The organism is Prevotella phocaeensis, from assembly GCF_900065875.1.
Classification (GTDB): Bacteria; Bacteroidota; Bacteroidia; order Bacteroidales; family Bacteroidaceae; genus Prevotella; species Prevotella phocaeensis.
In genome coordinates this window covers 576,167-691,509 of sequence record NZ_LT160626.1, presented here as the reverse complement: position 1 = coordinate 691,509, position 115,343 = coordinate 576,167, and the positions used below count along the sequence as shown (strand labels likewise).

The 115,343-nt window shown below is 45.6% G+C and carries 84 protein-coding genes, 4 tRNA genes and 12 pseudogenes (2 of these 100 running past the window's edge); 53 read left to right on the top strand and 47 right to left on the bottom strand.

What is annotated here, in order from left to right; genetic code table 11:
* The 4 genes from BN3912_RS10940 to BN3912_RS10925 form a co-directional block, all read right to left on the bottom strand.
* On the bottom strand, positions 1–276 hold the 5' end (the start) of the coding sequence (locus BN3912_RS10940; protein ID WP_004368959.1) for a deoxynucleoside kinase. 357 nt of this gene lie to the left of the window's left edge; 276 of the gene's 633 nt are visible here — the first part of the coding sequence; its start codon is at positions 274–276; its stop codon lies beyond the left edge, outside the window.
* A 374-nt stretch (positions 277–650) separates the two neighbouring features.
* The gene (locus BN3912_RS10935; protein WP_023983973.1) at positions 651–2,504 is read right to left on the bottom strand and encodes a family 43 glycosylhydrolase; all 1,854 of its coding nucleotides are present in this window, start codon (positions 2,502–2,504) and stop codon (positions 651–653) included.
* A 45-nt stretch (positions 2,505–2,549) separates the two neighbouring features.
* The gene (locus BN3912_RS10930; protein WP_023983974.1) at positions 2,550–6,557 is read right to left on the bottom strand and encodes a two-component regulator propeller domain-containing protein; all 4,008 of its coding nucleotides are present in this window, start codon (positions 6,555–6,557) and stop codon (positions 2,550–2,552) included.
* 231 nt (positions 6,558–6,788) lie between these two features.
* Positions 6,789–8,789: a hypothetical protein gene (locus tag BN3912_RS10925; protein ID WP_023983975.1), complete on the bottom strand. Its 2,001-nt coding sequence runs from the start codon at positions 8,787–8,789 to the stop codon at positions 6,789–6,791.
* A gap of 886 nt (positions 8,790–9,675) precedes the next feature.
* On the opposite strand from BN3912_RS10925, the gene BN3912_RS10920 reads away from it, so the two are divergent.
* Positions 9,676–9,747, top strand: a tRNA-Arg gene (locus BN3912_RS10920).
* 25 nt (positions 9,748–9,772) lie between these two features.
* The gene (locus BN3912_RS10915) at positions 9,773–10,567 is read left to right on the top strand and encodes an ADP-ribosylglycohydrolase family protein (RefSeq protein WP_023983976.1); all 795 of its coding nucleotides are present in this window, start codon (positions 9,773–9,775) and stop codon (positions 10,565–10,567) included.
* Positions 10,568–10,666: 99 nt separating this feature from the next.
* On the opposite strand, the gene BN3912_RS10910 is transcribed toward BN3912_RS10915, so the two are convergent.
* The 4 genes from BN3912_RS10910 to BN3912_RS10895 all read right to left on the bottom strand — a co-directional run bounded on the left by BN3912_RS10910 (position 10,667) and on the right by BN3912_RS10895 (position 16,755).
* A complete protein-coding gene (locus BN3912_RS10910) occupies positions 10,667–11,176 on the bottom strand; it encodes a hypothetical protein (protein ID WP_023983977.1) in 510 nt (169 codons plus the stop codon).
* A gap of 416 nt (positions 11,177–11,592) precedes the next feature.
* Positions 11,593–14,613 carry a protein translocase subunit SecDF gene (secDF, locus tag BN3912_RS10905; RefSeq protein ID WP_023983978.1) on the bottom strand — a complete coding sequence of 1,007 codons (3,021 nt, stop codon included), beginning with the start codon at positions 14,611–14,613 and terminating at the stop codon, positions 11,593–11,595.
* Positions 14,614–14,718: 105 nt separating this feature from the next.
* The gene (locus BN3912_RS10900; RefSeq protein WP_023983979.1) at positions 14,719–15,804 is read right to left on the bottom strand and encodes an endonuclease/exonuclease/phosphatase family protein; all 1,086 of its coding nucleotides are present in this window, start codon (positions 15,802–15,804) and stop codon (positions 14,719–14,721) included.
* 15 nt (positions 15,805–15,819) lie between these two features.
* Positions 15,820–16,755 (bottom strand): rhomboid family intramembrane serine protease, encoded by a 936-nt coding sequence (locus BN3912_RS10895; RefSeq protein ID WP_023983980.1) that lies wholly within the window; start codon positions 16,753–16,755, stop codon positions 15,820–15,822.
* Positions 16,756–16,963: 208 nt separating this feature from the next.
* Between BN3912_RS10895 and BN3912_RS10890 the strand changes: the two genes are divergently transcribed.
* Entirely contained in the window at positions 16,964–17,239 is a 276-nt protein-coding gene (locus BN3912_RS10890) for an HU family DNA-binding protein (RefSeq protein ID WP_016665398.1), read from the top strand.
* Positions 17,240–17,294: 55 nt separating this feature from the next.
* On the opposite strand, the gene BN3912_RS10885 is transcribed toward BN3912_RS10890, so the two are convergent.
* The 8 genes from BN3912_RS10885 to xerA all read right to left on the bottom strand — a co-directional run bounded on the left by BN3912_RS10885 (position 17,295) and on the right by xerA (position 23,854).
* Positions 17,295–17,365: transfer RNA gene (locus BN3912_RS10885), tRNA-Gln, on the bottom strand.
* Between the two features lie 62 nt (positions 17,366–17,427).
* A complete protein-coding gene (gene tyrS, locus BN3912_RS10880) occupies positions 17,428–18,729 on the bottom strand; it encodes a tyrosine--tRNA ligase (protein WP_023983982.1) in 1,302 nt (433 codons plus the stop codon).
* A 62-nt stretch (positions 18,730–18,791) separates the two neighbouring features.
* Positions 18,792–19,043: a membrane protein insertion efficiency factor YidD gene (gene yidD, locus BN3912_RS10875; RefSeq protein WP_023983983.1), complete on the bottom strand. Its 252-nt coding sequence runs from the start codon at positions 19,041–19,043 to the stop codon at positions 18,792–18,794.
* Positions 19,040–19,438, bottom strand: coding sequence for a ribonuclease P protein component (rnpA, locus tag BN3912_RS10870; RefSeq protein WP_004368974.1), 399 nt, complete (start codon positions 19,436–19,438; stop codon positions 19,040–19,042). The genes yidD and rnpA overlap by 4 nt, the downstream gene beginning before the upstream one ends.
* A gap of 16 nt (positions 19,439–19,454) precedes the next feature.
* Positions 19,455–20,204: a uroporphyrinogen-III synthase gene (locus tag BN3912_RS10865; RefSeq protein WP_004368975.1), complete on the bottom strand. Its 750-nt coding sequence runs from the start codon at positions 20,202–20,204 to the stop codon at positions 19,455–19,457.
* Positions 20,205–20,214: 10 nt separating this feature from the next.
* Positions 20,215–21,231, bottom strand: a complete 1,017-nt coding sequence (locus tag BN3912_RS10860) for a DUF4271 domain-containing protein (RefSeq protein ID WP_004368976.1) — start codon at positions 21,229–21,231, stop codon at positions 20,215–20,217.
* A gap of 10 nt (positions 21,232–21,241) precedes the next feature.
* Entirely contained in the window at positions 21,242–22,498 is a 1,257-nt protein-coding gene (gene metK / locus BN3912_RS10855) for a methionine adenosyltransferase (RefSeq protein WP_023983984.1), read from the bottom strand.
* Between the two features lie 402 nt (positions 22,499–22,900).
* Complete coding sequence (gene xerA, locus BN3912_RS10850) at positions 22,901–23,854, bottom strand: site-specific tyrosine recombinase/integron integrase (RefSeq protein ID WP_023983985.1); 954 nt, start codon at positions 23,852–23,854, stop codon at positions 22,901–22,903.
* 413 nt (positions 23,855–24,267) lie between these two features.
* Between xerA and aroQ the strand changes: the two genes are divergently transcribed.
* The 5 genes from aroQ to BN3912_RS10820 all read left to right on the top strand — a co-directional run bounded on the left by aroQ (position 24,268) and on the right by BN3912_RS10820 (position 30,052).
* Complete coding sequence (gene aroQ / locus BN3912_RS10840) at positions 24,268–24,711, top strand: type II 3-dehydroquinate dehydratase (protein WP_023983986.1); 444 nt, start codon at positions 24,268–24,270, stop codon at positions 24,709–24,711.
* Complete coding sequence (locus BN3912_RS10835) at positions 24,704–25,336, top strand: O-methyltransferase (protein ID WP_023983987.1); 633 nt, start codon at positions 24,704–24,706, stop codon at positions 25,334–25,336. Before aroQ ends, BN3912_RS10835 begins: the two co-directional genes overlap by 8 nt.
* Before the next feature lie 102 nt (positions 25,337–25,438).
* Positions 25,439–28,261 (top strand): M16 family metallopeptidase, encoded by a 2,823-nt coding sequence (locus BN3912_RS10830; RefSeq protein WP_023983988.1) that lies wholly within the window; start codon positions 25,439–25,441, stop codon positions 28,259–28,261.
* A 177-nt stretch (positions 28,262–28,438) separates the two neighbouring features.
* The gene (gene rbfA / locus BN3912_RS10825) at positions 28,439–28,774 is read left to right on the top strand and encodes a 30S ribosome-binding factor RbfA (protein ID WP_004368991.1); all 336 of its coding nucleotides are present in this window, start codon (positions 28,439–28,441) and stop codon (positions 28,772–28,774) included.
* Between the two features lie 45 nt (positions 28,775–28,819).
* Complete coding sequence (locus tag BN3912_RS10820) at positions 28,820–30,052, top strand: FtsX-like permease family protein (protein WP_023983989.1); 1,233 nt, start codon at positions 28,820–28,822, stop codon at positions 30,050–30,052.
* Positions 30,053–30,225: 173 nt separating this feature from the next.
* Here BN3912_RS10820 and BN3912_RS10815 read toward each other — a convergent pair whose 3' ends face one another.
* The 6 genes from BN3912_RS10815 to BN3912_RS10790 form a co-directional block, all read right to left on the bottom strand.
* Positions 30,226–31,242, bottom strand: coding sequence for a M28 family peptidase (locus BN3912_RS10815; RefSeq protein ID WP_036859342.1), 1,017 nt, complete (start codon positions 31,240–31,242; stop codon positions 30,226–30,228).
* A 61-nt stretch (positions 31,243–31,303) separates the two neighbouring features.
* Positions 31,304–33,061 carry a membrane dipeptidase gene (locus BN3912_RS10810; RefSeq protein WP_023983991.1) on the bottom strand — a complete coding sequence of 586 codons (1,758 nt, stop codon included), beginning with the start codon at positions 33,059–33,061 and terminating at the stop codon, positions 31,304–31,306.
* The gene (locus BN3912_RS10805; protein ID WP_004368997.1) at positions 33,061–33,525 is read right to left on the bottom strand and encodes an Lrp/AsnC family transcriptional regulator; all 465 of its coding nucleotides are present in this window, start codon (positions 33,523–33,525) and stop codon (positions 33,061–33,063) included. Before BN3912_RS10805 ends, BN3912_RS10810 begins: the two co-directional genes overlap by 1 nt.
* A gap of 210 nt (positions 33,526–33,735) precedes the next feature.
* On the bottom strand, positions 33,736–34,689 hold the full coding sequence (locus BN3912_RS10800) for a BamJ family beta-barrel-assembly machinery protein (RefSeq protein WP_195906781.1): 954 nt from the start codon (positions 34,687–34,689) through the stop codon (positions 33,736–33,738).
* A gap of 92 nt (positions 34,690–34,781) precedes the next feature.
* Complete coding sequence (locus BN3912_RS10795; RefSeq protein ID WP_004369000.1) at positions 34,782–35,654, bottom strand: BamJ family beta-barrel-assembly machinery protein; 873 nt, start codon at positions 35,652–35,654, stop codon at positions 34,782–34,784.
* Between the two features lie 72 nt (positions 35,655–35,726).
* Positions 35,727–36,332 (bottom strand): BamJ family beta-barrel-assembly machinery protein, encoded by a 606-nt coding sequence (locus tag BN3912_RS10790; protein ID WP_023983994.1) that lies wholly within the window; start codon positions 36,330–36,332, stop codon positions 35,727–35,729.
* Positions 36,333–36,723: 391 nt separating this feature from the next.
* On the opposite strand from BN3912_RS10790, the gene BN3912_RS10785 reads away from it, so the two are divergent.
* The 3 genes from BN3912_RS10785 (at position 36,724) to BN3912_RS10775 (ending at position 38,461) form a co-directional block, all read left to right on the top strand.
* Positions 36,724–37,437 carry an SIR2 family NAD-dependent protein deacylase gene (locus BN3912_RS10785; RefSeq protein WP_023983996.1) on the top strand — a complete coding sequence of 238 codons (714 nt, stop codon included), beginning with the start codon at positions 36,724–36,726 and terminating at the stop codon, positions 37,435–37,437.
* A gap of 11 nt (positions 37,438–37,448) precedes the next feature.
* A complete protein-coding gene (locus BN3912_RS10780) occupies positions 37,449–37,943 on the top strand; it encodes a GNAT family N-acetyltransferase (protein ID WP_023983997.1) in 495 nt (164 codons plus the stop codon).
* A gap of 164 nt (positions 37,944–38,107) precedes the next feature.
* Positions 38,108–38,461: a DUF1893 domain-containing protein gene (locus BN3912_RS10775; RefSeq protein WP_023983998.1), complete on the top strand. Its 354-nt coding sequence runs from the start codon at positions 38,108–38,110 to the stop codon at positions 38,459–38,461.
* Positions 38,462–38,670: 209 nt separating this feature from the next.
* Here the strand turns inward: BN3912_RS10775 and BN3912_RS10770 are convergent, their stop codons facing one another.
* The gene (locus tag BN3912_RS10770) at positions 38,671–40,386 is read right to left on the bottom strand and encodes a Na/Pi cotransporter family protein (RefSeq protein ID WP_023983999.1); all 1,716 of its coding nucleotides are present in this window, start codon (positions 40,384–40,386) and stop codon (positions 38,671–38,673) included.
* An 82-nt stretch (positions 40,387–40,468) separates the two neighbouring features.
* Here BN3912_RS10770 and BN3912_RS10765 point away from each other — a divergent pair, with 82 nt between their 5' ends.
* Positions 40,469–42,130: a nucleoside kinase gene (locus BN3912_RS10765; protein WP_064972321.1), complete on the top strand. Its 1,662-nt coding sequence runs from the start codon at positions 40,469–40,471 to the stop codon at positions 42,128–42,130.
* Between the two features lie 33 nt (positions 42,131–42,163).
* Here BN3912_RS10765 and miaB read toward each other — a convergent pair whose 3' ends face one another.
* The 4 genes from miaB to BN3912_RS10745 all read right to left on the bottom strand — a co-directional run bounded on the left by miaB (position 42,164) and on the right by BN3912_RS10745 (position 46,875).
* Entirely contained in the window at positions 42,164–43,468 is a 1,305-nt protein-coding gene (miaB, locus tag BN3912_RS10760; RefSeq protein WP_023984001.1) for a tRNA (N6-isopentenyl adenosine(37)-C2)-methylthiotransferase MiaB, read from the bottom strand.
* Positions 43,469–43,912: 444 nt separating this feature from the next.
* Positions 43,913–44,878: a phosphatase PAP2 family protein gene (locus BN3912_RS10755; RefSeq protein WP_023984002.1), complete on the bottom strand. Its 966-nt coding sequence runs from the start codon at positions 44,876–44,878 to the stop codon at positions 43,913–43,915.
* 39 nt (positions 44,879–44,917) lie between these two features.
* Positions 44,918–45,919 carry an NAD-dependent epimerase/dehydratase family protein gene (locus tag BN3912_RS10750; RefSeq protein WP_004369010.1) on the bottom strand — a complete coding sequence of 334 codons (1,002 nt, stop codon included), beginning with the start codon at positions 45,917–45,919 and terminating at the stop codon, positions 44,918–44,920.
* Entirely contained in the window at positions 45,916–46,875 is a 960-nt protein-coding gene (locus tag BN3912_RS10745) for a cation diffusion facilitator family transporter (RefSeq protein WP_036859503.1), read from the bottom strand. The genes BN3912_RS10750 and BN3912_RS10745 overlap by 4 nt, the downstream gene beginning before the upstream one ends.
* Positions 46,876–47,277: 402 nt before the next feature.
* On the opposite strand from BN3912_RS10745, the gene rnr reads away from it, so the two are divergent.
* The 11 genes from rnr to BN3912_RS10690 all read left to right on the top strand — a co-directional run bounded on the left by rnr (position 47,278) and on the right by BN3912_RS10690 (position 61,569).
* Positions 47,278–49,473 (top strand): ribonuclease R, encoded by a 2,196-nt coding sequence (gene rnr, locus BN3912_RS10740; RefSeq protein ID WP_023984004.1) that lies wholly within the window; start codon positions 47,278–47,280, stop codon positions 49,471–49,473.
* Positions 49,470–50,222: an MBL fold metallo-hydrolase gene (locus BN3912_RS10735; protein WP_023984005.1), complete on the top strand. Its 753-nt coding sequence runs from the start codon at positions 49,470–49,472 to the stop codon at positions 50,220–50,222. The genes rnr and BN3912_RS10735 overlap by 4 nt, the downstream gene beginning before the upstream one ends.
* A 53-nt stretch (positions 50,223–50,275) precedes the next feature.
* Positions 50,276–51,661 carry a Gfo/Idh/MocA family protein gene (locus BN3912_RS10730; protein WP_023984006.1) on the top strand — a complete coding sequence of 462 codons (1,386 nt, stop codon included), beginning with the start codon at positions 50,276–50,278 and terminating at the stop codon, positions 51,659–51,661.
* A 193-nt stretch (positions 51,662–51,854) separates the two neighbouring features.
* Complete coding sequence (gene trhA / locus BN3912_RS10725; protein WP_023984007.1) at positions 51,855–52,505, top strand: PAQR family membrane homeostasis protein TrhA; 651 nt, start codon at positions 51,855–51,857, stop codon at positions 52,503–52,505.
* Positions 52,506–53,252: 747 nt separating this feature from the next.
* The gene (locus tag BN3912_RS10720; RefSeq protein ID WP_004369020.1) at positions 53,253–55,094 is read left to right on the top strand and encodes an ABC transporter ATP-binding protein; all 1,842 of its coding nucleotides are present in this window, start codon (positions 53,253–53,255) and stop codon (positions 55,092–55,094) included.
* Positions 55,095–55,123: 29 nt separating this feature from the next.
* Positions 55,124–57,097, top strand: a complete 1,974-nt coding sequence (locus tag BN3912_RS10715; RefSeq protein WP_023984009.1) for an LTA synthase family protein — start codon at positions 55,124–55,126, stop codon at positions 57,095–57,097.
* A gap of 35 nt (positions 57,098–57,132) precedes the next feature.
* Positions 57,133–58,104 carry a lysophospholipid acyltransferase family protein gene (locus tag BN3912_RS10710; protein WP_023984010.1) on the top strand — a complete coding sequence of 324 codons (972 nt, stop codon included), beginning with the start codon at positions 57,133–57,135 and terminating at the stop codon, positions 58,102–58,104.
* Positions 58,101–58,895 (top strand): alpha-1,2-fucosyltransferase, encoded by a 795-nt coding sequence (locus tag BN3912_RS10705; RefSeq protein WP_023984011.1) that lies wholly within the window; start codon positions 58,101–58,103, stop codon positions 58,893–58,895. Before BN3912_RS10710 ends, BN3912_RS10705 begins: the two co-directional genes overlap by 4 nt.
* An 11-nt stretch (positions 58,896–58,906) precedes the next feature.
* Positions 58,907–59,851, top strand: a complete 945-nt coding sequence (locus tag BN3912_RS10700; protein ID WP_004369024.1) for a glycosyltransferase family 2 protein — start codon at positions 58,907–58,909, stop codon at positions 59,849–59,851.
* Positions 59,852–59,858: 7 nt separating this feature from the next.
* The gene (locus tag BN3912_RS10695; protein WP_023984012.1) at positions 59,859–60,674 is read left to right on the top strand and encodes a glycosyltransferase family 2 protein; all 816 of its coding nucleotides are present in this window, start codon (positions 59,859–59,861) and stop codon (positions 60,672–60,674) included.
* Between the two features lies 1 nt (position 60,675).
* Positions 60,676–61,569 carry a capsular polysaccharide synthesis protein gene (locus tag BN3912_RS10690; protein ID WP_023984013.1) on the top strand — a complete coding sequence of 298 codons (894 nt, stop codon included), beginning with the start codon at positions 60,676–60,678 and terminating at the stop codon, positions 61,567–61,569.
* Here BN3912_RS10690 and BN3912_RS10685 read toward each other — a convergent pair.
* Positions 61,566–62,366: a glycosyltransferase family 2 protein gene (locus BN3912_RS10685; RefSeq protein ID WP_023984014.1), complete on the bottom strand. Its 801-nt coding sequence runs from the start codon at positions 62,364–62,366 to the stop codon at positions 61,566–61,568. The two genes, BN3912_RS10690 and BN3912_RS10685, sit on opposite strands and share 4 nt — an antisense overlap.
* A gap of 66 nt (positions 62,367–62,432) precedes the next feature.
* On the opposite strand from BN3912_RS10685, the gene BN3912_RS10680 reads away from it, so the two are divergent.
* Both BN3912_RS10680 and BN3912_RS10675 read left to right on the top strand, forming a co-directional pair.
* On the top strand, positions 62,433–63,617 hold the full coding sequence (locus tag BN3912_RS10680; protein WP_004369028.1) for a glycosyltransferase family 87 protein: 1,185 nt from the start codon (positions 62,433–62,435) through the stop codon (positions 63,615–63,617).
* Positions 63,595–64,758, top strand: coding sequence for a glycosyltransferase family 4 protein (locus tag BN3912_RS10675; protein WP_051403434.1), 1,164 nt, complete (start codon positions 63,595–63,597; stop codon positions 64,756–64,758). The genes BN3912_RS10680 and BN3912_RS10675 overlap by 23 nt, the downstream gene beginning before the upstream one ends.
* Here the strand turns inward: BN3912_RS10675 and BN3912_RS10670 are convergent.
* From BN3912_RS10670 to BN3912_RS10650, 5 genes are all read right to left on the bottom strand, one after another.
* Entirely contained in the window at positions 64,748–65,179 is a 432-nt protein-coding gene (locus BN3912_RS10670; RefSeq protein WP_023984016.1) for a GtrA family protein, read from the bottom strand. The two genes, BN3912_RS10675 and BN3912_RS10670, sit on opposite strands and share 11 nt — an antisense overlap.
* The gene (locus BN3912_RS10665; protein WP_023984017.1) at positions 65,160–66,119 is read right to left on the bottom strand and encodes a glycosyltransferase family 2 protein; all 960 of its coding nucleotides are present in this window, start codon (positions 66,117–66,119) and stop codon (positions 65,160–65,162) included. Before BN3912_RS10665 ends, BN3912_RS10670 begins: the two co-directional genes overlap by 20 nt.
* 3 nt (positions 66,120–66,122) lie before the next feature.
* Positions 66,123–66,902: a polysaccharide deacetylase family protein gene (locus BN3912_RS10660; RefSeq protein ID WP_004369032.1), complete on the bottom strand. Its 780-nt coding sequence runs from the start codon at positions 66,900–66,902 to the stop codon at positions 66,123–66,125.
* A gap of 131 nt (positions 66,903–67,033) precedes the next feature.
* Positions 67,034–69,028 (bottom strand): helix-hairpin-helix domain-containing protein, encoded by a 1,995-nt coding sequence (locus BN3912_RS10655; RefSeq protein ID WP_023984018.1) that lies wholly within the window; start codon positions 69,026–69,028, stop codon positions 67,034–67,036.
* Between the two features lie 41 nt (positions 69,029–69,069).
* Positions 69,070–69,579: a hypothetical protein gene (locus tag BN3912_RS10650; RefSeq protein WP_230204693.1), complete on the bottom strand. Its 510-nt coding sequence runs from the start codon at positions 69,577–69,579 to the stop codon at positions 69,070–69,072.
* A gap of 608 nt (positions 69,580–70,187) precedes the next feature.
* Here BN3912_RS10650 and BN3912_RS10645 point away from each other — a divergent pair.
* From BN3912_RS10645 to BN3912_RS10565, 17 genes are all read left to right on the top strand, one after another.
* A complete protein-coding gene (locus BN3912_RS10645; RefSeq protein WP_023984021.1) occupies positions 70,188–71,201 on the top strand; it encodes a C40 family peptidase in 1,014 nt (337 codons plus the stop codon).
* 49 nt (positions 71,202–71,250) lie between these two features.
* On the top strand, positions 71,251–72,420 hold the full coding sequence (locus BN3912_RS10640) for a dipeptide epimerase (protein ID WP_023984022.1): 1,170 nt from the start codon (positions 71,251–71,253) through the stop codon (positions 72,418–72,420).
* A gap of 69 nt (positions 72,421–72,489) precedes the next feature.
* Positions 72,490–73,761 carry a transglutaminase-like domain-containing protein gene (locus tag BN3912_RS10635; RefSeq protein ID WP_230204700.1) on the top strand — a complete coding sequence of 424 codons (1,272 nt, stop codon included), beginning with the start codon at positions 72,490–72,492 and terminating at the stop codon, positions 73,759–73,761.
* A gap of 200 nt (positions 73,762–73,961) precedes the next feature.
* Complete coding sequence (locus BN3912_RS10630) at positions 73,962–77,354, top strand: SusC/RagA family TonB-linked outer membrane protein (RefSeq protein WP_023984024.1); 3,393 nt, start codon at positions 73,962–73,964, stop codon at positions 77,352–77,354.
* Positions 77,355–77,380: 26 nt separating this feature from the next.
* Positions 77,381–79,087: a RagB/SusD family nutrient uptake outer membrane protein gene (locus tag BN3912_RS10625; RefSeq protein WP_004369040.1), complete on the top strand. Its 1,707-nt coding sequence runs from the start codon at positions 77,381–77,383 to the stop codon at positions 79,085–79,087.
* Between the two features lie 125 nt (positions 79,088–79,212).
* Positions 79,213–82,266: a golvesin C-terminal-like domain-containing protein gene (locus BN3912_RS10620; protein WP_023984025.1), complete on the top strand. Its 3,054-nt coding sequence runs from the start codon at positions 79,213–79,215 to the stop codon at positions 82,264–82,266.
* A gap of 50 nt (positions 82,267–82,316) precedes the next feature.
* Positions 82,317–84,176, top strand: coding sequence for an outer membrane protein assembly factor BamB family protein (locus tag BN3912_RS10615; RefSeq protein ID WP_317038900.1), 1,860 nt, complete (start codon positions 82,317–82,319; stop codon positions 84,174–84,176).
* A 12-nt stretch (positions 84,177–84,188) separates the two neighbouring features.
* A complete protein-coding gene (locus BN3912_RS10610) occupies positions 84,189–85,658 on the top strand; it encodes a glycosyltransferase family 2 protein (protein ID WP_023984027.1) in 1,470 nt (489 codons plus the stop codon).
* 156 nt (positions 85,659–85,814) lie between these two features.
* Positions 85,815–87,116, top strand: coding sequence for an MFS transporter (locus BN3912_RS10605; RefSeq protein WP_064972319.1), 1,302 nt, complete (start codon positions 85,815–85,817; stop codon positions 87,114–87,116).
* Positions 87,117–87,132: 16 nt separating this feature from the next.
* Positions 87,133–88,362 carry an exo-beta-N-acetylmuramidase NamZ family protein gene (locus tag BN3912_RS10600; protein ID WP_023984028.1) on the top strand — a complete coding sequence of 410 codons (1,230 nt, stop codon included), beginning with the start codon at positions 87,133–87,135 and terminating at the stop codon, positions 88,360–88,362.
* 50 nt (positions 88,363–88,412) lie between these two features.
* Positions 88,413–89,576 (top strand): acyltransferase family protein, encoded by a 1,164-nt coding sequence (locus BN3912_RS10595; protein ID WP_023984029.1) that lies wholly within the window; start codon positions 88,413–88,415, stop codon positions 89,574–89,576.
* Positions 89,573–90,418, top strand: coding sequence for a hypothetical protein (locus BN3912_RS10590; RefSeq protein WP_023984030.1), 846 nt, complete (start codon positions 89,573–89,575; stop codon positions 90,416–90,418). The genes BN3912_RS10595 and BN3912_RS10590 overlap by 4 nt, the downstream gene beginning before the upstream one ends.
* 11 nt (positions 90,419–90,429) lie before the next feature.
* On the top strand, positions 90,430–91,254 hold the full coding sequence (murQ, locus tag BN3912_RS10585; protein ID WP_023984031.1) for an N-acetylmuramic acid 6-phosphate etherase: 825 nt from the start codon (positions 90,430–90,432) through the stop codon (positions 91,252–91,254).
* Between the two features lie 68 nt (positions 91,255–91,322).
* Positions 91,323–91,961, top strand: a complete 639-nt coding sequence (locus BN3912_RS10580; RefSeq protein WP_023984032.1) for a DUF4294 domain-containing protein — start codon at positions 91,323–91,325, stop codon at positions 91,959–91,961.
* 833 nt (positions 91,962–92,794) lie between these two features.
* The gene (locus BN3912_RS10575; protein WP_023984033.1) at positions 92,795–93,328 is read left to right on the top strand and encodes an RNA polymerase sigma factor; all 534 of its coding nucleotides are present in this window, start codon (positions 92,795–92,797) and stop codon (positions 93,326–93,328) included.
* Positions 93,312–93,629, top strand: a complete 318-nt coding sequence (locus BN3912_RS10570) for a hypothetical protein (RefSeq protein ID WP_023984034.1) — start codon at positions 93,312–93,314, stop codon at positions 93,627–93,629. The genes BN3912_RS10575 and BN3912_RS10570 overlap by 17 nt, the downstream gene beginning before the upstream one ends.
* 67 nt (positions 93,630–93,696) lie before the next feature.
* Positions 93,697–94,110 (top strand): DUF6249 domain-containing protein, encoded by a 414-nt coding sequence (locus BN3912_RS10565; RefSeq protein WP_023984035.1) that lies wholly within the window; start codon positions 93,697–93,699, stop codon positions 94,108–94,110.
* 233 nt (positions 94,111–94,343) lie between these two features.
* Here BN3912_RS10565 and BN3912_RS10560 read toward each other — a convergent pair.
* Positions 94,344–94,419 (bottom strand) — tRNA-Pro (locus BN3912_RS10560).
* Positions 94,420–94,540: 121 nt separating this feature from the next.
* Here BN3912_RS10560 and BN3912_RS10555 point away from each other — a divergent pair.
* The 3 genes and pseudogenes from BN3912_RS10555 to BN3912_RS12250 all read left to right on the top strand — a co-directional run bounded on the left by BN3912_RS10555 (position 94,541) and on the right by BN3912_RS12250 (position 96,265).
* Positions 94,541–94,613 (top strand) — tRNA-Phe (locus BN3912_RS10555).
* A gap of 243 nt (positions 94,614–94,856) precedes the next feature.
* Positions 94,857–96,092: pseudogene (locus BN3912_RS10550) on the top strand (site-specific integrase).
* Between the two features lie 2 nt (positions 96,093–96,094).
* Positions 96,095–96,265: a hypothetical protein gene (locus tag BN3912_RS12250; RefSeq protein ID WP_023984039.1), complete on the top strand. Its 171-nt coding sequence runs from the start codon at positions 96,095–96,097 to the stop codon at positions 96,263–96,265.
* A 32-nt stretch (positions 96,266–96,297) separates the two neighbouring features.
* Here BN3912_RS12250 and BN3912_RS10545 read toward each other — a convergent pair.
* Together BN3912_RS10545 and BN3912_RS10540 are read right to left on the bottom strand one after the other, a co-directional pair.
* A pseudogene (locus tag BN3912_RS10545) lies at positions 96,298–96,603 on the bottom strand (helix-turn-helix domain-containing protein).
* Between the two features lie 55 nt (positions 96,604–96,658).
* A pseudogene (locus BN3912_RS10540) lies at positions 96,659–96,969 on the bottom strand (helix-turn-helix domain-containing protein).
* 426 nt (positions 96,970–97,395) lie between these two features.
* On the opposite strand from BN3912_RS10540, the gene BN3912_RS10535 reads away from it, so the two are divergent.
* From BN3912_RS10535 to BN3912_RS12645, 6 genes and pseudogenes are all read left to right on the top strand, one after another.
* Entirely contained in the window at positions 97,396–97,938 is a 543-nt protein-coding gene (locus BN3912_RS10535; protein ID WP_023984043.1) for a DUF3408 domain-containing protein, read from the top strand.
* A gap of 262 nt (positions 97,939–98,200) precedes the next feature.
* On the top strand, positions 98,201–98,629 hold the full coding sequence (gene mobA, locus BN3912_RS10530; RefSeq protein WP_023984044.1) for a conjugal transfer protein MobA: 429 nt from the start codon (positions 98,201–98,203) through the stop codon (positions 98,627–98,629).
* 19 nt (positions 98,630–98,648) lie between these two features.
* Positions 98,649–99,617 carry a site-specific integrase gene (locus BN3912_RS10525; RefSeq protein ID WP_023984045.1) on the top strand — a complete coding sequence of 323 codons (969 nt, stop codon included), beginning with the start codon at positions 98,649–98,651 and terminating at the stop codon, positions 99,615–99,617.
* Between the two features lie 150 nt (positions 99,618–99,767).
* A complete protein-coding gene (locus BN3912_RS10520) occupies positions 99,768–100,646 on the top strand; it encodes an IS4 family transposase (RefSeq protein ID WP_023984046.1) in 879 nt (292 codons plus the stop codon).
* A gap of 309 nt (positions 100,647–100,955) precedes the next feature.
* Positions 100,956–102,168, top strand: a pseudogene (locus tag BN3912_RS10515) (peptidase domain-containing ABC transporter); the annotation flags it as partial.
* A 42-nt stretch (positions 102,169–102,210) separates the two neighbouring features.
* Positions 102,211–102,357 (top strand): NAD(P)-binding protein, encoded by a 147-nt coding sequence (locus tag BN3912_RS12645; protein WP_081710373.1) that lies wholly within the window; start codon positions 102,211–102,213, stop codon positions 102,355–102,357.
* 381 nt (positions 102,358–102,738) lie between these two features.
* Here the strand turns inward: BN3912_RS12645 and BN3912_RS12640 are convergent.
* Both BN3912_RS12640 and BN3912_RS12550 read right to left on the bottom strand, forming a co-directional pair.
* Positions 102,739–103,595, bottom strand: a pseudogene (locus BN3912_RS12640) (IS982 family transposase).
* A gap of 649 nt (positions 103,596–104,244) precedes the next feature.
* Positions 104,245–104,403: pseudogene (locus BN3912_RS12550) on the bottom strand (UDP-galactopyranose mutase); the annotation flags it as partial.
* A gap of 21 nt (positions 104,404–104,424) precedes the next feature.
* Here BN3912_RS12550 and BN3912_RS10505 point away from each other — a divergent pair.
* The gene (locus BN3912_RS10505) at positions 104,425–104,775 is read left to right on the top strand and encodes a UDP-galactopyranose mutase (RefSeq protein WP_023984055.1); all 351 of its coding nucleotides are present in this window, start codon (positions 104,425–104,427) and stop codon (positions 104,773–104,775) included.
* Between the two features lie 498 nt (positions 104,776–105,273).
* Here BN3912_RS10505 and BN3912_RS10500 read toward each other — a convergent pair.
* The 8 genes and pseudogenes from BN3912_RS10500 to BN3912_RS12545 form a co-directional block, all read right to left on the bottom strand.
* Positions 105,274–108,256: pseudogene (locus BN3912_RS10500) on the bottom strand (DEAD/DEAH box helicase); the annotation flags it as partial.
* A gap of 6 nt (positions 108,257–108,262) precedes the next feature.
* Positions 108,263–109,282, bottom strand: a pseudogene (locus tag BN3912_RS10495) (restriction endonuclease subunit M).
* A 220-nt stretch (positions 109,283–109,502) separates the two neighbouring features.
* Positions 109,503–109,682: pseudogene (locus BN3912_RS12020) on the bottom strand (site-specific integrase); the annotation flags it as partial.
* A 347-nt stretch (positions 109,683–110,029) separates the two neighbouring features.
* Positions 110,030–110,908, bottom strand: a complete 879-nt coding sequence (locus BN3912_RS10490) for an IS4 family transposase (protein ID WP_023984046.1) — start codon at positions 110,906–110,908, stop codon at positions 110,030–110,032.
* Between the two features lie 369 nt (positions 110,909–111,277).
* Positions 111,278–111,452, bottom strand: a pseudogene (locus BN3912_RS12670) (PorT family protein); the annotation flags it as partial.
* A 429-nt stretch (positions 111,453–111,881) separates the two neighbouring features.
* Positions 111,882–113,147 carry a conjugal transfer protein MobB gene (gene mobB, locus BN3912_RS10485; RefSeq protein ID WP_023984060.1) on the bottom strand — a complete coding sequence of 422 codons (1,266 nt, stop codon included), beginning with the start codon at positions 113,145–113,147 and terminating at the stop codon, positions 111,882–111,884.
* On the bottom strand, positions 113,132–113,551 hold the full coding sequence (gene mobA / locus BN3912_RS10480) for a conjugal transfer protein MobA (protein ID WP_023984061.1): 420 nt from the start codon (positions 113,549–113,551) through the stop codon (positions 113,132–113,134). The genes mobB and mobA (BN3912_RS10480) overlap by 16 nt, the downstream gene beginning before the upstream one ends.
* Positions 113,552–114,371: 820 nt before the next feature.
* Positions 114,372–114,694 (bottom strand): annotated as a pseudogene (locus BN3912_RS12545) (toprim domain-containing protein); the annotation flags it as partial.
* Between the two features lie 8 nt (positions 114,695–114,702).
* On the opposite strand from BN3912_RS12545, the pseudogene BN3912_RS12665 reads away from it, so the two are divergent.
* Positions 114,703–114,977: pseudogene (locus tag BN3912_RS12665) on the top strand (IS982 family transposase); the annotation flags it as partial.
* Between the two features lie 64 nt (positions 114,978–115,041).
* Here BN3912_RS12665 and BN3912_RS10470 read toward each other — a convergent pair.
* On the bottom strand, positions 115,042–115,343 hold the final stretch of the coding sequence (locus BN3912_RS10470) for a hybrid sensor histidine kinase/response regulator transcription factor (protein WP_230204691.1). 3,745 nt of this gene lie beyond the right edge of the window; 302 of the gene's 4,047 nt are visible here — the last part of the coding sequence; its start codon lies off the right edge, out of view — the gene reads right to left on this strand; it ends in the stop codon at positions 115,042–115,044.

Genomic DNA, 115,343 nt, shown 5'->3' with positions numbered 1-115,343 from the left:
ATTCGTGGCTGTAAAAACATATACCCCCTCGAAGATGGAACGGTCTTGAATAACGGTATCCGTAGAATGTGAAATCTCTATCAGGTCGTTGAAGCGCTGTTTAAGGAAGTAAATTTCCATGTTGAACGACCATCTGGAAATGTCTTTATAATAATCTGACAGGTACGGATTGACATCTACCGGCTCAAATCTGGGTATCCACCCGTAATATTTGGCTAACATCGTGGTCAATGTGGTCTTTCCGCTGCCGATATTTCCTGCTATTGCTATATGCACTTTTATGGTTTGTTTGGGGTAAATGGTAAAATCGTATGCAAATTTACTAAAAAATATTATAATCCCGTCTGCTAATTATGAAAAAAAGACAATGAAAATTCTCGGCCTATTCTAAAATACAAAGAGGTATAATAGGAACGGAAAACTATTTTTATTTTTGATTATAATAAAACTGATGTATTAGTCCAACACCGACAGGCGGGCACTCTATCGCCAACAGGCATACCATGTAGGGGCATCAAATGTATCGCGTATTCCAAAAAGACATAAAAAGAATTGAAAGACATGATAATATATACCTCTCGTATAAGAATGGCAAAACAGGCATTCCCCCGTTCTGCGGAACAAACAGAACGGGGGAACAACGCTCTTAATTACTTGCCAAGATAACGGAAAGAGCCTTCCACAAGCTCGAAACCATGCTTGCCAAGGCGCAATTTAACGATAGCCACCTTACGCGGAACCACCCTATCATCGCTCCGATGCGTATGGAATACATATGCCCAATCGCCGTCCTTATCTTTGAAAAGCTCTCCGTGACCGGTACCGTTTGCACCAATCAACTGCCGTGAGATGATGGGGCTTTTATGCTTTACCCACGGTCCGAGAGGCGATTTTGCCGTGGCATAGCCCACTGCATAGTCTTTACTACGGAAATCATTGCACGAGTAAAATAGATAATATGTACCGTCTATCTTCACTACCGTGGGCCCTTCGCACACCTTCCATGCAGCATCGGCGGTGTCTTCCCATCCCTTTTCAGCCGATATACATTCGCGAGCGGTATTTTCTTTCATGCTTTTAAGGTCTTTATTAAGCTCTGCTACGTAGATACGATTGCCGTCTATGAGTCTTACATGGTAGAGATACGCTTTTCCATCGGTATCGAAAAACACGAAAGGATCTATCTCTTTCACTTTTGCAGGCACCATCGAGAGCTTTTTCTGGCGGAACGGACCGAGAGGACTCTGTGCCTCTGCCACAGCCAGATGCTCGTTGGCAGTATAATACATATAATAGGTACCTCCGCGTTTGAATACCTGTGGCGCCCAAAAACCCTGCGTGCCGAAGGCATCGCCGCGCTTCAGAGCCAGTCCGCCGGATACTCCTGCAGGGCCTTCCCACGTCTTCAGATCTTTCGAGGTGTACACTTTGAAGCCGTCGGCCAACGAGGTTCCGTAAAGATAATACGTACCGTTGTCGAAGAAGATGGTAGGATCGGCAAGGCTGATGGTATTGAATACCGGCTTTTCCGATGCCTCCGAAGGGTGATTGCCAGCCACATGAGGCCATCCGTCTATCCACTCTACGCGGTCGAGCCATACCAATCTACCGGCACCGGCATCACTGCGTTTGAAGCCATGATACAGTATCCAATCGTTGTCGTTATCGTCTGTAACGAACTCGGCATTATGCCCTGTGCCTGCCACACGTTCGTCGCCGTGGATCAACACATCGTAATTATTTTCGAGAAGCGGGCGCCCTTCCTTGTCTACATACGACCCGAAGAGGTTTTTGGAACGCCCGTAAGTAATACGATAGGTACTGCGGTTGCCCTCGCAACAGGTGCCCTGTGAACCGAAGAGATAATAATAACCGTCATGCTTATGTATGTATGTGCCTTCCATAAACGTGCCCGCAACCTGACGGGGCTTGGCTCCGGGCATTACAGACAGTCCGTCGGCACTCAGTTCAATGCCGTATATACCGCAGAAACTGCCCCAGAAAAGGTACTTATGTCCTTTGTCTTCGATGTAAAACTGGTCGATACTGTTCACTACGCCGATCTCTTTACTGATGAAAAGACTACCGTGATCGGTAAACGGACCTTCCGGACGTTCGGCCGTGGCTACGCCTATACCGCAGGTTAATATACCTCCCCACTCCGATTTAGAGTAATATAGCACGTATTTTCCGTTAATGTAATTGATGTCGGGCGCCCATATACCGCCCTTAGAATTCCATTTAGGACGGCTATCATCGGTAAATGCCGTACCTAAAAACACCCATTCTACCAAATCTTTCGATCTGTAAATAGGCACGTTGCGAACATCTTCCGTGGCATAAAGATAAAAATATCCGTCTTTCGCGCGGATAACAGTAGGATCAGGAGCGCTATTCGGAATAACCGGATTGCGATAAATGTCGTCGCAATCGGCAACTGCAACTGCAGCAGGAGCCGCAACTGTCAACATCGCAGCTATGGCAATAGCTTTAAATTCTTTCATGCTAAGTTAGTTTTAATATTGATTATAAAATCGCACATAATATTTTCAGGCCTCTTTCTGTTCATCTTTCTGTTGCACAAGAAACTCTTTCGGAAGCATTCCGAATTGCTTATAAAAGCACTTGGTGAAGTAAGAAGGCGTACTGAAGCCCACTCTGTAGCACACTTCATTGATCTTTGTCTTGCCTTCTTTAAGCAGTTGTGCGGCACGTTTGAGGCGTTCGATCTTAATATAGTCGTTGGGCGACACGTCGAGAGTACCCCTGATCTTACGGTTCAAGCTGGTTCTACTCATGTTCATATCGGCAGCCATGCGGTCTACATTGAACTCACTGTTCGAAATGTTGCTATTCATAACCCGCTCCAACCGTGCAAGGAACTCCGCATCAGCTTTGCTTATCGACACACTGTTGGACGATACGAAAGGCGAATCCGAATAAGCTTTCTTGATATTCTCGCGCGTAATGAGCAGGTTTTTGATAGTACTGAGCAGGTAATCCATACGGAACGGCTTCACTATATAGGCATCGGCACCGCTCTCCATGCCTTCTATTTTGGCGGCTTCCATGGTAACTGCCGTAAGCAGGATTACGGGAATGTGGCTGTATTCCACATTATGTTTTACACTACGGCACAGCTCAAAGCCATTCATAGGCTCCATCATCACATCAGTAACGATAGCATTAACAGTGTGACGGGCAAGAACTTGCAGCGCTTCTTCGCCATCAGAAGCTGTCAACACGTTATATTCAGTCTGCAATTTTGCCTTCTGATACTCCAGCATCTGTACGTTGTCTTCCACCACAAGCAACGTATAATCGTGGGTAAAGCTGCTTTCCGGAGTATCTGCAGAGGCAGTCTGCGAATGGTCGATGCCGTCGTTATCGGCAAGGCGGATGGTGTCTTCCTGATTCACGGGCAGCGTCAATCGGAAGATATTCATGTCTTTGCTGTCGTCCATCTCTATATGTCCGCCGTGCAATTCGGTCAGAGACCGCGCGATAGCAAGCCCTATACCGGTGCCGGTAGTAGAAGATTTCACCGCTGTATCCATGCGGAAAAAGGGCATGAATATCTTTTCACGCATAGTAGATGGAATTATACTGCCGTCGTTCATAACAGTCAACACGAATTCCTCTTCATGTTTCGACAACATTACCGATACTCTCGAGGCACAATACTTCACGGCATTGTTCATCAGATTGCTCACTATCTTGGTAAAGGCCTCGTGGTCGACATACGCATGCACGGCCTCTGCGGGCAGACTAAGCGTAGCATTGATACCTTTTTCGCGCATCAGAGGGCGGAAACGGTCGTAAACTTCCGTCACTATCTTGCCGATATTGCAGTATTCGAAGTTCATTCTAAGCCCGCTGCTTTCGGTCTTTCTGAAATCAAGAAGTTGGTTGATGAGGTCGTTGAGACGGTTCGTATTCTTGTACATGATATTCAAATCATCTTGTACTTCTTTATTTTCCACCTTCTTTCCCTGCAATATATTCTCGAGAGGTCCCTTGATTAAGGTTAACGGAGTGCGAATTTCGTGCGCTACATTGGTAAAGAAATGTATCTTGCTCTGATACATTTCCTGCTCTTTCTCGTGTTCCAACAGTTCGAGAGCACGCGTATGCCGGCGCTTGGAACGCAATTCAATGTTTCTGTACACCCACCATACGATCAGAAGAATAAAGATCGTATAGAAAAGTTTTGCCCATGCAGACAGCCAAAACGGCTGCTTTACGGTGATCGACAATTGGTAAATCTTGCGCGACCATACGCCGTTATCGCCTTTCACACGCACAAGTAACCTGTAATCGCCCGCAGGCAAATTGGTATAGGCTATATAGTTATCGGTTCTCATCCGCTGCCATTCGCGGTCGTAACCATCGAGTTTGTACTCCATTTGGTTCAACTGAGGAGTGGCAAACGACAGGGCTACCACGCGTACCGAAAACGAATTCTGGTCGTGGGCCAAGATAAGTTCTTTGGTAAACGTAATGCTTGCGGCCAACGGAGTGTTGGGTGAGAAGTTGTCTATCACCGAATTGCCGATACGCAGCTCGGTGGCAACAATCTTAGGTACCTTGGCTTGCCCTTTCAACATGCGCGGAGAAAAACGGATAAGACCGTTCAGACTGCCGAAATAGATACGTCCTTCGGCATCTACCAACGATGATTTGTAATTGAATTGATTATCCAAAAGACCGTTGGCCGTAGCATATATTTTAGATTCTTTATTATCGGGATTGTAACTGATGATACCATTATAGGTAGAAAGCCAAAAGAGTCCTTCATTATCTTCTACGATCTGAAAGACCGTTTGTGCAGGTGTATATTGCGGAATTGGTACTACTTCGAATGCATCTCGGCGGCTATCGTACCGACAAACACCTGCTCCTTGAGTGGTAACCCATAGCTGTCCGCCGCTATCTTCGAATATACTGATGATTTTATCCGACGAAAGACCGCTCTTGCTTGTCGCATGCGTGTAGTGTTTCCACTTGCCATTCGCTGCCTGCAAGCAATATACGCCGTCGGTTTGCGTGCCCACCCACAGATTTCCGCGGACATCTTCGTACACATCGTTGATGAGTATAAAGGGCACACCTTTGTCATATTCGAACGTTCCGCGCTCCCGATTGTAACGACACAGACCGCGGATTGTGCCGAGCCACAGGTCGTTTCGGCGCGACAGACAGATGGCAAACACGGTGTTATCGCGCAACGAACCGGCCTTACCGTCGGCAGCAAACGATTTTATAACACGACGGTTATCGATATCGATGAGCTTCAAACCATAAGAAAACGTGCCTACCCACAGGTTTTTGCCATCCACACAAAGGCCGTGAATATTCGGGAAAGCGGCACTCTCTGTTACGAACGAGAATGTTCCTGTACGAGGATTGAAGCAGTTGAGCCCCCCGTCTTCGGAACCAATCCATATATTTCCGTTGCCGTCTTGCCGCATCTCGCGCACATGCCTGCCATGAATAGCATGGGCATTACCTATCTGCGGAATAAATTTATCGAACACCGGATACTGTTTGGGCATATGGTTTACGCCGCCGAAATAAGAACCTGCCCACATTCCTCCCTCTCTGTCGCGGCACAATCCGTACAGAGGATTATCGGAAAGCGAGTAGGGATTCGATGGTTCATACCCGAAATGCTGTATGTTTCCGTGCACGATATCGTACACATAGAGTCCCATCTCCGTGGCAGCCCATATCTCATTGCCGTTTCGTATCAGGTTGCGAACGAAGACATTCTTCCCGTTTTCCCTCGATACGATGGACTTCACGCCGCGATTGCGCATATCGATAGCACACAAACCATGACGATCCGAGCCCACCATCAGCGTATGGGAACCGACGGGAACAGTACTCGATACGATGTCGCCCCGAAAATATTCCTCGCCCGAAGCATCCTTAAAAGCATGAAGCATGCGCCCTCTGTCGTTGGAAGAATAATAAAGTCCGCCTCCGAAAAAGCCTATCCACATATTGCCTTTTGCATCGAAACCCATGCCGGATATATTGGGATGACCGGCTAAACGATAATTGTGCAGCTGCTCGGTATCGAGATCATAACAGAAAAGGCCCTGTTCATTGGCAGCTATATATACCTTATTACCTCTGCCACAGATCTGGGTAACATTATTCTTTACCGTGACTCTATTGGCTGTACGCACAGAAAAGCGGGCAAAGGCATCGGTCTCGGGCGTGTAAATATAAACGCCTTCGTCGGTTCCCACCCATATATGTCCGCGCTTGTCTTCAAACAAAACATTGATTACCTCGCTGCCTAAACTGTGCGCATCGTTCTGGCGATGATACACCTTGATGGTTGTACCGTCGAAACGGTTGAGCCCTGCTTTCGTTCCGAACCATATAAAACCCGTACGGTCTTGCAGAATAGCGTAGACGGTACTCTGCGACAAGCCTTGTTGAACCCCTATATGCTTGAACATATAGTTGGCTCCGGCGGCGACAGGCATAAGCAACAGCAACAAAATATAGACGACCGGTCTGAAAAGTTTCATGAAGGTTTGCATGCTATTATTAAGAGCCAAAGTTAATCATTTATCGGGAGAAAACCGCAAGAGTAATCAAAATCTTCTCGTAAACACGGCTGTTTGCAAAGCTGTTTATAACGTATATTGAACTTACATGGTATGTATATCGCAATTATACGGCATGTTTTAACGAGTAAAAGCCGCAAAAAAGCAAAAACAAAAAGCAGAAACACCACATATACAGTGTTTCTGCAACAGTTTTATTTTCTATTACTTTAAGAAATTGCTTGTACGTTCGGGCGAATAAAGCTCCCATAACGAGGCGATTGTCCAGCCCGGTGCGAAGATGTCGTTGTAAAACCCTTTGCCGTTATGTCCATAATCCCACGTGGTATGTTGCACCACCTCGGGATAAAATCCGGGCACCCCGATGCCGCAGAGGTGCCCCTCTACAGGTAACAACTGGTTGAGCGACGAGTAGATAACATCGTACATACGGGCGAAACGCGGTTCGTTTACCGCCGTCGAGAGCCACTTCAAAATGTGCGGAAGTTCGAAGACGAACACGTCGATATGGTTGTTTTCTACCGATACATTGCCCCATCCGCGGCTATGGAAACCGAGGTCGCCAAGCATTTGTCCTTGGGCAAACGGCACATCCCACAGGTAATACCACGACAAGGCAAAATATGCAGCCTGCTTACACAGTTCGATATAGTGCTGCCGTTCGGCCCCTTTAGTAACCATGGCCAGATAGTATGTAGACGTTACGGCTGCGATAGCGGCCTCTTTATCCTCGCAGTTAGCATCGAGAGTCGATGAGAAATAGTCGCTTTTAGATATGATATTCTTCTCCAAATAGTCTACCGTAGCTTTGGCAGACTTCAGGTATTTTTTGTCTCCGAAGTATTTATAGCCCATCACGAGCGTAGATGTAGCCGAGGGAGTGCTGCCTCCGGAGGCATCTACATCGCTGCCGTCGTCGTTGAATTTACGGGCGAAATGACCGTCGGCCTTCTGCAATGTTATCAGATTATCGAGCAAGTAGCGCATTTTCTTTTCCCATTCTCTGTGCATACGTCCCCTATCTCGTTCGTACTTCAGGTAGTGGAGCACGGCGTAGATGGCTTCCGACTGCTGGCGGATGGAATGTATATCGTTCTTGGGCATACCGATTTTAAAGTTTACGAAGTCGTGGAAATAGCCGCGCGGAGTAAATCCGTTCGCCAAAAAGCTATCGAATATCTCGGTTCCCATGCGCACAAGGTCTTGCTGTTTATGTGCTTCGCCGTACTCGATCTCATTGAATGCGTTGAGCAACACGCGCCCGCAAAAACCTATCTGTACCTCTGAAGAAGGCTTACAGTCATCGATCGGGATAGTCATACCCGAATTGTATTTCAGCTGGTACTTGTCTACGAACGACTTACGAAAGTAGTTCGTGAGCTGTGCTTTCATCTGATCGGCTGTATAGATCGCCTTTACGGGGGTAGGATTTAGCCGATCGAAGCAATATTCCCACGTGTTGGAAACGAAACGACCGAAATCTTTGGCCGCGGTATGATGTATGCGCCACGTCAACACCTTGGTTTCTCCGGGCTCTAACTTGACAAAAGAAGTAACGGAAGGAGCAAGGGTAAGTTTACGTATATAGCGTTTTGGCGACTCTACATAGGGATAACCGAAGGTGAGCTTTGCCGTTCCGCTTTCGTTATCGAACCCTAAATAGCCTAACGAAGTGCTGCCCGACAGGATGACTTCGCCCTCCATAGCGGCGACAAGTGCCTCGGCCGGCTCGTCTACATGGCGCAACACGGTAACTCCGTTACCCGTTTTGGCATCGTAAACGCCTACAAGTGGCGACGACAGGCGGTCTTCACGGAAATTCCAGCTCTTGGATGTATGAAAAGAAGGGGCTTCTTTCGGCGACCGCAAGTTCTTATGATACCAGAAACCCGGCATATAAAACTCGCAGTCGTCCGTAGCGAAATCGGTACTCAATTCGGCACCGAAATTAATATATACTTTGTGTTTTGTGTTGATCTTTATTGTAAGCACCTCGTCTGTTCCCTGCATATTCACTTCTTTTTTGATAGATATAGGCAAGGCGGAAGGAGTTGTAAGCATACCGTTTTGCTCTGTTAGCTGATACGTCTTCGCTGCATTTCCGGGTTGTTTCAAACTGATGTGCGACTTAAAATCTGCTGCCGTTCCGGTTTCCGATACCATGATCACGGAAGCAAGCAATAACATTCTGGTTATGACTCTCATAAATAATTAGAGTATTTCGTTTTTCAATAATGAACAATTCTTTGTCGGAACCTTCACAACACTACTTATCATATAGCATAAACGAGAATGCAAAGCCTGCCTGATGCTTTGAAAAGAGGCCGTACCGGTCACGGGCACGACCTCTTATAAAACCACTTATATTACTTTAAAATTATTTAGTCTAAGTTTAAATCATCCAATCAACTTCTTTCTTTTATAGAATAGGCAAGATTACTCTTACTATTTACTACCTTGCAGTTGCATCGATGTCAACTATATTCTTCGTGTGTTGGTCGGGTTTCTCTTATGCGTTTGCAAAGTTAAGCCCTCATTTACCAAAGGAATAACAAATTCAAACTTATTGAATACAAATATTGAACCAATTTTGCCTATACGTTATTCCCGCGGTTCAATTTTGCTATTTTGGTTTCATATTACCATTTTACACTTATTATTCCGACCATGTTTTCAGCCAAAGAACAAAAAAAACACCAAATTTCCTATATTTCTTCCATGACAAAACAAGGCAGACGACGACATCAAACCATATCTTTAAGTACGACAGACCTATATTTCATCTCTGTTATACCATGCTCGCATGTACATTGCACATTATGTATAAGCCAAACAAAATAAACCCATGTTTTATTTTGAGATATGTATAAATTCTTGTATCTTTGCATAAGATAGGCGGCATCTCAGCAATCTCAAACAAGTTTGATTGCATTCGACTTGCACTATCTTTGCATAAGATAGGCGGCATCTCAGCAATCTCAAACAAGTTTGATTGCGTTCGATTTGCACTATCTTTGCATAAGATAGGCGGCACAGGAGCAACGCGAAACAGATTTCAGCATGCTCTTCGGCAGACATCACTATTAAACGGGCTCCCATAGTTAAATGGATAGAACGGAGGTTTCCTAAACCTTTGATCCGAGTTCGATTCTCGGTGGGAGTACACAATACCAAAGTACCGGAAAAATATGCTTGGAGCAATCATCGGAGATATTATCGGTTCACGTTTCGAATTCGACGAAACACCGCAAGAGGGGTTCCAGTTATTTACGACGTCGGATGATTATACCGACGATACAATCTGTACTATCGCCATTGCAGATGCCATTCTCAATAAACGAAACTACCAAGAGGCGCTCTTAGACTGGTGCCATCGTTATCCTCGGCCTAAGGGAGGTTACGGCGGAATGTTCGAGAAATGGCTGTTATCCGATAATCCTTTGCCGCAAAGTTCCTATGGAAACGGCTCCGCCATGCGCGTAAGTGCGGTGGGATGGATATTCAATGACTATCACGAAGTGATGGAGGAAGCCAAAAAGAGTGCCGAAGTAAGTCACTGTCATCGTGAAGGTATCAAAGGTGCACAGTGCGTAGCGACGCTTATTTACTGGCTAAGAACGTGCCGAATTACTAAAGATGAGGTGGAAAATACAGTTAAACGTAGCTTCGGGTACGACATTCCGTCGTTACAAGATATTTATAAAATTGGTGACGAAGGGCATTTCGACAGTACGTGCATGGAGACGGTACCGTGGGCGATACGGTGCTTTCTCGAGAGCGAGAGCTTCGAAGATGCCATACGTATAGCCGTCATGGCCAAAGGAGACACGGACACTAAGGCCGCCATCTGTGGCAGTATTGCCGAAGCCTATTACGAAATACCCGAGACATTCATAGAAAAGACTTACGGTTATCTGCCCGATGATATGCTCAATATCATCGAACAGTTTTATGAACATATACGCAACGATATCACCGGGTGAGGCATTCGAAATCAATAAAATACATATTGGATAGTTCCCGCAAGCCGATCGTGAACGTTAATGCCTAAATGAAAAGCCGGAAATACCAAAAACTTACGGCTATTTTTCTTTTGAAATAACAAATCTCCCCGAAAGGTTTTTATCGAAATCTATAACGAATGTGGTGTATTCTTGGGTATCTCTGTTGATAACGACCGTATATTTCCCATCAGTTAAAGGGCCTACTTCGAACGACAAATCGTAAGGACAGATGCAGTCGCATGCACTGCTTTTCTCGCTTTCTGTAATGATAATACGATTGTCTGTCACTGATGCATTTGCCCTAAGCTCCTCTGCACAGCAGTTAAAAACGGCATTCACGTGCCTGATGTAAAGCCGTCCGCTGCTTTTACAACTGTACTCTACACTTTCTTCATAGCCATCCAACTGCGGGAAACCGGCGGATATAGCCTTAGCAGAAGTCGCTTTATCCTTACAGCCCGTATGAACAAAGTTCCTTAAAGTGAGTGGTGCATCGTCTTTTGTTTTCTCATTATCGTTGCTGCATCCTACAAATCCCATTGTTAACATCAGTAAGTTAACCAACAAAAATACCCCTTTTCGTTTCATAATAATATTCTGTGTTTTAAAGGTTCCAATATTTCCGGTTGCTTATCAAGATAGAATGGAACCTATTAATTGTTTTTCTATTTTCATGCGTTTTATTATTAATAGAGTATATTCCTATGCTTTCCCTGCATAAAGCGTATATTATTTAAGAATTATTAGCACTATGTTGCTAATAAAATTACATATATCTCTATGGATACACATTCTATACATCCTCATTATATAATATACATATGCGCAACAAATATAAGGTATGTCTGCGTTAGGTAATATGCCTATAAACTGAAAAATAAAGAGAAGTAAACGATAGAACGGACTTCCGGAAATAACGAAAAAGCGGAATATAAAAAATATGGATTGCACCCACGACACGGATGCAACCCATATTATAATAATGTATAATAACTATTTTGCCGTTATGCTTTCACTGTTTCAACTTCAGCATGAACATCTTCCTTAATTTTCCTACCCATCACGAGGTAAGCGATCGGCGATGCAATAAAGATAGATGACAACGTTCCGAAGATAACACCCATCGTCATGGCAAATGCGAACGGCTGTATACTCTTACCGCCAAGGAATAATATGCAAAGCAATACTATCAAAGTTGAGAACGATGTATTAATGGTACGCGATAATGTTTGGTTGATACTATCGTTGAAGAGTGTCTGTATATCCTGCTTAGGATGCAGACGCAGGTTCTCTCGAATACGGTCGAACACCACCACTTTGTCGTTGATAGAGTAACCGATCACGGTAAGTATGGCACCTATAAAGGTCTGATCGATCTCGAGACTGAACGGCACAAAGCCTTGCAACAGCGAGAACAAACCAATAACAGTAAGGGCATCCAAGGCTAAGGCAATAGTAGAACCTACGGAGAATGCCACATTGCGGAAACGAATAAGGATATACAAGAAGATGGCAACAAGTGCTATAATCACACTGACAATCGCTCCGTTGGTGATATCCTTAGCAACCGAGGGGCCTACTTTTGTACTGCTGATAATGGAACCGCCCTGTCGAATGTCGGGATTCTTAAAGTCTTGCACGTTCTTTTGTGATACTAATCCATCGGCTTTCAATGCATTATAGAGCTTGGTTTCTACTTCATCGTCTATCGTAGGACTGTTGCTCTCTATCTTGTAGTTGGTAGAAATACGAATGGTTTTATTGTCTGTACCCAACGCAAGGGCTCCCGTGGTACTTTCTGGGAAAGCCTTAGCCAAAACAGTCCTAACTTCCTCGGGTTCTACCGGTTTCTCAAACTGTACTACATAATTGCGTCCACCGGTGAAATCGATACTTTGTGCAAGTCCGCGAACAATGAAACTTCCGATGAAGACAATAACGGCAACAGCGGCAAATGCAAAGGTTTTCTTATACATAGCCATGAACCGATATGCTTTGTCTTGCATTAAATTTCTCGAAAAGCGCGTTGTAAAGTTGAGATTCATCCACCTGTCTTTCTTTAACTGGTGCTCATAAACAAGACGTGTCAGATATACGGCACTGAAGAACGAACATACAATACCGATCATCCAAGTGGTGGCAAAGCCGCGGATGGGCCCGGTACCGAATACATAAAGAATGATACCTGTAAGAAGTGAAGTAACATTAGAGTCGAGAATGGCACTGAAAGCATTGCCATAACCAGCGGCCATTGCCTGTCGGAGTCCCTTTCCGGCTCGGAGTTCCTCTTTGGTTCGCTCATAAATAAGCACATTCGCATCGACGGCAGTACCTAAAGAGAGCACCATACCTGCAATACCCGACATGGTAAGTGCCGCTTGGAACGATGTAAGAATGCCTAATGTAAAGAATAAGTTGATAAGCAAGGCACCATTGGCTATCATGCCCGGTATGAAATCATACATCATCACCATGTAGATCATCAACAGAATAAAAGCGATAATAAACGAGATAACGCCCTGCCGGATAGACTGTGCACCGAGGGTAGGCCCTACGATTTCTTCTTGTACAATGCGGGCTGGCGCCGGCATACGGCCTGACTTCAGCGTATTGGCCAAGTCTTTAGTATCTTCAATTGTAAAATGACCGGTAATTGCAGACTCTCCCCCGCTGATTTCTCCGTTCACACGAGGAGCCGAGTAAACCACTCCATCAAGAACAATGGCTATGGCCCTGCCTATACTTGCTTTGGTTAAGGCGGCCCAACGACGTGCACCATCGGAATTCATCGTCATGCTTACTTCGGGCGAACCCGTAAGATGGTTAAATTGATCCTTAGCATCGGTTACCACATCCCCCTCTAACGGTGCGCGTCCCGTATTTGTTGTTACTTTCAAGGCATGTAGTTCGAAGAAATTCTTAGCCTTAATTCCGTCTGCTTGCTTAGCACTCCACAACAGTTTCAAATCTGGGGGAAGTATCTGCTTCGCCACAGCCGAGTGAATTAATTTGTTCACTTCTGCTGTATCTCTTACGTTTGCATATCCCACAACACTCAAACTGCCGGCACCGGTCGGCTGAAGTATCGAAAGTAATGGATGCTGCTTTTTAAGCGCGGCAGTCTGTGCTGCAGAATTTTCCTTTACATCTGCGGTTTTGTCATCATCGCTCTGGAGCTTGAATTTCGGCTGTGCCTTAGTAGTAGTTGCCGCTTTTGCCTGTGTTGTTTGCATTTTATCGGCAGCAGATTTGGCAGCAGTAGTATCGGTTTCTGTCTCACCTGCGGCCAAACGGGTATCGAGTTGTTGCAAATAAGGAATTATTTCTTCTGCATTATATGTTTCCCAAAACTCAAGATTGGCACTACCCTGCAAAAGTTTACGCATACGTTCAGGTTCGCGAATACCGGGCATTTCCACCATGATACGCCCCTGCTGTCCTTCGAGTTTCTGAATGTTAGGCTGAACAACTCCGAACTGGTCTATACGCGTACGCACCACATTGAACGAGTTATCGATAGCTCCTTGCACCTCTGAACGCAATACCTTTTCCACTTCCGAGTCGGTACTTTGCGGACTGACCTTGCCCTGCAATTGTTGTGTAGCGAATATTTCTGCCAAACGATGGCCGGGGGCATTCTTGTGATAAGCATTGACAAACAAGGTAATAAAATCTTTCTGACTTGTCTCTTCCTCTGTCCGTGCCTCTTTCATCGACTTCACAAAAGCGGCATCGGTTTTATGATCTGCCAACATTTCTATAACATCGGGAACAGAAATCTCGAGAATAACGTTCATACCACCTTTTAAGTCAAGACCGAGTCCTATCTGAGTCTCCAAACACTTTTGATAAGAATAGATGCCTAAATACTTCACAGAATCCTTATAATCCTGCTGCGCAACGGGATCCTTAAGCTTTTCAGCCTGACTGTCATAATAGTATGTAGCTGCCGAGAAAGACAAATAGAAGATGCTTGCAAGCGTCAATAAGACAGCTATTACAATTACAATTCCTTTGTTTTGCATTTTGTTTATTGTTATTTAATTATTGTTTTTCTACAATTAATAGACGTGCAAAGATACTATTTTTTTATCTTTTGCGAAAATTTAAAGTACTTAATTGTGTATTTTTTAAGGTTTTACCCGCTTTTTGAGCCAACAATATATAGGATAATGATCACTGCTTTTCACTCGATTATCCACCTTACATCCGTACGGAACCCAATCGTTTGAACACATAATGTTATCTATGCGTACATAAAAACCGCCATGATGATAGCTTATCCCGACACCATTACCACTCTCTACATAGCAGTCTGTCAGGTTTTTAGCTATAATACGACGGGTATAAGAGAGCGGACCGTCGTTAAAGTCTCCACAAAGAATCATGCTCATTCCTTTATGCCCATAGATGTACTGTGCCACAGCATCAGCCTGAGGAGCCCTACGCTTCGATGCTTCAGCAAGCTTATCAATAAGTTTCTTCGACTCCTTTTCTATACATTTAGCATTCATATCCCCTTTAACCATCTCCTTAAAATTGGTTTTATCTTCCGGAGAAAGCCCGATGGACTCGAAATGATTATTGATAACGATTACAGTATCCCCGTTTATCTTTAGATAAAATGCCGCCGAATGATTGGTTTTGGAGGGATAGGCTATGCGTTCTTTCTTGATAATCGGATATTTACTGTAAATGGCAAGTACATCTCCTCCGTCTTTACGCCGAGAAGTATCAGCATATTGATAAAGACCATTCATCACTGAATCTACTTTTGTTTTATATATTCCCCAGTCTTCAGCTTCTTGAAGGCATACGATATCGGCATTCTGCTCTGCAATAAACTGCAATGTGGGATTATTTTTACCGGCTTCATCCCATCCACTGAACATCCATACATTGTATGAAAGAACCTTAATCGCATTGGGTGGAACCGACCTATTTATATTCAACGGCATATAAATGCGCGTAGGATAATAACAGACAACAAAACCGAGAATGGGAATAAAAGCTTTGCGTCTCTTGAATACAAGCCAGAAAATCAAGAAACAGAAATTAAATATAAGGAATATAGGATACGACAATCCGGCATTAGACAGCATGGGAAAGGCTGTTGGATTTAGATAATCAGCATATCCGACAAACAGCATCATGACAATAGTTGCTATATTTGCCCCGATTGTCATCTGCAAAGTAAACGCCTTCAGCCCTTTCATCAATCCGTCAGTTTACTACTCTTTACTGCTATCGAAAAGTGTCTGTTTTTCCTGAGAACTAAGACTATCGTAACCACTTTTACGTATCTTATCAAGAATACGGTCTATTTCCTCCTGTCGTCTTTGTTTTTTAACGTTATAATCCCAATCGCTTTCATGCTTGTTATTCGTAGAATAGCGCTGATTATTATTCGATTTTCGCTGTGTATGATTCTCCCATCGTGTACGCAGATTATCAAAGAATTGCTGTCCAGCAGACCTTTTATAAGCACTATCGGGATGATGTCGCCAATATTTAATCATGAAAAATCCGAAGATCATTCCCCCAAGATGAGCCACATGAGCTACATGATCGCCGGCCGAAGTAAAACTCAAAAAAAGTTCTATGCCTGCACATATCACGACAAACCACTTAGCTTTAATCGGTATTGGGAACGGAAAGAAGAACATTTTTTCTTCTGAAAAAGTCATGCCAAAAGCAAGTAATATCGCATAAATAGCTCCTGAAGCCCCTACTGTAGTCCATCCGTTCAAGGCCGAACCCGCAGCTTTCACAATTGTAGTAAACTCTACGCCGGGATAATTATTGCTTGTAAAGAAATAAAACTGCATAAATTGTGCCAATTCCTGAAACAGTCCGGCCCCCACACCACAACATATATAATAAAAAAGAAACTTCTTCGCTCCCCATACGCGCTCTACCACACACCCAAACATCCATAACATAAGCATATTAAAAAATATGTGCTCGAAGCCCGCATGCATGAACATATAAGTAAACAATTGGTAGATATGAAAATCGGGTGCAAAGAAAAAATGAAGGCCCAGTATACTATTCAACCTATAAACTGTCACACCATCATAAACATTTGCCCCGTATAACACACATAGAATAAATGCCACCACATTTATAATAAGCAGATTTCTCGTTACTGTCGGTATATTGAACATAAATATATATTTCAAATAAAGTTATTTTACAACAGCAAAAATAAGAAAAATATCCGTCTTTTAGCATAAAAACGCCTTATTATAAGATATTTTTTCATAAATAACTTCACTTTTCTTTGTTTTTTGTTTGATTTCTAAAATGTTTAACTTATATTTGCGAAGTAATAACGAAAATACCATTCTATTAATTAACAAAATAAACAAAATTATGAACAAAACAGAATTAATCGAAAAGATCGCAGCAGGTTCAGGCTTGAGCAAAGCAGCTGCAAAGAAAGCATTAGACGCAACAACAGAGGCTATAAAAGCTGCTCTCGTTGCAGGTGATAAAGTTCAGCTCATCGGTTTCGGTACATTTAGCGTTACAGAACGTCCGGCTCGCGTAGGCGTTAATCCTGCTAAGAAGGGACAAAAAATTAATATTCCGGCAAAGAAAGTTGCCAAATTTAAAGTTGGTGCTGAACTTGCCGATGCAGTAAAATAAATTGTAAGACTGATTACAAATAAAAAAGACGGTCCAAACGGATCGTCTTTTTCTGTTGTCCCAGGCGGATTCGAACCACCACTGACAGAACCAAAAACTGTAGTGCTACCATTACACCATAGGACATTTTGCGGATGCAAAGGTAGTAGATTTTTCATCTACTACCAAATTTTTACAAACATTTCTTATTACTTCACTGTAATCAAGAAGTAATTTTTCTTGCCTTTCTGTACAAGTATATATTTTCCATCAATAAGATCGGCACCCGAGATAATACTGTCGAAAGCGGTAAGTTTCTCTTTGTTCACCGAAACGCCGCCGCCTTTTACCAATTTACGCATATCACTCTTACTTTGGAAGATATCCATACCTTCCAAAGTAAAAATGTCTACCGCCTGTTGTCCAAGTTGTTCTCTCTCTATTATATAATGTGGGACGCCATCAAAGATATCAAGTAACGTAGCCTCATCGAGCTTCAACAGGCTCTCCTTAGTAGACTTACCAAACAGAATATTAGAGGCTTCCACAGCCATATCGAGGTCTTCTTTCGAATGCACCATAGCAGTAACCTCTTCGGCAAGCCGTTTTTGTAATACACGACGCCCGGGATCTTGCCGATGTTCTGCTATCAAAGCATCGATAACGTCCTTTTCAAGGCTGGTAAATATCTTGATATATTTCTCTGCATCGTCGTCGCTTACATTCAGCCAGAACTGATAGAACTTGTAAGGTGTCGTACGATTACGGTCGAGCCATATATTCCCGCTCTCCGTTTTGCCGAATTTCTTGCCATCGCCCTTGGTAATAAGCGGGCAAGTAAGGCAATACGCCTCGGTATCATTACCGAGCGTACGGTGAATAAGCTCCGTTCCGGTGGTCATATTTCCCCACTGATCGTTGCCTCCAAGTTGCAATTTTACGCCGTATTTGCGATACAGATACAAGAAATCATATCCTTGCAACAATTGATAAGTAAACTCCGTAAACGACAATCCGTCACGTGCTTCTCCGTTAAGTCGTTTCTGCACGCTGTCTTTCGCCATCATATAATTCACCGTGATGTGCTTTCCAACCTCACGAGCAAAGTCGAGGAATGTAAATTCTTTCATCCAATCGTAGTTGTTTACCATCTCAGCAGCATTGTCACCCTCGGCTTCGAAATCAAGAAATTTGGCAACCTGCGCCTTGATTGCCTCTTGGTTGTGATAAAGAGTATCTGCATCTAAGAGATTTCTCTCCTGACTCTTGCCCGACGGATCACCGATCATACCGGTAGCACCTCCTACAAGAATGAATGGTTTATGGCCGCAACGTTGCAAATGGCGCAGCATCATAATACCGCAAAGGTGACCGATATGCAGCGAATCTGCCGTAGGATCGGTTCCCAAATAGGCCGATGCCATGCCTTTCTGCAGAAATTCTTCTGTCCCGGGCATCATCTGTGCCAACATTCCGCGCCACCTCAATTCTTCTACAAAGTTCTTTGTCATCGAATAATATTTATTATCGTATATTAAAAAATATAGTTATCGGGGCCCTCTGTCGAGGAAACTTACGGCACCGGATCATATCCGCTGCCACCCCAAGGGTTACATCTCAATATTCTCCATATGGCAAGTATCAGCCCCTTTACCGGTCCATGTTTCAGAAGAGCTTGCCGTGCGTATTCCGAACATGTAGGAGTAAACCGGCACGAAGATGGAGTATAAGGCGATATGAAGTTCTGATAGAATATAACAGGGACCAACAACAACCATGTAAAAAGCACCGCAATCCAATGCCATATATGCTTCAGAACCTTCATAAGCGCTCCTTTATTCGCATCAGGAGTGCTGAGATACGCTGCTCCACCTCCTGTGTATCGTAGAGATTGTCGGCAAGCCATATAAATGCCATAAGCAGCAAACTGCCCGAAGGAACCTTCTCTACGATGATAGATTTATTTTTCCGATAGGCTTCGCGCACCTGCCGTTTCACACGATTGCGTTTCACAGCATGCTTAAAATGCTTTTTAGACACGCTAACCATTATCTGCACCTTTGCCCTTTGTTCCGCGTGCTGTTCTTCAAGTTTATAAACAACCCGCAAAGGATATGCCGAAAGTGCATGACTTCCGCCTCCATTAAAAAGCGACTCTATCAGCGTACGGCTGCAAATCCGCTCTTCTTTACTCAATGTAAAAGCTCCGGATGCAGGCATTTATCATATTGTGTGTTTATTTCTTATGACTGTCAAGATACGCTTTCAGTGCACTCGTCATCGACGGGAACTCATTACTCGGGGCTTGCAAGTCGAGTCTAAGTCCTTCATCTTCCACTGTTTTAGCCGTAGCAGGACCGAAAGCACCTATTCGGATATCGCCCTGTTCGAAATCGGGGAAGTTCTTTTGCAAAGCTTTCACTCCTGTCGGACTGAAAAACAGCACCATATCGTAATCGAAATTCTTTATTTCGTCTTCCGTAAAATCATTGCTTACCGTGCGATACATTACACACTCCGTATGTTGTAGCTTCTTTGCTTCGAGCAAAAGTCTTACGTCATCGTTGTGTACACTGCTCATCGGCACGAGATACTTCTCATTCTTATGTTTAGCCATTATCGGTATCAGATCGGCTATTTTGCCTGTCGAACCGAAAAACACCTTGCGTTTACGATATTGCACATACTTCTGAATGTAAAGTGCAATAGTCTCTATTACGCAAAAATACTTCATGTCTTCGGGGATAGTGATGCGCAATTCTTTCGCCAAAGTAAAGAAATGGTCTATCGCATGACGCGAGGTAAACACCACAGCCGTATAATCAAGAATATTTATCCGTTGCTGCCGAAATTCTTTTGCCGTTAATCCTTCTACTCTAAAGAAAGGGCGGAACACACATTCCACGCCATATTCCCTCTCGATATCATAGTACGGAGACTTGTCACTTGCCGGTTGTGGTTGTGAAACCAGTATCTTCTTCATCATCAGATATGTACTAAAAATTTACTTTCAAATAATTGCTTATCATCATCAAAACGCCACACAACGCTAAGAATGGCATCACTTCGAGTCCGCAAAAGTACAAAATAATTTGCAAAAAAGCGCCCTTTCGCCGGAAAAAGATAATGTATTCCTTGTATAAAGACAGTAATTTAACCAAGGCAATGACGATGATCGAATAAACAAACGCTGTCTCTAACGGCAGGTTGAAATACACCTGAAGCATGACAAGCGGAAACAACAATATTCCTTCCGTAGATATCAAGAACAGGTAGGACTTCATCCAAAGTTCATTATCTCTACGGCTGAAGAACACCCAATGGACAATTGCATAAAGCATTGCCTTGATAAAGAAATACAAGGCAAATACCCCAGCATAGATACCCACAATCTGATATTGCTCCAGAATAAAGGTCCTGCCCACCGAAGTAAGCGTATAAAAGAAATAAGTAAGCGAAAACAGCAGACACGTTTGCAACACAAGAAACAATTGGAAGCGCAATTCAGTCGATGTTTCACTAATAACTGTCATCTTACTTCGAGGCACATAAAAGAACTTCTTGGCCTGACGGGCTATAAACCTACGCGACTGAGCAAAGGCAACCATGGCCAATATGAAGCATCCGAGCAGCAAACCGGTAATCAAGTTATCGCCTGCAATGGTGTAAGGCACGGGATCTCCCGCCACTCCTTGCCTGCCTCCGCTCAATTCGGGATGAAACAAAGGGCTCTCAGAGAAAAAAGATTCGCGGTAATATTGCGGCAGACTCGTGTCACGGAAACTCTTCCCCACAGAGTGCCCCGGCAGGTGTAGCGTATCAGGGCGCCCGCTCCAATGTATCTCGCTCGGTTTGATGTTTGCCTGAACAGCTGAGTCTTGCTGTGCCGGCGTGGCATTCTTGGGCAACCATTTCAGCACTTGAGCGGGAGTAGGTTGCTCGCGTCGGGGTTTTACAGGTATATCAACACTTGCCTCCGATGCCGTTATCGCTATGGAATCTGTCTGTAGCAACGAAACTGTTTTACAGTGAGAAGGCCTTTTTAATATCGTCTACGCGGTCGAGTTTCTCCCATGTAAAGAGTTCCACCTGCATGGTTTTCGTAGGATGATAGCGACTACAGAAGGTTTTCTCTACCACTTCGTTGTGCCTACCCATATGCCCGTAGGCCGCTGTTTCGAGATACATCGGCTGTCGGAGCTTCAGGTTTCGCTCGATCATCTTAGGTCTAAGATCGAACATCGTAGCTATTTTCTCTGCTATTTCGCCATCCGACAGCGCTACATGGCTGCGCCCGTAGGTATTTACATAAATGTTTACCGGTTTAGCCACACCGATTGCGTAACTTATTTGTACCAACATCTCGTCGCTCACGCCTGCCGCAACCATATTCTTTGCTATATATCGTGCCGCATAAGCTGCCGAACGATCCACTTTACTCGAATCTTTGCCCGAGAAAGAGCCACCGCCATGCGCACCTTTACCGCCGTAAGTATCTACGATAATCTTGCGTCCGGTGAGTCCAGTATCCCCATGTGGCCCGCCTATAACGAACTTCCCCGTGGGATTAACGAAGTATTTAATGCTGCTATTAAACAATCCAAGCACTCTATCCGAATGGATTTGTGCCTTTACACGTGGCATGAGTATGTGCAAAACATCATCTTTAATCTTGGCAAGCATCGGTTCGTCGGCATCGAAGTCATCGTGTTGCGTAGATACAACTATGGTGTCGATGCGCTGGGGGATACCTTCGTCGCTGTATTCTATCGTTACTTGGCTCTTAGAGTCGGGGCGTAAGTAAGTCATTTCTTTGCCCTCTTTGCGAATATCGGCAAGAGTTCGCACGATCAGATGGGCCAAATCGAGCGATACAGGCATGAAGTTCTCCGTTTCGTTCGTAGCATAACCGAACATCATACCTTGGTCTCCCGCGCCTTGATTCTCTTCCGTACCGTTGTCTACACCGCGGTTGATGTCGTCGCTCTGCTCGTGTATGGCCGAAAGAATGCCGCAGCTGTCGCCGTCGAACTGATATTCGGCCTTGGTATAACCTATGTTTTTAATCGTATTTCGGGCGATAGTCTGCAAGTCTATATAGGTATCAGACCTCACTTCTCCCATAATTACCACTTGCCCCGTGGTTACAAACGTCTCGATGGCGCACCGTGCATGGTCGTCGTAAGCCAGAAATTGGTCGAGCAGGGCATCCGATATCTGGTCGGAAACTTTATCGGGATGTCCTTCAGAAACCGATTCCGATGAAAATAAATATGCCATATCTTTATATTTTAAGAAACTTTTTAGATTTGCAAAGGTACCGTAAAATCTACAAACAGCAAAATAAAAAGCATTAAACATATATAAAGAGGTGGGAGTAGCCCATGGGGCTGTTTGCCTTTCTCCTCGTAAGAAAGAGAGGTAGAGAGGGGATCGACCGTAAGAAAAACGAAAGTTTTGAAAAAACAGGGAACAATTTCAAAGCAGACAGACCTATCGCCTAATAGCGATAGATATGCTCTCTATCCGTTACAGACGGTCTATGCAAGCCGAGCAGACCTGCCATCTAACACCGGCAAGCAAAACTCTCATGCAATAAAAAGGATCGGGATTGTGCTCAAAGGCACCCAAAACGTTTCTGATACAAACAGAAAACAAGAGTGCGGAACCCATTATTTTAACCTACAAATCCGGCTTTCTGTCGGCATTCTTTTCATTGTACATAATGTTTCGGGGGTGATGGTTCAATATCTCTTCGCGCAGTGTACTTATGTCTATATGGGTGTATATCTCTGTCGTCCCGATGCTCTCGTGCCCCAACATCTCCTGAATGGCACGCAGATCGGCACCGCCTTTCAGCAGTTCGGTAGCAAAAGAATGGCGCAAAGTGTGCGGACTGATGGTTTTACGAATGCCGGCTGCCTCGGCCTGACGCTTGATCATGATGAGTATCATGGTGCGGGTAAGATGACTGCCACGGCGGTTTAAGAACACGAAATCGATTTCCCCGGGCTTTATCTGCATCAAATTGCGGTCTATGAACCACAGTTTAAGTTCCTTGATGGCCTTGGGCGAGATGGGTACCAACCGCTCCTTGTTGCCCTTGCCCAGCACCCTTACGTACTCCTCTTCTATATATAAGTCCGATAATTTGAGGTTTACCAGCTCTGAAACACGCAGGCCGCACGAAAAAAGCATCTCTATAATGGCTTTATTTCGTTGCCCTTCCCACTTCGAAAGGTCGATAGAGTCTTCGAGCATGTCTACTTCAGCAGCAGAAAGAACCTCGGGCAAGTGTTCTCCTATGTGGGGCGACTCCAAGAGTTCGGTAGGATCGGCAGCGATATACCCGTCGAGCACGAGAAATTTGTAGAACGAACGAACACCGCTCAATATGCGTGCTTGCGTGGCAGGACCTACACCATGCTCGTGTATCTGTACGGCGAAACGCTCTAAGTCGGCGAGTTTAAGCTCGAAAACGTTCAGGTCTTGTTGCGCACAATAGCCGATCAACCACGACAAATCGTGCTGGTAAGCCTCTAAAGTATGGGGAGAATAGTTGCGTTCAAGTTTCAGATAACGCACGTAAGCTTTCACCACATCAGTGCTGTTCGCAATCGTTTTCTTTTTTTGCATGACCGTTTATCCGCAATATGAATTATGTGCAAAGATAGTGCAAGCCGAACACAATGGAACTTGTTCCAAATTGTTGAGGCGCCGCCTATCTTATGCAAAGATAGTGCAAACCGAACACAAAGAAACTTGTTTCAATTTGTTGAGGTGCCGCCTATCTTATGCAAAGATAGTGCAAGCCGAACACAAAGAAACTTGTTTCAATTTGTTGAGGCGCCGCCTATCTTATGCAAAGATAGTGCAAGTACTCCTAAACACCAAGAAACGGCCGTTTAAATCGCCCGTTTTGTACGTGTAAGAATGCCGAAAGTAACTTATCTACGTGCAACATTCACCGAAAAGGCTTTGAATTTTAATCCATTTTCCGTAACTTTGCCTGCATACATACGTAATATACCATTCAACCGTCATTGCTTATGAAGATACAAATTATCAACGGCCCTAACTTAAATCTGCTCGGAACACGCGAACCGGACATTTATGGCAATAGCTCTTTCGATGCTTTCCTGCCGGAATTGCGTGCGCAATATCCCGATGTAGAAATAGAATACTATCAGAGCAACATCGAAGGAGAACTTATCGACCGCATGCAGGAGGTAGGCTTCACCGCCGACGGCATCGTGCTTAACGCCGGTGCATATACACATACGAGCATTGCCCTGCACGACTGTATCCTGTCGCTGGCATGTCCGGTGGTAGAAGTGCATATCTCCAACGTGCACAAACGCGAGGAATTTCGCCGCAAAAGCATGATTGCAAGTGCCTGCATCGGCGTAGTTGCCGGCTTCGGACTGCATTCCTACAGCCTTGCCATCGCAGGCCTGCTGGCCCGTAACGAACCGTCTGCCGATAATGAATGAAGCCTTAGACCGATACATCGATAGCCATATCGATGCCGAGGGCGACTATCTGTACCGCCTCTACCGCGCCACCAACATCCATACGCTGCACGGACGGATGGCAAGCGGGCACCTTCAAGGGCGGTTGCTCCGCATGCTTGTGCGTATGATACGGCCGAATAATATCCTTGAAGTGGGCACCTTCAGCGGCTATAGCGCCATCTGTATGGCCGAGGGATTAGAAGAAGGAGGCAAAGTATGGACGTATGAGATCGACGATGTGATGGAAGAGTTCACACGCCCGTGGATAGAAGGATCGACAGTTGCCGATAAAATCAACTTTATCATAGGCGATGCCAACGTATTGGCACCTCGGGCAGGCGTAACGTTCGATATGGCTTTCATCGACGGCGATAAGCGCACGTATCTGCAAACCTACGAAATGACGCTCACAGTGCTGCGTCAAGGCGGTTTCATCTTGGCCGACAACACGCTGTGGGACGGCCATGTAGTAGACCATTCCTATGATAACGACAGTCAGACACGCGGCATCGAAGCGTTCAACGACTTCGTGGCAACCGACACACGTGTGGAGCGTGTCATCCTTCCGTTGCGCGACGGACTGACCATTATCCGTAAAAAATAAATCTCGTTTTCAGCCCCTAAAAAGAACAAAAATCGTACGCGCTCTGTTTATTTTTTGTATTTTTGCAACACATATATTATTTCAATCCAAAATTAATACGGTATGAAAATCAGAAAATTATTACTCCTATGCCTGCTGTTTGTTGCAGGAATGGTACACGCACAAATGGAATTGCCCTCGATTCCTACGGATACAGCCGTGCGAATTGGCAAACTACCGAACGGACTTACGTACTATATCCGCTATAACAATTGGCCCGAACACCGCGCGAACTTCTATATAGCGCAGAAAGTCGGTTCTATTCAGGAAGACGAAAGCCAGAGAGGATTGGCTCACTTCCTCGAACACATGTGCTTCAACGGTACCGATAACTTCAAAGGAAACGACCTCATCGAGTATTGTCGCTCCATCGGAGTAGAGTTCGGTGGCGATCTTAACGCATATACAAGCATCGACCAAACGGTCTACAACATAGATAATGTGCCCACAAACCGCCAAAGCTCGCTCGATTCTTGCCTGCTTATCTTGCGTGATTGGGCCGACGGACTGACTTTGGACCCCAAAGAAATAGACAAAGAGCGTGGGGTTATCCACGAAGAATGGCGCTTGCGTACAAGCGCAAACAGCCGTATGTTCGAACGAAACCTACCGAAACTCTACCCCGGAAGTAAGTACGGCGTGCGCTATCCCATCGGACTGATGAGCGTGGTAGATAACTTCAAGCCGAAAGAACTGCGCGACTATTATGAGAAATGGTATCACCCGCAAAACCAAGGCATCATCGTTATCGGCGACGTAGACGTGAACCACACCGAACAGATGATCAAAAAACTCTTCGGACCTATTACGAATCCCAAGAACGCACAGCCCATTGTAGACGAACCGGTGCCCGATACACCGCAACCGATCGTTATCATTGATAAGGATAAGGAGCAACGGACGAGCGACGTAGAGCTGATGTTCAAGCACGACGTATTCCCCGATTCGCTGAAACATACCATCGCTTACATCGTGGCCGACTATGTGAAAAACGCCGCTATGTCTATGCTCAACAACCGTTTTACCGAAGCTGCACAGAAAGCAGACTGCCCTTATACAAACGCTTACGTAAGGGATGGAAGCTATATTTTTGCTAAAACGAAAGACGCATTCGATCTGGATGTAGAACCCAAAGACATAGCTCAAACCGCTCAGGCACTCAAGGCAGCATTCATAGAAGTGCGCCGCGCGGCCGATTATGGCTTCACTCCGACCGAATACGAGCGCTATAAAGCCGATCAATTAAGTGCACTCGACAAGGCTTACAGTAACAAAGACAAGCGTCCGAACCGCCAGTTCTTCCGCGAATGTCTTGGGCATTTCCTCAATAACGAGCCCATGCCGCCCATCGAGTACACCTATGAAACGATGAAAATGATTATCCCTGCCATCCCTTTAGAGACCGTTAATCAGGCAATGAAGGAACTAATTCCCGCCAATGACAGTAATATGGTGATCGTTAGTTTCAATAATGAAAAGGAGGGAAATGTATATCCTACCGAGGCTGGATTGTTGGGTGCAGTGAAGGAAGCGCGTGCGACTAAGATCGACGCATACGTAGACAATGTGAAGAACGAACCGCTCATAAAGACGCTGCCCAAGGCAGGTACTATCAAAAGCGAGAAGAAAAACACGAAACTGGGCTATACTGAATTGAAGCTGTCCAATGGGGCTACCGTAATTCTGAAGAAGACCGATTACAAGAAGGATCAGGTTATACTCTCGGGAGCCGGTTATGGCGGTAACTCTCTCTATGGTGCAAAAGATTACAAGAACCTGCAGATGTTCGACCAAGCGATAGGTATCAGCGGACTCGGAAGTTTCTCCAACACCGAACTTACCAAGGCTCTTGCAGGAAAGATTGCCAATGCCGACCTGTCTATGTCTGACGAATATGCCGCCATCAGCGGTTCTTCTACACCGAAAGACGTAGAGACCATGCTCCAAATGACTTATCTCTATTTCACCAATATCAACAAGGATCAGAAAGCATACGACCAGTTGATCAGCCAATACGAGGTAAGTTTGAAGAATCGTGCACTATCTCCGGAGATCGCACTCCGTGACAGTCTCACCGCTACCATGTACGGACATAATCCGCGCCTTACGCCACTACAGGCACAAGACCTGAAAGGCATCTCTTACGACCGCATTCTGCAAATCGCCAAGGAGTGTACTGCAAACGCAGCAGCATGGCGCTTTACCATCGTTGGAAACTACGACGAAGCCGCCATTCGCCCGCTTATCTGCCGCTATCTTGCCTCTCTGCCGGCGAAAGGCAAGGTGCAGAAAGGTCACAGAGTGGCATTCCTGCAGAAAGGGAATATAGAAAATAAGTTCTTACGCAAGATGGAAACGCCCAAATCCATAGCCTATATGATGTGGTACAACGATGTTATGCCTTATTCTGTCGAAACCTCTATCAAGGCCGATATCGCCGGACAAGTGCTCTCCATGGTATATCTGAAGAAGATACGCGAGGATGCCAGTGCCGCATATGCGTGCGGTGCACAGGGTGCAGCCACCATTTCCGACAATTATCACAACGTGCAATTCTTTGCTTATTGTCCGATGAAACCGGAGAAAAAGGATATCGCTATCGAGATTATGAATAACGAATTACCCAATTTGGCCAAAGATGTAGACGCGACAATGGTCGATAAAGTGAAGAAACTCATGCTGAAACAGACCGACGATTCAGAGAAAAACAACGGCTATTGGATGAGGGTAATCAACCAATTCTACAAATACGGCATCGACAGCCATACCGACTACAAGAAACTCATCGAAGCACAAACGCCGCAATCTATCGCTGCTTTCGTAGCTGAGTTCCTTAAAAACAAGAATCATATCTCGGTTATTATGCTGCCGGAAGAGGCAAAATAAGCGCTCGAATATAGGATCCATAACCACAGAAAGATGCGTCGGCCATTGTTCCGGCGCATCTTTTATGGTATTACACCTTATGTCTGTCGGGCACAGACCTAAGAAATAAGCTACTTAAAAGGTACTTTTATGAATAAAATCACTACCTTTGCATAAAATAAAAACAACCGTCCGATTATGCAAGAAACAAGACAGAACCGCATAGCAAGACTCCTGCAAAAGGAATTGAGCCTTATTTTTCAGAGTCAAACCCGCATGATGCACGGCGTTATGATATCGGTAACGCGCGCACGGGTGTCGCCCGATTTGAGTATATGCACGGCATATTTAAGCATTTTCCCGTCGGAAAAGAGCGACGAGATAATTCATAATATCACCAAAAACGAAAAGACTATACGCTACGAGCTGGGCACACGTGTGCATAACCAGTTGCGTATTATCCCGGAACTCCGCTTTTTCATCGACGACAGCCTCGACTATATCGAACGTATAGACGAGCTGTTAAAGAAGTAAGAACCGCCTGTCGAGACATCTATCCTGCCGCATATCCCCAAAGAAATGAACTTCCCGTTATTCGTAGCACGCCGCTATCTCTTTTCTAAAAAGAGCACAAACGCCATCAACATCATTTCGATTATCTCTGTAATCGGTGTTGCCGTGGCCACTATGGCACTTGTTATCGTGCTGAGTGTGTTTAATGGATTTTCGGATCTCGTGGCCTCTTTCCTCACTAACTTCGATCCCCAACTAAAGATTGTGTCCGTACAAGGTAAGACTGTTCCGACCGACGATCCCGTTCTTGAGCGTATCAAGCACTTCGAGGCCGTAGCCGTAGCTACAGAATGCATGGAAGATCAGGCACTCGCCACATATCAGGATAAGCAGCAGATGGTTACGGTGATGGGCGTAGACGATAATTTTTCAGAACTTACCCACATTAAGGAAATACTCTATGGCGATGGAGAATTCGAATTGCATGCCGCCAACTTGCAGTACGGAGTGATAGGTGTACGCTTGGCACAGCTGTTGGGCACCGGCGCCAGATGGCAGGGTTATATAAAGGTATATGCACCGAAACGCAACGGTCAGTTAGACTTGTCGAACCCTTACGACGGCTTCACGGTAGACTCGCTCTTATCGCCCGGCGTGGTTTTTGCCGTAAACCAAGCCAAATACGACAAAGATCATATCATCACATCGCTGGCGTTTGCCCGTAATCTCTTCGGTCAACAGGGCCGGATATCATCGCTTGAACTGCGGCTGAAAGCCGGGGCCGACTTCGACAGAGCCAAGAAGCAACTGCAACAGATAGCCGGAACAAAGTATAGAGTTCTTGACAGATTCGAGCAACAGGCAGATACTTTTCGCATCATGCAGATAGAGAAAATCATTGCCTATATATTCCTCACGTTTATCCTTGTCGTGGCATGTTTCAACATTGTAGGCTCGCTCTCCATGCTCATTATCGACAAGAAAGACGACGTAGTTACGCTGCGTAATCTCGGTGCCAACGATAAACAAATCACCAAGATCTTCCTTTTCGAGGGCCGGATGATATCTGTAATCGGAGCAGTCATCGGCATCGGCATCGGTCTGTTGCTCTGTTGGCTGCAGCAAACCTACGGCATCGTGGCCTTGGGCAGTAGCAGCGGCAACTTCGTAGTGAATGCCTATCCCGTGAGTGTGCACTATTCAGACGTGCTGGTTATCCTTTTTACGGTCGTTGCCGTGGGGTGGATGGCCGTTTGGTACCCCGTCCGTTATTTCAGTCGGCGCCTTCTGACCGACTGAAACAGACAAAACACCCGTTTTACACCATAGTTCTATGCCGGTTAGGAGTATCGCCTGCCGGGCATAGACCGGCTTCCCACCCATCATAGAACCCATATCTGACGATGCTGCCCCTGCAGGGAACAACATTATCCCTACAGGGGCAGCACTGGTACGCCACGCTGTTACGTGCGCTACTTCGCTTCGCTGTAAATCACTTGCACCATCACTTGGCCTACTGCTTTCAGCGTATTCTTGTCGATATAATCCATGTTATCGTTAATAGTGTGCCATGTGGGGCCGAACGAACTCTGCGAACAGTCGGGATAGAACGGAATAATGTCGATGGTGGGTATCTTTGCAACCTCGTTGACAGGCACATGATCATCGGTTATCATGCCCCCCTCTTGCTTCGGAAAGTAACTCCCGTAACCGATAGCCTCGGCAGCTAACCACACTTTATCGACAATTGCGGGGGCAAACTGGCGCGAACCACTCTCTTGAAAGAACCGTGCACCTTGGCCGCCTACCATGTCTAACAATATTCCGTAGCGTGCTTCGTAGCCTTGGGGCAGGTTGGCAGCCCAATATTGTGCACCGAGTGCCCAGCTTTTCTCGTCATCCTGCAGGCCGCTCCAGCGCGGTGTACCCCAGTCTTCTGCATCGAAACACACGAAATCAACGCCTATGTTGAGCCGCTTGTAGGCATGTATAACGCGTGCAAGTTCCAACATAACGGCCACACCACTGGCACCATCGTTCGCTGCAAGTATGGGATGTCGCCAGTTGGTACTGTCTGGATCATTGTCGGCCCATGGACGCGAGTCCCAATGAGCACACAAAAGAATGCGTGTGGTAGACTGGGGATTGTAGGAAGCCATTATGTTTGTGCTCTTCAGAAGGGTGCCGTCGTAGCCTTTCAAGTCCACTTTCTGCGTGTTTACCGTACATCCGTATTGCTTAAACTTGGCAATTATCCACTCCGCACAGCGCTCATGTCCGGATGAATTCATATCTCTTGGGCCGAAATCACACTGCGCTTTCGTAAACAGATACGCCGAATCGGCGTTGAACACAGGTCCTACGGGTTTCATGAGCATTGTATTTTCTTCGGTTTTCGCTTTGGTATCATTGCCATGCAGATACACCCCAATGCCGATACCTACGGCCAATAATGGTATAATCCCCATCACGATATGTTTTAGTTTCATTCTTATAATTATTATGGAAAGAACACGTGTCGCCCTTTCCGCTTGGTCTTATTGTCGTTGTTTATTTCTTGTGGCTCTGCACAAGGGCCATCACGCGCAGCCAGTTGCCGCCCCATATCTTCGCTATGTCGTGCTCGTTGTAGCGACGCTTCAGTAAGGCGATAGTAAAATTTATCAGCTCCGAGGAGTCTGCAAGGCCCTTGATACCGCCGTCTCCATCGAAGTCGGTGCCGATACCCACATGGTCTATGCCCATTACGTCGATGGCATGTTCCAAATGGGCGATAGCATCGAGGATGGTAGCCTCTCCGTTTTGCTTTAGAAAACCGGCATACAAAGTGGTATGGGCAACGCCTCCTTTGGCGGCAAGTGCACGCATTTGGTCGTCTGTAAGGTTGCGCGGAACGTCGCAAAGCGCCTTACAGTTGCTATGACTGAACACTATAGGCGTGCTACTTATATCAAGTGCGTCGTAAAAACTCTTCTCCCCGCCGTGACTGAGGTCTACCATAATGCCGCAATCGTTCATCTCTTGGATCACTTTTTCGCCGAACGGCGACACTCCATTATGGGTATTGCAGCCACGGGCGCTATCGCAAATATCGTTATCTCCATTGTGGCAAAGTGTTATATATGTCACCCCGCGCTGCGCAAAGTGCTTCACGTTGGCGATATCGCGCCCTATGGCCAAGCCGTTCTCTATGCCTAAGACAATCGATTTGTATCCCTTACGCTTGTTTTCGTACAGGTCGGCAGGCGTGCGCGCCATACTTAAATAACTTGCATTGGCTTTTACGATGGCTTCTATCTTGTCGAAAATAAGATTGGCATACTCCGTAGGGCCAGTAACAGCAAAGTCTACCTTACTCGAAAAGCTTTCTTCCGGCTTTGGTTGCGGCAGATATGCCACCATGGTTACCGCATCTTGACGCCCATCCGTCATCTTATGCAGGTCTACAAGTATGCGTTCATCGCGATGATCGAACCGAATACCCATAGGAAAGAACATGGGTGTGTCGCAATGAGCATCGAGGGTAAGCACACGTCTGTGCACTTCTTTTGCCTTATAGAATAGGTCTGCTTGCGCTACCAACCATTCGAACAGCTTCAATCCGTCGCTTTCGAGCCACTCGGGATGCCACTGTACGCCCATTATAGGTTTATACTCGCAACTTTCCATGGCTTCTATAATACCATCAGGTGCCGTTGCCGTTATCCGGAAATGGACTCCTGTCTCCTTTACAGCCTGATGATGAAATGAGTTGACGAATATTCTATCGGCGCCATATACCTTATATAATATAGAGTCTTCCGCAATATGAATAGAATGGGTAGGCTCGTTACGCGCGGCATCCTGACTGTGTTTCAACACATCAGGTATGCTGTTGATGTCTTGCATCACCTTTCCGTCGAGGGCAAAAGCCAATGTTTGCATGCCACGGCATATGCCTAATATCGGTATTTGGCGGTTGTAAGCCAGACGGGTAATCAGTAATTCGGGCAAATCACGCATGGCATTCACCGAATGAAGTTGCGGCGAAGGCTCGTCGTTACCCCATAGAGGGTTGATATCCGCACCGCCCGTGAGCAACAAGCCGTCTATATGTTCGAGCGTATTGATGATAACGTCCTTATCGGCTACGGGAGGTATGACCAGCGGAACGCCTCCTGCTTCGACTATCTGCCTATAATAACAGTCGCGAAGTGTAAGGTCGCCGTTCTCATAATTACCGGTTATGCCTATGATTGCACGGTGTTCAGCCTCGGGAAAAGATGAGTATATGCCGTTCAGATGCTCCTGCAAATCGAAGATTTCCATTACCCTTCTATATTTATGGGTATCTCTCGTTTGATACTCTGCTCAAGGGAAATGAGTGTCTCTGTGGAGACTACTCCAGCTATACTCTGCAACTTATTATTGAGCAAGTCCATTAATTGCTCGTTATCCCGTGCATACAACTTCACTAACATGGTATAAGGACCGGTCGTGAAGTGGCATTCGATCACTTCGGGGATATTGATAACCCGCTCTACAACCTCTTTGTACATGCTTCCTCGCTCGAGGTTAAGTCCCACATAAGTACAAGTAGAGTAGCCCAGACTCTTAGGGTTGATGTCGAATCCGCTACCTACGATTACCCCATTGTCTATCAAATGCTGCACTCTTTGGTGTATCGCAGCCCGCGAAACGCCACATTCGGCAGCCACATCCTTAAAAGGTATGCGTGCATTCTTGGATAAAATACTCAGTATTTTCCTATCAAGATTATCGATCTTCTCCATCTTTATGTTCCATTTATTAATTATCTGCTGATAGCAAAAGTAGATAAAATAAATGATACAAGCAACGCTTTGCGCTGAAAAATATTATTTTTTGCACAAAATGACATCACACCTACGGTTTAACGATATGTTTCTTACCAAAAAGGGGAACATGCTCTATTGCAGCATATTCCCCTTTTTATAAAGTATATATGATATATCCGTGGCAGCTTATTTTTTCTTTCGAGCCGGTTTCTTCGGAGATACGGCAGGCTTGGAAGACTCGGCCGATGCCTGCGGTTTATCCACACTCACCAGTTCCACAGTAAAGATAAGCGTCGAATACGGCTTGATTTGCCCTGCCTGACGTGCTCCATAAGCCAATTCTTGCGGGATATAAAGCTCCCACTTGCTGCCTGCAGGCATCATAGTAAGGGCTTCTGTCCATCCTTTTATTACCTGATCACAACGGAATTTCGCCGTCTGCGGATTACGTTTATACGAACTATCGAACACATTACCATCGATCGTCTTGCCTTCATATTTCACGGTAACGCTGTCGAACGACTGCGGTGTCTCGCCCGTACCTTGCGTAATCACCTTGTATTGTAAACCTGAAGCGGTAGTCTTTACACCCTCTTTCTTGGCATTTGCGGCAAGCCATGCCTTATTTTCATCAAGATAAGCCTTGTTTTTCTGCTTGAATGTTTCCTCTTTTATTTCTTTACAAAAGGTTTCAGCGGTACTCATAGTATAATGAGCAGTATCGTTCAGCACGCCTGCCACAAAGCCCTTTTCGAAGAGTTTGCTATCGATAGAATCCTTAGAGCCCTCGAACATGCTCTTTACCTGCGGCAAAATTCTCTTCTTCACCATGTCTGCAATCTGGATACCAGCACTGTATGCCGTATAATGAAGGTCATCGTTTTTGCCCATAGCTTCCTCAAATCCTTTCACAAAGTCGGCTATGTAAGTTGAGTCTACACCGTATTGCTGCCGGATATACGGCAGAAGTCCGTTGGTATTTGACATACCGGAAGCATAACTGAGCGAATCTGAAAGCGTAGCAAGTACCAAAGCTGTTGGCGCCGGCTGCTGCTTTTTGTCTTTCTTGTTACCGGCCGAAACGGTGGTAAACATTGCACTTGCTACCATGACAAGTGCCATCAAAAAAATCTTTTTCATTGCATTAAGTTTATAAAAAGGTAGAGATTGCATTCGTAATCCCTACCTTTATTATTATTGTATCGTGCGAGCATGCAGCCCGCCATGTACGATTACTCAATACCGAGCAACTCTATTTTAAACACAAGTGCAGAGAACGGCTTTATATCATTGCCCTGCTCACGCTCTCCGTAAGCCAGTTCTTGCGGGATATACACTTCCCATACCGAACCTACAGGCATATGAACGAGTGCTTCCGTCCAGCCTTTGATTACCTGATTTGCACGCAATGAAACAGGCTCCTTGCGCTTGTAAGAGCTGTCGAACACCTTGCCATCGATGGTACGTCCCTCATAGTTTACCTTTACCATAGAGGTATCTTTCGGCATGGGGCCGTTTCCTTCCTTAATCACCTTGTACTGTACGCCCGACGGAAGTGTCTTTACGCCTTCTTTCTTCTTGTTTTGAGCAAGGAATTTCTCACCTGCTTCCTTGTTCGGACCGTACTGCTTCATCATGTTGTTGGCACGTATCTTGGTAATCATGGTATTGGCCGTTTGCTGTGCCTGCTGTACATCCATGATGCCCTTCTTACCTGTAGTTCCGGTAATAAAGCCTGCCATGAAGTTTTTAAGGGATATAGACTTGGTAGAGTCGTTACCGAAAACCTCCTGATTGATGCCTTTTACCATCTGATTACTAATCTGCTGACCGATTTGGATGCCTGCATAATAAGCGGCTTTCCCCTTGTCATCGCCGGCATTAGCGCCATCGTTAAGGCCTTTGATGAACTGTTCCATATAGGTAGTATCGATACCCATACGTCCTACAAGATACTCCTTGAGGCCTTGCGACTGCGTCATACCCATGGCATAGCTCATTGTATCAACATCGGTCTTCAGGTCTGCTTTCGGTGTCGAGTTGCCGCAAGCGGAAAATACTGCTGCAACAATAGCCATAGCGGCTACGAATGTAAGTTTTTTCATTGTTGTTTTATAAAATAATTTAAGTTTTCTAAGTTCTGTTTGATTGGGAGTTGTGGGGAATAAACCGTGGCATTACAGCACCTTGATGAGTTCTACATCGAAGATGAGCGCTGCAAACGGAGGAATAGAAGAGCCTGCCCCGCGCTCTCCGTAACCAAGAGTATAAGGAATAAAGAAGCGATATTTGGCACCTTCTTTCATAAGCTGCAGACCTTCGGTCCACCCTGCAATCACCTGATTCAGCGGGAACGTTGCCGGTTCACCGCGCTGTATGCTGCTGTCGAAAAGCGTTCCATCGACCAACATTCCCTCATAATGGCACTTTACTTGGTCGGTAGATTTGGGACTCTTGCCGTTTCCTTCTTTCAAAACCAGATATTGTAATCCGCTCGGAAGGGTAATAACGCCCTCTTTCTTGGCGTTTTCAGCAAGATAATTCTCACCTTTTTCCTTAGCTGCTTTGCCCTTTTCAGCGGCAACAGAGCGTTGCTTTTCTTCCTGTTTACGGAAGAAGTCTTGCACAATGGCGTGCGCTTCGTTCTCGTCGACCTGAAGACCTGTGCCCGCCATAACGTCCTTAATGGCCTGTGCAAAGTCGTCTATATTCAGATTAGCCGCACCCATTTGACTGAGTTGACGGCCTATGCCGATGCCCAAAGCGTAGCTTACTTTGTCCATAAATATCGTTTTTATTTTATTATTAATTATAATCTTGTTTTAAGATATGCAAAGTTACACATTTTTTCCATATACACGTTATTAGCATTTAAATTTAACAGACTTATGATTATTTAAACACTTATGAGCCGTATATGCACTGTTTTTCACCGGTATAACGACTTTTACGACAAGCAGACGGTACTTCTGCCGCCCGCAGACATACTGCCTAACAACCACAGACGCATTGCCTAAGCAAGTTAAACGGCACGTTTATCGGCGGCACTTTATTTTTCTTTGTCTGCAACCGCTACGTTTCAGAAAAAACAGTTATATTTGCGATATGAATAACTGATGCCATCATAGCGAACCGAGCATACGGTCTGCGATGGCGAGACAACATATAATCGATATGAAGAAATTGGTTTTTCTTACGGGAGCAGGCATGTCTGTGGAGAGTGGTTTTAAAACCTTTCGCGGCAATGACGGCCTTTGGGAGAATTATCCCGTAGAACAAGTGGCATCGCACGAAGGGTGGGAGGCCGATCCTACATTGGTGACGAACTTCTACAACATGCTTAGAAAGAAGTTGTATGCCGCACAACCCAACGACGGGCATAGGCTGATTAAGGATTTGGAGCGCGATTTCGATGTAACGGTGATTACGCAGAACGTAGACAACCTGCACGAGAGAGCCGGCTCTTCGCACGTAATTCACCTGCACGGCGAACTGTCTAAGGTGTGTTCAAGCCGCGATCCGTACGACCGGAAGTACATCACGGAACTGGCGGAAAGCCATGCAGAGGTGACACCCGGCACGCTTGCCGGCGACGGTTCGCTGCTGCGCCCGTTCATTGTGTTCTTCGGAGAGGCCGTACCCATGATAGAACCCGCTGCCGAAGAGGCTGCAAAGGCCGATATTTTCGTCATCGTAGGCACGTCACTCAACGTATATCCGGCCGCCGGACTGGTGAGGTACGTCCGCGCGGGGGTGCCTGTTTATTTGATAGATCCCGATACGACGATGCAAAACACGGCACAGGGTATTACTCATATCTGCAAAGGAGCTTCGGAAGGCATGCGGGAATTGGCGAATAGATTGCGAAACGGTGCAGAAAGACAATAAACAAACGACACATGGACATAAGAGAAGCTACGCTTGCAGACTGCCGGCTGATACACGACATGGCATGGGAAACGTTCCCGAACACGTATAAAAACATTCTTACCAAGGAGCAGATCGACTACATGATGGAATGGATGTACTCTGTAGACAGTCTGAAAAAGCAGATGACAGAGGAGAGGCACACTTATCTGTTGGCTTTCGAGGGCGGCACATGTGCAGGCTATGTGTCGGTTCAACCGCAGGGTTACCACATGTATCACCTGCAAAAAATCTACGTGATGCCCGCATTTCAAAAAGGCGGATATGGCAAACAGTTATTCTGTGCGGCTATCCGTTGGATTAAGAAAGTACATCCGTCGCCTTGTAAAATGGAACTTAATGTGAACAGGCATAACCCCGCGCTGGGTTTCTATGAGCATTTGGGGATGAAAAAGGTACGCAAGGGCGACTTCGATATAGGCAACGGCTACTTCATGAACGACTATATTATGGCGATGGAGATATAAAATATTTCGCGCATAAAGAACAACATTCGGATTTATTTCCTATCTTTGTAGAAGATAGGTGGCATCTCTGCAAATTGAAGCGAGCTTCTTTGCACTCGGTTTGCACTATCTTTGTAGAAAATAGAAAAACGTTACTACTATCCGAAATATAAAATATAGGAGGAATGCTTATGATGAACGAACTGATCGACACACTGCACACGGAACAATGTTCGTTGGTGCTGTTGCATGAAGGCAATGTACATAAGTTCAACGGGCGCGGAGCAAGAACGCTCTACAACCTGCTTACAGAAGCGCCGGAAGCCCTTCTAAACTCTAAACTTGCTGCAAAAGCTGCCGGTAGAACGGCCGCTAAAATGATGGTAAACGGCGGTGTATGCGAAGTATATGCCGATGTAATCAGCGAACAAGCATTCTCTACGCTCAAAAATGCAGGCATTAAGGTTGCTTTCGACCGTAAGGTAGACCATGCGGTCTTTATCGATATCTGGAAGAAAATGGGCGAAATTACGGACTGACCGCTATGTCTGCAGCAGGTAGAAGCCGCTCCTGTCGTGCTTCATGCCATGGATAAGCGGCTTCGTTATCGGCATGAAAACAAGATGAATATGCCGCGTTTTTTCGGAAAACATTCATAACGCCCCAAATGCTTTTACAATATACGGCAATCGGGCTCATGTCTTGATCGACATGAACCCGATTGTTATTAAGTACGAATGGTGTGTGTTCAAGCCTCTCTCTGGCGTGTTCCCATGCGTGCCTCTACGACATTGACCACGTAATCGCCGAGTTTTTCGCACTCTTGAATAATATCCATGTACATTGTACCGATAGCATAGGTGTACTCATGGTTATTAACATCGTTGATGTTCTGACTCTTGAGCTGATTACGATAGTTGTTTATCTCATTCTCAATATTGAACGAGCGGTTGGCATCCAGATCTTCTTTGCGGCCAAGGAATAGCATCTGCATTTGGCTGAGCGCATCGTCGGTAAGCTCGAACATCTGGTGTAAGTGCTCGTATTGGCGTTCTGTAAAGTCTTCCTTGCCGTTCAACTTGCGTTTCAGCGTGCGCGCAATGTTGTAACAGCTGTCGCCTATGCTCTCTATTTCGGAAATTTCGCGCAACATAGCACGTATCTTCGCCTTGGTTTCATCACTTAAATGGGCGTCGCTTACCTGATCTAAGTATTTTGCAATCTCTATCTCCATGTTATCGCTGATGCCTTCGTACTTCTCGATACGTGTAAATATCTTTACGAAACTGCTCTCGTCTTTGGTACCGAGCAGCTCTCTAACCATACCGAACATACGATGTATGCGCTCGGCAAAAGAGGTTATCTCTTTCTGCGCCTCGAGCACAGAAAGCTCCGGTGTCTTCATAATGCCGGCTTGAATAAAATGCAGGCGGAACTCCTCTTCGTCTTCTTTCTTGCCAGGTTTAATCACCCAGCATGCTACACGCTCTATCTGAGGAATGAACCAAATAAGAATACCCGTGTTGAAAATATTGAAACAGGTATGAAAGGTTGCCAGAATGAGCGGCAGCTTTACCGAAAGATCATGGCGCGAGAGATGGGAAGCCTCGGGATCGTAGCCCACGATATGACACACACCATGCACAAAGGGATAGAATATACACAGAACCCAGATTACTCCGAAAATATTGAAAAGAAAATGCGCAAATGCCGTTCGCCGCGCTTGCGTGTTAGAACCCAGAGCGGCAAGATTGGCCGTAAGCGTTGTTCCGATATTCTCTCCCATCACCAGCGCAATACCCAAATAAACAGGTAAAACACCGGTAGAGCAAAGCAAAATCGTAATCGCCATAACTGCTGCTGACGATTGCACAATACATGTAATAACTGTGCCTATCACAAGGAAGATGATAATAGAAAAATAGCTGTTCACATCAAACGAACTGAAGAAACCGATAACCTCCTTATTGTTCTGCAAATCAAGTGACTTCCCCGTATCGCTCAACAACACCAGTGAGAAAAACAGGAACGCTATACCAAAAAGGAAATCGCCTTTATAGCGGTGGCGGCGAGAATATATTAACACGATACCTACTAAAAAGGCGGGAAAAACAAAGTTGGTGAGATCCATCGAATAGCCCAGAGACATAATCCAAGCTGTAAGCGTTGTTCCGATATTCGCGCCCATAATAACCGAAATCGCTTGTGCCAACGTTAGCAAACCCGCATTAACAAAAGAAACCGTCATCACTGTAGTGGCCGTAGACGATTGCACCGCACAAGTTACAAACATACCCGTTAGCATACCCGTAAACCGATTCGTAGTCATCGCGCCCAAAACATGCCGCAACTGCGAACCTGCCATCTTCTGAAGGGCCTCGCTCATAATTTTCATTCCGTAAATGAGCAATGCCAAAGAGCCTGCTATCCTAAAAAAAAAGATTAAATAATCACCTGTTTCCATAAATTAATGATATGTGAATAGTATTTTTTTGGAACTTTGTCATATATTCAATAACTTTACATGCGCTAAATTTAATAGACAAATGAAACAATTTATACAAATATGTTGCAAAAATAATAAAAAAACTCAAGAAGTAGTTATAGGAAGTACACTTTATGATGTTTTTAACCAATTTCATTTAAAGATGCCTTTCGGACCGATATGTGCCAAGGTCAACAATAAAGTAGAGGGTATGCACTACCGTCTCTACCATAATAAAGATGTGGAATTTTTGGATATGACCAGCGGTTCAGGTTCGCGTAATTACACACGAACATTATTTTTTGTGCTCTGCAAAGCCGTACATGATCTTTTTCCACGTAGCGAAGTGGTGATCGATATCCCCGTTTCGAACGGTTATTACTGCAATCTATCGCTGGGACACCCCGTCGGTCTGCAAGACGTCGATGCCATTCGTGGACGCATGCAACAGATTATAGACGAAAAAATACCTATACGCAGGTTCGAAGTACGCACCGAAGAAGCGGTTAAGATGTTCGAGAAAAAAGGCGATGAAGCCAAGGCCAAGCTGCTCAGAAGTATCGGATCGCTCTACACCACGTACTATCAGATGGATGATTACGTAGATTATTACTACGGTTCATTGCTCACAAACACGAAAGATTTGTACCTTTTCGGTGTAGAAAAGTATTACGACGGCATTCTTCTACGTATCCCCTCACAGAAAAATCCGGAACAACTGGGCGAGCTGATCCGGCAAGATAAGATGTTCGAGATATTCAAGGAACACCACCGTTGGCAGCACATTCTTGGCATAAGTACCGTAGGCGATTTCAACGAAGCCGTAAAAGCGGGACACACAACCGACCTTATAAACGTGTCGGAAGCATTGCAAGAGAAGAAAATATCGCAAATTGCCGATGCTATTGCTAACCGCAAAGGCGTAAAGATGGTACTTATAGCCGGCCCATCCTCATCTGGTAAGACCACATTTTGTAAGCGTTTGTCCATCCAAATGCTCACTAATGGCATCAAACCCGTACAGATATCGCTCGATGATTACTTTGTCGACCGCGATAAAACGCCCAAAGACGAGAATGGAGAGTTAGATTACGAGAGTATTTACGCACTGAACATCCCACTTATCAACGAGCAATTTAATGCGCTCTTCAACGGAGAAGAGATAGAATTGCCTAAATATAACTTTCAAACAGGTATGAGCGAGAAGAGCGGAAAACGGCTTCATCTTGATGAAAACAACATACTTGTGGTGGAAGGAATACATGCCTTGAACCCCGAACTCACATCGCAAATACCGGCAGAGCAGAAGTTCAAAGTGTATATATCGGCACTGACAACCATCTTGCTCGACGATCATAACTACATACCCACAACAGATAACCGCCTTCTGCGCCGCATCATCCGCGATTACAAGTACAGGGGAGTCGACGCACAAGACACTATACACCGATGGCCTTCGGTACGTAACGGTGAAAACAAATGGATATTCCCCTATCAGGAGAATGCCGATGTGATGTTCAACACGGCAATGCTCTTCGAACTTGCGGTCATTAAGCAGCAGGCGGAACCACTTTTAGAGCTGGTACCCGAGAACTGTGAGGAGCATAGTGAGGCCTATCGTCTGCTCAAGTTCTTGAAATACATCTCTCCGATACCCAATAAAGCGCTGCCACCCACAAGCCTTATCCGTGAATTTTTAGGCGGCAGTTCGTTCAGATACTGATCTGTAAGGTTTATATATAAAATAGGTGAAGAATTAAACTTCCTCACCGAACAGTGTTGCAGAGGTACTTCCTGTAATTTTTACGCGCACTGTTTCGCCGATATGGCGGTTGCCTTTGTCGAACACCACCATCTTGTTCTGCTCCGTTCTGCCGCATAATTGACTGCGACTGCGCTTGCTGAACCCTTCTACAAGTACGTCGAATTCTTTTCCTTCATCATGTTTATTGGAGACGGCAGACAGCTCCGTCTGCAAATGAATAAGCTCATTAAGACGGCGCACTTTCTCTTCTTCGCTCACGTTATCGGGAAGATGCTTCGATGCGTATGTGCCCGGACGTTCCGAATACTTAAACATAAAAGCACTGTCATAACCTACTTCTTTCATTAGGGAGAGCGACTGCCGGTGGTCTTCCTCCGTCTCGCCGTGATAACCCACGAAAATATCCGTAGAGAGTCCGCAATCGGGAACAATCCTACGAATGGCCTGTACCCTATCCATATACCATTCGCGCGTATATTTCCGGTTCATCAGCTTCAACACTTTATTGCTCCCGCTCTGCACGGGCAGATGTATATGCTTGCAAACATTAGGCATATCGGCTATTACATGCAACGTTTCGTCGCTCATGTCCTTAGGATGAGAGGTGGTAAAGCGCACGCGCATGTCGGGTACAACTTCGGCTACACGGCGTAGAAGCTGCGGAAAACCGATATCGCCGAACCGATAAGAATTCACGTTCTGCCCGAGCAGCGTTACTTCTTTATAGTGCTTGTCGCGCAAATCGATAACTTCGCGCAAGATACTCTCTATATCTCTCGATCGTTCACGGCCTCTTGTATAGGGCACAATGCAGTAGTGACAGAAATTATCGCAGCCTCTCATAATGCTTACAAAGCCGCCTATCTTCCCCAATATCACGCGTTGAGGCACTACATCCTTATAAGTTTCGGTCTTGGAAAGTTCGATATCGATAGCTTTATTGCCCGTTTCGGCCTGCGCAATCATATCCGGAAGGTTCAAATAAGAGTCCGGTCCTGCCACCAGATCTGCATGGTGGTTCTCTATCAGGTCGTCTTTTACACGTTCGGCCATACACCCCAGCACACCGAGAATGAGCTCCCGCCCCTTTTTTCTCTCGGCATGAAGGGCATCAAGACGATTGTATATCTTGTTTTCGGCATTCTCTCGAACCGAACAGGTATTCAGAAATACGGCATCGGCCTCGCTTTCCGTATCGCATACATCATAGCCCGCCATCTTCATCACCGAAGCAACAACCTCGCTGTCGGCCACATTCATCTGGCATCCATACGTCTCAATATAGAGTTTCTTCATCTTCTTATTTTCATTGAGAGTGCAAAGTTACGCAAAAACACTGTAAAAATTGCAGCAATCTACAAGAATAACATTACCGACACACGATAATTCCTGTCACAATACACTATGGGAACTACGGAGGTTGACATTATGAACCACGGAGCTTGACACGATGAACCACGGAGGTTGACACGATGAACCACGGAGCTTGACACGATGAACCACGGAGGTTGACACGATGAACTACGGAGGTTGACACGATGAACCACGGAGGTTGACATTATGAACTACGGAGGTTGACTTCGAAAATGTTACAAATACACATACAAACAGAATGGGGAACAATGCGCAAAAGCAAAAGACAAACGGCCCGCACAAGCAATTTAAAGCATATATCCAACGGCAACAGACAGACCATCTATCGCAAATACATCTGCAATCTATCAGAGTAATATATGCACCCTACCGCTGCCATACGCGGTAAACACGCATGAAACCGAAGTAAAACAGCACCCCCGTTAACACCCCTGCAATGGCATCGATGGCATAGTGGGCCTGAATATACACCGTGGAGAAAAACAGCAGAACGTAAAACGGCAGCAACAGAAGCAGCAACTTACGGCTTCGGGCATGCCACGCAAGCAGCATGCACACCGTGGATATGCCTACATGAGAGCTGGGGAATGCCGCTGTAGGGCGCTCTCCGGCTGCCTTGGCACTCTCTACAAGGTTATAAAACAAGCCATTTGTATAGCCCGGACTGGGCAAGCAATCCTTGTGAATGTCGAAATAGTGGTGCAAGGCGGGGAATATACCGCCGGCAATCTTATCTGTTCCCACCGCTTTATAATAGAAAGTGGGGCCCGCAACGGGCAACAGATCGAAGATGACATAATAGGCGAAGAACGACGCCAATATCACAAAAGCGCACTGTTCGAAGTCCTTGTAGCGATAAAAGAAAAAGAAAAAGGCGACAAGCACTATCATCGGATAGTACGAAGCATAGCCCAAATCCATCAATTCGCTCACTATAGGCGAGGAAAACGCAGAGGCAAACACCAATGCAGGCTGGAAACCGAACAGCTGTTGTTCCCATTCGGCGAATATATAATCAAGGTTCGGGAATATTCGGTTAATCTCATACGTGTCGGGATACCACCATGCAAGCAGTCCAAGCTGCAGCAATACACGTGCAAGAAGCGTAATTTTGCAGGGCGCAAGCCTGTAAACAAGCCACACGGCTGCCGTCATTGCCACCGCCCTTATGCGCCCCCATACCATTTCTTCGGGATTGGCAAGTTTGGTATAAGTAAAAAACACAATTATCAGCGTAAATACCATATACGCCAACATCACCCATTCGAAGGCGAGAAGTCCGCGCTTCGGTTTCTTTTCTATCCTGAATAAATCTGCCAATAGATTAGCCATTTCGTAATTACCTTTATCCTGTAGCCGGCCGAAATACGCCTACAACCACCCGTTATCGCGATACCAACGGATGGTTTCTGCCACGCCTTGCTCCAAACTGTAGTGCGGATGATAGCCCAACTCGTCCATGGCGGGCTCGATATCGCACCGCCAGTTCCGCTGTTTCAGTATGTTATATTTATCCTTGTTGAGTGCCGTAATCTTGCCGGTGCATCTGCTTATGTACTCTCCTGCCCATGTAATGGTGCGCAATACCCACAGCGGAGCCTTGATACATATACGCCACGGGTGTCCTAACTCGTCGCGTATCAGGTTACTGAACGTACTCGAACGATACACATTTCCATCGCTTAAGAAGTATTTACGGCCACTCATGCCGCGGTCGAAGGCCAAAAACACGGCTTGCACCACATCTTTTACATAAACGAACGTAATGTCTTGCTGCCTGAACCCTACCGAAAAGTCGAGATGGTGTTTAATGCTTTCGGCCATCAGCAGGTAGTCTTTCTCCCTCGGACCGTACACCCCTGTGGGACGGAGCACGATATAAGGGAAATCGTTCCCTATGGAATCGAGATATTTCTCGGCCTCCAATTTGCTCTTTCCGTATGCCGTATTGGGCTTGGGCGTATCGTCTTCGCGTATCTCCCTATAAGGTTTGTTTTCGCATATCGCACCATATACGCTGAGCGAACTTATGTAAATGAACCGACGGATGGGCATTTCAAGATACAGAAGAGCCTCTACAAGGTTCTCCGTACCTTTGGTATTCACGTCGAAGAAATCTTCTTTATGCAGACATTTCGTTACGCCCGCCGCATGTACAACATAGTCGAATTGTTCGTGGGCAAGCTGTTCGATGAGCCTGTCACGCGAAGATAAGTCGAGTTCAATGAACCGGATGCGGCTGTCTTGCAGGTATATTTTAGAGCTGGACGGCCTTACGGCGGCCCATACCTCCATATCCCGTTTCAGCGCTTCTTCTACAATAAAGCTCCCGATAAAGCCGGTTGCACCGGTTACAAGTATCTTGGTTTTCATTTCTTACTTTCGTTCAACGTCGCTGCAGCCGCATCTTCAAAGGGATTTCGGTATTCTCCGTTCACCTTCGTAGGCTCTACATGCAGCCCTATATGCGTGCCCTTGCCAAATCTCTCCCTAAGTCTGCATTCAATATTCGTTGCATGTAAATGCGATTCATAGAGAGATATCGCCCCCGGCATGCGTATGTGCATCTCAATGGCAATATGGTTACCGATGCTACGTGTCATCAAATGGTGCATTTGGCTTACCTCCGGTTCGGCTTCTACAATCTCTTTAATCTCGTTCTCCACATCGTCCGGCAGACTTTTCTCCGTCAGTTCGCCCACCGATTTGCCTAATAATCGGTAAGCAGTTCGCACAATAAAGAAACTTACACATACCGCTGCAATCGGATCGAGTATGGCCCAATCGCTGCCGAGCAGTATGGCTCCGCCTATTCCGAGGGCCGTTCCTACAGACGAGAGGGCATCGCTACGGTGGTGCCATGCATTGGCTATCACGGCTTGCGAGCCTATCCGGCGCCCTTCGCTCATAGTGAAACGATAGGCCCATTCCTTGGATAATATGCTTATAACGGCCGCCAAGAAAGCTATCCACCCGGGTGAAGCGAGCTTATTGCCCTGCCATGTGTAGTATATTTTCTCTAAACCGTTGAGACAGATCATCACGCCGACACCGAAAAGTGCCACGCCTATCAAGGCCGTAGCTAAGGTTTCGTACTTTCCGTGACCGTAGTCGTGGTCTTTGTCTCGCGGTTTGTTGCTGATATGCACAAACACCAGCACTACAATGTCTGTCAGGAAATCCGACAAGGAGTGCACGGCATCGGCAATCATTGCCGCGGATGCTCCGAGAATGCCTGCCGTAAATTTGAACAAGAGCAGCACGATATTGATCAGGCTTCCCACTAACGTCACCCGAAAAATACGCTTCTTGCGCAAGTTGTCGTCCATTCTTTCACACATGTTTACCGCCGCAAAGTTAGTGTAATTCATGGGATTGGCAAAATAAAAAGCCATTTTATTTCCGTTCCTCGCATCATGCGGCTGTTGCATTTCCGGTCTCTTTTCGCACCGCATCGTATGTAATGCGAAGATAAGAAATAACTCTGTCGCCGATACGCCTACGGTCTAAGCCGCATAAAATATCCGTTTAAACGGTTTAGGTGTATCATCTGTCCGCTTTAGAGAACCTGTCTAAGTCCCCCATCTCCAAAAACTCTCGCTATCGCCCTTACCATACATCCTTCTTTTCTGTCCGCCCCTCTCTTTCCGAAAATGCAAAATATTTGTAACAAAAGGGCCGATTGTCGAATATATTTTGTTAATTTGCCACTGTAAATTAAATATGTTATTATGGGAAAAGGACACAAAGGCGGCAAACGCATGTCGAAGAAACAACTATCGGAGAGGCTCGAGAGCTTCTTTACTTCGCAACCCGACAAGACTTTTTCGTTCAAAGAAATCTTTCGAACACTACATTTAGATACGCATCCCCTTAAAATGCTCGCCATTGATACGATGGAAGAAATGGCATGGGACGACTTCCTGACGAAAGTAACCGACACTTCATACCGCCTCAACCAAAAAGGGCAGGTGCAGGAGGGCACATTCCTACGCAAGTCGAACGGCAAAAACTCGTTCATTCCCGATGGGGGCGGCACGCCTATCTTCGTATCCGAACGCAATTCAATGTATGCTCTAAACGGCGATCATGTACGGGTTTCTTTCATGGCACGGCGCCAGAAGCACATCAAGGAGGCGCAGGTAATCGAGATATTGGAGCGGAAACGCGATACTTTCGTGGGCAAATTACGCGTGGAGAAAGATATTGCATTCCTCGTAACACCCCAAGAAATCTATGTTCACGATATCATTATTCCCAAGAATAAGCTAAAAGGAGGTAAAACAGACGACAAGGCTGTGGTTAAAATATCGCAATGGCCCGACGACAGACATAAGAACATCGTGGGCTATGTGGTAGATGTACTCGGCGCGAGCGGTGATAACGATGTAGAAATGAACACCATCTTGGCACAGTATAACTTGCCCTATAGGTATCCGAAGGCCGTTGAAGAGGCGGCAGAGCATATATCCGGCGAAATTACGGAGCACGACTTGCAGGAACGGGAGGACTTCCGTGGCACATGGACATGCACAATAGATCCGCATGATGCCAAGGATTTCGACGATGCCCTGTCCATCAAGCAGCTCGACAAGAGCCTTTGGCAGGTGGGAGTACATATAGCCGACGTGTCTCACTACGTTACCGAAGGCTCCATCATCGATAAAGAAGCCATGAAACGTGCCACCTCTGTCTACCTCGTAGACCGCACTATTCCCATGTTGCCCGAACGTCTGTGTAACTTTATTTGTTCGCTTCGGCCCAACGAGGATAAACTCTGTTACAGCGTGATATTCAATCTTGACGATGAAGCCGATATAAAGAGCTGCCGTATAGTGCACACCGTTATCCGAAGTAAGCGCCGTTATGCCTACGAAGAAGTCCAACAACTGCTCGAAGACAATGGGGTTATCGACGGTACAGGGCAGCCCGCGCCGCCTGAACCCAAGGGTGGATACAAGGGAGAATATGCCCGCGAGATTATTACACTCGACAGATTGGCCAAGAAGTTGCGCTCGCGACGCTTCAAAAACGGTGCGGTGAAGTTCGATTCAGAGGAACTCCATTTCGACGTGGACGATAAAGGAAAGCCCACACGTTGCTATTTCAAACGCTCGAAAGACGCGAATAAGCTCATCGAAGAGTTCATGTTACTGGCCAATAAGACCGTTGCAGAGAGCGTAGGCAAGGTAAAGAAGGGTAAAAAAGCCAAGACCTTGCCTTATCGTGTGCACGATAATCCCGATCCGCAAAAGCTGGAAACGCTCCGTGAGTTTATCGTCAAATTCGGTTACAAGCTGAAAACAGCCGGCACAAAAGGCCAAACGGCGCGCTCGCTCAATAAACTTATGGACGATAGCGAGGGCAAGAACGAGCAGAAACTCATTCAGACGATCGCCTTGCGTGCCATGATGAAGGCAAAATACAGCACGCACAATATCGGGCACTTCGGCCTTGCATTCGATTATTATACCCACTTTACCAGTCCTATCCGTCGCTATCCCGACACATTGGTGCACCGTTTGCTTACGCGATATGCCGAAGGTGGCAGAAGCGCCAATGCCAAATATTACGAAGAGTTGTGCGAACATTGCTCGGAAATGGAACAGGTTGCGCAGAATGCAGAGCGCGACTCTATCAAATACAAGATGGTTGAATTCATGGGAGATCGACTTGGAGAGGAGTTCGATGCCCATATCAGCGGCATTACAAGTTACGGTATCTATTGCGAGATAGACGAAAATCATTGCGAAGGCATGGTACCTATGCGCGATCTTGATGATGACTATTACGATTTCGATGAGCGTAATTACTGCTTGGTAGGCCGGCGCAGGCACCATAAATACCAACTCGGCGATGCCATCCGCATACAAGTAGCCAAGGCAAATCTTGAGAAGAAGCAGCTCGACTTTACCATTGTGGAATGAAACAGCTTATTTGCATCGCAGCTTGTCTGACGGTCTTGGTCTTGAATACAGACTCCTGCTCTTCGAAAGAGGCACAGGAGGGCATCGACATATATACCCTTCCCAATGGCAAGAAACTTGTGGTAACGCCGATAAAGCATGCCAGTTTGCAACTTAATTACGACGGATGGGAGTTCGAAATCGATCCCGTAAGCAGCGCGGTGCGCCCGATCATCGACTACACCGATAAGCCCAAGGCCGATTTCATCCTCGTTACGCACGAACATTACGACCACTTCGACATGAACGCCATCCATCTCTTGACCAAAAACAGCACCAACCTGTTGCTTAATCAGCGGTGCTTCGACCGTTACAAGAAGGGCATTGTGATACGCAATGGGGAGAAAGCAGAGCTGACAGACAGTATCACTCTCTATGCCGTACCGGCCTACAACCGCTTGAAAAACCGTGCCGAACTTCACCCGAAAGGACGCGATAACGGTTACATACTCGATTTGGAAAGCTATCGTATCTATATTGCAGGCTCCACAGAGTTCGTTCCGGAGATGAAAGACATCAAGGATATCGACATCGCTTTTATGCCCTGCGACAAATACAAGACCATGACATTGGCGCAATTTCGCAAAGCAGCGAAGACAATACGCCCGAAAATTCTCTATCCCTACCATATGCACACCACCGATCCCAAGCAAATACTCAAGGTAACCAGCGGTCTCGGCATCGACGTGAGGATAAGAGACCTAAGATAATCGCACGGCCTTCTATGAACAAATACATTTTTTAATCTCATAATAATTATAACATGAAACGAACAACATTACTATTTAGTCTTATTTTCTGCATAACCTGTTCGGTTTATGCACAAGTTATCAAACCGATAAAAACCGATGTACCGGCACGACCTGCAGGACAAACCGACGTTATACAGCTCACCTCGCCCAAAATGAACGTAGTAAGAGTAGGCTTTGTAGGTTTGGGTATGCGCGGCCCGGGCGCTGTAGATCGCTGGTGCCATATACCGGGAACTGAAATAAAAGCACTGTGCGACGTTGAAGCTGACCGCGTAGAGCAGGCGCAGAAGATACTCGAACGCAACGGGCGAAAGCGTGCTACGGCTTATAGCGGCAGCACCGAAGCTTATAAAAAGATGTGTGAACGCAAAGATATAGATATTATTTACATTATTACAGATTGGGTGCATCACGTGCCGATTGCACTCTACGCCATGAACCACGGCAAACACGTAGCCATAGAAGTACCGGCTGCCACCAACATGCACGACATCTGGGCGCTGATAAACACCTCTGAACGTACGCGAAAGCATTGTATCATGCTCGAAAACTGTGTGTACGATTTCTTCGAACTCGCCGCTCTGAACATGGCACAGCAAGGACTTTTCGGCGAAGTGCTGCACGTAGAAGGCTCCTATTTGCATAACCTTGACGATTATTGGGATATGTATTGGGACAATTGGCGCTTGGACTTTAACCGAAAGAACCGCGGTGATGTGTACCCGACTCATGGGATCGGGCCAGATTGTCAGGTACTCAACATTCATCGCGGCGACCGTATGAAATACCTTGTGGCCATGGATACCAAAGCTGTAAACGGCCCCAAACACGTTCAGAAGTCCACCGGCAAGCCTTGTAACGACTTCCAAAACGGCGATCAAACATCGACTATGATTAGAACAGAGAACGGAAAGACCATACTTATACAACATAATGTGATGACGCCCCGCCCGTATAGCCGCATGTACCAGATAGTAGGAACCGACGGTTATGCCAGTAAATATCCCATAGAGGAACTGTGTTTCCGCACTGAACAGCTGAATAGCAGCGGAACAGCAAACTATCAAGACCTGAATGCACACGCTGCAGTGCCGGAAAAGGTAAGGAACGAGCTGCTTAACAAGTACACTCCGTCCTTCGTAAAGGAGCTCGAAGCCACTGCAAAGCAGGTTGGAGGGCACGGAGGAATGGATTATATCATGGACTACCGACTGGTGTATTGCCTGCATAACGGCCTTCCGTTAGACATGGATGTCTATGACATGGCCGAATGGTGCTGCCTTGGCGAGCTTACCCGTATTTCCTTGGAGAACAATTCGGCACCTGTAGCTATACCGGATTTTACCCGTGGTGCATGGAACCGCGTCAAAGGTTTCAGTTATCAGTTCGCCAAATAGCAACCGAAGCAATAATATATCACCGGAAATCAAAATATTCAATCGGGATATATCTATCCGCAATATCCTGTTCACCGTCTTTATCAGGAATATGCATCACAACAAAATCAAAATAAAATAAGACGAACGGCTTTTATCATCACGACATTAATAATGCTTACAACAAATATATCGGCACAATAGCCTCCTAAGAATGAAGATACACTTCTCGCATAAAGAAGAGTTATGGAACTCGTGGTCGCACGCCGGAGGTATTGCCTTGGGCGTAGTGTTCGGCACTATATTCCTCGTATGGTGCGCACGCAGGGGTAACGGATGGGCCACTGCAGCAGTTATTCTCTACCTTTTCGGCATGATATGTTCGTATGCGGCTTCTACCATTTACCATGCCTTGTCTGCCTATTCCAAATGGAAAGAGCGGCTGCGCAAGTGGGATCATGCCGCTATTTACTGGCATATTGCCGGCTCTTATTCGCCTATAACGCTCATAGCCCTGCGAAACGAGGGCTATTGGGGGTGGAGTCTTTTCATCTTTGTGTGGCTTTGTGCAGTGGTAGGCACTGTGTCCAGCTTCCGTAAACTGAAAGATCACAGCAACATAGAGACATTCTGTTTCATCGGCATGGGCCTTAGCGTGCTGATAGCTTTTAAACCTTTGATCGATAGCCTGTCTACCGCGGCCTTCGTGTGGATAGTTGCAGAGGGCGTGGCTTATATTACCGGTGCCGTTTTCTATAGCCTCAACAAACGGCGATACATGCATACGGTGTTCCATTTCTTCGTGCTTATGGGCTCTGTATGCCATATCATCGCCGTATGGGATATACTGATGGAGTGGCTATAGGGCCCGAGGACTTTCCTTCCCCCCTCTTCCGGAGGGGGGAAGAGATGAGGGATGAAAGAATAAGGATGAGGGTTTGATGGCCATGCTGCAGCGGATTAACTTGTTTAAGCACTTCAAATAATTTCGTAAAATAGGTTGCACGTCTTTTACACACTGAAAATCTGACGTTTAATCGTATTTCCAAGATTAAAAATACACGGGCGTTATATTCTGCATAAACAATCTGTTTATCCTTGTTAAATGCACAATTTGTCATCGATAAAGATGCCGTTTATCACCGGCAGATAATAAATGCACTTTTAAAAAAATAGCGATATATATCGCATTTCAAAAGAACACAAGCAAGCCAAATCTCCATGATACGGTAATTAAACCCATTACTATTCATCCATTCTTTATTCAAATATAAGCTAAATACATACGGCACATAATACTCAAGATTTAACTCTGCTTCTATTGGAGAAGCGGAAAAATGATAATCTTTTCATCGTTCATTATTTATATATTCACCCTTTTTCGAGCCCTTTTCTGCCGAAGAGGCGAAGAAAAAGGTACATATACGTCTGCAATACCTTACACACAGAACTCTTTTCTATAAACTCTTCTTTTACAAACTTATATGCCAAGCAATAACATAAAAAAGTGTTTATTTATTTTGTGTTATATTCTATTTACGTTACCTTTGCAGGAAGACAAACTGAAAACCAATAATTTAAAGGTTCGTGTATTCTGTTTTTTAGCATCAGTATGAAGGAATTTCTACAAGTGTTGCGCCGTTTTGTGCCGCCATACAAGAAATATTTAGTGCTTTCGGTTATATTCAATATCCTTTCGGCAGTATTGAATATCTTCTCGTTTGCCACATTGATCCCCATTCTCAACATACTTTTCCAGACCGAGGAAGCCCAAAAGGCCGTGACATTCATGCCGTGGAGCAGCATCGATTCGATGGAAGACCTGACCGAGGTGGTAACAAATAATTTTAATTATTATGTGTACGAACTTATTACATCGGTAGGGCCTACCACTTCGCTGCTCATTATAGGACTGACACTCGCCTTTATGACCATGCTTAAAACGGGGGCCTACTTCCTTTCTTCGGCATCGATCATACCGATACGCACAGGCGTGGTGCGTGATATTCGCAACCAACTCTATCAGAAAATAAACTCTCTGTCGCTGGGATTCTTCTCTGAAGAGCGCAAAGGAGATATCATTGCGCGCATGAGCGGGGACGTTCAAGAGATAGAAAACTCCATTATGGCATCGCTCGATATGCTGTTTAAGAACCCTATCCTTATCATAGCCTACTTTACAACATTGGTTGTAGTGTCGTGGCAGCTTACGCTTTTCACGATTGTCTTCGTGCCCCTCTTCGGATGGTTCATGGGTTATGTGGGACGAAAGCTCAAGCAGAACTCCATTAAGGCGCAGGCCTTGTGGAGCGACACCATGAGCCAAGTGGAAGAAACCCTTGGAGGCTTGCGCATTATCAAGGCATTCTGCGCCGAAGAGAAGATGAATGCACGGTTCGATAAAATAAACAGTGCCTATCGTAACGATATCATACGTGTGAACATAAGGCAGCAACTGGCCCACCCGATGAGCGAGTTTCTCGGCACTGTAATGATCGTTATCGTGCTTTGGTTCGGCGGTGTACTGGTATTGAAAAACCAAGTTTTGCAAGGTCCTACGTTCATCTTCTACCTCGTAATGCTCTATTCGATCATCAATCCCCTTAAAGAATTCTCGAAAGCAGGGTATAACATTCCCAAAGGGTTGGCCTCTATGGAGCGCGTAGACAGGATACTAAAGGCCGAAGTAGCTATCAAAGAGGCCGACAACCCCGTACACATAAAGAGTTTCGAACGCGAAATAGAGTTCCGAAATGTATCGTTCAAGTACGCCGACCAATGGGTATTGCGCAACATCAACCTCAAGATACGCAAGGGAGAAAACGTGGCTATCGTCGGTCAAAGCGGCTCGGGCAAGTCTACATTGGTAGATTTAATACCGCGATACTACGATGTACAGGAAGGAGAAGTGCTGATCGACGGCATCAACGTAAAGGACTTGGGCGTACACGACTTGCGCCAACTCATAGGAAATGTCAATCAAGAAGCCATACTCTTTAACGATACGTTCTACAACAATATCACCTTCGGCGTAGACAATGCCTCTCGCGAGGAGGTAGAGCAGGCAGCCCGTATCGCCAATGCCTATGATTTCATCATGGAATCGGAACACGGATTCGACACGAACATAGGCGATCGCGGAAACAGGCTGTCGGGCGGCCAGCGACAGCGCGTAAGCATAGCCCGCGCAATTCTCAAAAATCCGCCGATATTGATACTTGATGAGGCTACCAGTGCACTCGACACGGAGAGTGAAAGGCTGGTTCAAGATGCCTTAGAGAAGCTCATGAATACCCGTACCACCGTGGCCATCGCCCATCGGTTGTCTACGATAAAAAACTCCGATGAGATATGTGTGCTCCACGAAGGACGCATCGTGGAACGCGGCACCCACGAAGAATTACTGCAAACCGATGGTTATTACAAGAAACTGAACGATATGCAATCGCTATAAATCAACACTTAAACAGATACACCAAGGTTATGAAGAAGAATAAAATAAATATTCTCGATACCCCGTTCGCGCCGTTTATCGCACTTATCATCAACCTGTTCATTGCTTTTGCATTGTACATAATAGCGCGAATTGAGTTTCTATTGGAAAATTACAGCTACTTTAGCACCGACATGTCTATCGGACATCTGCTGAAGTTGTTCGGAGGAGGCTATATGTTCGACCGTTCAGCGATCGTATATACCAACAGTCTCTACATTGTAATGATGCTCTTCCCGTTATGGTTGAAAGAAACACCTGCATATCATAAGATTTGCAAGTGGGTATTCGTGGTGGTTAATTCTATTACATTGGTTATCAATCTCTGCGACTCGGTATATTTTCCCTATACGTTGCGCCGCACTACGACAAGTGTATTTAGCGAATTTAAGAACGAAAACAATCTCGCAGACGTGTTCTGGGGCGAACTTATCGTTCATTGGTACTTGGTATTGCTCGCTGCGATCCTCATTTTCCTTATGTGGAAGTTATATGTAACGCCCAAAGTGCGCAGCTCTCTCTTTCACACCGCTAAGCAACGTATCTTGTACAGCGTGCTGCTTTTTGTACTGCTTGCTGCCATTACCCCGCTCGGAGTGGGAGCCTGCCGCGGCGGACTGGGTACAGGAATACGTCCGATTACCATCAGTAATGCAAATCAATATGCAGACCGTCCCACAGAGTGTGCCTTGGTACTGAATACGCCTTTTGCCCTTATACGTACCATAGGCAAGGATGTGTTTACCGTACCCGACTATTATAAGAGCGAAAAAGAGCTGTCTTCTGTCTTTACGCCTATACATCATCCCAAACCCACACATGCTTTTAAGAAGAAAAACGTAGTGGTTTTGATTGTCGAGAGCTTCGGACGTGAGTATATAGGAGCGCTGAATAAGGAACTCGAAGGCGGAAAATACAAAGGCTATACGCCGAATGTAGACAAGCTGATCAGCCAAAGTGCCACCTACAAATATTCTTACTGCAACGGTCGGAAGAGCATCGACGGCATGCCATCCGTACTGTGCGGCATACCTATGTTCGTAGAACCATTCGTATTGACGCCGCAATCGATGAACACATATACCAGTATGGCGGGCATACTTGCTAAGGAAGGTTATCATACAGCATTCTTCCATGGAGCCAATCGTGGCAGTATGGGATTTCTTGCCTTTGCCAACAAGACTGGTTTTCAGCAATATTACGGGCGACAAGACTACGACGCAGATCCGCGATTTGGCGGAGACGACGACTTCGACGGGCATTGGGGAATATGGGATGAGCCCTTCTTACAATATTATTGTACTAAGATGAGCGAAATGAAACAGCCGTTTATGACCGCTGTATTTACAGTTACTTCCCATACACCTTATATTATTCCCGATAAATATAAGGATGTATTCCCCGAAGAAGGCATTATAATGCACAAATGTATACGGTATACCGACATGGCCATAGGCAAATTCTTCGAGAAGGCAGCCCTTCAACCGTGGTTCAAGAACACTATATTCGTGTTGACAAGTGATCATACCAACCTTAGCGACCACGCACAATACCAAACAGACATAGGAGGATTTTGCTCACCCATCGTTATTTTCGATCCGAGTGGTGAGGTTAAAGCAGGTATGCGCAACGGTATAGCCCAACAAATAGATATTCTACCGACGGTACTCAGTATTCTCGGCTACGGAAAACCGTTCCTTTCTTTCGGTTGCGACCTCATGACGACACCGATGGAAGAGACATATGCCGTGAATTATCTTAACGGAATATACCAGTATGTGAAGTATGGATACGTGCTACAATTCGATGGTAAGAAGACCAAAGCTGTCTATTCGCTGAAAGATTTGCTGATGAAACACGACTTAAAAGGCAAAGTCAAGGAGCAAGCACAGATGGAAAAGGAGGTCAAGGCCATTATTCAACAGTACATGTACCGCATGGTCAACGATAAACTAATGCCCTGACATCAGGGATAAAGCATCTTCATATCCGCAACAGCATGAAAGTATTATACAGTCTTTTGTTCGGTATTTGGTATCTGTTATCACTATTTCCTCTTCGAATACTCTATATCTTTTCAGATATATTGTACTTGATAGTCTGCTATATCGTGCGCTATAGGCATCGTATTATTTGGAAAAATCTCTGTGAATCGCTCCCTGAAAAGCCGGAAAAAGAATTGCGTAAGATTGAAAAAGGGTTCTACCACTGGTTCTGTGACTACATTGTAGAGACGATAAAACTAATGACTATGAGTTCCAAACAACTGAAAAAGCACATTATCTTTACGGGAACGGAACAAATAGACCGCTATGTAGAGCAAGAACTTTCGTGTGCTATCTATCTTGGACATTATGGCGAGTGGGAATGGATCACCTCTTTACCCCTATGGATCGGCAAAAAAGCGCAATGTATGCAGATATATCATCCACTTGAGAATAAGCATTTCGACAATTTATTTAAATATGTAAGGGAGCGACAAGGGGCACTTTGCGTGCCTATGGCAGAGACCTTACGCCGCGTGGTGGCCTATCAACAGAAGAAACAGCCCATTGTTATGGGTTATATATCCGATCAAGTACCCTTCTGGAACAACATCCACCACTGGTACAACTTCCTTCATCACGACACACCTGTATTGACCGGAAGCGAAAAAGTTATAAAAGTAGCCAATCAAGTTACTTTTTATGGCGACGTATCTCGTATAAAACGCGGTTATTACCGCTGCGAAATACGGCTGTTGACAGACAATCCGAAATCAGTACCCGACTATGGCATCACCGACATGTATTTCGAAGAACTCGAGAAGACCATTCGCCGAGATCCATCACTTTACCTATGGAGCCACAACAGATGGAAACGTACGCACGAAGAATATAACATGCGTTACGACAAGACCACGGGAAGAGTTGACTTAGGCAGTCTTGAAGAAATCGAAAAAAGGAAAAAACATCAAGCACACACCACATGATTTTAGTAAAAGGATACGGTCAGATGTGCAACAACATCCTACAGTTTGCTCATCTATATGCATTCGGTAGGGAATACGGAATAAAGGTTATTTCGATGCGTTTTTCCTATAAATTCCGCTACTTTGCCGTATGTAAGAAATGGTATCATAACCCATTGACGTATTTTATAGGAAAGCTGCTGGTGTCAGCTCATGTGATCGACTGCATTACAGAAGACAACACGCCGGCCATAGACCGCCGACTACGCGAAACGAAACTGATAGCTTGCAGTGCTTGGGGATGCAGATATCCGGCTTTATTCCAAAAATATCGCGAAGAAATCAGGCAACTTTTCGAAATTAAACCGACAATCAAAGAGAAAATAAGCATAAAGATGGCGGCCCATCCACATGCGGACATCAGTCTCGGACTGCACATCCGTCGAGGTGATTACCGCTATTGGCAGGGAGGAAAATACTTCTTCGACGACAATGTATATCACAAAATCATCAAACAGTTCTGCGCCCTGCATACCGGAAAAACAATCAACATCTATATTTGTACCAACGATCAAAAACTCAATATCGACGATTTCAGAGCCATTCATCCCACAACTTACCTCTCTAACGGCAGCGGAATAGAAGATTTGCAGCTACTTGCATCGTGCGATTATATAATAGGTGTGAAGAGCACTTTCTCGCTTTGGGCCTCCTTTTACAATAATGTACCCCTCTATTGGATTATGGATAAGGACGCTCCATTGACAATTGGCGCATTTACACACTTCAATAATGTCTACACTTCCGTATAAACTATTGCAATATGCCCAAGGTTTCAGTTATCGTACCCAACTATAATTACCGCCGATTTCTTACAAAAAGAATCGACAGCATCCTTGCCCAAACTTATCAGGATATAGAGATTATACTGCTCGACGATTGTTCCACCGACGGCAGTCAGGAGCTTTTAAAACAATATTCGAAATATCCTACTGTTGTCAAATACTTGGTCAACGATAAGAACAGCGGCAGCCCGTTTGCACAATGGGAACGAGGTATGGCATTCGCACGAGGCGAATATCTATGGATAGCCGAGAGCGATGATTACTGCAAAAATAACTTCTTGGAAGTAATGGTCAATGCTTTAAACGATCATCCTACGGCATCTTTTGCAGCTTCCGGTTCATTATTGGTAGACGAAAACGACCGAATATTATCGAAAGACTATGATTGTTGGGATGAAGACGGCTCTATACATTTATATAATTCAGAGTCTTACATCAAGCAAAAGCTACTGTGGCACGACACTGTTTATAATGCAAGCATGGTTTTGTTCCGCCGAACTGCATACGAAAAGATATGCCACGACTTTGCCCGAATGCACTACTGTGCCGACTGGCTTTTCTGGATAGCAATGGCATTGCAGGGAGATATCGTTGAAGTACGCCGAAAATTGAACTGCTTCCGTCAGCATCCGGAACGCGTAACCGTACGGTGCGACGGCACCAAAGGGCAACTTCAGGAAAAGATAATGATTGCTTCTTTCCTTTGGCAACTATCGTTTATCAGCAAATATAAGGTACATCTCGCCAAAGGGGCATTCTATAAAGAGATCAAACGTCTACATACAACAAGAGAACAACGAAAGGAATATCTACATATCATAAACGAAGAATTAGGCATAAAAAAGACAGATTACATTCTCGAGCGTACGGTAAAAATATTGAATCAGCTATTCCCATGGATCGTACCTCCGATAAACAAATAAACTATTTATGGAAAAGAACACGATGAAAACCACCATATTGGTGTCTACATACAACTGGCATAAGGCCTTAGAGCTATCGTTATCGAGTATGTTAAGGCAGACACGAATGCCCGATGAGATAGTAATTGCCGACGATGGTTCTACTGACGACACGCGTACGGCAATAGAACGTATCCGCAAAGTTAGTCCTGTTCCCATCATACATGTATGGCAAGAAGACGACGGTTTCCGCAAAACAATCATCTTAAACAAGGCCATTGCCAAGGCTACAGGCGACTACATTCTGCAAGTAGACGGCGATGTAATCCTGTCGCCCCATTTCGTTTCCGACCATTTAGAGTTGGCCGAACGCAATTATTTCGTATGCGGAAGCAGGGTAAAACTCACTCCGCACCTCACAGAGCGCATATTGACATCGCATACCCTTACGGTCAACGAATGGAATTTACCGCTCACATTCATATTAAACAGTTTCCGTTCGAGGTTATTGCGCCGGTTTCTTGCCGAAAAATATGCACGACAGATCGATCATCTCCGTGGCTGCAACATGGCGTTCTGGCGGGATGATCTTGTCAAAGTCAACGGATATAACGAAGATTTAATGCAATGGGGACACGAAGACGGGGAGATTGCATTCAGGTTACACTATGCCGGCGTAAAGAAAAAAGCATTGAAGATGGGAGGCAATGTGTATCATCTGTATCACAAAGAGTCGTCGCGCAGCAACGAACAACGCCACTTAGACGAGTTGGAACGTGTAAAACAAGAGCACATATCATGGTGCCCTAATGGTCTTGATAAGTATCTGAACGCCCATTCATAGTATGCAATTCATCGCATTTCGGAAATTTATATGTACCGTAGTTTCCGCTCTTATCCCTCATAAAGTGCTACGCCATCGGGTAAGATATGCACTCGATCCGCTCAACGACCGACGATGTACTGCCTATTTCTCACGGAAATATGCAGTACCCTTGGCAGGTACATCACAAACAAAAGAAACCGTTAATCGCAATACACATACGGAATATATATGGCAATGCTGGTTACAGGGGCGACAGGCGGCACCTCCGATTGTAGATTTATGCCTACGCTCGGTAGAAAAACACCGCTTGCCTCATCAGCAAATCGTCGTCATAACCGAAGAAAACTATACCGAATACGTAGATATACCCCACTTTATCATCAAGAAGAGGGCACAAGGGAAGATTGCAGATGCCCAATTTTCCGACTTATTGCGCATCTATCTCCTTGCCACCTACGGCGGTTATTGGATAGATGCCACATGTCTACTTACGGCACCTATCCCCGATTGGATCGAAAAATCCGAGTTCTTCATGTATCATTCGCACGGTGAATTTGCCTACACGCTTATACAAAGTTGCTTTATACGTGCCAAGGTCGAAAGCTACCTCATACAACAGTGGAAAACGCTCATGACGGATTTATGGAAACATGAGAACCGATTACTGCACTACTTCCAACTTCATCTGATGTTCAAGGCCATGATCACAAGCGATAAACGGGCAGCCTGTGAATACCGCAATATGCCTGCAGTGCCGGAAGACGACACCCACATTCTTTTTAACCGAATGAAAAAAAGCCATTCTCTTTCACAGGAAATGATAGAAGAGGCTGCCCGTAAATCGTTTATCCACAAGCTCACCTACAAGATTTCACTCGAAAATAAGCAATTGCCCGATATTTTCAAAAGCTAAACTTTACCGTTTTTCCGCGCTTCTATTATCTTTGCAACAACGGTAAACTGATAAATAGCTTCCCAAGCGGCATAAATTAACCCGGGAACACCGTCTCTTATTCCACCTTTTAATATATAAGAACGGAAAAAACGAAATAGAGGTCGGCCGATTAGAGCGCCCGTCCCGTAACGCTTGTTCATACGTCTGCCCACCTCATTATCGGAATAAACGTTCGTTTTTCGGCAACGCATGGCTATCGTATCGTTGGCCAAATGCTCGAAGGCAAGGTCTTTTCGTGCTCTCGGAATACGTATCACCCGCCCCGCAACAATGGGCGAAGCGTGGATGACGGGCGGCCATTGCGTAACATCCTTACGGAAAAAGCGCAGTATGTAGTCGGGATAAGAAGCGTGCATGAAGCGCCCCATGAAGTAATTCTTCCTCGGTATGGCTATTCCTTCGGCGCAATCGGGCTGCCTGATATGCTCATAAAGATAAGCCTTCAGTGCAGGTGTCACCAATTCATCGGCATCCAAGACCAGCACCCATGGGTATGCGGCACTGTCGACGGCAAACTGTCGGGCCGGTTCCACGATGGTGTAATCGCGCTTTTCGAACGTAACGACGCGGCAACCTCTGCTCCGTGCAATCTCTACAGTGCCGTCTGTGCTCTCCATATCGCACACTACGATCTCATCAAAGCCGCTTGCCGCCTCGATTACCTCTGCCAGATGCACCTCGGCATTATAGGTGTTGATTACAACAGATATACGATGCTCCGTCTTCATACACACAAAGATACAAATAAAAACCATTCTCTAAGGCTTTTTAAAGAATATTCTTTAATTTTGCAGGCAAATACGATAAACCTGTAAGGACAAATGAACAATACAGTAATTCAGCGCGGCAAAGCATTCTTATCCAAACCTTTTTTCCACGAACCCCGTACCATTCTCTGGCTTTGGATGCTGCTCTCGGTGATCGCGATGGTACTTAAACTCCACCGATCCGATAACAATTTCCTTATTTTCAGAGGTGTTTTCTGGCACGCCGTCAAAGGTCTGTCGCTCTACGATGCCTATCCTGCCGAATATTTCGACGTCAATCATTACGGTCCGTTGTTCTCTCTTGTCATCGCACCCTTTGCAATTGTGCCCGAACCTTTAGGGCTCTTGCTGTGGTGCATTGCACTTTCACTTACATTATATCTCGCTATAAGCCGGTCAGGCTTCGAGAACGGACAAAAAATGTTTATCTTCTGGTTCTGCTCCGAAACGCTTCTTACGTCACTGTTCATGCAGCAATTCAATATTACCATTGCCGCCATTATCATCGCTTCGTACTTCCTGATAGAAAAAGAGCGCGACTTCTGGGCTGCTTTTCTTATTGTTTTGGGCACGTTCGTAAAGCTCTACGGCGTCGTAGGACTGGCGTTTTTCCTATTCTCACGCCACAAGTTGCGCTTCTCGCTGTCGCTCCTGTTCTGGGCGGTTGTGCTGTTTATCGCTCCTATGCTTATCAGCAGTCCGCAGTATGTCATCGAACAATATCAGGAATGGATTGTCTGTCTGAGCGGAAAAAACGTGGAAAACATCAATTCCATCGCCCAAAACATATCGGCGCTCGGCATGGTTCGCCGCGTTACGGGCAACATGTCTTACTCCGATTTGTGGCTCCTGCTGCCCGCACTCGTACTGTTTATCATCCCTTATTTGCGGTTCGACCAATATAAACATAAAGCCTTCCGGCAAACCATATTGGCTTCGGTGCTGCTGTTTGTCGTTCTGTTCAGCACAGGCAGCGAGTCCAGCTCTTATATCATCGCCCTCTGCGGCGCGTGCATATGGTATTTCGCGGCGCCATGGCAGCGCTCTAAGGCCGACATTGCGCTGATGATATTCGTGTTTCTGCTGTCGAGTATGGGTTCTTCAGACCTATATCCGCGCGAATTCAAGCGCGAAATAATACAGCAATACGCACTGAAAGCCCTGCCTTGTCTTATCGTCTGGTTGCGGCTGTGCTACGAAATGAGTTTCAAAAACTATGCTTATGACAAAGACATTTAGCCCTTTGTCGGTCGGATACGATGCAAAACGCATCGTTAGGAACGGCACCGGATTGGGCAATTACGGCCGCACGTTGGTCAACGATATGGCACATATCGTTCCCGAAGGTACTCGTTTGCGCCTTTACACACCCGACTTAGGGCGACAAGAACTCCGTTCAAAGATAATAGAAAGCCCTTCAGTGCAGTTCGTCTGCCCGAACGGCTACGGTTTCCCCATGGGCAAATCGCTTTGGCGCAGTCGTTTCGTGGTGAAAGACCTGCTGCGCGACGGCATCGACCTGTATCACGGACTGAGCGGAGAGTTGCCCATAGGCATCAAAAAGGCAGGCATCAAGACCGTTGTCACTATCCACGACCTCATCTTTATGCGCCATCCGGAGTTCTATAACCCATTGGATGCTTGGATTTATGCCCGCAAATTCTACCGCACTTGCCATGAGGCAGACCGCATCATCGCCATCAGCGAGTGCACCAAACGCGACATCATCGAGTACGGAAAGGTAGATCCGGAGCGCATAGACGTAGAATATCAGAGCTGTGCACCGCGTTTTAGCATGCAAATAAGCAACGAAGAACTTCAACAAACAAGTCGGAAATACCGACTGCCGAGGCGTTATATTCTCAACGTAGGCACGATAGAAAGGCGCAAAAATGCGCTCCTTGCCGTAAAAGCACTGCCTTTCTTGCCAGCCGATGTGTCGCTTGTAATCGTGGGAAAGCGTACAAAATACGCCGATGAAATTACGGAATATCTGCGAAAGAACCCAGCTTTACAGCAGCGAGTGCTTATGCTTCAAGGCGTCAGCGATGCCGATTTGGCAGCCATATACCGGCAGGCCGCGTGCTTTGTATACCCCTCCCGTTACGAGGGTTTCGGCCTTCCGATCATCGAAGCCATACACTGCGGACTGCCTGTTGTGGCCTGCACGGGCTCTTGTCTCGAAGAGGCGGGAGGCGAAGGCTGCCTCTATGTTTCGCCCGATGATGCCGAAGGACTTGCACAGGCCATATACCTGTTGCTGACAGAGGGTGCGTCTAAGGCCGATAGACAGGCTGTCTGTCGGGCATATATCCGCCGTTTCGAGGGCAATAACGTAGCCTCTCGGGTTTTCGGAACATACGAAAAACTTATGAAATAGTGCCTTTCTGTTTGTGCAGAAACACGAAATGAAGCATTAAGAAGTTAATCGGAACGGCAATAGCCATCACCAATATGGGCGCAAGCCATTTGCTGAAGCCGAGCCACAGGAACAGGTTAAGCAGCCCGATCTCCATAAGATAGTTCACTACATGGCTTCCTACAAAGCCTGCAGCATTCATCTTCGTGGGTTTCTGCTTAAAAGTAAAATAGGTGGTCAGTGCATAATTGCACACCAGCCCCATAGCATACCCCGCCGTGTAGGCTATGTTGGCATCGGTAAACAGCAGGAACAAGCAATATACTCCGTAATGAATGGCCGAACATACGGTGCCCACAACGCCGAAACGTACCACGCGCCAGAAGTCTGCACGCACCTTAGGATGCTCCTGCCACAGCTGTTTATATCTGCCGATGCTCATCTCCGATAATCTCGCTGATATTGTACAGCGGCCGATTTTTTACCTCCACGTATATTTTTCCTACATAAATACCCACCACGCCGATAGACAACAAGATAAACCCTCCTATCAGCCAAATGCTCAACATGATGGATGCCCAGCCGGGATATGCCGTGCCTGCGATGAGCGCATGGAGCACATAAATGCCGATGATAATGCTCATAACGATGAAAAAAGCACCGAGATAGAGTATTCCGTAGATAGGCTTCACCGAAAAAGAGGTAATGCCGTCGAGGGCAAGATTAAGCATCTTCTTCAACGTATATTTGGAATGTCCGGCTTGTCGCTCGCCGATAACATCGTCAACAGTCGAAGAAGGAAGCCCAAGCATAGGGATTAACCCTCTTAGATACAAGTTGCGCTCATGATAACCTGCCAGCATATCGAGCGCACGCCGGCTCATCAAACGGAAATCTGCATGGTTGAACACGCTTTTAACGCCCATCCGTTCCTGCAATTTATAGAATGTAACGGCGGTAAATCGCTTTAGAACGGGATCGGCCTTGCGGGATATCTTCACTCCATATACAATGTCGCTGCCTTCGACGTAGCAATCGATCATCTTGGGAATGGCCTGCAAATCGTCTTGAAGGTCGGCATCGATCGTGATAACGGCATCTGCCCAGCCCTTAGCCGTCATCATTCCCGCCATTATAGCATTCTGATGTCCCACGTTGTGTGCCAGATTAATGCCCCTGACAAACCTGTTTTCGGCCTGCAAACGGCGAATTATCTCCCATGTATGGTCCTTGCTCCCGTCGTTTACGAATACTATCATGCTGTCAGGACTTATCTTTTCTTCTTTTATAAGTCCGTCGAGCAGCGACGTAAGACGTTTCGAAGAGGTTTCCAACACCTCTTCTTCGTTGTAACAAGGTGAAACTATGGCTAATGTAATCATTTGCTAAGACTGTTTGCGGTTAACAAAATCTTTGAAAGTAACGAACTCTTCACCGCGTGCTTTCAGCATCTTAACCAACCGATCGAGCCTTCCGACCATCGCATCTCCGCTGTTTTTACGGATAATGAACGGCATCTTGTACTCACGATGGGCCTTCAGATCGTAAAATTCCCACGGGTGGAAATAGGTTACGAAGTACCCGTCGTGGCGCAACACGCGGCGAACAAGGGCATGATAAAGCCTTTCCGGCAGGTTATGAAGGGCCAGCCAAAACAGCGGGAAGCGCATCCAAGGTGTTACGGATGCGGGAATTTGCATCACCGAATGCCTCATGAAATAAGTACGGGGGGCCGTCAGATGCATGTAACGTCCCGGGATAAACGCCGGATTAAGCGATGAATTGTAGCGGTATCCTGCCTTTTCGATGGCCTCGTCTGATACGGGAAACATGCGTGGTTGGCGGTAACCGAACGCTTGAACACCGCTCACACGCTCGATAATCTCCTTGGATACGAACACGTCATCGGCCTTCGGACGCCAATGGTCCACCCCATGACAGGCCGTCTCGTGCCCCTCTTCCACAATTCTACGTATCATTTCGGGCGCCTGTTCGGCAAAGTTTCCGGTGCAAAAGAAGGTAGCTTTCACGCCATTAGCCTTCAAACAATCGAGAATTTTACGGGTTCCATCCACGGAAACCCTCATGCCTTCTTCCAACGAAATGTCTACTCCGTGCTCACGGGGCACGTCAAATTCCTCCGTATCAAAACTTAACAATATCATTTTGAGCTATATATGTCTATCGTGCAAAGGTACGAAAATAATTCTAACTATACCGAATTGCACTGTAAAAGTGCAGAAATAGACAAAATATTGCACGTTCATACTGCAATTATATAAAAAAGATGTCGATTTCAGAACCTCCATATAACCTGCATATCCACATCGGTTTGCGAGCTTCTATCTATTTGTTGATAGGACGAGGAGATATGATTACGGTCGAAATAATCGGTTGTACCGACCTTACAGTATAGGTGCAGCTTTGCTGAAAGGGCGGCATGAGCCATGAGCATATAGCGAATGCCCTCGCCGAAGAATACGGGAAACGCGAAATTATAACGCGGGCTCCACTCATAACTGTACACCCTGCTGTCGTAATCATCGGTGTTGAAGTAGCCGAAACTGCCGTTCAACGTCAGCCAATGGCACCGGTAACCGATGTTCTGTGTAACCATCAACCCCGTACTGTTGTGCACGCAACGGCAACATACGCCGTCTATCTGCGTCTTGCACTGCCAGTGCGCACCGTCTTCAAAGGCAACAGAAAGCCGTGTACGATGCTCTGTCTTACCGATAAGCAGTGTATGTGTATCGTTATCTTGCTGCCTGTTGCGCAAACGATAGCGCGCTGTAACGGTGATATTTCGCCGTTGATAGACGGCAGACAGCAGGTGATCCCACGACCAAGAGGCCTTGGAAACCCGATAGCGTGCCCACGGAAAATAGGCATAGTCGGTATATGCCGACAGTCGCAGGTGCCTGCAGACCTGCCAGTCGGCACCTATGTATGCGCCGCTCTCGCCCTGTACGCTGCCTCCATCGCTGAAACTCCTGCTGAAAAGCGAATAATAACGATAGGAATAAAACCGCTGCAGCGCCATCAGAGAGAGCGAAGACGTGAGCCGGAAACTAAGACTGTTCACCGTAGCAAGGGCATGGCAGTCGCCTGTTGCTATCTCTCCGTTGAACGAGAGCTTACCACTTGCGTAGCCGTAATCGGCACCTATGTTCCAAAAGCGGCTGCCCGAGGGGCGATAACGCTGATAAATACGTCGGGTATCGGGGCATAACGGCTTGTTGAAACCGACATTCAGCGCCGTTACACCTACATGGAAACCGTTCCGGAAGTAACGCATGTTGGCGCCGAAAAGCGTTTCCGTGGCGTTATGTTTACGGTTCATTTCGCTCACCGTACGGTGGTAGCCCGTCTTCACAATCGTTGCAATGCCCGAACTATCCTTGGTCAGCGTTGCATCTATATCGCGATACGACACAAAGGCAGTGAGGTCGAGACCGCGAAAGATGCCGACCGTTGCTGCTACACCCTGCAGATAGTTGCCTTCGGAACGCGAACTGTGCGCTCGAACGCTATTGCTTGTACGCCCCAAAGTGGCAAGTATGGCTGCTTTACCGAAGCCGTAATCGGTGTTCATGATAAGTCCCATGCCGAATTTCAGTCTGTATCGCCCTGCTACAAATGCCCTAATGCGCCCCCAATCACGCAACATAAGATAGAAAGAATAGTAATCGTAGCCCCACGAATTGCGCCCCGAAAAGAATTGTTCGCCCGCATCTTGAGCGCCAACCACACCGAATTTCATGCTTTGACCATAGCTGTAAGAATAACGAAACGAGTGTTTGTAGCGATAACCGAGATATCCGTTGCGGTCGCCCCGCCGTTCATAGAGCGGTAAACGTACTGAAGCGGCCAGCTCGTTGCCCCCATATTTCAAGATATTTGCCAAAGACGGGAAGTCTTGTCGGCGCTCTTCGCCCAAATAAACGAAGCATGCAAGCAACTTACGCCGCGGCTCATCCAAACTTTCAACCATCGAAAGTTCGCCCAAGCTGCGCATCGGACCGTACTTATACAGATACTCCGACAGCTCTTCCACCTGCTCATCGGTCAGGAATATCAACCGTCCGAGGTCTTCGCGTGTGGCGGTATTCAGGTTTATCTTATGCTCCGCAAGGTCGGAAAGTATATCATAAACATCCTCCCACGATGCGTCTTCCGCATCTTCGAGGCCGGTCAACTGCTCGTAATAGGTTTCCCAATCGGGCTTATTCTGCGCAAATGCAGCAAACGAACAAATAAAGAAACCGGCTAACAGAAGTTGTCTATACATGGTATCAGGTTATTTCGAATGTTTTTAAGAATGATATTTGCTCATTCAACAAATACTTCCTTCACGCTTCCGTCGCTCATTTTCACGATATTAATCCCGCTAATCGGGGTGTTTATCCTACTTCCATCCATCGAAAAACGTGCTACCTCTGCCAAGCCGAATGTTTCTATAACCTTCACAGTCGACGGAAGTTTGAGCACTTCAAGTGCCGTACAATGTTGAAAGAGAGTACGTGTAACAGTGTCGGTTCGCGTTATAAGGTTCATACCCAAATAAGGTTCTCCCCCTCTTACTATCCTGCAATCGGTTAAATCGAGACTCTTAAGTTTGCCATTCGTAGGTTCCGATTGTACATCTGCTCCCGCCATTTCGCGCAAGAACCTAAAGTCGGTACCGTTGAGCTGGCCTTTCAGCTTTAGTTCGGTAATGGTATATTTCTCCGACAGGGGGATCATATCGGGCAAAGAGCCTGCCGCTGTAATCGTAAGTTCCCTGCGTTGTGCCGCCGAAGACAGGACTGTAAGCAGACAAGCAATTATGAGTATATTCATTTTCATGTGCAAACAGTATTGGAATGGTTATTTTATATCCATACAATATGGACCATTAAATATATTCATTGCGTTGGTTTGCCGGTTCTTTACAACCGACATAGTAGTGCAAATATACTAAAACTACATAAACATACAATAAACCTAAGGCGATTATTTTCAACATTTAACGCTGATAGGCCAGATATCTGGCGGAAATAGATAAACGGAATAGAGGATGGAGCAACCGTGTATTTTCAGCTTTCAGAATATAATTAAACAAAATATACAGACGATGTTTTCCGTACAGACCATACACTTAAGGCGAATAAATATATGGTTTACCATCAATAAAAATACTATCTATGAGGGGCTCACAATAAGCATGTTTGTGCAAGGAGTTTAAAGTGCTCCTATTTTTGAAAGCACTTACACAAGCTATTCCCCGATAAAAGCACCGTTAAACACTCGTCTTTAACCCTTAATCCATAAGCCCTACCGCATCTTTTCGTACTTTTTCTTTGCCGTATGCGAATTTATTTGTAATTTGGCACCGCCTTTCTACGAGGCATAGGCCATGAAAGACCTAAAACTATACAACTTATCTAACATTCGAAAAAGAACACAATATGATTATTTTACACAAAATATATTGCCTCAAAAGAGCCATTTTTTCTTGCATCGCTTTACTGCTTGTCATCGGCGAAGCATGCGCCTCGACGGCACAGACGGCCGACTCCTCGGCAACAGACGATTGGGCTATCGTGAATGTATCGGTGTGCAATTTGCGACAGGCTGCCGATTACGATGCGGGACAGGCATCGCAGGCATTGCTCGGCATGCCCCTGCGCGTGAACCGAAAGAGCGGTGCATGGCTGCAAGTTACCACGCCCGACGATTATGAGTCGTGGGTATTGGCGCAGACGGTACGGCAGGTAACCCGCGCAGAGCTCGCTACATGGAACACAGGTAGGCAGGTTGTGGTGACCGCTCTTTATGCTTTCGTGCACGAGAAGCCCGATGCAAGGGCACAAACCGTAAGCGACGTAGTGGCCGGAGACCGTCTGAAACTGCTCGGAAAGCAGGGAACATTCTTCCATGTGGCCTATCCCGACGGGCGCAAAGGCTATCTGCATGTGCGCAACGGACAGGAGATAAGGGCGTGGCGCAGAACTGTCAAACGCAATGCAGCAAGCATCATAGCCTCTGCCAAGCGCCTTATAGGGCTGCCGTATATGTGGGGCGGCACGAGTACAAAGGGGGTGGATTGCAGCGGTTTCGTGCGCACAACGCTGCTGATGCACGACATCGTTATCCCCAGAGATGCCTCGCAGCAGGCTTACAAAGGCGAACATTTGGAGATAGCTCCCGACTTCGGCAACCTTATGGCCGGCGACTTGGTGCTCTTCGGCTCGCGTGATGAGGAAACAGGCAAGCCCCATGTAAGTCATGTGGGTATCTATCTCGGCAACAAGAAGTTCATCCATTCGCTCGGTTTCGTGCATATCAGCAGCTTCAACCCACAGGATAAGGAGTACGATGAGTACGACTTGAACCGGCTGTTGTGGGCTCAGCGGGTGCTGCCATATATAAATAAGGTGGACGGAATGAGCACCACCGACCGCAATGCGTATTACAAATGACTGCCGGTCGGCACAAAACCAACGCATATCTTAAATAAGAAAAACAACCATGAGTACCAGACGAGAGTTTCTGAAAAAGGCTACATTGGCAACGCTTGGCGCGGCCGTTTCGATTAACAAGGCCGATGCCATCGGAAAGATGGTGCTGCCAATGGTCAATATCAACCGGAAAACCGGTCGCGGAGGCAAGCTACAAATGAACTTCTTTCCCTATGAATTGAAGTTGCGCCATGTGTTTACCGTGGCTTCTTACTCGCGTTCGACCACTCCCGATGTACAGTTAGAGATTACATACGACGGCGTTACGGGCTACGGAGAAGCCTCCATGCCGCAATATCTCGGGCAGTCGGTGGCGAGTGTTACGGCGTTTTTAAAGAAAGTAGACCTTGGCCAATTCAACGATCCGTTCCGGTTAGAAGACATATTGAGCTATGTAGACGGCTTATCCGTGGGGGATACGGCGGCCAAAGCGGCCATCGACATCGCTTTGCACGACCTTGTAGGCAAGCTGCTCGGCGCTCCGTGGTACAAAATATGGGGACTTAACAAGGCTAAAGCGCCTTCTACCACCTTTACCATAGGTATCGACACGCCCGAGGTGGTACGTCAGAAAACGCGCGAATGTGCCGACAGGTTCAATATATTAAAGGTGAAGCTGGGACGCGACAACGATAAAGAGCTGATAGAAACCATTCGAGAGGTGACAGAACTACCGATTGCCGTAGACGTAAACCAAGGATGGAAAGACCGGCAGATGGCTCTCGACATGATATACTGGCTGAAAGAGCGCGGTATCGTGATGGTGGAACAGCCCATGCCTAAGGAACAAAAGGACGACACTGCATGGTTAACGCAGCAAAGTCCGCTGCCTATCTTCGCCGATGAGGCCATACAACGCCTGAAAGATATCAAGGACGTGGAGGGAGCCTATTCGGGTATCAACATCAAACTTATGAAATGTACGGGCATGCGCGAGGCTTGGAAGATGCTGAACTATGCACGTGCCATCGGTATGAAGGTCATGGTGGGCTGCATGACGGAAACTTCGTGCGCCGTAAGTGCTGCGGCTCAGCTGTCTCCGGCCGTAGACTTCGCCGACTTGGACGGTAACCTGCTCATCGCAAACGACCGTTTCAGAGGCATGGAAGTGGTGAAAGGAAAGATTACACTGCCCGATCGTCCGGGCATCGGCATAGTGAAAATATCATCGAAAGTATAACTCGCCGACTTTATGATGACACACTATCGCCTACATATCGTCCTTGCGCTCGCATTCTTGAGCTGTTTCATGGCTGCCGAAGCGCAGTTGCAACCCACCGATCTGCACCACCGGCTGCTGATAGACTTCAACAAAAGCCGCGATGAAGTGAAAGCCTATATCCGGAAATACATACCGGATGTAACAGATGAACAGATGAACAGATGGGAACAGACAAAGGCTCTGGAAACGATGGTTATCGACGGTAAAAAGCGTTATTTCCACAACGCGGCGCCCAATCTGTTCCGCATAGACCGCGAATGTGCCCGTATCAAAGCGGCGAAAGACGGCATAAAGATGGAAGGTTCAGAAGAAGTAGACAAAGAAAACGTGCCGCTGATCATCAGAAATGCACCGAAAGACAGCCTACGGATGGCCGAAACGAAACGACACCACGTGACTTATACGCTGACAGTAGAGGCGGATGTCGTGCCTGCAGGGCATATCATTCGCTGTTGGTTGCCTTTCCCGCGCACGGATATGGCACGGCAAACCGACGTAAAACTGCTGAGTACATCTGAAAAGAGTTACAAACGTTCTCCCGAGAGCTGTGCCCACTCCACCCTGTATATGGAGAAAAAAGCCGAAAAAGGTAAGCCCACGGTGTTTCGAGAAACGTTCGAATATACCTCTAAAGGATGCTGGTATGACTTACAACCCGAGCAGATAAAACCGTATGATACGCACACCTTATTATATAAGAGATATACCTCAGAGCGCGACCGGCACATTCTGTTCACACCGCGACTGCGACATATCGCCGACAGTCTTACCCGTGGTGAGAGGAATCCGTTGCTGAAAGCGAAGAAAATCTTTGCATGGATCGACGCTAACTTCCCGTGGGCATCAGCACGAGAGTATTCTACGATCGAGAACATTCCCGAATATGTGGTGGAAAATCACCACGGCGACTGCGGACAGGTAACGCTGCTATTTCTCACACTCTGCCGTATTAGCGGTATTCCGGCACACTTCGAAAGCGGTTTCATGATGCATCCGGGCAGCGAAAACTTGCACGATTGGGGCGAAATTTACTTCGAAGGCATAGGATGGGTGCCCGTAGACATGTCGTTCGGCATGCCGTCTTACGCCACCAACGAGCAGGAACGTTGGTTTTTCCTCGGCGGAATAGACTCGTGGCGCATGATAGTCAATTCTGATTTCGGCATGCCCTTATGGCCCGAAAAGTACTTCCCGCGCAGCGAAACGGTAGACTTTCAACGCGGAGAAGTAGAATGGGACGGCGGTAACCTGTACTTCGACCGGTGGAACTGGGATATGGAAACAGAAATAATTTCATAGTCTTCCTTTAAAAAACTTTTAAAATTCCTTGGTAATTCAAAATAAATTAGCAATCTTTGCAGCGAAGTGTCTATGTTTCTATGGCCTAATGAAAATAAATAACCGTAAGCAAAAACAACACAAGACGGTTGCCACACGGGAAAACAAAAACACAAATACGGACACCATATTAAATAATGTATAACTTTAAAAAATCGCTTATGAAAAAACGACTTGTCCTAATAGGGGCACTATTTCTCTCAAGTGGTGTAACCGGGAGCCTTGCATATATGCATGCATCCCCAAGTCCACAAATCGTAAATGAAGGTAAATCTACCATAAACGTAACGGGTACCGTCGTTGATGAGCAGGGCGAACCTCTTGTCGGTGTAAGTGTTATGGAGGTAGGTTCTAACCGTGGCAGTGCTACCAACATCGATGGTAAATTCTCTTTAAAGGCTGCAAGCGATGCAAAGCTCAAAATTACATTCCTTGGTTATAAAACTGTAACCGTTAAAGCTAAAGAAAATCTGCAGATTGTACTCCAAAACGACAATGCACTTTTGGATGAAGTGGTGGTTGTAGGGTACGGACAGCAAAAGAAAGTGAATCTTACAGGAGCCGTAGCCAATGTAGATTTGGACAAAATACTCGCAAGTCGTCCGGAACAGGATGTAACCAAAGCGTTGCAAGGCGCCGTTCCCGGACTCACCATCCTGAATACCAGCGGCGATATAGACGGCACTCCATCGATCAGTATCCGTGGGTTGGGCACGCTTTCGAATAGTCAGGATTCATCACCTTTGATTGTTGTAGACGGCGTACCTGTAGATAATCTCTCCATGATCAATGGCAACGATATCGCTACGATATCCGTATTAAAAGATGCAGCTTCGTCTGCTATTTACGGTAGCCGCGCTGCTTTCGGCGTAATCCTCGTTACAACAAAGCAGGCAAAGAAGAGCGATCGCATCTCTATAAAGTATGACGCTCGCTTCGCTTGGGATTGTTCAACTTACTTACCCGATTACCCTGATGTTCCTACACAGCTTCAGGCAGCCATATCGGCTAAGGCTCGAGCCGGATCAGGTTCCGTGGAGCTCTTCGGTATGTATTTCGATCAGCTGTTACCTTATGCTAAGAAATGGCAAGAACAGAATGGAGGTAAGAAAGGTTACAGCGTGATGCGTCCTTATCAGAGCGACAGCGATGTGGGTGATTATGCCTTTATTAACGGGCAACCTTTCTACTATGCAGACTATGATATCCGTAAGATATGGTACAACAATGCGGCACCTTCGCAGAGCCATAATATATCTCTGTCGGGCGCAAGCGGGAATACTACATTCTATGCTTCGTTCGGATACGATAGCAAGGAAGACGTTATGAAGTTCAATCCCGGGCAACGTAACAGATACAATGCTTTGCTCAATATCAAGACAGACGTTACCGATTGGCTGACTGTTGGTGCCCGCTTCAACTTTACAAGCCGTCACATGAGTCGCCCGGATTCATGGAATAACATCTATCAATATCTGTGGCGATGGGGTTCGTTCTTCATTCCATCGGGAATAATGAGAACTGCAGACGGCACAGAATATGATTATCGAGTGATTGCCATACAAAAACAAGCCGCACGAAAGATTACTGTACACGACAGACTTAGCATGAGTGCTTACGCTAAAGCCAATATCACAAAAGACCTTACACTGAATGTAGACTACACATTCGATATCGACAACTACAATTATAAGTCGAGCGACCACAGTGTATATGGCATGAATTGGACGGGAACTGCTCCTACCTACATTGTTCAGAAATCAGAGACTTCCGTTACACGATGGAATACTAAGAACAACCGTTGGACTGCCAACGCTTATATAAACTATGCCCACACGTGGAAGGATGCCCATAACCTGAACGTGATGGTAGGTATTAACGGTGAAAACTATAAGTCGGATAACTTTTCAGCCATGCGGACACAGTTGTATGACGAGAACTATCCCGAACTTAATCTTGCCTATGGAGATATGACAAAGGCAGCGATAGACTCGGAAACAGGCGACCGTGCATCGGCTGGTTATTTCGGGCGTATCAATTATGATTATAAAGGAATTTACCTATTGGAACTGAACGGACGATACGATGGTTCCTCACGTTTCCCTGAGGGCGACCGTTGGGCGTTCTTCCCATCAATATCTGCCGGTTATCGTTTTACCGAAGAACCTTATTGGAAAGACCTTCATCAATACGTATCGAACGGTAAATTGCGCCTCTCTTACGGTGAAATAGGCAATGAAGCCGTAGGAGACTGGATGTTTGTTTCTACCATCAGTCCGATTGCAACAGACAAACTTTATTGGCTGAATGGTTCGGGTACAAAAGTAAATCAATTCGGCATGCCCGATTGGGTATCTCCTACACTCACATGGGAACGTATACATTCGTTCGATATCGGCCTCGATCTCGGTTTCCTCAACGACGAACTTACTCTTACGGCTGACTGGTATCAGCGTACTACTAAGGATATGCTTGCTCCCGGTACGGCACTCCCGCCCAGCGTAGGCGCCAACGCTCCTTATTCTAATGCCGGCGAACTCCGTTCACGTGGTTGGGAAATATCGCTCAACTGGCGTAAACAAATCAACAAAGACCTCGGCCTTTATGCAAACTTCAGCATAGGAGATTCTAAAGTAAAGGTTACCAAGTGGAACAACACATCCAAGGTTATTGGCCATACAGGAGGTATTGTTACCGATGCTAATGCTAAGACTTATGCATATGCAGGAGAGAACTGGGGAGACATTTGGGGCTTCGAAACGGAGCGTTATTTCACGGAAAACGACTTCGATGGAAAGAATGCTGACGGCTCATGGAAATATAAGGCAGGGGTGGCCGACCAAACAGGCATCCAAACCGATAACTTCGTCTATGGCCCCGGTGATATTAAGTTTAAAGACCTGAATGGTGACGGCGTGATCGACGGCGGTAAGGGAACTGCCGATGATCATGGCGACCTGAAAGTGATAGGAAACACACTTCCGCGTTACGAATACAGCTTCCATGTCGGCGGCACATATAAAGGATTCGATCTCGACCTATTCTTCCAAGGTGTAGGAAAGCGTGATATGTGGACACGTTCTTCCTTTGCATTCCCCGAGATGCGTTCAGCCGATTTAGCTATATACTCTCACCAAACCAGTTATAACGTATATGATCCCGACAATAATGTAGTAAACATCAGCGAAAGCAATGCTTTCCCATGTTTGTACCCGGGCAATGAAGGCGCCGGCAACGTATCCGGTCTTGCAGCTATAGGCGGATGCCACAACTATTATCCGCAAACAAAATACTTGGTAGATATGTCTTATCTGCGCCTCAAGAACATTACATTAGGCTACACGATGCCGACATGGCTCACCAAGAAAGTCTATATTCAGAAACTACGTATCTATGGAAGCGTGGACAACTTATGTTTGCTCCATAAAGGCAGCGGCGATTTACCCGTCGATCCCGAGGTAAATACCGGCCAAGGTTCTCTTTCCTACGGCACGTGGGGACGTACATATCCCATCACACGCAGCTGGTCTGTAGGTCTGCAAGTTACTTTCTAAGTTATCAAACATAAAAGAACAACACTATGAAAAAATCAATATTATATACTTTCGCAATCGCTGTATTTCTATTAACCGGTTGCGATGACATGCTTGACAAGTCGCCCCGTGACCAACTAAGCAATACTCCTGTGTTCTGGAACAATTCGAACAACGTGGAAAGTTACAGCAATAGATTTTACACGAATTATATAGGTTTCAGTCAGAACGGAGGCGCCGGATGGTTTTATTTCATGAGTCTGTCAGACGATCAAGTAAGCCCTACATTCGACAATTGGGACTATGTAACCGTGCCGGCTACGACGAGCGACTGGACCGGCAAGTTCCAAGAAGTACGTCGCATCAACTATATGATACAAGGGTTAGCTGCATCTACGCTTTCTAACAAGGCATATTACATGGCTGTGGGCAGACTTAACAGAGCATGGGAGTACTACCAATTGGTTCGTGAGTACGGAGATGTGCAATGGTTGGACGAAGTAATTACCGATCCGGAGGATACGAAAATATACGGAAAACGTACCGACCGCGACGTGGTGATGGACTCTGTACTCAACGATTTGGACTATGCTATCGCAAATCTAAACTCGGTAAGCGACAAAACAGCATGGAGTAAAGAGATGGCACAGGCCATGAAGAGCGATATTTGTCTGTACGAAGGCACTTATTGCAGGTACCGCACATTGGCCGATAACGGCAAGGCTCCCGATGAAACCCGTGCCAAGAAATATCTGCAGGAGTGCGTGTCTGCATCGGAAGCCATCATGTCTTCTGGAAAATTCGGGCTCACCTCCAACTATGGAGAGATATACAATTCGCTGGCGCTCGGCAGCTGTAATGAAATCATCTTCTACCGTAATTACGAAAAGGATTTGGTGATGCACGGCACGATAGACTACACTTGCAGTTCTACCGAGCAAAGAGGTATCTCACGGGATGCCATCGATGCCTTCCTCTTTACAGACGGAAAGCCCAAAGCAACGACCACTCTCAGCACCGACGACAAAGCTGTACTCAATGCGAAAGGCGACTATTCCATTAGTAAAATGCTGTCTGTACGCGACAAAAGACTCTCCGTACTCGTCGATTCCATCGTATGTTTCAAAGGTCATGGATGGGCCCGTCTCAACAATGACGGAGGAGCGTCGGGATCAGCCTTGATGACTTCGTCTACCGGATATACCATCCGCAAATACGACAACCTTACTCTAGAAACCTATTACCGCACGAATACGAACACCGGTTATACCGATGCTCCGCTGTACTGGTATGCTGTAATCTTGTTAAACGAGGCTGAAGCCAAGGCTGAGTTAGGCACCATCACCAACGACGACTTAGATAAAACCGTCAATTTGCTAATGAGTCGTGCCGGATTACCTAACCTCACAACGTCTCCGGCTGCCGATCCGGCCAACAATATGGGCGTAAGCAATCTGCTTTGGGAGATACGTCGTTGCCGCCGTTGCGAACTGATGACAGACAATTGGTATCGTTATTGGGACATCATACGTTGGCATCAGCTCGACAAACTCGACAGCAATACCTACCCAAACATCAATCGTGGTGCCAATCTGAGTAATGTAACCAACTGTGAGGTAGCATTGGATGCAGACAAATACATCATCGGAACAACGGCTACACGTACCTATAGGAATAAATATTATTTATATCCGGTACCGACAAATCAGCTTACATTGAGCCCGGAAACCGGACAGAACCCCAACTGGGAGTAAATGTCACACTGTTTCCATTCATTCCCATATTAATCACGCTACCGGAGTTTTAGTAAAACTCCGGTAGCTTTTATCCACATTAAAAATAATTTACGACCATTCTGCACTGCGTAAATAAGAAAAAGATGAGAGCTCTATTTTTACATCTCATGATAGCCGGGCTGCTTTTCCCCGCGTTTTCAAAGGCGCAAAGCCTTAACCAAGACGAGAAAAAAAGCATAGAGAAAATTCTGAACGACCATGCCAAAGGCATACGTGCCGGCGTTATAAAAATAGACTCTACCGCTGTCGACGGCGACACGCTTACGCTCTACGTAAACGATAACCTGCAAGACATTCCCATACGCGACAGCAATTACCAAAGTATCACCCATGCCGTGGGGCAGATTTTGGCACAACGGTTTGCCGATAAAGCCGTAAAAATCGTTACCGATGGGCACGAACTGCGCACGCTCATCCCCCGTATAACACTGTCGAAACGAGAAAAACGACCGGCGTTTACCTATCCTGCCGGTATTCCGCTTACCCGAAATCTCGATCGTCCGTATAAACCAACGCGGGGATTATATGGAAGACACATCGCTATGTGGCAGAGTCATGGCTGGTATTACGAGCAAGGACTGGCACGTTGGGAATGGCAACGAGCCCGATTGTTCCAGACTGTCGAGGATAAATATACCCAGACCTACGTCGTTCCTTATCTTATTCCGATGCTCGAAAATGCGGGAGCCATCGTTATGACACCCCGCGAACGAGACGCGAACCCCTACGAAGTCATTGTAGACAACGACGGCGCCCTTGCCGCAACGTCGACCTACCGCGAGCAGAACGGCAGCCGGCCGTGGCAAACCGGTCGAGACAAAGGCTTTGCCTATACGAAAGAACAATACAAAGATTTCGAAAATCCCTTCACAGACGGTACCTATCGCGAAGCCGAAACCGTAACCAAGCCGAGCGAGGCCGGCACCATAGCTTGGATACCCGATATACCTAAGACACACAAGTATGCCGTCTATGTGGCTTACAATACCCAAATAAACAGCACAGACGGCGCTTCTTACACCGTATACCATAAGGGCGGCAAAACTACCTTTACCGTTAACCAGACCATGGGTGGCGGTACATGGGTGTATCTCGGCACCTTTATGTTCGATAAAGGCATGAAAGGGCGGGTGGAACTTACCAATCTTTCGAAGAAAGCGGGGCAGATCGTTACCGCCGATGCCGTAAGGTTCGGCGGCGGCATGGGCAATATTGCCCGCCGAACCGATGGCGACAGCATCGCTACCAATATGAAATCTACACGAAAAAACGACCGTCTGCCGCGCAATGCCTGTCAGCCTAAGATCGATTATCCTTACGAAGTAAGCGGTTATCCGCGCTTCGAAGAGGCGGCACGCTATTGGCTTCAGTGGGCCGGAATACCCGACAGTATATACTCGCCGAGCCATGGTAAGAACGATTACACCGATGACTATAAATGTCGGGGTATATGGGTGAACTACCTCGCCGGCGGAACCAAGGCCGTTCCCGATGCCAAGGGACTGGGCATCCCCGTCGACCTGTCGCTCGCGTTCCATAGCGATGCCGGCTGTGTTTACGGCGACTCTATCATCGGGACACTGGGTATATACCAGACAGATGCCTATAACGGCAAATATGCCGACGGCACATCGCGCGACGCCAACCGCGACCTATGCGACCTTGTACTGACGAGCATCACGAACGACATACGCACCCTTTACGAACCCAAGTGGACTCGACGCGGCATGTGGAACAGCCGTTACTTCGAAGCATGGACGCCCCGTGTGCCTGCCATGCTGCTCGAACTGCTATCGCACAATAACTTTGCCGACATGAGGTATGGGCTCGATCCGCGTTTCCACTTCACTGTAAGCCGCGCTGTCTATAAAGGTATTCTCCGTTTCCTAAGCGATGAGTACGGCTACGACTACGTGGTGCAGCCGTTGCCCGTAAGCCATTTCGCAGCCATACTGAAGGAAAAGAACGAGGTAACGCTCTCTTGGCAAGCCGTAACCGACTCGCTCGAGCCCACTGCCAAGGCCGAAAAATACATCGTATATACACGTGTAGGCGACACGGATTTCGACAATGGCGTGGTTGTAAAGAAAAACAGTTACACTTGCAAGATACCTGCAGACCAAATAGTCAGCTTTAAGATTACGGCCATCAACAAGGGGGGAGAGAGTTTCCCGTCGGAAATACTCTCAGTAGGCATATCGTCTGCCGCCCAAACAAAGCCCGTTCTGGTGGTCAATGGCTTTAATCGTATCAGCGCTCCTGACGACTTCCGTTCGGCCGATGACGAGCAGGCAGGCTTCTTGGCCGACCAAGATAACGGCGTTCCATACCGCAATATGATCACTTATGTGGGCAAGATGAAGGAGTTCCGGCGCGTTATACCGTGGACAGACGACGATTCGAGCGGCTTCGGAGATAGCTATGGCAACTGTGAAAAGATGGTTATCGCCGGCAATACATTCGATTATCCTGCCTTGCATGGTGCGGCCATCCTGAAAGCAGGCTACAGCTTCGCCTCCGTAAGCAGGGATGCACTGACCGCAAAAAATATTCTCAACACCGACGATTACTGTGCCTTAGACCTTATTCTGGGCAAACAAAAGCAATCGAAAATGGGGCGCGGCGGCGTTACACCGCTAAGGTTCAAGACTTTCGATACCGACATGCAACAGATACTCACACGCTATTGCCAAGCCGGAGGACGCGTATTCGTGTCGGGTTCTTATGTGGGAACCGACCTGTGGCAAAACTCTGTAGCCCCTGCGAATAAAGAAGATCAGGATTTTGCACAGCGCATATTGAAGTATAAGTGGCGCGATAACAGGGCCGCACTCGAAGGAAACATCCGTTACGTGGCATCTCCGCTAACGGAAGATCGTCTGCATCTCACCTATTATAACAAGCCCAACGAAGATTCATACGTGGTTGAATCGCCCGATGCCATAGATCCTGCCGACGCTTGTGCATATACCGCGTTCCGTTATACGGAGAATAATCTCAGTGCAGGCATCGTGTTCGGCGGTAACGAAAGCGACCGCTGGCGTACCGTTGTCCTCGGTTTTCCATTCGAAGCCGTAACGGGCAGCACCGATAGAGACGTGCTCATGCAAAAAATACTGCAATACCTATTGAAATGACTTTACAGAAATATATCCTACATTTGCGGGCATACGTGCTGCTCGCAGCCATGTGCGCAATGGCTTGTCATGCCTTGCCGACGATGGCAGGCGAACCCTTTCGCTTCGCTTTGCTTACCGATATTCACATCAATGCCAAAGAAACATCGGCGACGGAAGACCTGCGCAACTCCGTTAAACAAATCAATGCGACCGATAATTTAGACTTTGTTCTCGTGACAGGCGATATTGCCGACGAGGGCGATAGGGCTTCTCTCATCCTTGCCAAGCAAGAGTTAGACAAACTGAAGATACCTTATTATATTATTATGGGTAATCATGATCAGAAATGGAGTGAGAGCGGATGCATGGATTTCAAGCGTATCTTCGGTTACGAACGGTTCAAATTCGAACACAAGGGCTACCTCTTTCTGGGTTTCAACTGCGGTCCTCTGATGCGTATGGCGTTGGGACACGTGCCGCCGGAAGACATTGATTGGGTGAAAAATGAATTAGAAAAGAACGGTAAGAACGGCAAACCGGTGTTCTTGGTTACTCATATGCCGATGTTACCCCAAGATACCGACAATTGGAACGACGTAACCGATGCCGTTCGTATTTACCCTGTAAAGGCGTTCATCGGCGGACATTATCATAAAAACAGCTATCTCAGTTACGACGGTATCCCCGGTATTATCAGCATAACCAATCTAAGAAAGCAGGGAAACGACTACAGTCAGTACAACGAGTTCGAGCTTACGGCCGACTCGATGATCGTATATACCCACCCTGTGGGGCATCCGCGTTACCGTTGGACTGCCATTTCGCTCACAAAATCTTATTACGATACCAAGCCCGGATCGCCGGATATGAGGCCTGATTTCAGCATCAACCGAGAATATCCTGCTGTAAAAAGAGTGTGGGAAGTAGCTTCTCGCGCCGGAATATATTCCTCGCCCGTACCTTATAAAGGCAAGGTGTATGTGGCAGATAACCTCGGCAGACTGAGTTGCTACACCGAAAAAGACGGTCGGGAGCTGTGGACATACCGAACAGAAGGGCGTATTATAGGTACTCCGGCTATCGGGAAAGGCGTCGTTGTGGCCGGTTCGGCCGACGATAATATCTATGGTGTGGATGCCGCGAGCGGCAAATTGCGCTGGAAGGTGCACACCCGACGGCCGGTTGTCAGCGCAGTTACTACGGACAAAAACGTGGCATACGTCGGCGGCAGCGACAGCACATTCCGCGCCATCAACGTAACCGACGGCCGTATCGTATGGGAAAATCACGACGTGTGTGGCTATGTAGAAACAAAACCCTTGGTCACTAACGATCTTGTGTTGTTCGGGGCGTGGGACAATTCGGTGTATGCGTTAGACAAACAGAGCGGCCTCTTGCGGTGGAAATGGACAACTTGTGCCGAAAAAGGCATGCACTATTCGCCCGCAGCCGTGTGGCTTGTCGAAGCTCATAACAAGGTCTTTCTCGTCGATCCCGAGCGTGCGATGACAGCACTTGATATCCGTACCGGCGATATGCTGTGGAGAACATACCAAAGCAAGGTGCGCGAATCTATCGGACTCTCGGCAGATAAGCGGCGTATATATGCCAAAACCATGCAAGACAGCGTAGTATGTTATGCCGCAGACACACCCTCTGCTCACGAAATATGGGCATCCAATGTGGGCTTTGGCTACGAACATGCCACCGTTATGCTTACCGAGAAAGACGGTGTGGTGTTCAGTTCAACCAAGAATGGACTCATCTTTGCCGTAGACGCCCGCACCGGACGCGTGTACTGGAAACACAAAATAGGCAATACGCTTATCAACACCGTAGTGCCTTTGAGTAAGACCGAAGTGCTCTACACCAATGAAGACGGCCTGATAGGTAAACTGAGAATAGACGAAAGAATATATAAAAACTAAAAATACAAACGCATGAAACAAATGATAGACTGCTTTTTGCCGATAGCAGGAGCAGAAGAATTGGCAAAGACAATACACAGTTTGAAAGAACAGAACGAGGTGGCACGCATCGTAGTAATGCAGACTGGTGCCGACAAAGCGCCGTCTGGCTGCGATACGCTGACCATCGACACGCTGAAAAGCAGTCGCACGATGCGTGCGATCGCCGCTGAAGCCAAGGCTCCCTACACGCTGTTGTACTTTAAAGAGCAATACATGGAGATGGGATATTATGCCTTGAACCGCATGATACAGATTGCCGAAGCCACCGGAGCGGGCATGCTGTATGCCGACCATTACCAAACTACCGCCGACGGCACACGCAACGAAGCGCCCGTGATAGACTATCAAACGGGGAGTCTTCGTGATGATTTCGACTTCGGATCGGTGGTTCTCCTGCGCACGGATGCCCTGAAAGAAGCTGCACAACGTATGACCGACGATTATCAGGCGGCCGGTTTCTACGACTTGAGACTGAAACTGTCGGAAAAAGAAGACTTCGTTCACATCAATGAATACCTCTATTCGGAGATTGAACTCGATAACCGAAAGACGGGAGAGAAACTGTTCGACTATGTTGATCCGCGCAACCGTGCCTCGCAAATCGAGATGGAGCAGGCCTGCACCGACTATCTAAAAGACGTAGGTGGCTATCTGGCGCCGGCATTTGCCGATGTTCCCCTACATGAAAAGGGCTTCGAATACGAGGCAACCGTAATGATACCCGTACGCAACCGTGTACGTACCATTCGCGATGCCATCAACAGTGCGTTGAGTCAGCAAACAACGTTCAAATTCAACGTATTCGTTGTAGAAAACGGACCGGAGTACCATTCCACCGACGGCACCACTGAAGCTATCGAAGAATATACGGACGAACGCATTGTACACATCATTCCCACACGCAACGACATCGGTGTGGGCGGCAGTTGGAATATGGCTATCCATCATCCCAAGTGCGGAAAGTTCATTGTTCAGTTAGATAGCGACGACGTATATTCAGGCCCCGACACGCTTCAGAAGATCGTAGATGCCTTTTATACACAGAACTGTGCCATGATTATCGGCTCATACATGCTGACCGACATCAAACTCAACACACTTCCGCCGGGCAAAATAGACCACAAAGAGTGGACACCCGACAACGGCCGCAACAACGCCTTGCGCATCAATGGTTTGGGTGCACCGCGCGCATTCTTTACGCCTGTGGTACGCGAAATCAACCTCCCGAACGTGAATTACGGTGAAGATTACGCCTTAGGACTGGCCATTTCTCGCCGTTACCAGATAGGACGTATCTTCGATGTGCTCTATAATTGCCGCCGATGGGATGATAATTCCGACGCTGCACTAAGCATCGAAAAGAACAACCGCAACAACCTATACAAGGATCGCATACGTACTTGGGAGCTTCAGGCACGCATCAAGATGAACAAAAGATAGAATGTCGGAAGAAACTTTTATATAGTTATGAAAGACAGACATACTATCTAAACGAGACAGATGGTATATCTAAAGCCCTTAGATAGGTATTCTAAATTACTTAGATGCCATACCTAAGAAAACCATTTGTGATATATTGATTAACAAAGTATTAGAATGAACGATAATAAACGTAAATCGCTGTGGGTATGGATCCCCTCGCTATACTTTACAGAGGGGTTGCCTTATGCCGCCGTGATGATGCTCTCGGTGGTGATGTATGCCAAGATGGGCATATCGAATGCCGCCATTACCTTTTGGACGGGGCTCTTCGGACTGCCATGGGTGATAAAACCGTTGTGGTCGCCCTTTGTAGATATCTTTAAAACAAAGCGTTGGTGGATCGTTACCATGCAGTTCCTGATGGGCTGCGGACTGGCAGGTATCGCCTTCGTTATCCCCATGAGCTTCTTTTTTCAAGCCACTCTGGCCATCTTTTTCCTGCTGGCTTTCAGTTCTTCTACCCACGACATTGCAGCCGACGGGTTCTATCTGCTGGCGCTGAACGAGAAAGAACGTGCACTGTGGGTGGGCATCCGTTCCACGTTCTACCGCGTTTCGATGGTGGTAGGTCAAGGTCTGTTGGTGATAGTTGCCGGTTGGCTCGAGAAAATCGGTACCATCCGTTTCTCTTGGACAGTTACTTATTTCATCACAGCCGGTTTTATGGTGCTTATGTTTCTGTATCATCGTTTCATTCTTCCGCACCCTGCGTCGGATGTATCTGTGGCGGGCGAGGGACATAAAACTGCCCACGACGTGCTTCGGGAGTTCCTTATAACCTTCAAAACATTCTTTAAAAAGAGATATGTATTGCCGGCTGTCTTCTTTATGTTGTTCTATCGTCTGCCCGAATCATTGCTTCAACGCATCATATCTCCCTTTTTGCTTGACAGAACAGCTAACGGCGGACTCGGTATTTCTACCGAAGAACTGGGGTGGATATACGGCATATTCGGTGTTGTAGGTCTGCTTGCCGGCGGTATCATCGGAGGAATAGCCATTGCCAAGGGCGGTCTGAAACGCTGGCTTTGGCCTATGGCCTGCTCTATCATGCTCTCTTGTGGCGCTTTTGTGTACCTGAGCATGGCGCAACCTTCCGATTTCTGGCTGATCAACGGTTTCGTTTTCATCGAACAGTTCGGCTACGGATTCGGCTTTACTGCCTATATGCTTTACTTAATGGAGTTCTCCGAAGGCGCTCACAAGACTGCCCATTACGCGTTCTGTACAGGACTGATGGCCTTGGGAAACTTGGCCGGCATGGTTTCGGGCGCCATTCAGGAGTGCATCGGATATCAGAATTTCTTCCTTTTCGTAATGAGTACCTGCCTTGTTACCATCCTCGTATGCCTCTTTATACGGCTTGATTTACCTAAAGAGGAGGATACCGAAGAGTATGTGCCGTATAACGAATAATAATAAACATACGCACATGAAGAAATATGTTTTATGCCTTGCTGTGTTATGCTGCTGCTTTAGCGCAGTTGCCAAGGTAAAAGTGCTCACGGGAATAGAGGTGCTGAAGCAGCAAAACTTCAAGGTTCTTGAAGGCAAACGGGTGGGGCTCGTAACCAATCCCACGGGGGTAGACAACGAACTGCAATCGGATGTTGATATTCTGGCGGCCGTTCGGGGCATTAAACTGGTAGCCCTGTTCGGCCCTGAACACGGTGTGCGTGGCAGCGCTCATGCCGGTTTAAAGGTGGAAGACAACAGAGACGAAGCCACCGGACTGCCCGTTTATTCGCTTTACGGCAAGTATCGTGTGCCGGCGAAAGAGATGCTTCAAGGCATCGACGTGCTGGTTTACGACATTCAAGACATCGGGTGCCGCTCGTTTACCTATATCAGTACGCTCGGCAACATTATGAAAGCAGCCGCCGAAAACAATATTCAAGTAGTGGTGCTCGACCGTCCTAACCCGCTCGGAGGCCTAAAAATAGAGGGCAACATTACCGAAGACGACTGTATATCATTCGTCAGCAGACTTAAAATACCCTACGTCTACGGTCTTACCGCGGGCGAGTTGGCGTTGATGCTCAATGGCGAAAACATGCTCGGAGCCAAGTGCGATTTGACCGTGATCAAGATGAAAGGTTGGAAACGCAGAATGACTTACACCGATACGGGGTTACCATGGGTGTTGCCGTCGCCCCATATACCGGAACCGATCTCGGCGCCTTTCTACGCCGTGTCGGGCATCGTGGGCGAACTCGACGACATTTCGATCGGCGTAGGCTACACGCTTCCGTTCCAAATCTTCGGTGCTTCGTGGGTAAAAGCGCACGAATTGGCTTCGGCAATGAACGCATTGAACCTGCAAGGAGTAACTTTCCGTCCGATTTACTACTCCCCTTTCTACAGCAAAGGCAAAGGCAAGGAACTACAAGGTGTGCAGGTGTATTTCACCGACTACGGCAAGGCGCGGCTCTGCGATACGCAGTTTTACCTGCTTCAGGAGTTATATCGTCTCTATCCCGACCACGATATATTACAGCAAGCCTCTAACGATCGCAAGGATATGTTCGACAAAGTGTGCGGCTCGAAGGAGATACGTCGGCTTTTCATGCAGCATCATCGATGGGCAGACGCCCGCTCTTATTGGGACAAAGATGCGGAAACGTTCCGTCGGCTCTCGCAAAAATATTACTTATATAAATAAACAAAGTTGCGCAAAAGCGGGATAATCGTCAGCTAAAAAACGAAAATGATATGGACACTGCAATACAACAGAAGAAACGCATATTGGCAGTAGACATCCTGCGAGGCATGACCATCGCGGGCATGATACTCGTGAACAACCCGGGAACAGACACTGTGTACGCTCCGTTAGAGCATGCAGAATGGATAGGACTCACACCTACCGACTTGGTTTTCCCATTCTTCATGTTCATTATGGGCATCACAACGTATCTGTCGCTTAAAAAATTTGAGTTCAAATGGTCGGTGGAATGTGGGCAGAAGATTGCCAAGCGGGCATTATTGCTATGGTTGATCGGCCTTGCTATCTCATGGTTGTTCATGTTCTGCCGAGGTTTGCTTGATCCCGATATGAGCTCTATGCCTTTCGGAAGTCGATTATGGGCATCTGTAAACACTTTCGATCATTTGCGTCTCCTCGGTGTATTGCCACGACTCGGCATTTGTTACGGGCTGGCAGCGGTCGTTGCCCTTTCCGTAAAGCATAAATACATCCCGTGGCTCATCGCTATAATTTTCATAGGTTATTACATTCTTTTGGAAACCTGCAACGGCTATGCCCACGATGCTTCTAACATTCTGGCTATAGTAGACGATGCCGTCCTCGGCCATGGACATGTGTATCGCTGGGAGAGTCCCGATCCTGAAGGATTATTGAGCACGTTCCCCGCCCTCGCCCATGTACTTATCGGCTTTTGTGTGGGGCGCACGGTGATGGAAATGCAGAACCTTAACGACAAAATAGAGCGACTGTTCCTCATCGGAGCGCTACTTACGTTTGCGGGATTTCTATTGTCTTACGCCTGTCCTATCAGCAAAAAGCTGTGGACTCCTACCTTTGCAATGGTGACATGCGGCTTGGCGTCGACGTTACTCGCCCTGCTTACGTGGTATATTGACAAGCACGGACATGAAAACAAGGGCACTCTGTTCTTCCAAGTGTTCGGCGTTAATCCTTTGGCATTATATGTGTTGTCCGACTTGTTGCTCATCCCGATTTCCATGCTTCCGCTTATTGGCGGCGCCAGTATCCATGCCTTCACGTTCGACAACCTGCTCATGCCTGTGCTATGCAGCGTGAAAGCCGCCTCTTTGGCGTGGGCTTTGCTCTACGTGATACTGAATTGGGCATGCGGATATTACCTATTTAAGAAAAAAATATATATAAAATTATGATATTATTAGCAGATAGCGGTTCTACCAAAACCGACTGGTGTTTGGTAGACAACGGTCAGGTAAGACTGACAGTTAAAACATGCGGTTTCAATCCTTTCTATCAAACGGAAGAAGATATAGCCAAAGAACTCCGTACAACCCTTGTGCCCGAGCTCCCCTCGAATACTGTCGACGATGTGTTTTTCTACGGGGCAGGCTGCACACCCGAAAAAAGTACCATTGTTGCAGGGGCGTTAAAACGCGCACTGAACATCGGCGGACAATGCGAAGTGGCTACAGATATGCTCGCTGCAGCGCGCAGTCTGTGCGGACATAAGGCGGGCATTGCCTGCATACTCGGCACGGGAAGCAACTCTTGTGCTTACGATGGCGAGAAGATAACACACAACGTGTCGCCGTTGGGTTTCATACTTGGCGACGAAGGAAGCGGCGCAGTACTCGGAAAGACACTCGTGGGAGACATTCTGAAACGGCAGCTTCCGCAGCCCATCATCGATGCTTTCAACGCGAAATATGCCCTCACGTCGGCCGAAATCATCGATCGTGTGTACCGTCAGAAGTTGCCTAACCGCTTCTTGGCAGGCTTCGTACCTTTCTTAAGCGAGCATCTCGACGATGCTAACATATACAATCTCGTGGTCGAGAGCTTCCGTCGGTTCCTCGTACGCAATGTGAAACAGTACGCAGGATGGCAACATACGCCCATTGGGTTCAACGGTTCGATTGCCTATTACTTCCGTGCTCCGCTCGAAGACGCACTGCATGCCGAAGGCATGACGCTCGGACGTATTATACAGGCTCCTATGAAAGGGCTCATAGAATATCACAACGGCACAATTTAACCCACCCACTCATGGCTTTCATCAAAATATCTGAGCAGCCTTCACTCTATGACAACTTGGAGAAGAAGACGATACACGAACTGCTCACAGACATCAATACCGAAGACAAGAAGGTGGCGTTCGCCACTGAAAAGGCTATTCCGCAGATAGAAAAACTCGTGTCGCTCATCGTTCCGCGCATGAAAAAAGGCGGGCGCATCTTCTATATGGGAGCGGGAACCAGCGGACGTCTCGGCGTTCTTGATGCTTCGGAGATACCGCCAACATTCGGTGTGGCGCCCACACATATTATCGGTCTCATCGCCGGAGGCGACACTGCACTGCGCAATGCCGTAGAAAAAGCCGAAGACGATGAGCAACGCGGATGGGAAGAACTGAAAGAACATGAAATCAACACCAAAGATACAGTGATCGGAATTGCCGCATCGGGCACCACGCCTTACGTCATCGGCGCCCTACGCAAAGCCCGTGAGCACGGCATATTGACGGGCTGTATCACGAGTAACCCCGACTCGCCTATGGCCGAAGTATCGGATGTACCCATCGAAATGGTAGTAGGCCCCGAATTCGTAACGGGCAGTTCGCGCATGAAGTCGGGCACAGGACAGAAGATGATCCTTAACATGATCTCCACTTCTGTGATGATCCAACTCGGACGTGTAAAGGGAAACCGCATGGTAAACATGCAACTTACCAATCAAAAACTCGTTGACCGTGGCACACGAATGATCGTAGACGAGCTCGGACTCGACTACAATCATGCCCGCCGCATCCTGCTGATGTACGGCTCGGTAAAGAAAGCTATCGATGCCTATCGCGCCGAAGACGACAAATAAACATATTAATTTAATTAAAACAAAATAATTTCTGCGGCCGAAAAAATATCACTATTTTTGCCGTAGTTATGCGAAGGTGGTGCATCGTACTCATGATGTCGGTATGCTTGCAATTACAGGCACAGACCGAACGGCCGGGACATATCAACCCCGAAGATAGGACTGTTGATATGGACAATCCTACTTTTGAGCCGTTACTTAAGGTGAGTAAGGTGCTTAATGGCGGCGATTCCATACAGTATGTGGAGATGAACAACGTGTATGTGTACCCTCAACCGGTGTTCAAAAGCGAGCAGGAACGCCAAGCCTATAACCGTTTGGTGTATAATATCAAGAAAGTGTTGCCCATAGCCAAGGAAGTCAGGCAGATTATCCTCGAGACTTACGAGTATTTGGAGACCTTGCCGAACAAGAAAGCTAAGGATGAACACATGAAATTGGTAGAGAAGAGCATCCGTAAGGAGTACACCCCACGCATGAAAAAGCTGTCTTATCAGCAGGGAAAACTACTCATCAAACTTGTTTTTCGTGAGTGTAACTCTTCTTCGTACCAACTTATACAGGCGTTCATGGGCCCGATCAGAGCCGGTTTTTGGCAGGCTTTCGCGTGGACTTTCGGTGCCAGTCTCACCAAGAAATACGATCCGAACGGCGTAGACCGGCTGACCGAACGCGTAGTATTGCAGGTGGAGTCGGGCCAATTATAATATAAAACCTAACCTGATACAGGTATAAGAAAATACATTTATTCCCATTATATATCATCAATCGCATCATATCGATTTTTAAACTTTCTATATCCATATAATTTACAAACATTATTGAGCAACGTTTCCATGTGTCTTATCCTATAATCGCTCCATGGAACAGCAGCAATAAGCAGAGATTTCTTTCTGTTGTTTATACATATTTATTTCTTGTGAAAGAGTACAAGGACTCTTCATTCTTACGACTTCATACTCAAGATACCCATGATGATTATTGAAAACACTGACAGAAGCCGGCTTATCGCTTAAAAGATTTATTATATTCTAATAAGAATATATATATTTCCGTCATTTGTCAGTATCTTTACAAATAACTGTTTATCAATACAATACAATAGTTTTTGCATGACAGAATAACTGTAATATAACGAAAGACACATACATTGACGATCCCCAAAAAGATATATTTCTTTCGCATAACAGAAAGGCATGCCTTATACAAATATATTATATCATTGGTACAAGATAGGTATACGTTTGTTGGAGGGTATATATAAGACGGAGAGAAGGCATGTCTACATGAGATTTTACTGTCATTTCATCACCCATAATACCATCATAACCACCTTATGATCAGAAACATTCTTCTAACATGACAGTATGACGATAAAATAACAAAAACATATAAGTGCATATATGGATAAGATGTTTTTTAAATGAGCAGGTAAAAATCATAATTTATTTTCGGTAAACATAGTTTTTAAAAGATTAAATATTCGATCTCGTGTAATAAAAGTATCGGTTCGCAGTCTATATAATAGAAATCTTAAAAAATGGAAGATAGGGAGATCATAAATCGGATACTCTGTAAAAGCGATACCAAATGCTATCGCGAAATAGTCGGGCGATATTCGGGAAAGGTCTTTTCGAAAGTCCTTAGCATCGTCAAACGCGAAGAATTGGCCAAAGAAATAACCCAACAATCTTTTATCCGAGCCTATATCAAACTCGATAGTTGGAAAGGAACTTCTTTAGGTCCATGGCTCAATGCCGTGGCAGTGCATATTGCTCTAAACACTCTCTATAAAGAACGGAAGAGGCATGCAGAACCTATAGAACAGACAGTTATCGCAGAACATCCTCAAGAATATTCGGATGAGCACGAGCAACTGTTACAACTGATGGAGAAGGCCATCGGCAGACTATCTCCATCCGATCGGAATATTATCTGCATGCACTACTATCAAAGGATGAAAACCGACGAGATAGCAAAAACTCTCGGCATGACCGGTAATAATGTTTTGGTGAAATTACACCGCATTCGTGAACGTTTAAAAAAAGAAATTCAAAATGAAAGAAATCAATGATAATGAGTTCAACACTCTGATAAAAGATACTTTTGAACGCAGAGAAGTGCTTGAAAATATCCATCGGCAGGTAATGATGACCGTGAAGAAGCGGAAAAGGCATGCAGAGTTTTGTCGATGGGCACGGCTTTTGGTCTTTTGCTTCGGATTCCCTCTTCTTGTTATGTTCATGCTTTACTCTGCTTACGAAATAATCGTGTCGAATTTGTCTTCACAAGCTGTTATTGTTTCCATGGCATTCTTTATTGCTACGATATTCGTTTTTGCATATAAAACAATAGGCGAATTTTCTTTTGAATGAGATGTAATAATCGGATAGGCAGATTGTCTTTTTAATAGAAGTCTAATAAATAAAATACGTAAAAATTATGAATGAAGTGTGTGAGTTTTCAATTAATTCAATCATGGGAATGTTGGTTGGCATCATAGCTATTATAGGTAGTTATATCATAGATTACCATAAAAAGAAAAATGAGAAAGAGATACGCCTGTCCATCATCGACAATCATGTGGATACGGAAATAGCCAAAATACTGGTAAAACCAATGAAGAAAAAAGATAAATATAACATTCTTTTGTGGGGATGTGTACTTCTTGGCTTAGGATTGGGGTATGCAGTAGCGCTTCACCTTGGCATAAATGAGGAAAAAGACTTAGGTCTTTGGATTATTTTAGCCGTAGGTATAGGTTTCGGACTGTTCGTTTCATTCTTTCTAAAAAATAAAATGGAAGCAAAAGAACATGCCCGGCAAGAGGAAAGCAATATAGAAAAACAGCAATAATATTATAAATTAACTTTCTTTTCATATAGGAGTGTCGTTTTCAGATACTCCTTTTTCTTGTTTTACCACTGTTCTTTTACTACCTCATTTGAATTATTTACTTTCCCGCTTTTTATTGTACAGAAAAGATGAGTCGAACATCTGATAAATCTACAGATGTATTATCTTTTGTAAAGATAGGGAAAGTGGAGAAATAAAAAAGTAGCAAATGAATAGATTCATCTGCCACTTGATGGTCGGGATGAGGCGACTCGAACGCCCGACCCCTACGTCCCGAACGTAGTGCGCTACCAACTGCGCTACATCCCGTGCATTGTTTTGCGGGTGCAAAGGTACGGTATTTTTCTGAAACAGAAACAATTTTACGAGGAAAAATTTGCAAGACTGGTTTTAAAGACTTACCTTTGCACCCGTTTTTAAGGCAGAAAATGGTGCCATAGCTCAGTTGGTAGAGCAAAGGACTGAAAATCCTTGTGTCCCCGGTTCGATTCCTGGTGGCACCACTTTGAAGAAAAGTAAAACACAGCAAACTCCTGATTTCCAAACGAAATCGGGAATTCTTGTTTTCTCACCAAATGCAAAAAATGGCGGAATATTACCGTTTGCAGTGTTCCAAAAGGTGGAGCAAAAAGGAGGAACAGAAAACTCCACCTCAAAGATTTGCTTTGCACTGATTTGCAACGTTTTGCGTATCAAAAGAGCGTGCATGGTTTCCTACTTTTGTCGAACGGAAAAACTGTAGGAACATGAAAAGAGACTCATTCAATGTGCTTTTCTATTTGAAGAAAGCCAAACTGCTGAAAAACGGGGAAGCCTCCGTGTGTATGCGCATCACCGTGAACGGTGCGCGAGTGGAAAACAACATCCGTAAGAGCATAGATCCAGCCTTGTGGAATCAAGCTAAGGAGTGCGCAAAGGGAAAGGTCGGAAGTCTTGCGACTTGAATGCGTACATCGGGGAGGCGAGAATCAAACTTCACCAGACTTTCAATGAACTGGAGGAACAAGGGCAAATCATCACCGCCCGCCTGTTGCAGGAAAAGTTCTTCGGGCAGGACAAGAAGCCTAAGGTCGTTCGTACTATTATCGGAACTATGCATGAACATAACGACCAATGCCGTGCTCTTATAGGCAAGGACTATGCTCTTATTACTATCCGTCGTTATGAAAGCTGCAAGCGTTATCTGGTGGAACTTATCAGACAGAAATATGACAAAGAGGACTTACCGCTGACCGAAGTCAACGGCGAACTGGTGCATGCCTTCGAGTTCTATCTAAAGACCGGGAAGTCCTGCCAGCAGAACACGGCCATCCGCTACATGAAATGCCTGAAGAAGATAACCAACCTTGCCCTCGCCAACGAGTGGATAACCAAATACCCGTTCGTCGCTATCAAGTTCCACGAGAAAGAAGTCATCCGCGAGTTCCTGACCATGGATGAACTGCTCACCGTTTATCACAAGAAGTTTCCTTTAGAGCGTATCACGGTTGTCCAGGATGTCTTCATTTTTGCAGCCTTCACCGGATTTAGCGTTCATAGATGTACAACAGTTGGCTTCCGAACATATCGTGGAAGATGTGAATGGAAGCCTTTGGATTCGCAAGCTTCGCCAAAAGACGAAGAACATGTGCAATATCCCCTTGCTTGATATTCCTCTGAGGATTCTTCGCAAATACGCGAACTATCTGGCTTGCCAAAAGAAAAACAGATTGCTGCCAGTTCCATGCAATCAGAAGATGAATAGTTATCTGAAAGAGATTGCAGACCTGTGCATGATAAATAAGAACTTAACCACACATGCAGCCCGTCATTCGTATGCAACCTCTGTCTGCCTTGCCAATAGCGTAAGCATTGAAAACGTGGCTAAGATGCTCGGTCATTCCAATATCAAGATGACACAGCACTACGCCCGTGTATCGGATTCTTCCATCCTGCGCGATATGAACAATGTAAAGAACGTGATAGCTAAAATAATGCGATAGATATGGGCAGAAGAGTTATTACAATCAGTGTAACGGGCAAGGTCAAGCGACTGACGGAAAATCAGAAGATTGAAAAAAGGAATGGTTTACAGACGAAGCAGGAATCTGATGCTTCATCCGTAAACCGTTTCCTTTTTCTTTTCGCTGAAAGTCCATTGCTGCCGCCATTATAGGGCAGACGACAAACTGCGCTCCTTCAAGAAAATCAAGTAGCCGTCTGTCGGTAGGCGGAACGATAGTCGTCATTCAACATCCTTTCAATGTCGGATTCACGGTAGAGAATTTTGCCGCCCAGCTGGATATAGGCTATTCACCCTTCGTTCCGATAGTCTTGAAGCGTTCTTCGGCTCACTTTCAATCGTGCTGACACTTCCTTGTCGGTGAAGAAACGCTCGCCGCCCAGTGTCGGGCGATAGTTGGCGGTCAGATGCTCGAAACTATCCAGCAGACGGTCAAAACTACCCATGAAGTGGATTATCCACTCGTTGTCTTTGTTAATCAATTCGTTCATGTTACTTCGGATTGAGTGATTATTGTTATTATACTTCATTTCCTGTATGTAGTGATTAGATTGTTTTTCCTTTGAATCGCGCTTCCTTTCGTCTATCCTCAATATGACTGACGATACGCTTCACATCTTCGGGATGGTAATACGTCTTGTGGTTTATCTGCAAATAAGCCAACATACCATTGTCCAGCAACGTCTGTAATGTGCGAGGACTGATGTTCAACATCCGGCACACATCCTGATTATCCATCCACTCATTCATTGTCTTTTACCGTGTCGATGGCAGATGGCATCCATACGGCGGATGAAGCGGTCGAATTTAGCGACCATCGCCTCAAAGGTCTTTCTTTCGATTGATACGATTTCCATATACATTATTTTTTGTTGTTATTGTTTCTTCTGCTGCAAAAGAATATATAATACATTATCTGACAATGGATTTTGGGAAAGTGGCAGCTTGTGACACCGGTATGGCAGAGATTGTCCGGGATACGCTTTGCAGATTAGCGGTCTATTCTGTTTTAATCCCCATATTTAATAAGTAAGCCGCAACCCCAATAAGAACTTAATTCAAATTTACCCGTAATCTCATTTTTGTTCTCCCTGTGATTCATATCCGGCAAATTAGTGAAGTCTGCACTATTGTTCCTATCGCCATAAGGCAAAACCACACAAAATTGCCTGACAGAATCCAAGTTCTTGACTGACTGCACTAAAGCATCTTACTTTGCTCCTAACAAACGGTCAACTATGCGCATACAGACCAACAAGTATTCATTTTAACAAGAAATAACAATGAGCAAGAAATTCAAAAACATCGGGAACGATAAAGAGTTCAAGAACTTCAAGTTGGAAGACTATCTGCCTTCCATGAATTGCCGCAAACCGGAAAAGGAGTCTTCCGAATCGAGACAAGATTCAACAATGGAGGCAGCCCGGCCATTCCCTACGTTGGATGAACCGGACACATCCGCAGTACAGGAAACTGTGCCACCTGCACTCCCACAAGAGCAGGAAACATGGGTGGCTTCACGCAACGAAATGAAGGAATCTGTAACAGAAGCGGACAATGTTACTGTAGAACGTACCGTCGCCAGACGTATCAGCAGCAAGCAGCATAGGCTGTCCTTGGACGAGTATCACACCACCTATCTCCAAGTTCCTAAGATTACCGACCGCAAACCCGTGTTCGTCAATGATGAGGTACGCGACTGGCTGGACGAGATTGTCCGCCGCCTCGGTGAGCGTGGAATGAGCGTATCAGGCCTTATTGAGAACCTCGTCCGTCTACACATAGAAGCCTACCGGGAAGATATTGAACTGTGGCGCAAGCTTTGAGCGGATAACAGTAGAATCGGTTAAACTGGTGGATACACTCCATCGGTTTGACCGATACACCCAATGAGTTATTATACTCACAAACCAATCCGACAGGCGGAGGATTCTTGTGTCCTCAAAGACACAGCAAAATATGTTTTCAGTTACTCCGGGACTTCCCGGTAACTGAAAGCCCTTGCACTGCCGTGGACAGAATTATACTCCGCAGTCGGATAATTTCCATTTTTTTAATCAGAGATTAGACAATGAATGAACCATTAAAATGAAAGAAGAAGACAAGATGAAAAAGAACAGTAAGAATGGGAGAACTCCCTTATTGAATCCGAAGACGCACTACGTGATGGTGCGCTTCGATGAAATGGAATGGAATAAGTTTCTCACGATGTACGAAAAATCTCAGGTGTACGCAAAAGCTGTCTTTCTCAAGGCACATTTCTTCGGACAGAAGTTCAAGGTGCTGAAAATGGACAAGGCAATGCTGGAATACAGCACCAAGCTGTCCGACTTCCACGCCCAGTTCCGTGGCATTGGAACCAACTACAACCAAGTCGTGAAGGAATTGCGCTGCCATTTCTCGGAGAAGAAGGCAATGGCGTTGCTCTACAAATTGGAGAAGTGTACCGTCGACCTTGTGAAACTTAGCTGGGAGATTGTGGAACTTTCGAGGGAGATGTATTCCAAGTGGGAGTAATCAAAACAAGGTTGATTATATGAACTCAATAAAGGTGAAAATCAGCCCCCCACAGGCAAGGAAGGAACAATCTGTCATCCATAAACGTGTAATCCGTCAGCTAAAGACGAATTACCGCATCTATGCAGGTGAATGGAGCGAGAAAGACAGTGCCTTGATTCTTGTCGATAACGAGCGAAATGGGTATCTTCAATCTATCAAAGAACGGATAAATTGGGACATAAAACGATTGGAAAATATAGTTTGCCATTGGGAGAACAACCAGCAGGGATATACTGCCGATAACATTATTTCCGCTTTTCAAAAGTCTGCCAATGAACAAACACTGTTTAATTTCATAAATGGAATTATAGCCCGCCTCAAACAGATGGGTAAGCATCATACGTCTGGGACCTATCATGCTACGCTCAGAAATTTCATGCAATTTCGAGAAAATAAGGATGTACTGTTGGATGAAATAGACTCTGACCTGATGTTGATGTATGAGGCATGGCTACATGGTAAATGGATAACCAAGAATAGCAGTTCATTCTATATGCGGATATTGCGGGCTGTATATAACCGTGCCGTGGAAAAGGAACTGACAAGCAACCGCACTCCTTTCAAGCACGTTTATACGCGCGTTGATAAGACAATCAAACGAGCTATCCCACTAAAGTCAATCAAGAAGATTAAGAACCTTGACTTGTCTTTGAATCCGGCATTGGGCTTCGCAAGAGATATGTTTCTCTCTTCTTTCTACACTTGTGGAATGTCGTTCATTGATATGGCTCATTTGAAGAAGAAAGACTTACAGAACGGTATTCTGTCCTATCGCAGACGAAAGACAGGGCAGCAGCTCATCATCAAATGGGAGAAATGTATGCAGGGAATAGTGGACAAATACAATACTGATTACAGTAGCCCATGCCTATTGCCTATCCTAAATACCCGCATGATAACCGTAATCAATACAAGAACGTGCTATATCGCACAAACAAGTATCTGAAAGAAGTCGTAAAGTTAGTAGGCATCATTACTGTCCCGTTAAAGTGGACTAATCGGTCTTTGAAATTGTTGAATTATAGTTTTTTGTGGGCTCTTTTGAGAGTCAACGGTTTTGAATTTGTAGCTTTGCAGCCTAATTCAACAGGCTGTAATGAATCAAGGTAAATATGTTTTCTCTCAACTCGTAAATCATTTAGACAGAAACCACTTCAACTATCTTGCTCGCAAATATGATGGAAACAAGTACGTGAAGCATTTCTCGTGTTGGAACCAACTGCTTGTAATGATGTTTGGACAACTTTCAAATCGCGAAAGTCTGAGAGATGTCGTGGTGGCCCTGGAAGCTCACCATTCCAAGTGTAAGTTTCTTGGCATAGGAAGTAAACCGATTGTCAAAATCACATTGTCATCTGCCAACCAGAAGCGTGACTACAGGGTCTTCGAGGATTTCTCCTTCTACATGATGAAGGAGGCTTGTGAGAAACGTGCAACTAATCTCCTGGATATTCCAGGAAAGAAATATGCATTTGATTCAACGACCATTCCTCTATGTCTCTCTACGTTTCTGTGGGCAAGATTCAGAAAGAAGAAAGGCGGTGTCAAAGCTCATGTCTTATATGACATTGAGGCTCAGGTGCCAGCCTTCTACACGGTAACCACTGCATCAAAGCACGATTCTACGGCAATGTCTTCAATTCCTTATGAGCCAAATGCTTACTACATATTCGACAGGGCTTATGACTCTTTCAAGGAACTCTACGGGATACATCTAACAGGTTCTTTCTGTGTAGTCAGAGCCAAGACTAACTTGAAATACAAGATAGTCAAATGTAAGAGACGCACGCCAAAGAACGTGCTGACCGATGCCGAGGTGAAACTTACAGGCTGTCTGTCTGATAAGAAGTATCCAGAGTCATTTAGACTTGTAAGATACTATGATGAGGAGGAAGAGCGTGAGTTCACTTTTCCCACCAATGCCAAGCAGCTTACAGCTCTTGAAGTTGCAGAACTTTACAAGAAAAGATGGTAGGTCGAACTCTTCTTCAAATGGCTAAAATAGTATCTCAAGGTCAAGAAGTTTTGGGGCACTACGGAGAATGCCGTCCGCATCCAGATTGCTGTCGCCATTATAACCTATTGTCTTGTGGCTATCATCCATCATGATATGAATTTGGAACGCTCTACCTATGAAGTCTTGCAAATCCTAAGCATATCACTAACGGACAAAACTCGCTTAACTGATCTCTTCGATAAGACAAAATTCAACGATGTCAAAGAACTCGATTATCCCCTCTTTCCGGGATTGATTGATTAATATTTTAACTCGTCCCAATTTTAATGGGACACTAATGAACTTATATCTAAAAACCAGAGCTATTGGGTAGAAACAGTTTCTGCTATACAGGATATAAAAATCTATAACTATGAACGTGCCCGAAGATGGAAATGGGAAGAGATCCAGGCAGGACTGTACCATGTAAACAAACGGGTGTTAGCTGTTACCAATATGCAGAATCTTGGGGCGCAGTTTATAGATAATATTAAAAATATGGCTATAGTGTTCTTCTGTGCTACTGCTGTTATCAAGGGCGAAATTATATATGGTATAATGATCTCTACTCAATTTATAATAGGGATGCTTAACGGTCCCTTGGTTCTGTTTATAAATTTTGTCGTATCCGCTCAGTATGCTAAGATATCATTTCTTAGAATGAATGAGGTCAGACAATTGGATGATGAAGAAGAACTTTTGTCTGTAGGCTCAACAACAATTCTTCCAGAGCGTAGAGACTTGGTTCTTAATAATGTAATGTTCCAATATACAGTCAATTCTCCTTTTGTATTAGAACATATATATCTAAATATTCCGGAAAACAAAGTTACTGCTATAGTTGGTGCCAGTGGTTGTGGGAAATCGACTCTTTTGATGTTACTTGTCAAATTATATAAACTAACCTATGATGAAGTAACCATGGGAGACATGAACGTTATGGCAATCAATTTGCAACAATAGAGAAATATGTGTGGTGTGGTCATGCAGGATGGGAAGATGTTTAGTGATACCATCGCGAACAATATCGTTCTGGATGATGATCATATAGATAAGAAACGTTTGATAGATTGTTGCAAGACAGCACAGATATTGGATGAAATTAACTCCATGTCACAAGGATTTGACACCAAGATAGGAGACGAGGCAGAGGACTTAGTGGAGGGCAAAAGCAGCGTATACTTATTGCGAGAGCCTTGTATCGTAATCCACAGTACCTTTTTCTATACGAGGCAACCAATGCACTTGATACTATCAATGAAAAAAAATTGTGTCTGCACTTAATTCTGCATTTGAAAATAGAACAGTGGTAGTTGTTGCCCATAGACTCAGTACTATACGTAATGCCGATCAGATTGTGGTTTTGGACAAAGGTCACATTATAGAAATAGGTAATCATGAGAGCTTATTTGAGCAGAAAGGTATTTATTTTAACCTTGTTGTGTCACAACCTGATAAACTACAATATAAATTAGACAATAATGATGAAGAAGCACTATGATTTAGTAATTGTCGGTAGTGGACTTTATGGAGCTACTGTCGCATTCTGTGTCAGATACCAAGGAAAAGGTGTCTGGTACTAGAAAGAAGAGCACATATTGGTGGTAATATTCGCGATGACTGGATAGAAGACATCAACGTACATCTCCATGGAGCACACATATTCCATACGGATAACGAAGATGTGTAGAGATTTGTCAACAGGTTTACTTATTTTGCACCTTATGTCCACACTGTGATGGCAAGAAACGAAGACAAAATATATCATCTGCCTTTTAACCTTAATACCTTTCATGATGTATATGGAGTGACAAAAACCAGAAGAAATTGGCTTAATGGTCAAACGTACTCCTGAAATATAGCATAATACACTCTATTTCATATATTTACAGTCAGTTATAGTACAATAGTGAAAAATCATCGTAAAAAAGTATCTAAAATGCGGTTCTCGCGAGGTAATCTGCAAAGGAGTGAAACGCGGTATCCCTATTGGTATTGTAAGAGTTGTCAGAGCTATTTTAACGTGAGTTCGACGAATTCAGAACAAAGCAAGCTGTGTGTCTATAGTCCTTTATATATTGATACACAGCTTCTTTGGAAATAGACAATAGGCTGCAATGGCACCTAATAAGTTGACGATGAAATTATCAAAGCATCTATGTCGGGAGTGCTCCACCTATGCAATGTTTTTAAGTTCATCATTCACAGTTTCTATAATGGCTCTTTTTCTGAGTAACAGTTTGTCAGAAACGCTCATTAAAGCTCCTTTCATGTTACTTTCTCAACTTGGTAATAAGTTGTATTCCATCAACGAAAAGTCTTTGGAAGAGGTTCTTGACGATGTACCCCTTGTCACCGACTAGCTTACCATACGTAAATTCTATAAATGTTTTGTATTCCAAAGGCTTACGGTCATCAACATCTCCCAGTGTTATCATAAAGTTAAGAAGCTCTCCTTTCTCATTGCAAATCAAGTGCAATTTGAATCCGAAGAACCAACCCATAGAGCATTTACCTCTTTGGGCTATACCCTTGAAAACTTTGTGAATATGTTCTTGCAGACACGGAGTGGTGTGCTGTCAACAATTATGCCCGTGCATTTGCCCAACAGGACCTTCTTGATAAACTCAAATCGGTTATTAGAAAAAATCGCTTTCATTTTGCCAAAGGAAACGCCGAATACTCGCAAACTGTTAACTATCCACTCGTATTTCAGACGACGGAGGAAGATTTTCGTAACACTTTGCTTTTAAAATCTCTAATGACCGATTTGGGATAACAGGTTATGGGTACGGCTACCTCCCTTTCCAATTCTACTAAACGGTTGTAAGAAACAACATTGGGAAATAGATGGCGAAGATGCTTACATACTTTTTCAAGATAGAAATGTCTAAAGCAGCGATAACCAGAGTCGTGAAAAAGAATCATTATTAGCATGACTTCTGCCTTTGACATCGTGGAACTTCACCGATATTTTCTTTTACCAGTAGCTTTTAGCGTATATTTTGCTGTCATTGCATCAAAAAACTTGCAGAACTCATCTGCCATACAAAATATTTCAGTAACTTTGTCCTCGGTGATTATAGCGATTTTTTGTTTGTAATTATTTGTATATCACAATCTTAAAATTACAACAATTTTCGCTAATCACCAAATCTATAGACACTTATAATTTATTGAACTCATGTTATTTTAGTGGTCGAGAAAAGGTCGATAAGCCAGCCTTAGTCGCATCCTATTTTCAGGAGCGACATACGCTCTGTGAAGTCACAGAAAAGTTTGGAATCCCTATTGAGGATGAGCTTGCGTCTACATCGCGGGCTTTCTATAGAGAAGCGGGAAGTCCTTATCGTAAATATATTAACGGCCTATAACCCCAATAAACAATAGGAATATGAAAGGTTTCAGGAGAACATTTGTTTGACCTTTAAATGAAATAGAGTGCATTTTTGCTCTATTGCAGGAGTACGTTTGACCATTGAGCCAAGGAATTGATATGGTGTTAGCCATAGAACATCAAAAGGAGCATTATCCCAATCCAAAGAATCTGGAAGAGAAAGCTATAAACCTTGTAAGTTGAATATCCTTGTTTTGGTATTCCCTGGTAACGGTCGCAGAAATATCTGTTGTCGAAAGCGTCACGCACAGGTAGTCGTGTAATCACGTATGCAGATTGTTCATTCGCCTTTTGTCCCCACTGCTTTTCTGTGTAGCCTTTTATGAGTAGGTCATAGATCCTTCTAAGATAATTGAAAAAATGCTTGAGGGTGTGGAAGTTTTTACCAATATAGATTTCTGCAATAACAGGGAATACTGGATATCAATGTCTGACAGTATATTATATACTGGCATGATTGACGAGTTGATGGAATTTAAGTTTGAAGAATTGACATACAGAAGCCTTAGGTTTGATACTGAGATAATGGACGTTGCTAACTATCAAGGAATAGCAGTTATTAATGAAACCAATGTTGATATAGATTATACTCGTACAATTGAATATAAGCATTTTAATTATGAAAATCTTTCGGACTATATCATAATTACAAGGGAATTTCCTCAAAATGGGAAAGGGGACTTGAGCCATACTACCCTGTCAATAACTTAATGAATGATGAGCTACATCTGAAATATATAGATTTGATTCGTTATACTTATCCTAACATAATGTAAAGTATTATAATTTATCTCCTATTATTATCTGAAATTATTGCTGTCTGGTAAACTTTCCTTCTCTGTCTACTATTAGAAAGAAGAGGCTAAACTATCATTTTAGAGATTATCCATTGCTTATTTGCCTATATTTCATGAAAGTAATAGTCTTTTGTGACGGTTACGATTTGAAGCAAAAAGTAGCCTCGTAGAGAAATAATCTGTATTGCTGATGAATAAAGACTTATAGAGCTTTCTGTCCGTTTTTACTGGGTAGCAATAATTAAAATATAGGAGGTACTTAATTGTCACATACATATACTGAGACTTCTGTAAAAGCATGCACTATGGTTATTTTTCTTCTATGCGTTTATACTTTCATGCCAAAGCCACAAATAATTGACTTTTATATGTACTTTTGACCATTAGAAGTTTCCTTTTATGCTACGACCTCTTGATACGGTGGATTCCCCACCATCGCATTGATTTTCATATCCTTTATTCCTATTCTTTCTGTGATGAATTTATCTACCAGCTTGATAAAATGTTCCGGTTTGTTTTTGATTTGATTGATTAAGTCCTCGAAGTATCGGGTGTCTACTTTTGCTTTGCGAGATCCAATAAAGGTGCATTTGGTGATACTCTTTGCCATCGGAGTTTTGCAAATGACAAAGATGTTTTCTGCCACAACCTTATCCCATATTCGCTGTTCATCCTCAATGCTTGACACCGAAAACAGAGAATTCTTTACCCTTGCGCGGTAAATGCTGTATGCCATATAAAGAGGATATAATCCGGACTTTGAACTGATTTCAAGGATTCGGGAATCTTCCGCAAATACATTGGCTGTCACTTCGCCACGGTCGATGAAACGAGGTTCATGCAATGTCGTTTCATACCCCTTTTCAAAGAAGTTATATCCACCCAGACAATCACCAAGGTGCATATTCACTACACGCCAAGGCGTAAGTACCGTTTCTTTGTCGGGATTGCGGAATGTGCTGAAAATATCAGTGATACGCTCAATGCGTTCTTCCACACTCAACTTGTCGGCAGCAGAGGCCATAGCACGGATACGCTTGCCTGCGGCGCAGAATATCTCAGGGTTATAGTATTTCTTGATACTGTTGAACTTCTGCTTGGTTACGCCCTTAGGCATGAACTCCTCCCATGGTTGAGGGTCGATAAGCGAAGCGAAATTATCAATCGTTATCTCTTGGGTTTCATCGCTTAGTTCTGCGCTATAGATAGGCAAAGGCATACGGATGGAAATACCACGAAGAATGGATATTGCGGCTTCGCGATTCTCCCTTTTCTTTTTCAGTTCTTCAAGGCGTTTCTTATCTTCTTCCGTCAAAGGCTGTTTGTCTTTGCCTTTCTTCTTGGGCTTCTTTTCAAGGTCTTCCAATTCTTTGTATTGTTCGTCTGTCAGTCCCTGATTGTTGATGTCCACCTGATTGGTCTTGGGCATTGCTTTGGTCTGGCCGATAATCTTTTTCAAGTCGTCAAACTCCAGTAATTCCAAATCGTTTAACTTCATCAACTCGTCATTGTACAGACCCTTGTCTTCAAAACCGTTGCGGACTACGCGCTCCACATAAACCCTTTTGAGTTGCTCCAACATCTTTGGAACATCAAACTGATTCATTTTGGAGCCTTCAATGGAGATTATCGGACAGAAGTTCAGGAACTCGCCCATAATCTTACGGTCGTTACCACTTGTCTTTCCCGCCTTGGCAGAAATCTTCGCTGTTTCGGTAAAGACTTTCAAAGTCCTGTCAGGAGCAAAATCAAACACATAACACTGTTCCTTGACACGTCCATTGATGATGGCAGGTGTCTGTACGCGGAAGATGGTCTGCATATAGCTTGATGCGGCGGTATTATAAGAGCCGGACAACATGAATACACCCGTCCACGCCTTTACACTGACACCGGTAGTTAGTCGCCCGCAAGACAAAGTAATGGTGCGAATGGCATCCGAGTCTTTGCCGATGGCATTCTCTACAGCCTCCAATGCGTCCTTGCTTTCCTCGTCCTCATCACCATTTCCTGCCATATTCACCACCTTGAAATACTGGAATACGGGATGCGATTGTAGCATGCTACTCATGGCACGAGCCTCTTTCACTCCCAGCAACATCCACAAGGTATGGCGGAAAATGTTGCGATACTCGTCATTGACAAACGGATAACAACTTTCTTTATCCTCTTTGCTTAGAAGATTGAGGAACGCACTAACATTCTTTTCATGGATGGACACTCCATCTTCATTTACGCGGAAGAACTCGCGGAAGTTGAATACCACATCTTCGTCTATAAACTCATGGAGAAAACGACCGAGATCATAAGTGTAGATGTTTATAGTGGGCAAAGAGGCGTATGGATTCGGATCACCAAAGTGGACGGCATCCCATGAGGCCTTTGCCCGCTGTTCCATCACATAATCCCAAGTGTAAATCTCATCCTCTTTAAAATCATCCAACAGATTGAACGGAGTGCCGGAAAGACACAGGATTTTTGTATTATCCTTGGTTAGTTCCTGCATGACAGCCTTGCCCAGTTCCGTCTGTATGCCTTCATGAGCCTCGTCCACGATAATGCAATCCCAAGCTGTGGCAAACACCTCATTGTTCTTGTCGAAGTTGCCACCAACAAGTTCGGAGTCTTGCATAGAAGCAAAATACACATATTTGCATTTGCCCTGTTTCGCTCTTCTTTCAAGAGAGATATGGCTATCACCGTTATTCTTTGAATCGTATGCAAAACAGAGGGTTGTCATAGAATATCTTGCCGAAATCCTCGAACCAGCCACTATCCACCATGGGACGATGGGTAAGAATCAAGGTACGGCTGAAATCCATATCCCTCACCACTTGCAAAGCTGACAGTGTTTTACCAAAACGCATCTTGGCATTCCACAGCATCTGGTTACCTTTCTTGAATTGTTTCTTGGTCTTTTCAATGACTTCACGCTGCTCCGGGCGGAATACAATCGGTGTCTTGTCGTGCGATACTTCTGCCGAGGACAGCGATTCCCGCCCTTCTTTTACGGCTGTTATCGCTCGTTTAACTGTTTCAAGGTCTGTGATAAACCATTCATTAGCCTTGTTCTCGGTATCAAATACCTTTTTCTTGATGCCCGAGCGCTCCAATACGCTATGCACTTCTTTATCATTGAAAGAGCACAAGCCCTTCTTGCTGTTATAAATGGTCAGTTCTGTATATAAGAGGTCGTATGTAATACCGCCCGTCTGAGTATATTGGTTGATACGCTCTTTCGCGGACTCGTTAAGGGTTTTGCTGTTGGGAACAAGACCGAATACATTGTCATTGTCACAAGTAGTCTCTCCCACATTTAGATAACCCTTGTGTACGGCATCGTTGATGCGTAACACATATATCAGCTTTAATTTTAGTAAAGATGTGAATTTCATGCTGCACTATTTTATGAGGTCAATAAATCGAATTCGTTTTCCCTTTTTGCCTGTTTCCTTGTTGGTAGCGTACCAATCTTTGATTAGGCAATAGATACCGTTGTGCTTGCGGATGTCATCTTTCTGACAGCTTTCGCACTGGCTGACCACTTCCGTTATTCCGAACAGGTCGGCTACCAATTCCCTGCGTTTACCGCAACAGCTCGGTACGACACCTTTCAGTCCGTCCTTCTGCCATACGTTCTACGCAATAATGTAAGCGATGTAATTGATGGATTTTAACAATGGCTGCTTGCCGAACTTTTGTTGATAGTATTCTATAAAGGATATAAGCATTGATTCACGGGCAATCAAACTGATTGTCATCTTGCCATTCGTAATCGTAAATGCTTTTGTATGCTTCCTGCGCCCATTCCAGCCATTCCCCGGAAGTGGTAGTATTCTCACACTGACTACACGTAGCTTGCGGTCAAGCAAACCAATGCGTTGTTCTATGGGGATAGCCTCTCCCGTAGTGGTATCATATCGGCTTACGATATAAGGAGCTTCGCCGCAGGTTATCTCCAACCGGGTATCACTTACATAATCTTTCCAGCTTTTATCTTCCGGAAATACGATATTGCCTACCATATGTTTCCAGCGATGGCATCCTTGTTCGTCTGTGTTTTCCTCGGTGAATACATCCCTTTGCCCGAACCATGCTTCATCTATCAGATTGTTCTGCGCATTGCATATCCATGACAGAGTGAACACCTCCGCCATGTCACGGGAACGGGAGGATTGGGTGTCTCGGCTTTTGAGGACACGGGGCATAATGACGTGTCCGTTGTCCCCGGTGATAAGATGTGGAAGGATAGGCGACCCGTATAGATACCCGTCGCCGAGATACTCATAATCGGAAGTTACCCAAAAGATATTGTGTTGAACATCCTCCTTGCTCGTGGTATGGTCTTTGAGCAGGATGCCCAACAGTCCCGGCGAAAGCCAGAAGATATTATCCTCCATTATATTAACTTCAACAGGCATTTTGTATCGGGTTAAAAGGAGTATCTCTCAGTAAAAGAGCCTGTGAAGTTGATTTTCAATGTATTGAATGGAACTTTGCTAAACGAAATGGCTATTTATCGATGATATTTAGTATTTTATCACCTGATAAACAGCCGAATTTTCACAAAAATGCGTACTTTGCGTTATATACCGTATCTCTTACGGAGAGAGTATTAGTTTTGCCAAGCAATCTCCTGCCTTACATCAAATCCTTTAATATCTGTGTATTCGCTCTGTCCACGACAGAATTGTCCAACGAAGCCAGATGGATTTGTGTTGTCATTTCGGAATCATGCCCCATCCCCTCGCTGATAACGGATATTGGAATGTTCTTGCTCTTGGCTATGCTAGCCCACGAATGGCGTGCCACATACAAGGATTAAAGGAATAGAGAGATGCCTATTCATTAGTGTCCCATTAAAATTGGGACGAGTTAAAATATTAATCAATCAATCCCGGAAAGAGGGGATAATCGAGTTCTTTGACATCGTTGAATTTTGTCTTATCGAAGAGATCAGTTAAGCGAGTTTTGTCCGTTAGTGATATGCTTAGGATTTGCAAGACTTCATAGGTAGAGCGTTCCAAATTCATATCATGATGGATGATAGCCACAAGACAATAGGTTATAATGGCGACAGCAATCTGGATGCGGACGGCATTCTCCGTAGTGCCCCAAAACTTCTTGACCTTGAGATACTATTTTAGCCATTTGAAGAAGAGTTCGACCTACCATCTTTTCTTGTAAAGTTCTGCAACTTCAAGAGCTGTAAGCTGCTTGGCATTGGTGGGAAAAGTGAACTCACGCTCTTCCTCCTCATCATAGTATCTTACAAGTCTAAATGACTCTGGATACTTCTTATCAGACAGACAGCCTGTAAGTTTCACCTCGGCATCGGTCAGCACGTTCTTTGGCGTGCGTCTCTTACATTTGACTATCTTGTATTTCAAGTTAGTCTTGGCTCTGACTACACAGAAAGAACCTGTTAGATGTATCCCGTAGAGTTCCTTGAAAGAGTCATAAGCCCTGTCGAATATGTAGTAAGCATTTGGCTCATAAGGAATTGAAGACATTGCCGTAGAATCGTGCTTTGATGCAGTGGTTACCGTGTAGAAGGCTGGCACCTGAGCCTCAATGTCATATAAGACATGAGCTTTGACACCGCCTTTCTTCTTTCTGAATCTTGCCCACAGAAACGTAGAGAGACATAGAGGAATGGTCGTTGAATCAAATGCATATTTCTTTCCTGGAATATCCAGGAGATTAGTTGCACGTTTCTCACAAGCCTCCTTCATCATGTAGAAGGAGAAATCCTCGAAGACCCTGTAGTCACGCTTCTGGTTGGCAGATGACAATGTGATTTTGACAATCGGTTTACTTCCTATGCCAAGAAACTTACACTTGGAATGGTGAGCTTCCAGGGCCACCACGACATCTCTCAGACTTTCGCGATTTGAAAGTTGTCCAAACATCATTACAAGCAGTTGGTTCCAACACGAGAAATGCTTCACGTACTTGTTTCCATCATATTTGCGAGCAAGATAGTTGAAGTGGTTTCTGTCTAAATGATTTACGAGTTGAGAGAAAACATATTTACCTTGATTCATTACAGCCTGTTGAATTAGGCTGCAAAGCTACAAATTCAAAACCGTTGACTCTCAAAAGAGCCCACAAAAAACTATAATTCAACAATTTCAAAGACCGATTAGTCCACTTTAACGGGACAGTAATGAATTATATTCAGGAAATACTTTAATTACAAAATCTTTCATCCTCTTGTTATTCCAAACAATATACTCCCAATCTGGAAAATTATCCCGCCATGTCTTAGCGAGAGAATTAAAATAATCTGGAAGTGGACCATCTGCTCCTGACCAAACCTGATGAATAATTTTAGGAATCTCAATTTTAATCGCTCACTTTACAATACAATGCAATTACTTATTATATATTATATACAAGAACTTGGTCAGAAGTTATCTGATATTAATCATATAACCCACCGTCAGTTCAATCTGCTGATTGTGGTTATCGTGTTCCACCCAATTAATAGGTGTTGGTTTCTGTCTTGATACTGTTAGTCAGACTGTAATGGTAGCGCAAGTCGAGCGTCATACCGAAAGGGAAGTCATAACCGATACCGTCATCCAATCGGACACGGCATTGAATGCGCTTTTCTGAGCACTTAGTGAAAGGCTGGAGATGACGAAAAGAACAAGCAAATTAATTTTTTGTGCCCATAACAATCTTTTTTTTATTGATGCTTTAAGGGATTGAACTTCCTCATTCTTCTGTAAAAGAAAGAATTCTTTGCATAGAAATAATCTTTTTACGGAAAAATATTTTGTAAATAGAAATATTTTACATAGATAGACATTAGCTAAAACAGACAGAAATGCTCTGAATCTTTGCAAAACGTCATAAAGAGAGAGATTAGATAGGAGTATAATCTGCTGATAATCTTAGAATGCTTTTTCTAAAAATGCAGAGGTCTCATCTATTTATGAGCGAGAAAGCAGTGCAAACACAAGTAAAGCGGCGAGAAATCATTTTTCTCGCCGCTTTACTTGTGTGTTATTCTCAACTTGGTATGTTATACCTCATATCGTCCGCCCTTTGTCTTTGCATTTCTTGCGCCGTTTCATCTTCCTGATAAAATCTTCCTCTTCGGCGTTTACTGTCGGAGCGGAAGGATTGAAAAACAAGACTGAAAGAGGAGAGTTCGTCATTGTCGGATATAATGGGATGCTCCGGCACGGTTTCTTCGGGATGAAGGGTAAAAGGCATCGGTCTTTCATCAGCGTAGGGCAATGTGAAGTGCTCCTGCAGGGCATTGGCAGAGATTTCCTTGCCCATACGCGAGCCATTGAGCACACAACCCGTGCGGTGGTCGATGAAGGTGGCTCCGTAGATACGTCCCTCGCCGGTAAGGCGTAATACAGTATCGATACCCTTTTCTTTGAGCAGATTTACGAATTTGGCCCTGTGATAAATCTCTCCAAGTGCTTGGAGCACAGCCCGCTTGGTGTGTTCGGTGAACTTCCCCTCACTAATCTGCTTCTTCGATAAAGAAAAACGTTTCTCGATGGCGGCATAGCCTGTGGACTTGCCGAAGAGCGACGCCTTGAAAGGATTGCCCACCTTGTTGCCTTTGTCGTCCGTTGCCGAGTAAACCAGCCCGTGATACTCCCGCTCTCCCACCTTTCCCCGTGTCTCTTCCACGTGGATGTTGTAGAACGAAAGCAGGGCACGATATTCACCCATCGACTGAAAGCGGTAACGGGTGGTAGCGGAAAGAAGTACGCTTGCGATTTGTTTCTTAACATCACCTTTACCAATGTCAACCTTGTGTGCAGCCTCATGTATCTTGTCCCGTTTACGTTCGGCAGGAAGTAATTGGTATTTCTCTTCGAGCATCCGGGTGATACGCTTACTACGATGAAAGTTGAAAGCGTTATCGAGACACTTACCATCGGTATCTACACGCAGGGAAACGATGTGCAGGTGATGGCGGTCGATGTCCTCGTGTTTGAATACCATATAAGGCTGACTGCCATAACCCATTTCTTCCATATACTCACGGGCGATGTTTTCCATCTCGGTGTCCGTGAGTCGGTCGTCGGGATGCGGATTGAGCGAAACGTATAATACGGGCTTTTCTGTCCGGATTCCTTTGGGCAAGAGTCTGTCGAAATCCTTGAAAGTTCGTGCAAGGTCGATCTTTCCCGTGCAGGCATCGAACACTCCGTTCACGGCAAGGAGTTTTCCTTCACCCGCATTTACCTTCTGCGCGTTGTAGGCAAGTACGCCGTAGAGCGAACTGCCAATACTTATTTTTGCGACCATTGCTGCTCGAACGTTTGGGTAAGACGGATGATTTGCTGCGTGATGAGCACCAATTCCTGCGTGCATTTCTCCAATTTATAGAGCAATGCCATTGCCTTTTTCTCGGAAAAGTGTACACGTAGTTCCTTGACAACTTGGTTGTAGTTATTGCCCACGGCACGGTATTGCGCGTGAAAAGACGAGAGCTTGGTGTAATAATCAAGCAATGTCCTGTCTGTTTTTATCACACGGAAAGGCTGCGAAAAGAACTGTTGTTTGATAAAAACGGAACGTGCAGTTGCACCGGACTCGTCAAACATTGCAAGGAAACGGACATGTTCTTCTGCATTAAAACGGACGGTGTAGCGGTACACCGCCGGATCTTTCTTGGGATTTCTCCCCATTTTCTTTTTGTTTTCTGTCATTTTAATATGGATTTAGTGATGATGCGACTTAGACTGCCGTCGTATGTTCTTTACCGTCAGGTATTCTTCTTGGGCTTCCGACTTCGGAGGTAAAGCCCGCCCCTGCCAAGGGCAAGGCTTTTCAGGGATGCTCGAATCGTTTCGAGCGGCTGAAAAGATACCTTGCTGTGTCTTTGAGGACACAAACATCCGCCTTCGGACGGATGAGGGAGTTACCTTCAGAAGCCGTCAGGGAGAACACCGACCGACAGAGCTCGTCGCTCGGGTGCAAAATTAGGCAGAATATCCCCTCGAAAACCAGCTGGAACCACGCCACTCACTGCCGCAACGACGCCACAAGCTGCCACGTGGCAGGAAAACGATACAGGTACCTACATTTTATTGTTTATTTGCACCGACAAACCAAAAGACGTCAGACAATCTGCCGGTTGGTCGGTTGAGAGAGACTCATGCTCCAACAATCGTTGGTTGGTTGCAACCAACACAAGGTTGTCCGTTTCTCGGTCCCTATCTCCGCAAGAAGAGTAACTCAAAGGCTTTTGGGGTACTCCCGAAAGATGCTCTCTCCGAGCAAAGGAGAGGAGGATTTTCTCCGAAGTCGAAAATCTTTTTGGAAGCAGTTTTGCTTTATAAAGGGAGTATCTGCATGACAGCCGAGTCGCAAAATTAGGCTTAAGTTCCAAAAACACTTTATGCAAAACCGAAGATAACAATGAGTTCAAGATGAAACTTTCCAAGGTAATAGCCGTGGAAAGTTATTAGTCGTAGTGTTCTTATGTAAAATAAACTTCCTGTTAAATACGCCTGTTTGGGATAAGAAGTTGGAAACGGAATTAAGAACGAGCTTATCTGAATCGATGATACCAAGTTGCATAGTGGAGAGATAATCCATAAATTCCTCGAAAATGGCATACGCATTCGGGTCATTACATTTTAGGGAAATGTTCTTCGATAGTATGTTGCCTTTGAAGAAACGGTTACGCAGTTTTAATCCTCCGTCCATATTGTGGAAACCGATGACATAGTATCACTTGCCCCGTATGCGGTATCGAACCTCCTCGTAATTGGGTATGGCAATGCCAGCAAGACTACCCCGCTTTTCAGATAACCCAGCAGTCTGCCGTTCAGTAAAGGACACACCCAATCACCCCCCCACGGATGAAGGCTATAAGCATCCGAGAAGCCGCAAAGGATAAGATATCCAAGAACGAAATTATGGTCATCTTACTATTCTATCATTTCGCCTCTTTCCGCAATTTCAAGCACTACTATCTCTTTTTCATCAAAGAGCACTTGGCAAGCTATTTCCCCTAATTTTTGTCCTACACGCGCTCTATCGGACTCATGTTCCACATTTTCTTCGATTTGATGGCTTCATGCGTATTCAGGCTTTGGCAAGTATACGAGAAGCAGCTTCGTGAATAGCATGAGGAGACTGGGTTGTATTTCTCCTATGTAGTAATTTATTTTATACCTATGCTTTGTGGTATCTATAAAGAGGACATTGAAATGTGGGGTGTTTGGTTTGCACGATAGTTTTTGGGCGACATGTCGAATTGCTTCTTGAATGTTTTTGAGAAGTAGGAATAGGAGCTGAAGCCGGTTCGGTCGGAGATTTCTGCGAGTGAGAGTGTGGAGGAAGCGAGCAGCTCTGCCGCGCGCTTGAGGCGATAAGTCCGCAGAAAGTCGTTGGGGGCGATGTTGACCAAGGCTTTTAAGCGACGATAAAATACCGAGCGTGAATAGCCTAATCGGGCTGCAATGTCGTCGATGTCGAGGTCGGGATTGGCGA

What these genes read in the sequence shown, in the direction of transcription:
- BN3912_RS10935 (WP_023983973.1), bottom strand. Translation starts at nt 2,504, where the DNA reads ATGAAAGAATTTAAAGCTATTGCCATAGCTGCGATGTTGACAGTTGCG.
- BN3912_RS10930 (WP_023983974.1), bottom strand. Translation starts at nt 6,557, where the DNA reads ATGCAAACCTTCATGAAACTTTTCAGACCGGTCGTCTATATTTTGTTG.
- BN3912_RS10925 (WP_023983975.1), bottom strand. Translation starts at nt 8,789, where the DNA reads ATGAGAGTCATAACCAGAATGTTATTGCTTGCTTCCGTGATCATGGTA.
- BN3912_RS10915 (WP_023983976.1), top strand. Translation starts at nt 9,773, where the DNA reads ATGCTTGGAGCAATCATCGGAGATATTATCGGTTCACGTTTCGAATTC.
- BN3912_RS10910 (WP_023983977.1), bottom strand. Translation starts at nt 11,176, where the DNA reads ATGAAACGAAAAGGGGTATTTTTGTTGGTTAACTTACTGATGTTAACA.
- secDF (WP_023983978.1), bottom strand. Translation starts at nt 14,613, where the DNA reads ATGCAAAACAAAGGAATTGTAATTGTAATAGCTGTCTTATTGACGCTT.
- BN3912_RS10900 (WP_023983979.1), bottom strand. Translation starts at nt 15,804, where the DNA reads ATGAAAGGGCTGAAGGCGTTTACTTTGCAGATGACAATCGGGGCAAAT.
- BN3912_RS10895 (WP_023983980.1), bottom strand. Translation starts at nt 16,755, where the DNA reads ATGTTCAATATACCGACAGTAACGAGAAATCTGCTTATTATAAATGTG.
- BN3912_RS10890 (WP_016665398.1), top strand. Translation starts at nt 16,964, where the DNA reads ATGAACAAAACAGAATTAATCGAAAAGATCGCAGCAGGTTCAGGCTTG.
- tyrS (WP_023983982.1), bottom strand. Translation starts at nt 18,729, where the DNA reads ATGACAAAGAACTTTGTAGAAGAATTGAGGTGGCGCGGAATGTTGGCA.
- yidD (WP_023983983.1), bottom strand. Translation starts at nt 19,043, where the DNA reads ATGAAGGTTCTGAAGCATATATGGCATTGGATTGCGGTGCTTTTTACA.
- rnpA (WP_004368974.1), bottom strand. Translation starts at nt 19,438, where the DNA reads ATGCCTGCATCCGGAGCTTTTACATTGAGTAAAGAAGAGCGGATTTGC.
- BN3912_RS10865 (WP_004368975.1), bottom strand. Translation starts at nt 20,204, where the DNA reads ATGATGAAGAAGATACTGGTTTCACAACCACAACCGGCAAGTGACAAG.
- metK (WP_023983984.1), bottom strand. Translation starts at nt 22,498, where the DNA reads ATGGCATATTTATTTTCATCGGAATCGGTTTCTGAAGGACATCCCGAT.
- xerA (WP_023983985.1), bottom strand. Translation starts at nt 23,854, where the DNA reads ATGCAAAAAAAGAAAACGATTGCGAACAGCACTGATGTGGTGAAAGCT.
- aroQ (WP_023983986.1), top strand. Translation starts at nt 24,268, where the DNA reads ATGAAGATACAAATTATCAACGGCCCTAACTTAAATCTGCTCGGAACA.
- BN3912_RS10835 (WP_023983987.1), top strand. Translation starts at nt 24,704, where the DNA reads ATGAATGAAGCCTTAGACCGATACATCGATAGCCATATCGATGCCGAG.
- BN3912_RS10830 (WP_023983988.1), top strand. Translation starts at nt 25,439, where the DNA reads ATGAAAATCAGAAAATTATTACTCCTATGCCTGCTGTTTGTTGCAGGA.
- rbfA (WP_004368991.1), top strand. Translation starts at nt 28,439, where the DNA reads ATGCAAGAAACAAGACAGAACCGCATAGCAAGACTCCTGCAAAAGGAA.
- BN3912_RS10820 (WP_023983989.1), top strand. Translation starts at nt 28,820, where the DNA reads ATGAACTTCCCGTTATTCGTAGCACGCCGCTATCTCTTTTCTAAAAAG.
- BN3912_RS10815 (WP_036859342.1), bottom strand. Translation starts at nt 31,242, where the DNA reads ATGAAACTAAAACATATCGTGATGGGGATTATACCATTATTGGCCGTA.
- BN3912_RS10810 (WP_023983991.1), bottom strand. Translation starts at nt 33,061, where the DNA reads ATGGAAATCTTCGATTTGCAGGAGCATCTGAACGGCATATACTCATCT.
- BN3912_RS10805 (WP_004368997.1), bottom strand. Translation starts at nt 33,525, where the DNA reads ATGGAGAAGATCGATAATCTTGATAGGAAAATACTGAGTATTTTATCC.
- BN3912_RS10800 (WP_195906781.1), bottom strand. Translation starts at nt 34,689, where the DNA reads ATGAAAAAGATTTTTTTGATGGCACTTGTCATGGTAGCAAGTGCAATG.
- BN3912_RS10795 (WP_004369000.1), bottom strand. Translation starts at nt 35,654, where the DNA reads ATGAAAAAACTTACATTCGTAGCCGCTATGGCTATTGTTGCAGCAGTA.
- BN3912_RS10790 (WP_023983994.1), bottom strand. Translation starts at nt 36,332, where the DNA reads ATGGACAAAGTAAGCTACGCTTTGGGCATCGGCATAGGCCGTCAACTC.
- BN3912_RS10785 (WP_023983996.1), top strand. Translation starts at nt 36,724, where the DNA reads ATGAAGAAATTGGTTTTTCTTACGGGAGCAGGCATGTCTGTGGAGAGT.
- BN3912_RS10780 (WP_023983997.1), top strand. Translation starts at nt 37,449, where the DNA reads ATGGACATAAGAGAAGCTACGCTTGCAGACTGCCGGCTGATACACGAC.
- BN3912_RS10775 (WP_023983998.1), top strand. Translation starts at nt 38,108, where the DNA reads ATGCTTATGATGAACGAACTGATCGACACACTGCACACGGAACAATGT.
- BN3912_RS10770 (WP_023983999.1), bottom strand. Translation starts at nt 40,386, where the DNA reads ATGGAAACAGGTGATTATTTAATCTTTTTTTTTAGGATAGCAGGCTCT.
- BN3912_RS10765 (WP_064972321.1), top strand. Translation starts at nt 40,469, where the DNA reads ATGAAACAATTTATACAAATATGTTGCAAAAATAATAAAAAAACTCAA.
- miaB (WP_023984001.1), bottom strand. Translation starts at nt 43,468, where the DNA reads ATGAAGAAACTCTATATTGAGACGTATGGATGCCAGATGAATGTGGCC.
- BN3912_RS10755 (WP_023984002.1), bottom strand. Translation starts at nt 44,878, where the DNA reads ATGGCTAATCTATTGGCAGATTTATTCAGGATAGAAAAGAAACCGAAG.
- BN3912_RS10750 (WP_004369010.1), bottom strand. Translation starts at nt 45,919, where the DNA reads ATGAAAACCAAGATACTTGTAACCGGTGCAACCGGCTTTATCGGGAGC.
- BN3912_RS10745 (WP_036859503.1), bottom strand. Translation starts at nt 46,875, where the DNA reads ATGGACGACAACTTGCGCAAGAAGCGTATTTTTCGGGTGACGTTAGTG.
- rnr (WP_023984004.1), top strand. Translation starts at nt 47,278, where the DNA reads ATGGGAAAAGGACACAAAGGCGGCAAACGCATGTCGAAGAAACAACTA.
- BN3912_RS10735 (WP_023984005.1), top strand. Translation starts at nt 49,470, where the DNA reads ATGAAACAGCTTATTTGCATCGCAGCTTGTCTGACGGTCTTGGTCTTG.
- BN3912_RS10730 (WP_023984006.1), top strand. Translation starts at nt 50,276, where the DNA reads ATGAAACGAACAACATTACTATTTAGTCTTATTTTCTGCATAACCTGT.
- trhA (WP_023984007.1), top strand. Translation starts at nt 51,855, where the DNA reads ATGAAGATACACTTCTCGCATAAAGAAGAGTTATGGAACTCGTGGTCG.
- BN3912_RS10720 (WP_004369020.1), top strand. Translation starts at nt 53,253, where the DNA reads ATGAAGGAATTTCTACAAGTGTTGCGCCGTTTTGTGCCGCCATACAAG.
- BN3912_RS10715 (WP_023984009.1), top strand. Translation starts at nt 55,124, where the DNA reads ATGAAGAAGAATAAAATAAATATTCTCGATACCCCGTTCGCGCCGTTT.
- BN3912_RS10710 (WP_023984010.1), top strand. Translation starts at nt 57,133, where the DNA reads ATGAAAGTATTATACAGTCTTTTGTTCGGTATTTGGTATCTGTTATCA.
- BN3912_RS10705 (WP_023984011.1), top strand. Translation starts at nt 58,101, where the DNA reads ATGATTTTAGTAAAAGGATACGGTCAGATGTGCAACAACATCCTACAG.
- BN3912_RS10700 (WP_004369024.1), top strand. Translation starts at nt 58,907, where the DNA reads ATGCCCAAGGTTTCAGTTATCGTACCCAACTATAATTACCGCCGATTT.
- BN3912_RS10695 (WP_023984012.1), top strand. Translation starts at nt 59,859, where the DNA reads ATGGAAAAGAACACGATGAAAACCACCATATTGGTGTCTACATACAAC.
- BN3912_RS10690 (WP_023984013.1), top strand. Translation starts at nt 60,676, where the DNA reads ATGCAATTCATCGCATTTCGGAAATTTATATGTACCGTAGTTTCCGCT.
- BN3912_RS10685 (WP_023984014.1), bottom strand. Translation starts at nt 62,366, where the DNA reads ATGGTTTTTATTTGTATCTTTGTGTGTATGAAGACGGAGCATCGTATA.
- BN3912_RS10680 (WP_004369028.1), top strand. Translation starts at nt 62,433, where the DNA reads ATGAACAATACAGTAATTCAGCGCGGCAAAGCATTCTTATCCAAACCT.
- BN3912_RS10675 (WP_051403434.1), top strand. Translation starts at nt 63,595, where the DNA reads ATGCTTATGACAAAGACATTTAGCCCTTTGTCGGTCGGATACGATGCA.
- BN3912_RS10670 (WP_023984016.1), bottom strand. Translation starts at nt 65,179, where the DNA reads ATGAGCATCGGCAGATATAAACAGCTGTGGCAGGAGCATCCTAAGGTG.
- BN3912_RS10665 (WP_023984017.1), bottom strand. Translation starts at nt 66,119, where the DNA reads ATGATTACATTAGCCATAGTTTCACCTTGTTACAACGAAGAAGAGGTG.
- BN3912_RS10660 (WP_004369032.1), bottom strand. Translation starts at nt 66,902, where the DNA reads ATGATATTGTTAAGTTTTGATACGGAGGAATTTGACGTGCCCCGTGAG.
- BN3912_RS10655 (WP_023984018.1), bottom strand. Translation starts at nt 69,028, where the DNA reads ATGTATAGACAACTTCTGTTAGCCGGTTTCTTTATTTGTTCGTTTGCT.
- BN3912_RS10650 (WP_230204693.1), bottom strand. Translation starts at nt 69,579, where the DNA reads ATGAATATACTCATAATTGCTTGTCTGCTTACAGTCCTGTCTTCGGCG.
- BN3912_RS10645 (WP_023984021.1), top strand. Translation starts at nt 70,188, where the DNA reads ATGATTATTTTACACAAAATATATTGCCTCAAAAGAGCCATTTTTTCT.
- BN3912_RS10640 (WP_023984022.1), top strand. Translation starts at nt 71,251, where the DNA reads ATGAGTACCAGACGAGAGTTTCTGAAAAAGGCTACATTGGCAACGCTT.
- BN3912_RS10635 (WP_230204700.1), top strand. Translation starts at nt 72,490, where the DNA reads ATGGCTGCCGAAGCGCAGTTGCAACCCACCGATCTGCACCACCGGCTG.
- BN3912_RS10630 (WP_023984024.1), top strand. Translation starts at nt 73,962, where the DNA reads ATGAAAAAACGACTTGTCCTAATAGGGGCACTATTTCTCTCAAGTGGT.
- BN3912_RS10625 (WP_004369040.1), top strand. Translation starts at nt 77,381, where the DNA reads ATGAAAAAATCAATATTATATACTTTCGCAATCGCTGTATTTCTATTA.
- BN3912_RS10620 (WP_023984025.1), top strand. Translation starts at nt 79,213, where the DNA reads ATGAGAGCTCTATTTTTACATCTCATGATAGCCGGGCTGCTTTTCCCC.
- BN3912_RS10615 (WP_317038900.1), top strand. Translation starts at nt 82,317, where the DNA reads ATGTGCGCAATGGCTTGTCATGCCTTGCCGACGATGGCAGGCGAACCC.
- BN3912_RS10610 (WP_023984027.1), top strand. Translation starts at nt 84,189, where the DNA reads ATGAAACAAATGATAGACTGCTTTTTGCCGATAGCAGGAGCAGAAGAA.
- BN3912_RS10605 (WP_064972319.1), top strand. Translation starts at nt 85,815, where the DNA reads ATGAACGATAATAAACGTAAATCGCTGTGGGTATGGATCCCCTCGCTA.
- BN3912_RS10600 (WP_023984028.1), top strand. Translation starts at nt 87,133, where the DNA reads ATGAAGAAATATGTTTTATGCCTTGCTGTGTTATGCTGCTGCTTTAGC.
- BN3912_RS10595 (WP_023984029.1), top strand. Translation starts at nt 88,413, where the DNA reads ATGGACACTGCAATACAACAGAAGAAACGCATATTGGCAGTAGACATC.
- BN3912_RS10590 (WP_023984030.1), top strand. Translation starts at nt 89,573, where the DNA reads ATGATATTATTAGCAGATAGCGGTTCTACCAAAACCGACTGGTGTTTG.
- murQ (WP_023984031.1), top strand. Translation starts at nt 90,430, where the DNA reads ATGGCTTTCATCAAAATATCTGAGCAGCCTTCACTCTATGACAACTTG.
- BN3912_RS10580 (WP_023984032.1), top strand. Translation starts at nt 91,323, where the DNA reads ATGCGAAGGTGGTGCATCGTACTCATGATGTCGGTATGCTTGCAATTA.
- BN3912_RS10575 (WP_023984033.1), top strand. Translation starts at nt 92,795, where the DNA reads ATGGAAGATAGGGAGATCATAAATCGGATACTCTGTAAAAGCGATACC.
- BN3912_RS10570 (WP_023984034.1), top strand. Translation starts at nt 93,312, where the DNA reads ATGAAAGAAATCAATGATAATGAGTTCAACACTCTGATAAAAGATACT.
- BN3912_RS10565 (WP_023984035.1), top strand. Translation starts at nt 93,697, where the DNA reads ATGAATGAAGTGTGTGAGTTTTCAATTAATTCAATCATGGGAATGTTG.
- BN3912_RS12250 (WP_023984039.1), top strand. Translation starts at nt 96,095, where the DNA reads ATGGGCAGAAGAGTTATTACAATCAGTGTAACGGGCAAGGTCAAGCGA.
- BN3912_RS10535 (WP_023984043.1), top strand. Translation starts at nt 97,396, where the DNA reads ATGAGCAAGAAATTCAAAAACATCGGGAACGATAAAGAGTTCAAGAAC.
- mobA (WP_023984044.1), top strand. Translation starts at nt 98,201, where the DNA reads ATGAAAGAAGAAGACAAGATGAAAAAGAACAGTAAGAATGGGAGAACT.
- BN3912_RS10525 (WP_023984045.1), top strand. Translation starts at nt 98,649, where the DNA reads ATGAACTCAATAAAGGTGAAAATCAGCCCCCCACAGGCAAGGAAGGAA.
- BN3912_RS10520 (WP_023984046.1), top strand. Translation starts at nt 99,768, where the DNA reads ATGAATCAAGGTAAATATGTTTTCTCTCAACTCGTAAATCATTTAGAC.
- BN3912_RS10505 (WP_023984055.1), top strand. Translation starts at nt 104,425, where the DNA reads ATGCTTGAGGGTGTGGAAGTTTTTACCAATATAGATTTCTGCAATAAC.
- BN3912_RS10490 (WP_023984046.1), bottom strand. Translation starts at nt 110,908, where the DNA reads ATGAATCAAGGTAAATATGTTTTCTCTCAACTCGTAAATCATTTAGAC.
- mobB (WP_023984060.1), bottom strand. Translation starts at nt 113,147, where the DNA reads ATGGTCGCAAAAATAAGTATTGGCAGTTCGCTCTACGGCGTACTTGCC.
- mobA (WP_023984061.1), bottom strand. Translation starts at nt 113,551, where the DNA reads ATGACAGAAAACAAAAAGAAAATGGGGAGAAATCCCAAGAAAGATCCG.